The sequence below is a fragment of the Methylocystis iwaonis genome, from assembly GCF_027925385.1.
Taxonomy (GTDB): Bacteria; Pseudomonadota; Alphaproteobacteria; order Rhizobiales; family Beijerinckiaceae; genus Methylocystis; species Methylocystis iwaonis.
This window is the reverse complement of the sequence record NZ_AP027142.1, coordinates 2,444,620-2,556,921: the sequence shown is the minus strand read 5'-3', so window position 1 is coordinate 2,556,921 and position 112,302 is coordinate 2,444,620. Positions and strand designations below refer to the sequence as shown.

Sequence of the window (112,302 nt, the reverse complement as noted above, 5' to 3'; positions counted from 1 at the left end):
CGCCGGGGCGCTCGATGACCGCGAGGTAGAATTCTGCGCCCTTTTTATCCTTCTCGATCTTGGCCTGATCCAGCGAGGCAAGGCCGGCGCTTTTCAGAAAGCCGGCGACCGCCGCCTCGGGCGCGCCGACGCGCGGGCCTTTGCGCTCCTCGCGCACGTCCGGCTGGCGGCCGGGCAGGCCGACCACCTGCAAGGCGAGCCGCCGCGGCGTGGCGTAGGCGGCCGCGCCCTCATAGGTCAGGCCGCGCTCGACAAGCGCATTGGTGACGAGCTTCCTCAGCTCGTCGGCCGCCTGCCGCTGCATGCGCGCGGGAATTTCCTCGGAGAAGAGTTCGAGCAGAAGGTCGGGCATTTATTCGTCCTGAATCTCGGTGGGGAGACCCGTACAGCGGCGGCGGAAACATGTCGAGGCTTGTCGAGGGGGTGGACCGGGGCATCCGGCAAGGACTTCCTCTTCCTGAGGAGCCGCCGCAGGCGGCGTCTCGAAGGACGAGGAAGTCCGATCACGCCATATGTTCCTCTCCTTCGTCCTTCGAGACGGCCTCTGCGAGGCCTCCTCAGGATGAAGGAGAGGAACATACGGCGCCCGCCCTCCGGCGCCGCGTATCAGCTATGCGCGGTTAGGCGCCTCATTCTGGCACGCGGGCGCGGCGCAAGCCGAAACGCTTCCGCAAGCCTAATGCTCCGATAATCAAACTCACAAAAATTTTCGCATTGCGACGCGCGGCCCGCGACGGCCCGCGGCCGCGTCAGATGCGGGTAGGCTTATGCGTCGTCGGTCGAAATCGCGTCGGTTTGTTGGCGTGCTGGCCCCCTGGGCCGTCAGCGTGATGGCGCCTTGGGCGCTCGGCGTCGGCGCGCTCGTCTCCTTCACCGCGAGCGCCGGGCAGGACACCGTCGGCGACTGGAATGTGGCGCCGCTCACCGCCCGCGCCCGCGCCGCCGCCGCCCCGGCGACTTTGCAGCTCGCGTCTTTCGGCGAGATCGCCACGGGCGAGCTTGGCCTCTCCGGCCAGAGCCGCGCGCTGGCGCAGAGCGCGCGCCTCATGGTGGGCGCGCCGGACGAGATGCGCTCCATCCCCGACGAGCGCGAGCCGCATGTCGACTTGAAGCCCGACGTCAAGGATTTCCCCGAGGTCGACCGAACCCATAAGGGCGATCCCGTCATCGCCATGCGGCCGACTTTCGAGACGCGCGTGATCAACCCGGCCGCGCTCGGCCTTGCCGAGCCGGCGCGGCTGACGTTCCGCATCGAGGGGAAGCATGCGGCGCGCACAAGCCTCGCGCTCGCCCCGCGCGGCGCGCTTCCGGGCGACGACGCGATCTATGAGGCGGAGGCGGAACGCGCCGAATCGCTGAACACGACGCAGACCCAGAAAGCCACGGCGGCGGCCTCGCCCTCGCAAAACGCTTCGAAAGCTACGCCGCCCGTCGCCGAGCCGCCGCGCGAGACCGCCAATCAGGCGCTGGCCGATCGCGCGCTGCATGGCGCGACGCCATCGGTTTCGCGCGCGGTTGCGCTCAGCTCCTCGACGCCGGCCCAGCCCGATGCGGTGCCGATCGAAGTGTCGTCCTTCCCCCGCGCCACTCTCGCGCTCGGCGCGCCCGACAAAGCGGGGCGGCCCGATTACGCCGCGCTCATCGATCGCGACAGCATGGATCGCGAGCGGCGTTGTCTTGCCGAGGCGGTTTATTTCGAATCGCGCAGCGAGCCGGAGGCCGGTCAGGCGGCAGTGGCGCAAGTGGTGCTCAACCGCACGCAGAGCGGGCTCTATCCGGCGTCGATCTGCGGCGTCGTCTATCAGAACCGGCACCACTATAAGGCGTGCCAGTTCTCCTTCGCCTGCGAAGGCAAGTCGCTGCGCATCACCGAGCCGGAATCATGGGCGACGGCCGTGCGCATCGCCAATGAGGTGATGGACGGGCGCACCTATATCACCGACGTCGGCCGCTCGACGCATTATCACGCAACTTACGTCAAGCCGCGCTGGGCGCGCGCGCTGACTCGGATGGATATGATCGGCCGCCATATCTTCTATCGGCTCAAGCCGGGTCAGACGTGATGGTAGCGGCAGAGGCTTTGCGTCGCCGGAAGCCGCCGGTGCGCGCATAGATCGCAAACCAAATCACAAAAGCTGACGCGACGCTGGCGCAGGCGAAGGGATGCGCGAGGATCAGTTGTCTCAAAGCGTCCATGTCGAAAGCCTCACACTCAAATAATGTCGCGAGCTTCGGCGCGTCGCGGTTAATTTTTCGGCGATGCGGTCAGGGAAACGCTCCGCTTGCGAAGGCGTCGTCGGCGCGTGGTTAAGCGAAAGTTAATCGATGCGGCTGGCGCGCACGAGGCCGCGCACGGAGTTTCCGAGGTAGAACTCATCCCCCAGATCATCGAGCCGCAAGACCGCTTCGCGGGCGCGGCCCTGAGTAATGAGGCTCGCGCGCAGCGTCCCCGCCAGCAATCCGCTCGAAAGCGGCGGCGTGAGCAGAATGTCCCCCGAGGGAACGAAGAGATTGCAGCGCGCGCTCTCGCATAGCTCGTCGCGCTCATTGAGGAAGAGAACCTCGTCCGCGCCGTGGCGCTTTACGGCCTCGGCGAGCGACTCCTCATAGAGGGCGCGTCGCGTCGTCTTGTGGCGCAGCAGGGGATCGTCGGAGGAGAAACGGCGCTCGGCGAGAGCGACGCGCCAGATGGTTTTGGGCGGGATGAGATCGATGGGCGTGGCGGAGGTCTCGATCGAGCCGTCGCGCGATAGAACGAGACGCACCCGCAATCGCAGGGCGGGAGCCGCAATCTGCTCCCTCTCCCGCAAAGCGGGGGAGGGTTGGGGAGGGGGAATATCAGCCTCGGCTGGCTCAGGGTTGAAAGGCCCCCTCCCTGTCTCTCCCCCGCTTTGCGGGAGAGGGGACGCGGTTGCGGCGTTCGGGCTCAAACCGGAAACGATTTCGGCGAGCGCCGCCAGAACCTTCTCCTCATCATGCCGAAACCCCAGCGCCGCGCTCGACGCCGCAAGCCGCGCCAAATGCTCCGGCAGCAGCGCGAATCCGTTTTCCTGCGTCCACAGCAGCGTTTCGATCAGGCCGAAGTCGGAGCCCTGGTCGGAATCGGGCAAATGGCGGTCTGGCGTCATGAGCCCTGATCCCTCCCCTTTAGGGGGAGGTCGGCGGCCGAAGGCCGTCGGGTGGGGTTCTCGCAGCAACGACGGCAATGGGTGGCTGGGCCCCACCCGACCCCGCTTCGCGGGGCCACCCTCCCCGTAAAGGGGAGGGATCGGCTCACGCCCCGCGTTCGCTCGTCCCCGTCAGGAATCGGGCCTTGATCAGACATTCCTCATACTCTTCGCGGGCGCGGGAATCGGCGACGACCGCCGAGCCGACATTGCAGACCAGTTCGTGATCGGGAAAGAGCGTCAGCGTGCGGATCGCGACATTGAAGCGGATGTCGCCATCGGGCGCGATGAGGCCGAGCGAGCCGCAATAGACCCCGCGCGGCGCGCATTCGAGATCGCGGATGATCTCCATGGCGCGTATCTTCGGCGCGCCCGTCACCGAGCCGCAGGGGAAAAGCCCTGTGAAGAGATCGGCCAGCGTCACGTCGTCCCGCAGCCGCGCCTCGATGCCCGAGGTCATCTGATGCAGCGTCGGGTAGGTTTGCACGGTGAAGAGGTCCGTGACCTTCACCGAGCCGACCTCCGCGAGACGCGAGAGATCATTGCGGAGCAGATCGACGATCATCAGGTTTTCGGCGCGCGACTTCTCGTCCTCGACGAGATATTGCGCGCGCGCCATGTCCTCGGTCGGCATCACGCCGCGCTGCGCCGTGCCCTTCATCGGCCGGGCGCGGATGGACCGTCCCTGCGCCTCGAAGAAGACTTCGGGCGAGAGCGAGACGACCGTCTCCTCGCCCAGCGCCACGACGCCGCCATAGGCGACCGGCTGGCGCTTGCGCAGACCGCGATAGAGCGCCAGCGGGTCGCCCTCGTAGCGGCCGTAGAGCGGGAAGGTGAGATTGATCTGATAGACGTCGCCCGCGAAAATATAGTCGCGACAGGCCTGGAAACGCTCGGCATATTCGGCCTGCGACCAGGCGGGCGTCAGCGGGATGTAGGGCGCCGGGGCGTCGGCCGGCGGCAGGGTCCAGGGCTGCGGCGCACGGAAGGCGCCAAAGAGCAGCAGCGGCGTGCGCGAGCGCGGCGTCGTCTGCGTCCAGAATTTGGGCTCCAGCGCATAGCCCAGCTCATAGCTGGCGTAGCCGGCGAGATAGAGCCCGCGCTTCGTCGCCGCCTCCATGCGGGCGAAAGCGTCCTTGGCCTCGCGTGGCTCGCGGGCGACGATGATTTCCTCCGGCTCGCTGAAGAGCAGGGTGCGGCCGTCGCGCCCGTCCTCGAAGACGACATAGGGCCGCGCCGGCGCGTCGGTGAGCGTCGGAGAAATTGGGCTGGCGGCGACGTCGGGCATTTTGGGCGGGGCTCGTTTCACGATTATGTTACAACACAACAGGGCGATTGGGCGAAGAGCAATCTTGCAGTTTCGGCGCCTCGATCTGCCCTTTGCGGGGAGATGGGCGCTGGATTGCTTCGTCGCTACGCTCCTCGCAATGACGGCGCTGAGTTTTCCCTGACAGCCTGGATCGCCCCGACACATCAGACGCCCTCACCTATGAAAGGGCGGACGTTTTCGCAATCGGGAAATCTTCCCAGCGGCTTAGAACAAGTTTTGCTCTGTGGCCCTTTGCGGGCTATTGAGGATCATGTCCACTGGCCCCAAAAACGCGCAACCCATGCGCATCCTCTTCGTCGGCGACGTGCTCGGCCGCGCCGGCCGCGCCGCGGTGGTCCGCTATGTCCCGCGGTTGCGCGAAAAATGGGCGCTCGATTTCGTGGTCTGCAACGGCGAGAACGCCGCCGGGGGCTTCGGCATCACCGAGTCGATCTGCGAGGAGATGCTGATGGCGGGCGTCGATTGCGTGACGCTCGGCAATCACGCCTTCGACCAGCGGGAGACGCTTGTGTTCATCGAGCGCCAGCCGCGCCTGCTGCGGCCGATCAACTATCCGCCGGGCACGCCGGGTCGGGGCTCCAATCTCTTCACCGCGGCGCGCGGCCAGCAGGTGCTGGTGATCAATCCCATGGGCCGCGTCTTCATGGACGCGATCGACGACCCCTTCGCGGCGATGGAGCGCGAACTCGGGGCATGCCCCTTGGGCGTCGCCTGCGACGCCATTATCGTCGACATGCACGCCGAAACCTCGAGCGAGAAGATGGCGCTCGGCCATTTCGTCGACGGCCGCGCCTCGCTGGTGGTGGGCACGCACACCCATGTGCCGACCGCCGACGCGCAAATCCTGCCGGGCGGCACGGCCTATCTCACCGACGCCGGCATGACCGGCGACTACGACTCGGTGATCGGCATGGACAAGGAAGAGCCGATGCGCCGCTTCATCCGCAAGACGCCGGGCGCGCGCTACGAGCCGGCGAGCGGTGAGGCGACCTTCTGCGGCGTGGCGGCGGAGATCGGCCCCGACGGTCTCGCGACGATGATAACGCCCGTGCGGCTCGGCGGCCGGCTGAAGCGCGAATGGCCGCAGGAGTGGGGCGCGCCGTGAGGGCGGGCGGCGAGGGCGAGCAAGGCCGGGCGATGGGGTAATTGCGATCCGGCTGCGCGCTTGAGTCAGATCCTCAATTCCGGGACGCGTCATGCCGGGCTTTCCCTCGGACAAGCGGGGCCATGAAGCGGTAAGCGACATGAAGATGCGCGCATACGACCACCTTTGCCGGGCTCCGCGCCTCGATATAGTATAGACTTCCGATAGATTATGTGTACATCGACAAAGCCTAGGCGCGCTACTTCCGACTAGCGCCCCGGAAGCGTAATGTTATATTGTTACATGAGTCGCGCTGCTCTTATTATCGGACGATCCTCCCATGTCGCCTTTTCGCCTTCGGCGTTTGCTTGCCCTCGCCGCCATCGTCGGTGTCGTGGTTCCGAACGGGCCCGCCTTTGCGCAGCGGGCGCTGCCGACGATCGAGGTGGGCGCGGCGCATCGCCAGCGGACGACGGCTCCCAGGCGGGACGTCGCCGCGATGCCGCGCCAGGCGCCGGTTTCACCGCAGGCCGCGCCGGCGCCGTCCGAGTCAACCGCTGACAAACAAACGGCGCGGCTCGACCGGCTGCTGCCGAAAACCGGCGCCAATGTTTACCGGCTCGACCGCAGCGCGATCGAGTCGCTGCCGCAGGGCAATCAGGCGACGCTCGATCAAATCCTTCTGCAAAGCCCCGGCGTGACGCAGGATTCGGCGGCGGGCGGCAATTTCCACGTGCGTAACGAGCACGGGAATGTTCAGTATCGCGTCAACGGCATTCTCTTGCCCGACGGCGTGTCCGGCGGGTTTTCGCAGGTGATGGACACGGGCTTCATCGGCTCCGTATCGCTCATCACCGGGGCGCTTCCCGCGCAATATGGACTGCGCACGGCCGGCGTCGTCGACATCGTGTCGCGTCCGCCCCCACCGACGCCGGGCGGCAACGTCAGCATCTATGGCGGCAGCCACGCCACCGGACAGAGCGCTTTTGATTACGGCGCCCAGGGGGGCCGTTGGGAAGCCTTCGCTTCGGGCCGGCTGACCATGAACAATCTCGGCCTCCAAAATACGACGCCTGGCCATGAGGCGCTGCACGACCGGACGCGACAGGGACGGTTTTTCGGCTTCGCCTCCTATGCGATCGACGAGTCGACCAAGCTGAGCTTCATCACCGGAACCTCCGTCGTCGGCTATCAAATCCCCAACAATCCCGGCCAACCGCCGCAGTTCGCGCCCTATGGGGTCAACTGGTTCGACTCGGGCAAGCTCAACGAAAATCAGGTCGAACGCACATACTACAACGTGCTGGCGCTGTCGAAATCCACAGCCGAGCTGGACGCTCAGATCTCCTATTTCTCGCGTTACTCGGCCGTCCATTACGTGCCGGACGCGATCGGCGATCTCATTTTCAACGGCGTCGCGTCCGACGTCTATCGCGCAGGCCTCGTCAATGGCCTGCAGGGCGACGCCGCCTACCGTTTGGGCGACCATACGCTGCGCGGCGGCTTCACCGTCAGCGGCGAACAAACCAAGGTGATCAACTCTTCGCTCGTCTTCCCGCTCGACGCCGACGGCAACCCGGGCAACACGCCGATCGGCGCCTATGACCCTAACATCAAACTTGGGTGGCTCGCGGGCGTCTATGCGCAGGACGAGTGGAAGCTCACCGATAATCTCACGCTGAACGCAGGTCTGCGTTTCGACCAGATGTGGCAGTTCGTGACCGCCAACCAGTTGAGCCCGCGCGCGTCGCTCGTCTTCAAGCCGGTCGAAGGCACAGAATTCCATGTTGGCTATGCGCGCTATTTCACGCCGCCCGCGCAGGCTCTCGCGGCGCCGACCAATCTCGCGGTCTACGCCAATACGACCCAGCAGGCGGAGATTCCGCTCTCGAGTCCCGTGCGGCCCGAGCGAGCGCATTATATCGACGTCGGCGTGACGCAAAGGCTGACGCCGCAGCTCGAAGCGGGCGTCGATTTCTATTACAAGCGGGCGAGAAACCTCCTGGACGACGGCCAATTCGGACAAGCCTATGTCCAGACCGCTTTCAATTACGCCCGCGCCTATAATACGGGCGTCGAGTTGAAGGCGCTTTTCCGCGACGGAGATTTTCGCGCCTACGCCAATCTCGCCTGGGCGCGCCAGCGCGCAACTCAGGTAACGTCGAACCAGTTCCTTTTCGGTTCGGACGAGATCGACTACATCTCGGGCCACTACATCTACACTGACCATGCGCAGACGCTGAGCGGCTCCGCGGGCGCTTCCTATGTCTTCTGGGGGACGCGCGGGTCCGTCAGCATGATTTACGGCAGCGGCCTGCGCAGCGGCTTCGCCAACACCACGCACGCCTCGCCCTATACGCAGCTCAATCTTGGTCTTGCGCGTGAGATCGGAACGGTTTTCGACCGGCCCCTGACCTTGCGCTTCGACATCGTCAATCTTCTCGACCACGCCTATCAATTGCGCGACGGCTCCGGGATCGGCGTCTTTGCGCCGCAATACGGGCCGCGCCGGGGCTTTTTCGTCGGGCTGAAACAGGCGTTTTGAGGGGTGGATCGACACAAGCTGCGGCACACGTCATGGCCGGGCTTGTCCCAGCCACCCACGCCGCGCGAATACAGACGCTTGGCATAGGTCGCCTCTTGGCATGAGCAGTGCTTCGAAGCATCGTGAAGCCCGCCCGCCCTGAACTTCATCGGAAGCGACAACGTGTCCTGCAAGGCTGTGCCCCTCGGCGTGGGTGGCCGGGACAAGCCCGGCCATGACGGTTCCCCAAATTTGTCACTCCCAAGCCCCTCGCGGGGAGGATGGAGGATGGGGAAGGCGCGGTGATGAGCGCCTCGTGGAGAGGCCTGTCCGCCCCGCCGTCTACCCATAGCCGCGAAGGTCCATTAAATAGCCCGTGACCGCCAGCTGCGGCGGGAGCGGAGCCAGCCTATGAAGTGGGAAGATTTACAGACGTCTGAGAACATCGAGGACCGCCGCGGCGAAGAGGGCGGCTACGGCGGGGGCCCGAGCGTCGGCGGCGGCGGCATTGGCCTCGGCACGATGGTTGTTCTCGGCCTCATCGGCTGGGCGCTCGGCATCAATCCGGCGGTGCTCATCGGCGGCGCGGAGATGCTCAGCAAGATGCATGGCGAGCGCGGCCAGATCGCGCAGCAGGAGGAGCGCCCGCATCAGACGTCCAAGCCGACCGATCAGATGGGCCTTTTCGTCTCAAAAATACTCGGCTCGAACGAGGATGTGTGGGCGGCGGTGCTCCCTGAGCAGAAGGGCATCGCGTTCAAGGCGCCGCGCCTCGTGCTCTTCGACGGCGAGACGACCTCGCGCTGCGGGCAGGCGCAATCGGCCATGGGGCCGTTCTACTGTCCGCTCGATCAGCGCATCTATCTCGACACCTCCTTCTTCCGCGACATGAAGCAGCGCTACGGCGGCGGCGGGGATTTCGCCTATGCCTATGTCATCTCGCACGAGATGGGGCATCACATCGAGAACCTCCTCGGCATTCTGCCCAAGGTGCAGCGCGCCCAGGCCCGCGCCGGCAGCCGCGCCGAGGCCAATGCGCTCTCCGTCCGCGTCGAGCTGATGGCGGATTGCCTCGCGGGGGTCTGGGCGAAGAACGGCGACGCGCGCAGCCATTTTCTGGAGGAAGGCGACGTCCAGAAAGCGGTGGCTTCGGCCCAGGCGATCGGCGACGACCGCCTGCAGAAGGCCTCGCGCGGCTATGTCGTGCCGGACAGCTTCACCCATGGCTCCTCGGCCCAGCGCACCGAGTGGCTGATGCGCGGCCTGAAGAGCGGCAGGATCGACGCCTGCGACACCTTCGGTCGGTGATCAGAAGGTGCGGCGCGCGCTGCTTGAGAGCTCCGAGCAGCGCAGCCGCCTGGCGAGGCGCGAAAGATCGGCGCTGGCCTGCGCCCGCAGGGCGCTTTTGCGCGCGATGATTCCGGCCGGCGCGGCCAGCCTCGGGATAAGCCTTGTGACGAGCGACGCAGGCGCGGCCCGCAGCACATAGCAGCGATCGCCGCCGCCATAGGCGAAGGCGTCGTTCACCTCGTCGACGAAGCCGCGCTCGACGGCATAGCCCGCATTCAGTAGCAAAATTTTTTCCCGGCGCGCGGCGGCGAGCGCCTGCGCGAGCCCTTCCGACATTTGCTCGGCCTCGACCAGCTCGCAGCCCGCTTCATCGGCCACCTTATCGAGCCCGCGGCCGGGCGCGCCGGCGAGAACCGCGTCGGCGACGAGACCTTCGACGCAGGCCTCGACCAGCGAGGCGAGGCTGCGCGTGACGGCGTCCCGGCGCAGCGGTTGGGCGTGTGCGTCATAGGCGAGGAGAATGGCTGTCAACATCGCGACAATGCATAGCCTAAACCGCTGCGCGACGGAATGTGGCGCCAAATAAAGAGGCTTTCGCCTCATTTGCCTGGCGCCGGCCATTGCGCCCGCCGCCGCCATCGGCCACCATCCCGCCCATGCCGACGAGTCCCTTTCCGCTCGAGCTCCTCACGACCGAACAAATGGCCCGCGCCGATCGGATGACGATCGAGAGCGGCGTGCCGAGCATGGAGCTTATGGAGAGCGCCGCAGTGGCGATCGCGCGGGTCACGAGCCGCATTCTCCAGCGCACCAGCGGGCGCCGGGTGCTCGTGCTCTGCGGTCCGGGCAATAATGGCGGCGACGGCTATGTGGCGGCGCGGCTCCTGAAGGCGCAGCGCTACAAGGTGCGCGTCGCTTCGCTCGTGCCGCCCGACCAGTTGCGCGGCGACGCGGCGCGTGCGGCGGCCGGCTGGACCGGCACGCTTTTGCCGGCGGAAGAATGCGACTTCCACGGGGTCGATCTCGTTATCGACGCGCTCTTCGGCACGGGCCTCGCGCGCGATCTCGATCCCGACGCCCAGGCGCTGGTGAACCGCCTCAACCAATGGCGCCGCGAAACCAAGCAGAATGTCGTGGCCGTCGATATTCCGAGCGGCGTCGACGGCACGACAGGAGCGATCCGCGGCGCGGCGGTCGAAGCGGACGAGACCATCACTTTCTTTCGCGTGAAGACCGGGCATCTGCTGCTGCCGGGCCGGCTGCGTTGCGGCAAGCTCACCTGCGCCCATATCGGCATCCGCGCCTCGACCCTCGAATCAATGGCGGTGCGGACCTTCGTCAACGCCCCGGATCTGTGGCTGTCGGCGCTGCCGCGGCCGAAGGTGGACGGACATAAATATACGCGCGGCCATGCGCTGGTCGTATCGGGCGGCGCCTCCTTCACCGGCGCCGCGCGGCTTTCCGCTGCGGCCGCTTTGCGCGCGGGGGCGGGGCTGGTCACGCTGGCGAGTCCGAGCGACGCTTTGCCGGTCAACGCCAGCGCGCTCACCTCCGTCATGGTGCGGCCGGCCGACGGCGCCGCTGGCCTCGCCGCGGTGCTGGCCGACGAGCGCAAGAACGCCGTCGCCATCGGCCCAGGCCTCGGCGTCAGCGAAGAAAGTTGCCGGCAGGTGGAGGTCGCGCTGACGCCGCAGGCCTATCGCCGCGCCGCCGTGCTGGACGCCGATGCGCTGACGAGCTTCGAGAGCGACCCTTTCCGCCTGTGGCGCGCGACCCGCGCGGCGCCGGGCCCCGTGGTGATGACGCCGCACGCGGGCGAATTTGCGCGGCTTTTCGCGGAATGTAACGCCGATTGCGCGCTGCGCTCGAAGCTCGACAGGGCGCGCGACGCCGCGCGGGTGAGCGGGGCGGTCGTGCTGTTCAAGGGACCGGACACTGTGGTCGCCGCGCCAGACGGCCGCGTTTCCATTCTGCCCTATGCGAGCCCCTGGCTCGCCACCGCCGGCTCGGGCGATGTGCTGACGGGAATCGTCGCCGGCCTCCTCGCCCAGCGGATGGACGGGTTTTTCGCCGCCTCCGCCGCCGCCTGGATGCATGCGCGCGCCGCCGAGATCTTCGGGCCGGGGCTAATCGCGGACGACATAATCTCGTCGCTGCCGCAGGTTTGGCGGGAGCTTTATGGCCCCGTCAAATGAATAAGTTTTAATCTGATAAAATAAGTCTGGCGCTGTAAAAGAAGAGTAGTGGAACCATGACCTTTCGCCCCCTGGCGCTTGCGCGTGTCTCTTCTAGGGCTAGGTTGCGTCCAACTGCGTGCGCTGCGGTCTATAAGAGTCACAATAATCAACGACGGGCGGATGATGAAAGCACACGATAAGCTCCTTCTGGAAAACAAGGCTTGGGCGCAGGAAGTTCGTCGTCGGGAGCCCGACTATTTCGAGCGCCTCGCGCGTGGCCAAGACCCCGAATTCCTTTGGATCGGCTGCGCCGACAGCCGTGTGCCCGCCGATATCATCGTCAACGCCGAGCCGGGGCGCATCTTCGCGCATCGCAATATCGCCAATCAGGTGATCGTGACCGACTTCAACTGCCTCGGCGTTGTGCAATATGCGGTCGAGGTTTTGAAGGTCAAGCATATCATCGTCTGCGGGCATTATAACTGCGGCGGCGTGAAAGCGGCGCTTTCACATCAGACGCCCGAGTTGATGCTCGTGCACAAATGGCTGCTGCACATCAGGGACGTCTATCGCCTTCACAGAGAAGAGCTCGACGCTCTCGGCTCTTTGGACGATAAGGCGGACCGCCTCGTCGAGCTCAATGTGATCGAGCAGGTCAATAATCTCTCCCATACGTCGATTTTGCAGAAAGCCTGGAAGGCGGAGCGGCGCCCGATGGTGCATGGCTGGGTCTTCGGCGTCGAGGACGGGCTGTTGAATCAGCTCATTACCTTGGGGCCGGAGAGCGAGATCGACCCACTCTACAGATGGGAGGACGCACCGCACTAATTCCTAGTTTTTCCAGCGATTTGGCGTTTCCTCTCCTTCCTCCCGAGGCGGCTTCGAAGGGGCCCTCGAGGACGAGGGAAGGGGAAAATAGCGCGATCGGCTTTCTCGTCATGAAGACGTCGTCTGTGACGGCTCTTCAAAATGAGGGAGTTTCTTGCGCGATTCGCCCTGCTATTGAACCCAAGCGACTGAACAGGAGACTTCAGCCGTGCTTCGCAAACATCTGGACTACTACCTACGTTATCTCGACCACGACATTCCGGCGGGGCTTGTCGTCTTTCTCGTGGCGTTGCCGCTTTGTCTCGGCATTGCCGTCGCTTCCGGGGCGCCGCCGTTTTCGGGGGTCATCGCCGGCATCGTCGGCGGGCTCGTCGTCTCGATCGCCAGCGGATCGCAGCTCAGCGTCTCGGGGCCGGCGGCCGGCCTTGCGGTCATCGTCGCGGCCGCGGTCGAGAAGCTCGGTTTCGACGGCATGCTGCTCGCTGTCGCGCTTTCTGGCCTCATCCAGGTCGCCATGGGCTATGTGCGCGCCGGCGTGATCGGCGCCTATTTCCCGTCGTCGGTGATCAAGGGCATGCTCGCCGCAATCGGCGTCATTCTGATTATGAAGCAATTGCCGCATGCCGTCGGGTACGATGCGGACGCCGAGAGCGATCTGTCCTTCCTCGAGGGGGACAGCCATACAAGCTTCTCGTTCCTGACGTCGGCCTTGCAGTCGATCTCGCCGGGCGCGACCCTCGTCGCCTGCGTTTCGCTTGGCATTCTCATCCTATGGGAGACGCCGACGATCAAGGAGCGCAAAATCCTCTCGCTTGTGCCCGGCCCGCTGGTCGCCGTCATTTTCGGCGTGTTCTTCAACCTTATTGCGCGGTCGGCGCTTCCTTCGTTGGCGATTGCGCCGCAACATCTGGTCGGGCTGCCCGTGATCTCCGGTCCGTTGGAGTTCTTTCGCGAGTTTCACTTCCCCGATCTCCATCTGCTCGCCAACGCACAAGTCTATGTCACGGCCGCGACGATCGCGCTCGTCGGCAGCCTGGAGACGTTGCTGAGCCTGGAGGCGGCCGATAAGCTCGATCCTTTGAAGCGTACGGCGCCGCCGGACCAGGAGTTGAAGGCGCAGGGCCTCGGCAATTTCATATCCGGAATGGTCGGCGGCCTGCCGATCACGGCGGTGATCGTCCGCAGCTCCGCGAATATCAACGCCGGCGCCCATACCAAGGTCTCGGCCGTCGTGCACGGACTGTTGCTGCTGCTGGCCGTGATGTTTCTTTCCTCGATTCTCAACATGATCCCGCTCGCTTGTCTCGCTGCGGTGCTGCTGCTCACCGGCTACAAGCTCGCCAAGCCGAAGTTGACGATCGAGCAATATGAGAAGGGATTCGACCAATTCGCGCCCTTCGCCATCACGATCGCGGCGATCCTCCTGACCGATCTGCTGGAAGGCATGGCGATCGGCATGGCGGTCGGCATTTTCTTCGTGCTGCGGGGCAATTATCATTCCGCCTTCGCGCTCACTCGCGACGGAAGCAATTATCTGCTGCGCTTGCAGAAGGACGTGTCCTTCCTCAACAAGGCGCCGTTGCGAGACATTCTCGACAGCATCGAGCCGGACAGCTACGTCGTGATCGACGGCACGCGCGCGACCTTCATCGACCACGACATTATGGAGACGCTCGACGATTTCTTCAAAGCGGCGGGCGACGACAATATTCGCGTCGAGCTGAAGAATATGCGCGGGCTGGCGCCTGTGAACGGGCTCGTGGCGGCGGCCTGACGAAACTGCGGCGGCAAGTGATGGCGCCTGCCGCCGCTGCTCGGCTTGAATAGCTAGCGCTGGGACCTGTCATTCCCGGCGGGCTGAAAGCCCGACCGGGAATCCAGAGCCACAGTAGCTCGTGTTGCTCTGGATTCCCGATCGCTCGCTTTGCGAGCGTCGGGAATGACAGCGGCGCGGTTGGCCATGCAACGCCCTACGGCCTGAATTTCTCGAAGACGATTTGGTCCGCCCATTGCCGCGCGACAGTGGCTTGCGCGGCCGAACGGATCGTCCACACCGTTACGGGAATGCCGAGCGCTTCGCGTGCGAGGAAGGGAATGGCGTGCGGAAGATCGGCGGCGTTCCAGGAAAGAAAATCCGGCCGCGTGCGCGGATAGTGCAAAAAATGAGTCATTTCCGCGCGCCGTTGGGGCGTCAACATCGGCCAGTCGGCTTCGGCGTAGCCGGCTTCGCCGACGACGCCGAGCGGGATATGGGCGACGCCGAGCGCTTCTCCCTGCGCGCGCAAGAATGCGATCAGCTCCGGATCGAAGCTTTCGACCACAACAGGCCCATCGTAATGCGCCAGCCTTTCGGCGACGCGCTTTGCGACAGTCAGATCGCCGTCGAAGTCACTCTTCAATTCCACAACGAGCGGCGTGCGGCCGCCGATCGCTGTGAGAAAGGCGTCGAAAGACGGAATGGTCTCCGATGCGCCGCGCAGCGCCATCGCTTCGAGGCTTTGCGTCGTATAGTCGGCGACCCGGCCGGCATGCGCGGTGAGACGCTCCAGCGTCTCGTCGTGAAAGACGACGAGACCGTCTTTCGTGGCCTGCACGTCGCATTCGATCGCGCAGCCCGCGGCGATCGCCGCGCGCGCCGCGCCGATTGAATTCTCGACAAGCCCGCCGCCATGCAAGCCGCGATGCGCGATCGGCGTGGCGATAAGCCAGCTAAGGTCTTTTCCCGTCACCCGAGAATCTCGAAAATGCCCTCGACCTCGACGGCGGCGTCGAGCGGCAGTTGCGCGACGCCCACGGCGAAGCGCGCATGCTTGCCATTCTCGCCCAAAACGGCGGCGAAGAGATCGGAGGCGCCGTTGACGACTTGCGGCACCGGCCCGAAATCGGGCGCGCAATTGACATAGCCGCCGATGCGGACCGCCTTGAGCCGAGCGAGATCGCCGACGGCGGCGTTGGCCTGCGCCAGAACATTCAGCGCCGCCTGCCGCGCCGCCGCTTGTCCGTCTTCGAGCGACACGCCAGCGCCGAGCTTGCCCTTATGGGCGGGATCGACTCCGCCGGCGCCCATGGGCAATTGGCCGGAGACGAAAAGGAGATTGCCCGTTCGCATAAAAGGAACGTAATTCGCCACGGGCGCGGCCGCGGCGGGCAGAACGAGCCCGAGCGCGGCAAGGCGCGCGGCGGGCGTATCGCTGGCCGAATTCGACATGGTCGGGTTTCCTTCTCTGTCCAGAAAACATTTGCTCCGGCGTCTGGCTGACCCTAATTTCAACCCTCCCGCGACGCAACGGCGGCGCATGATTTGCCGGGTGACATCCTCTCATGATTTCCAAGCGCGCGCTCTTCGTCGTCGTCTCACTTGCCTTAAATCTGCCGGCGGCTCTGGCCGAAGAGGCGCCGCCGCTCGCGAGCCACCGCGCGGTCTATGAGCTGACCCTGGGAAAGGCGACAGGCTCTAAGGCGCCGTCGCAGGCGCGCGGGCGCATCGTTTTCGACTTTGCCGCCTCCTGCGACGGCTATGTGCAGAATTTTCGCCAGATCACCGAGCTTGTGCCCGAGGAAGGCGCCACAAAGCTCTCGGACATGCGCTCGGCGACGTTCGAGTCGCTCGATTCGAATGAATATCGCTTCAAGATAGAGACCAAGGTCGACAGCACCTCGGCCGAGCAGGTCGACGGCAAGGCGCGTAAGGAAAAGGGCCCGCGCGTCGCGGTCGATCTCGCACGCCCCAAGCGCGCGCAGCTCGACATCGCCGGACCTGCCTTATTCCCGAGCGAACATCTTCGCCGCATCGTCGACGCCGCACGCAAAGGAGAGCAGCTCCTCGAAGCGCGCGTTTATGATGGGACAGGCGAAGGCGACAAGGCGTTCGACACGCTCACGGTGATCGGCAAGCGCTTGGAGACGCCGGCGGCCGAGAAGGCCGTGCAGGCAAACGCGCTCAAGGGTATGCCGCGCTGGCGCGTTTCGGTTTCTTATTTCGAGCCGGGCAAGCGCGACGGCCAGCCGATCTATGTTCTGTCTTTCGATCTCTACGAGAATGGCGTCTCGCGCGCGCTGACGCTCGATTACGGCGATTTCGTTCTCAAGGGAGAGATGACGGAATTGACTCTCCAGCCGACGGCCGTCTGCAAGAAGTAACGCCATTTCCGTTTGAACAGATGGCGTCGGGGCCGCCTCGCCGTCATTGCGAGGAGCAAAGCGACGAAGCAATCCAGAGCCACGCGATGGCCCTGGATTGCTTCGCTTCGCTCGCAATGACGGCTCCCCCATGCGAGCCGTTCAAGCAGAAATAGGGTCATTCACGACGCTCTCGTATGAGCGAGGGAATCCAGAGCAAACGTGCGCTATGGTTGCTCTGGATTCCCGATCGGGCCTTCGGCCCGTCGGGAATGACAGGCTCGGCCTCGCGTGTTGTCTGGTTACCCGACGCTGCGAAAGAAATCCTGCAGGCGTTCGACGAACGTCCGCTTTCGCCAGAAGATGACGCCGTGAATATCGAGCGTCTGCTTTTCAAAAGGCGCGATGGATGGCGCGATGAGGAGCCCGCGGTCTTCGGGCAGGCGCATGAGATCGCGCTCGTTTTCCGGCATGGCGATCTCGATTTCGCCGCGCGAGAGGATGCGCCGGGTTGGATAGTGGAGCAGCATCAGATGGCGCACGAGTTCCTGCATCTGCGAGCGCGGGCTTTTGCGGAAGGCGGCGTTTGTTCCTTGGATTTTGAAAACGCCGCTGTCGTCGCTCGAGCGCAGCATCAGCCCCGCAAGGCGTCCCTCGCCAGGCCAGACGCTGGCGCCGCCGCGCGAAATTTCCAGGAAATCGCCGTCGAAAACGCGCGACGACAGCGCCCGCAGGGCGCAGGGCCCTTGGAAACGCGCCTCAGCCGCATCGACATAGGAGAAGCGCGCCGGCGCGGAATGTCGGTGAGCTGGCGCCGGGACGCCTAAGCGTAGCGCAGCGAGCAACGCATCCGCGATGCGTTTTGCGGCGCCAGTCGTCAGATGGTTTTCGTCCTGGAATTGCGCCGGCCCCAAGCGCCGCTCGAAGACCTCGGACAGCCATAGCGCGGCGACGGACCTTCGCTGCGCCGCCTTGCGATAAATCTTTTGCACGCACGTCTTCGCGCGACGCTGGCGGTCGGCAGGGCGCGGCTCCAAGCATAAAAGGAACAAGCCGATCCCCGCGTCGGCGCAGAAGTCCATGACGGCCTCGAGCGCGTCCTCGATCAGCGCGGGATCGAGGACGTCGGCGTCGAGAAGAAGAATATCGTTGAGGCAATATTCGAAGACGATGAGGTCGGGCGGTTCGGCGCCGTCGCGCGCGCGCTTGAGCAACGCCATCAAGCCATAGAGCGAGCCGACCGCGCCGAGAAAGCGGTTCTCGACCTCGTGATCTTGGGCGCGCTCGGCGAATTGGACGGCCCAGCCGTCCTTGATGCCCGCATTGGAGCCGCCGAGCAGGAGGATTTTCACGCTGCAGCCCTCGCGCGCTCGATCAAGGATCTCTCGCGGCGCCGGCGTTCAGGCCGCCGTAGAAGCCGCTCCAGCCTGCGTGGGGCTTTTCCTCTTTCTTTGTCATGGGTTCGATCGGCCGGCCGTGGAGCGGAATATCCGCCTCCCGTCCGCGCTCGGCCTTGGGGCCGCGCATGGCGGGAGCCCGTCCGAGGGCGTCCGTGGCGAGGGCAGGGGCGGCGGCCGCTATGCCTGCGCTCAGGAGGATCGCGAAAAAGCGCGTCATGGCGGCTTCCTGCCATCAAAGGCGGGATGGCGCAAGCTGAGCGCTCAACCCAAGCGGTAGCTCGACGCCGTCACGCCGCCGAACAGCCCCACGTCATGATAGACGCGGACAGCCGTCTCGGCCTCGGCTGCGCCGAGCGCGACGAAAAGCGGCGCGAGATGGTCCTCGCGGGGATGGCAGATGCGGGCGTAAGGGGCCTTGGCCCAGTCTATGATGGCTTGTCTGCGCACATCGGGCGCCGCCGCGAGCGCCGCGGCGAGCCATTGATCGAAAGCCTCTGACGGCTCCCGCGCCTGCGGGCCAAAGAGGCGCAGATTGTGGTAGCTGAGGCCCGAGCCGATGATGAGGACGCCTTCCTCGCGCAGCGGCGCTAAAGCGCGGCCGAGCGCAAGATGCTCGGCGGGATCGTAGCCCGTCTTGAGCGACACCTGGATCGCCGGGACGTCCGCCGCCGGATACATCGCATAGAGCGGCACGAAGGCGCCGTGATCGAAGCCGCGCGTCTCATCGAGCCGCGCGGGTAGGCCTGCGGCGCGGATGAGGTTTGCGGCGCGCGCGGCCAACGCCGGCGCGCCGGGCGCGGGATAGACGATGTCATAAGTCTCTGGAGGAAAGCCGGAATAATCATAGACCATCGGCGGCTGGCGCGCCGACATCACTGCGAATTCCGGGCTTTCCCAATGGCCCGAGACGACGATGATCGCCTTCGGGCGCTCGCCGATTTCGGAGGGCATGCGGGCGAAAGCGGCTTCGAGATTGACGAAGCGGCGGCGCCATTCGGGAACCCACGGCCAGGGGCCGCCGCCATGGGAGACGAAATAAGTCGGCAGTCTCAAGATGTCGTCGCTTTCACTTTCGCCTTCAGGAAGCCTGTACGGCGCTTTGCGTGCGGCCCCCGATCAGGCTCGCGAGCAGAACCGAGAGCACGCCGGTCAGGAAAATTCCATCGAATGTGCCGGCCCCGCCGATCGACAGCACGGGCGTGCCGAGGCCTGCGAGCTTGTCAAAATTCAACAGATCCGCGCCGACCAGAACGCCGAGGCTCCCGCTTGCATAGGCGAGCGGCGCAAGATGGCGCCAGGAGATGATCGCCGCAATGGTCGTCGCCGCCAGCGGGGCGACGAAGATTGGCAGCGCGATGCCGACGCCGCGTACCGGCTCTGCTAAAGCATAGCTGATCGCAGCGACGCAGGCGACCGCAATGGCGCCCCTGATCCAGATGGCGTTTCGCGACAGCAGGAAGATCGACAGCACGGTCGGGATGACGGTGCCGCCGACATTGACGGCAAGAATGACTTGAGGCTCCTCGACAAATCTCGGCACGACATAGGGAACGCCGTAATAGACGACCTCGCGCGCATCTATGATCGGTTCGCTCCCGAGCGTCGCCACCGGAATATTGATATAGCTGCCGAGCAGCGAGGCCAGGAGCAGGAAGACAGCCGTTCCGGAGCTGACGCCCAATTGCATATAGGCGTATTTGAGAATGCGCAGCTCGACGAGAATGACGAGCACGACGACGACGCCCGCCAGCAGGGCGAAGGCCGGCGCCGCTATAGGCAGATATTGCGCATCGCTGAAATGCATGGGGGCGCCTCCCGGCTTCTGCCGAGGAAGATGGGGCGGCCGCGCCTGTTCTTCCATAAGCATCAAAGGCCGGCTCCGCCGAGGACTGAACGACGCCGGGACGAGCTTACGGCCGGCGATCCGCGCAAATATTATCGGCGGGCAGGGAGCCCCGTGAGCGCAACACGAGTGAGAGACGCCCCGGGCCGAATGCAAGCACGGGGCGCTCGAGTGGCTATTTCTTGTATTTCCGCACCATCATCTCGATGGCGGTGACGGACTCCGAAACATTCAGCCAGTTTTCGGCCTGTTCGTCGTTCTTGAATTCCCGGCCCAGATTGATGGGCTCGTCATGGCCCGCCAGATGGAGAAAACAGGCCCATTTGCCATTTGGCAGTTGTTCGACTGTGACCTTCTCGTCCGCCATGTATCCTCCCCTTGCATTTGGCGTTTTTGTAACAAGTTGCGCGCGACGCGGGTGCGCAATCGCGCGCACGCAACAATCTTGCCAGCAAATTGATGTTCGCCTTCAAGGGCTCGCGGCGCCGCGCACAGCGTCATTGAACAGTCATATTCTCGCGCGGGCGACTGTCATTTCAGCAAAGAAAGATATGTGTGAATGTAAACATCAAGCGTAATCGCTACAATTTGCTCGAAATGCTAACGCCGTATTTACTTTTATTGGGGCTCCAGGAGGAATAAGTAGCGAACTTGACAGTAATCAATGAAGTTGGACGCGTTGGTAGACTAAGCTCGCTTCAGCTCTGAGATTGCACGTGCTGGCGGGCGCTTTGGCCCCCCAGCCTCAAAAATGATTGGCTCTATCATGTTGACGCGCAATCGAAGCTCGGTCCTGCTGATCGACGACGATCACGATATGCGCTGGGCAATGCGCAGCATATTGGTGGACGCCGGATTTGACGTGATGGAAGCGCAAGCCGGCGAGCCAGGTCTCGAATTGGCGTCGCGCCATCCGCCAGACGCGGTTGTTCTCGATATGCGCATGTCCGGAATCGGCGGCGAGGAGGTTTTGCGCCGATTATTGCAACGCGACCGGCGTCTCCCCATTGTCATCGCCACGGCTTACGGCACGATCACCGGCGCGATCAACGCCATCAAAGAAGGCGCGTTCGAATATCTCACCAAGCCGTTTCGCAACGATCAGTTCGTCGATGTCGTGAAGCGGGCTGTCGCCCGGCGAGCGGCGCTGCACAAGCAGAGCGCCGAAAATGTGCGCGCCGACATATTCGGCCTCATGGGGAAAAGCGCCGCCATCCAAAAGCTCGCCGATGAGATTGAAGCGGTCGCCCGCTCCGACTACTCGGTCGTCGTTCAGGGCGAGACCGGAAGCGGCAAGGAGATCGTCGCGCAAAGCCTGCATCGGCACAGCGGCCGCGTCGCCAAGCCGTTCATTGTCGTCGACTGCGGCGCGATCGCCGAATCCCTCATCAACAGCGAATTTTTCGGTCATGAGAAGGGGGCGTTCACGGGCGCAGCCGCACGCCATTGTGGGTGCTTCGAGGCCGCGGCCAAGGGGGGGACGATCTTCCTCGACGAGATCGGCAATCTCTCGATCGCCGGACAAAAGGCGCTTCTGCGCGCGCTCGAAGCGCGCACGATCCATCGCGTGGGCGGCAGCGAACAAATCAGCCTCGACGTCCGTGTTATTGCCGCCACGAATGACGCTCTCAAAGAGCGCGCCGAGGCGGGGGACTTTCGCGAAGACCTCTACTATCGTCTCGCCGAATATGTGATCTCGGTGCCGCCCTTGCGCGCGCGCCCGGAGGACGTGCCTTTTCTCGCGGAGCGCTTTCTGGTGCAGGCGCGTGACTGTCTGGGACAGGCGCCGATCGACATCGACGCGAAAGCGCTCGAGCTGTTGCAGGCGCATCATTGGCCCGGCAATGTGAGAGAATTGCGCAATGTGATGCGGCGCGCGGCGCTGACGTCGGCGGACGCCGTCTCCGCCGCGCATATCGCCGATCGTCTCAATCGCGCGCCGCTGCCCCCTTCGCAAACGCAAATGGCCGCCGCCGCGCCTTTGCGCGATCAGATGCGCTACCAGGTGCGGGCGGTCGAACGCGACGCCGTGCTCGACGCGCTCAATCGCGCAAAGGGCAACAAGGCGGAAGCCGCACGGCTGCTCGGCGTCGATTACAAGACATACCGCTTGAAGCTGAAAAGACTGGAAGGTGAGGGCGGAGACATCCGGCAATGAGGACGCCGGATCAACCCGAAACGGACGGCGCCATTTCAGGGTCGATCGAGCAGGCGATCTCTCTCATTGCCTTCGTCGACCCCGATCGCATCTCTGCCGAGCGATTGCCTGCGCCGGAGGGGCGCGCCTTGCGGCTGCATCGCGCCGGCGCCGTCGCTGCGATCGTCGACCTTGTCCCGATCGCGGACTTCTGCGGCGTCGATGCGGAGCGTCATTTGACCGACGTCTCATGGCTGGCGCCGCGCGTTCGCCGCCATGCGGAAATTCTGGCGTGGGCGATGCAATTCTCGCCAGTATTTCCCGTCCCTTTTGGAACGCTTTACACGAGCATCGAGAGTCTGGGCGCCTTCATGGCCGCGCATGAGGCGACGATCGCGCGTTTCCTTCTCAATGCGTCCGATAAAGAGGAGTGGGAGCTTCGCGCGGCGGCGCGTCTCGATGATCCGGCAATTCTGGATCAACTCGCGCGCAAGGCGTGGCCGGAGTGGGCGTCGCTGACGAGCGGCATCCGCTACATGCGCCTGTGCCGAGACAAAGAATCGCTGCGCGACTTCGGCCGCGCGGAAGCGGCGGCCGTCGCCGATCGGCTGGTGCAGGAGCTCGAGCCACTGACGGCGGGGCGACGCAACCGCAATCTCGAAGGGACCGATCTGGTCGCGCGCCATGCGTTTCTCGTCCCCAAGGAAAACGCCGCCGCTTTGAGCCGGCGCGTTGCGGAACTCAACAACCGGCTTGGGGCCGAGACCGTCGAACTGACTCTGTCGGGGCCTTGGCCGCCCTTCAGTTTTCGACCGCCGCTGGACCGTCCGCCGCTTCATTCCGCGAATTGAGATCGCGGGCGTTCGGGGACGCGCAAAAACGTCGCTGGCGCAAAGAAACAATCTCTTCTTGCAGATCTTCGGCCACAAACCTTTCGAGAAGCCGATGTTTCTAGACACGCTCGATCACGAAAGCTTCTTCCATGCAGTGATGGATACGATCCCTTCCTCGATTCTCATTCTCGACGAAAGCCTCATCGTCAGAACGGTGAACAGCAACTTTCTCGAAAAGTCGCATGGAAGCTTGCATACGACACTTGGAAAACGCCTGCAGGAAATTTTCCCGGCGGCGTTCCAGGATACGCCCCTGGATCAGCAGATACGCGAAGTCATCGGGTCGGGAAAAACGCTTCGACGCCGCCGGATGACCTATCGTGCGCCGGGCGTCGCTCTGAGAACTTATTCCTACAGCATTTGTCCCTTGCAGCTCCAGGGCGGCTCGCGCGGCGTCATCCTCGTCATGGACGATGTGACGGATCTCTTGCAGCTCGGGGAGGAGGTGCGGCGTATGCAGTTGCATCTTGCGAGCGTCGTCGAGAGCGCCGGCGATCTGATCATCTCGACGGACTCGCACGGCGCCATCATGACCTGGAATACAGCCGCGGAAAAATCGACGGGCTATGCGGAGGGCGAAGTTCGCGGCTCCGAATTGTCCGGTCATTTCGAGGAACCGCACAAACAGGAAGTCGAATCCAGCTTCCGGGGCATCAGCGAAATCGACGACTGCCACTCGATCGAATGGCCGATGCGCTGCAAGAGCGGCGAGACGATACCAGTCTCCTGGCGCTTATCGCGGATGACCAGCCATACCGGCGACGTGACGGGCGTCGTCGTGGTTGGCCGCAGCCTCGTGGAGCAGCGGGCGATGGAAGCTCAAATCCATCAGGGCGAGAAGCTTGCGGCGTTGGGCATTGTCATCGGCGGAATCGCGCATGAGATTCGCAATCCCCTCGGGGTCAGCTCCGCCGCGGCGCAGCTCATGAGAAATAGAATGGGCTCGCCCATTCTGCTCGGCGAATGTATCGATAAGGTGATCGGCGGCATAGATCGCGCATCGCTCGTGGTCGAAAGTCTGCTTCGATTCGCCCGGCCGCAGCCGATCACCGAAACGACGCAGGTCAACGTCGTGAATATGCTGAAGAACGCCCTGATGTTCGCTGCCGGCGAAGCGGCGGTCGGCACGCGATATGAGTGGAACCCGCCAGCGGAGACCGCTGATATTTGCGCCGAAGGCGTGCAAAACCTTTTGGAGCTCGTTTTCATCAATCTTATGCTCAACGCATTCCAGGCGATGCCGAATGGCGGCGTGTTGACAATCGACGTGCGCCGCGACGGCAAAGAAGTGATCGTCGAGATCGGCGATAGCGGCCCCGGTATTCCCGAGGCGCATTTGAGGAAGATTTTTGATCCGTTTTTTACGACTCGCTCGGATAGCAGACGTTCAGGCCTCGGTCTGTCGGTGTCGCATTCCATCGTTCGCCAGCATGGCGGCGATGTGAGCGTGCGGACGGCCTTGGGCATGGGGACGACATTCGCCGTTCGCATCCCTGCAGCGCGCGAGGCGTCTTGAGCGGAATGGCTCTCTGGAGGGTTCGACGCATTGACTCCTTTTCCCGCTTGCCTCGCGCCGAAAACAGCGCTCGTCGTGGACGACGATCAAGACATGTGCTGGGTGCTCGAAGCCGCTTTGAGCCGGATCGATTGGATGGCGGTTACCGCCAATAGCGCGCAGGAAGCGCTCGGCTTGATCAGTCAGCAAACCTTCCCGATCGCTTTCGTGGACGCGCGTTTGCCCGATATGGACGGGTTCCGTCTGAGCGCGCGCTTCCGCATCATACGCCCCGCCATGAGCGTCATCCTGATCTCGGGATATTTCCTCGCGGACGACGCCGGCATCCTCGATGCGATGCGGGCGTCGACGATCGACGGTTTCCTTGCGAAACCTTTTCAAATCGACGCAATCGCGGCGGCTGTGAGCAAGGGCGCCAAAGGGTAACGCCGCCCCTGGACCCGGGCGCCGACGCCCGACCTGCCAACGCGATACTTGAAACCATGCCAACGCGCAAAATTGAAAAGCAATGAAATATAAGCCTGAAATCGATTTGTCAGCTTACCGGCCCCTCTGGCGCCGCGGTTGCTCTATTCAATTCGGCCGGGGGAATGATGAGTTCTCTTCGGTGTGTTCGCAAAGTGCTCAAAGCGCTTTTAAGAATGGAGAAGCTTCATGGCACGCGTTCAAAAATCTGTGGACTCGTCAAGCCTCGGCGAAGTTGTCGACCGCATCCTCGACAAGGGCATCGTGATCGACGCCTGGGTCAAGGTCTCGCTCGTCGGCATCGAGCTGATCACTATCGAAGCGCGCGTTGTGGTGGCCTCGGTCGAGACCTACCTGAAATACGCCGAAGCTGTCGGCCTGACCGCTTCCGCGGCGGCCCCCGCCTAAGTCTATCCGCCATCGCTGGAAGGGCGTGTTTTTTAAACCCGCCCTTCCAGCAGTTTGGAAACTTCTGATGGAGGATTGGATCATGGCGAAGTTGTCGGAAGGATATTCGCGCGTCAAAAGCGGCATCGACTCGGGCCGGCACTCACGGGAAGAGCTTGCCGAACGGATCAAGGACGCCGCAATAAATCGCCACAAGGACATCGAGGCGCTTCTGGACAATCTGAAGGCCGCGAGGATCAGATCGGGTCGCGACCAGGCGGCGCAGCTCCGAAGAGCGACGGTGGCGCGCAGCAATGAAGTCCGCGCGACTCTGAATGGTCTGAAGTCGAACCGCGCACGCGAAAGCAAAGCCTATCACGAAAAGGCCGATGCGTTCATGCGCGATCTGACGAACGGCGTCGCCGCCCTTCTCGCATCCTTCGCGACGGCCAATCACGATCGAGCGTCGTCCTTGCACCGCTCTTTCTCGGAATATGCGCGCGACCGCAAGCACGCCGCTGCGATCTGGCACGGAAAAGCGTCCGCTCACCATTAAGGGAGTGCGGGCCCTCCAACCGAATTCGGAAGCCACGGCGCCAACAGCCATCTGGCTTCCTCTTCTCATCTCCGCCACGCGAACGCGCACGGCAGTTCAGCGCATTTTTGGAAAGGTCACGTCATGAGCGCGATAGCACTCGCCAGCCTAGGTCAGGACGCCGAGGATTTCTCCGACGACGACGGCTCCATCGCGCTCGGACCGAGCGACGCTTTCGTCAGCTCGCCGGCGGTTCAGGAGATTGCGGATCGTGCGCTCGCCTATCTCGACGCCGGATATGCCGTGCATTTTTCGGGGCCGGCGGGCAGCGGCAAAACCACGCTGGCGTTTCATGTCGCTGCGCAGCTCGGCCGTCCGAGCATCTTGCTCCATGGCGATCACGAGTTCGGCAGCTCCGATCTGATCGGACGCGAGAGCGGATATCGCAGATCGCGCGTGGTCGATAACTATATTTCTTCCGTCGTGAAGCTGCAGGAAGAGGGACGCGCGCTGTGGACCGACAATCGCATCACCACCGCCTGCCGTCTCGGTCATACGATCATTTATGACGAGTTCAACCGTAGCAAGCCGGAGGCGAACAACCCCTTCCTGAGCATATTGTCGGAAGGGGTCCTCAATGTTCCGGGTCTGCATGGGCGCGGCGAGGGATACATCAAGGTGCATCCACATTTTCGCGCCATCTTCACGTCGAATCCAGTTGAATATGCGGGCGTCTATCGCGCGCAGGACGCTTTGCTCGATCGCATGATCACACTTTATTTCGATCACTATGACCGCGATACCGAGGTTGCGATTGCTGCGAAAAAAGGCGGAGTCGATCAGGCGCGCGCGGAAAAGGTGGTCGACTTCGTTCGCTTGTGCCGCCGTCAGGGATCGGACCCGCATTATCCGACCTTGCGCGCATCGATCGCCATCGCCCGCGTGCTGGCGGCGCGCGGCGGCGAGGCCAGCGTCTCCAATCCGGTCTTCCGCTGGGCGTGCCGGGATATCCTTGGTCGCGGGTCTCAAAATTCCGCCAAGCCCGCAGAATTTACGGCCGACGTCGTCGACGAGCTGTTGCTGCAATTCGAGCTGGAAGCGCTCGAACGCGCGCAGCGCATGCATGCGCAAGGCCCGGCCAATCACTCTGTGCATTTTTGAGCTGGGAGAAGGCGACATGGCGATGCATCGACAGCCGTCCCGCGGCCTGAACGATCTGCGAACCTTGACCGGGCGCAACGACAAAAGCGTCCCCGCGCACAAGGCCTATCTGCGGATGAGCTTCCTCGAACTCGAACGCGCGCGGCGCTCGATGGAGCTGCGAGCGGCGACCGACCGTTCTGACGCCATACAGGCGAGATTTCGCGAAATCGACAAGGAAATCGGGGAAATTACGGCAAAGATGAATGGAACGGCGCCGCCGGCCCATCCCGTCGCAGCGGTTCGCAAGTCGCCGATCGGCATGCGGCAGGCGTCGAAGCGCTTTTCCTTCACTTATTGAGTGGCGCAGGTTCAACGCCAGTTCACGGAGAATGATCCAATGCCGCCTAAGACTCACATCGGCTCCGAACAGAGTTCCTCCAACGCCGCGCCGCCGCCTCCAGCGCCGCCGCCTCCCGCGTCCTCGGCGCCCAAAACGAAACCGGCGCCTGCAGCGCCCGCGGCGCCTTTCGGCGGTAAATTGTCGGGCGCCCGTGCGGCTGTTCAACAGTTTCTCACGACCGAACTCGGCGCAAAGGAACTGCGCATCACCAAGATCGCGCCGATCCGGCACGGCGACGGCGGTTGGAGCGCCGAAGCCGAAATTCTCGTGCCGAACCTCGAAGTGAAGATGCTCGGCTTGCCGCTGACGCAAGAAGTGCTCGAAAGAGAAACTTACTCCGTCGAGCTCGACGAGGATTTAACGGTCCGGGCCTATGGTCATATCGAAGAAGAAGAGATTTGAATCCTTTCTTATTTCGTTGGTTCGTGACTTCGGGTCGTTGGCGGGGGAGGAAGATCGATGGGCCTCTATGTCTATGCGGTGACGAGCAACGACAACGATCCGCCGCCCCTGCAGGGCGTTCTCGATCGTACGACCTTTCTTGTGGGCTCGGGCCCCTTGAACGCGATCGTTAGCGATTGTCCCGTGGGCGCTCTGCGGGCCGAAAGGCGCAATCTCGCCGCAGCGCAGCGCGTGCTCACCGCGCTCAACGCGAAATTCGATCTCCTGCCGATGGCCTTCGGCACAATCGCGAAATCGGAAAACGATCTGAGGCGGTTTCTCGACGGGCAGCGCGACCGGCTCGTCAGCCAGTTGGAAAGAGTTTCCGGCGCTGTGGAAATGGGCGTGCGGCTGAATATCGAAGCCGCCGATCCCATCGCTTATCTGGTTGCGCGCCACCCGGCGTTGCAGGCCGCTCGTGACCGAACCTATGTCGGCAGCCGCCCGCCGTCGCATGAGGCCAGAGTGCGTCTGGGTCAAATGGTAGACGAGGCGTTTCGGCGCTATCGGGAAGCGCAATCGGCTCAGGTGATCTCGGTCTTGGGCGACGCCTGCCTCGAAGTCGTCTCTTTGCCGGTTCGCAACGATAGAGAGATTGCGAATTTGGCCGCGCTCGTTCCCAGGGCAAGGTTAGAGGATTTCGAGCGGGCTGTGCAGGCCTCGGCGGCGGAGATCGAGGAAGATATTGCGTTCAACATCGCCGGCCCATGGCCGCCGCATAATTTCGTGCAATTTGCGCCGCACGAGGGTTAGGGCGATGTTCATCCTCGATGACGCCGTGAAGATCGTGACCAAAAGCGTCGGCTTCGTTCTGAGCAAGATTTTCAAGGTCAGATCGGGAAATGCGACGCGCAGGGCGAACTTTGGGCCAAACCCACCGGATTCAGATCGAAAGGGGCGGCGCCATGCTGCTGATCGATGATTTGCTCGCCGCCCCGATGCGTGGGCTGCTGTTCGTTTTGGAAAAGATCGACGAAGCCGCGCGGCAGGAGCGGGAGGCGGAGGAGCGCGCCATCATGGCGGAGCTATCGGAACTTTACCGTGCGCTCGAAACTGGCGCGCTGACCGAAGCGGAGTTCGACGCGCGGGAGGGAAAATTACTGACGCGGCTCGATAGCCTGCAAGGGAAGGGCGGCGCCGATGTCAATTCCTGAGCGCGGCATGGCTAATTTGAGTGCGCCGCAGCGCGATCTCTCGCTCTCGGAAGCGCTCGATCGCCTGCTGCATCGCGGCGTCTCGGCGCAAGGCAATCTGACCATTGGTCTTGCCGACGTGGACCTCATCTTTCTCGACGTGAGACTCTTGCTCGGGGCCGTCGACACGATTTGGCCGGACGGCGCTCCGGCGCAATCGGTCATCGAACCAAAATTGCCTCCCGCGTCCGCGACGCCGTCCGGCGCACTCACGGAACCTCACGCGCCGCGGAGCGTATCTCCCGCCGATCCAATTCAATTGCCGCAAGAGGATCGCATCGCGACTGCACTCGAGCGAAAGCCGGAGGGCTCCGGCCGCTCGACCGCCGATGGTCTTCTGCGCCTCGTGCTGACGCTCGTGCGGGTTCTTCATGATGTCCTCGAACGCCAGGCGGTGCGGCGGATGGAAGGGGGACGCCTGTCGGATGCGCAGATCGAGCGACTGGGCGCCGCGCTTTTCGCGCAGGCGCAGGAAATCACGCGTCTGCAACGGCAATTCGGCTTCTCGGAGAGAGAGCTTTCGCTGCAGTTTGGCGTCTCCGACAGCGCGCCGTGAAAGGACCGTTCATGTCAACGATGCATCAACCCATCACGCATTCGGTCGATAGCACCAATCTCGCGGATTTGTTGGAGCGCATTCTCGACAAAGGCGTCGTGGTCGCCGGCGATATTTCCATCAAGCTGGTCGAGGTCGAGCTCCTCACTATTCAGTTGAGGCTCGTGGTCTGCTCGGTCGACAAGGCGCGCGAGCTCGGGCTCGATTGGTGGAACCACAATGGCGCCCGCCTCGGCGCGTCGGACGGCGAGGCCAAGCTCGGCGCGATCGAGCAGCGAATGGAAAGGCTGGAGGAGGCGCTTTGCGCCCTTGTCGCGGCGCCAAGCAAAGCAGGGGAGGCGCATCCATGACGCGGAAAGACCGAAACGACAACGAAGACGTCACCGGCGTCGCCGGGCTCGAGAAGATCGCGCGGGGCCTGTCGAACCTGTTCAATGTGCTGGCCGACTTCGACAATCTTCCGCGACGGGGCCGCCATGAAAAGGATGGTCGCGTGATGGAATATTCGTTCGCCGCGCGCACGCTTCGCGAGGCGGCCGAAGGGCGCGTGGCGGCGGAGGAAGAGGCGCCGGCGCCGGAACAACCGCGGCGCCGCGCGGCGAAACGAACGACTGTCGAGATGCTCGAACCGGTGACGGATATGTTCGACGAAGGAAACGAGCTGGTGTTCCTTTTCGAGCTTCCAGGCGTCGAGCGCGAGGATATTCGCTGCATTCTCGACGGCGACATTCTGCTTCTCGAAGCGAAATCGGGCGTGCGGCTCTATCGCAAGGAAACCTTCATCGAGGAAAAGCTTGCGGGGAACGCTCCGCAACTCAATCTGCGAAATGGCGTTCTCGAAGTGCGGCTCGCCAAGCAATCCTAGCGTTGCGTGCGTCAGGGGAGCGCGTTGTGTCATGGCGCGATTGATCTACGTGCCTGTCCTTCACAGCATGGCTGAGATGGGCGCCGCCGCGCCCGCATATAAGGCCGCATTCATCGCCCGCCATGGCGCCGCCAAATGGGCGGAGCGCTGTGCGGCCTTCGACGCGATTTGGCGCTCCATCGCAGAGGCGATCAAGGCGTTGCGCCTCGATCTCCCGCGCGTCAAGCTCTACCAGGACAGCCTGCCGGTCTGCGATAAGGAGAGTGAATTGGTGATGGACCTTGCGGCGCAGGGAAGTCCCAACCATCAACTTCTCGAAAGCCTCATGCGGGGCGGCGCGACTCTCATGGGCACAGAATCGCCGGCGCTGCTGGTCGATGAATATAAGCTCATGCAATCGCCGGATCGGACGGACGCAAAGGCTTCGGCGCTTCTCGACGCCCGCGACCGCTTTATCGCCGAACGCATCGATCAGACGCTCGGCGAGGCGGAGGTCGGAGTCCTTTTCATCGGCGCGCTGCATCGGGTCGCCCGATTTCTGCCAGCGCGCATCAAAGTCGACTATGTGGCGATCCGAAGCGATTTGCCGCACGGCCAGGAACAACCCGGAATGTGAGGCGAGCGTCCCATGATCGAGAAAGCCAAGCAAGGCGACGGAATCCTGCGTCTCACCGTGGTCGAGGCGCGGCGTGAAGATGTTGGGCGCGGCGTGGCGCGGCTCGATCCGGAGACATTGCGTCAGATTGGCGCCGCTCCGGGAGAAGTTCTCGAAATTGCGGGCCGGGGGAAGACCGTCGCCAAGGCGATGCCGACCTTCAAGGAACAGAGAGGGCAGCATCTTATTCAGCTCGACGGCGTGTGCCGCACCAACGCCGGTGTGGCGCTGGGCCAAATGGTCACGATCCGAAAGGTTGCTCACGCGATCGCGCAAAAGCTCGTGGTGACTCCGCTCGGCGCCGGGGCTTTGCACGAAGACGAAATCGAACATACCGCGCGCCGGCTGGATGGTCTCGCCATCCGCACCGGCGACCGTGTGCGGATCGCGCTTTTCGGCGGAACGCATCGTGATTTCCTCGTCGGCCGAACGGAGCCGGATGGGCCCGTCATCGTTCACCCGGATACGTTGCTGTCGTTGGAGCGCCCGCGGTCGACGTCCTCTTCTTCCGCCGCGCCCTCGGAGTCCGATGACATCATCACTTACGACGATTTGGGCGGCATGGAGCGCGAGGTCGCGAAGATCCGCGAGATGGTGGAGCTGCCGCTGCTTCATCCAGAACTCTTCGAGCGGCTCGGCATAACGCCGCCGAAAGGCGTTTTGCTGCATGGCCTTCCCGGTTGCGGCAAGACGCTTCTGGGGCGCGCGGTCGCAAACGAGTCGGACGCGGATTTCATTTACGTCAGCGGGCCCGAAATCATTCAAAAGTTCTACGGCGAGAGCGAGGCGCGACTGCGTAAGATTTTCGAGGATGCGCAAAAGCGCGCGCCCTGCATCATTTTTTTCGATGAAATCGATTCCCTGGCTCCCAAACGGGAGCGGGTGGAAGGCGAAGTGGAAAAGCGCGTCGTCGCCCAGTTGCTCGCGCTCATGGACGGGTTGAAGAGCCGTGGCGACGTTATCGTCATGGCGGCGACGAACCGTCCCAACAGCCTCGATCCCGCATTGCGCCGGCCCGGAAGGTTCGACAGGGAGATCGCCATCGGCATTCCCAATGAGCAGGCGCGGCGCGAAATCCTCGAGATTTACGCGCGGGGCATGCCGCTTGGGATCGATATCGATCTTGCTGATCTCGCAGCGACGACGCATGGATTCACTGGCGCCGATTTGAATGCGCTTTGCCGGGAGGCGGCCATGGCGGCGCTGCGTCGCCAGCTTCCCGCATTGACGCTGGGGGACAGCCCCATGGCCTATGACGCGCTGATGACGCTGGAAGTTATTATGGCGGATTTCGCCGAAGCGATGAGCGAGGTGTCGCCCTCCGGCTTGCGCGAAGTGGCGGTGGAGACGCCCAATGTCGAATGGCAGGATGTCGGGGGACTCGACTCCATCAAGGAAGCGTTGAAGGAAGCGATCGCCTGGCCGGTGAGCCAGCCGCAGCTCTTCGAGGCGATCGGCTTGCAGCCGCCGCGCGGGATATTGCTCTATGGCCCGCCCGGAAACGGAAAGACGCTGATTGCGAAAGCGCTCGCCTCTCAGAGCAATTTGAACTTCATTTCCGTGAAGGGGCCCGAACTCTTGTCGAAATATATCGGCGAGTCCGAATTGGCCGTCCGCGAGCTTTTTGCGCGCGCGCGTCATGCGGCGCCTTGCGTGGTGTTTCTGGACGAAATCGACTCCCTCGCGCCCAAACGTGGCCTGGACGGCCGGTCACCGGTAACGGACCGCGTCGTGAGCCAGTTGCTCACCGAGCTCGATGGCGTCGAGACGTTGAAGCAGGTTTGGGTGATCGGCGCGACGAACCGTCTCGATATTATCGACGACGCGTTGCTCCGGCCGGGCAGGCTCGATTTCCACTTGGAGGTGACGCGGCCCGATCTCGCGGCGCGCGCCGCCATTCTTGCGGTGCATTTGCGCAAAAAGCCGGTCGACGAACGCGTCGATCTCGACGCGCTCGCCCAAGCGGCCGAAGGCATGTCGGCCGCCGAAGTGCGCTTTTTATGTGATCGCGCCGCAATGAGCGCCATCCGCCGCATTTACCCGACCGGCGGAACGCAAGCCGTCGACGTCGGCGCGCTGCGTATCGAGCAACGCGATTTCGACGATGCGCTCACGGCGCAAATCGCGGCCTCGAAACAAGCGGCGCTGTCCGGCGCCGCCTATTCCTGATCTGAATTAAATTCCACGGCCGCGCCTAAAAAGATTCGACGCTCGCAGCCATATCCGGGACCAGACGAACCCGGTAACGCGCGTTTTCGCACCTTATGATCCACACCGCCTCGTCTGGCCGGGACGCGGCGGCGTCGCGGGTCGCGCTTTTGGGCGCATCGCATTTATAGCCCTGCGTGCGCAAATGCGCCGCGAGGACTTGCTTGGGCGATTCCTGAGCGACGCATGGCGTTGCGAGGCCCACACATGTGCTTGCCATCAGGATCTTGGCCCAGCTTGTCATCTCACGGCTCCCTTTGTCGTCGGATCGCACTTTGCGACATCCTAGTTCAAGCTCGAGAGGCCGGAAAGAACCAAGCGTCGCTTCGCTTCTTCGCGGGCTGCCTGGAAGCCGAATTGGGCTGAATTAGATAAGGAGCTGCTTCGGTCGGCGCCGCTCTCGCGACGCCGGCGGAAATCACGCGGAGGCGACGCTGTCGGATCAGCCTACTCCCAAAGGTAGCTTCGAGCGTGAACATGAGAAGCTCGGGCGCGAGGAATTGCTGGCGCTTCTGCGCGACGTAATGGAGCAGCGCGACACGGTGCTTTCGCAATATGAGGCCATGGCGCTGCAGGTCGATGAAGCGGTGCGAGAGGTCGACGAGGCGCTGGTTGAATCCCAACACAACGCCAAAATGGCGAAGGAGATTGACGAACGCGCCGAGTGTGAAGCGGCGCGCGCCAACGAGCTTTTGCGCGAACTCGACGAGGAGCGCCGCAAGAGCGCGGCGCGCGCCGAGGAAATCGCGCGTCTGCGCCATACGATCGAGTATGGGCCGTATGAGGGCCCCTGGCGCGTGGCGTCGCTTGCCCTAGTGCAGATCATCGAGGATGCGATCGCCTGGGTGAGAGCGAAAATTCCGCCCGAGAGCGCGTTTCTGCCTTGGTTCGACAAAGCGGTCGCGCTGGCGAGAACCGGTGGACGCTTGGGGCTGAAAAGCGCTGTTACATTTTTAAGATGGGCGCAACCCCACGCCGTCGCTTCATGGGATTGGCTAAAAAGGGAAGCTGCGCGGCGAATGAGCAAGCGTTAGCTTGCGGTTGGCGTCCGTCATTGCGAGCGGGGCGAAGCAAACCAGAGCGCCATCGCGGCTCTGGATTGCTTCGTCGCTTCGCTCCTCGCAATCACGGCGCTCGCATATCAGCTTCACAGTCGCCGAGTCTCGTCTATGGAAGGCCTATCGATCGATCTCCCCGAACACGATATCCAGCGAGCCGACGATGGCCGAGACGTCGGCCAGCATATGGCCGGCCGCAAGGCGGTCCATGGCTTCGAGGTTGGCGAAGGAAGGGGCTCGTATCTTACATCTGTAGGGCTGGTTGCCGCCTTCCGAGACAAGATAGACGCCGAATTCGCCTTTGGGCGCTTCGACTGCGGCGTAAACCTCGCCGGCTGGAACGTGAATGCCTTCGGAATAGAGCTTGAACTGCTCGATCGTCGCTTCCATGGATCGTTTCATGGCGTTGCGCCTGGGCGGCGCGATCTTGCCGTCCTGTACGATGATGGGGCCATAGCCCTCCGGCGACTGCAATCTTTCGATACATTGCGTCATGATGCGCACGGACTGGCGCATCTCTTCCATCCGCACGCCGTAGCGATCATAGCAATCGCCGTTAGCGCCGACGGGGATGTCGAATTCGAGCTCCTCGTAGCATTCATAGGGCTGAGCCTTGCGAAGATCCCAGGGCGCGCCGCATGCGCGGACCATCACGCCGGAGAAGCCGCACGCCCATGCTTCGTCGAGCGTGATCGCGCCAATGCCGACATTACGCTCTTTGAAAACCCGGTTCTCACCGAGAATTTCATCGAGGTCGTCGCAAACCTGCAGGAACGGCGGGCAGAATGCGTAGATGTCGTCCAAAAGCTTTTCGGGCAAATCCTCGTGAACGCCGCCGAAGCGGAAATAATTCGCATGCATCCGCGCGCCGGAGGCCCGCTCATAGAAAACCATGAGCTTCTCGCGTTCCTCGAAGCCCCAGAGATTGGGCGTCAGTGCGCCGACATCCGAGGCTTGCGTGGTGATGTTCAGGAGATGCGACAGCAGCCTGCCGATCTCGCAGTACAGAACGCGAATGAGCTGCGCGCGTTTGGGCGGCGTTATCTCCAATAGCTTTTCGACCGCCAAACAAAACGCGTGCTCCTGGTTCATCGGCGCGACGTAATCCAATCGGTCGAAATAGGGAATGGATTGCAAATAGGGCCGGCTCTCCATGAGCTTTTCCGTGCCGCGATGCAAAAAGCCGATATGGGGATCCGCCCGTAGAACGACCTCCCCATCGAGCTCCAAAATCAACCGAAGCACGCCATGCGCGGCCGGATGCACTGGCCCGAAGTTGAGCATGAAGCTTCTCAGCGGCTCGGCTTTTGCGGGAGAGGGCTGTAGCGGCATCGGTCTCGCCGGGTTGGTCTCGCTCGGCTGCGAGATAGCGCGCATTCCGCAAAAGTTGATAGGCTTCATCGCGCTTGTTCGTTGGCTTCCGTCTTCTAGGTCACTGTTGCCGCCAAAATCCATGAGGGTCGTCGTGGCCTATGTCGTTGTCCATGGAGCCGACCGAGCTCGCGATCTACCCGCAAGCGCCAGCGAATGCCTCGAGCTGGTCAAGACCCTGCAGGCGCGCGCCGAAGCGCCGATCGAGATCACGGACGATCGTGGCGCCCCGCTGGGGCTTCGCGATTTGGAAGCGCTTCACAAAACGGAAGTGGAGAACGGCCCTCTCATTCGCCGCGCGCCGGCCGCGGAGACGCGCGAAGGAGCGAGACAGTCTCTGGGCGAGAACAAGGGGCGGCTTGCGGCCGGCTTGCTGATGGCGAGCGCCATGGTCGCTGTCATCGCTGTGACAGCGATCCGTAATTGGGCGCCCGGCGAGAGCGGGATCGAAACAGCGGGAGGGGAAGCGTCGCAAGGCGCCGTGACGGGCCCCGTGGAGGCCCCAAAGCCAGAGCCCGAAACAGGCGGCGGGCCCTCGGCCGCACAGGCCGCGAAGGAACAACCGGGGAGCCGATGGGCTCGGGCGAAGCCGCGCCGAGCAGCTATACTGTCGTCGCCAACGACACTTTGCGCGGGGTCGCGAAGAAGCTCTTCCATGACGCCGGGCGCTGGCGGGACATTGCGCAGGCAAATCCCGACATCGATCCCAATCGGTTACGCCCCGGGCAGGTCATCGCGCTGCCAAAGGCGCCCAGGCTGGCGGGACACAAATAATCCGAGAGCGGCCGGCGTATTCTGATTTGTTTGCGAACGACTAACCACGAATGACGCTTTAAATTAACAATTAAATATGCGCGCGCTAACATGTTGCAGTATAAAGCTTCTCAATTGGAGCAGAGGCGCTGGCCGCTCGAACGCGTTCCGCAAAAGTCGATAGGCTTTTGCGATATGAGTGCGCTCAGCTTTTTGAATCTGCGCGCTTTCCTCATCGCGGGCACGATTCCTGCGAGCGGAGAGCGGGCTAAGGTTCGGCCAAACCTTGTCATGCAGACGAGGCGGAAACGTCGCGTGATGTAACGCGAATCCAGGAAGAACAGCGATGGAGGCGCTCGCGTGGCCGGCGGCTGCAGGCGCGTGCATCGGCAAGGTTGGCGAGAGTCTGATGAGCATTCTGCTACCGACGCTTTTTGCCTTCAACACCTTCATCTATGCGCTCCTGGGCGCGTTCATGTATTTCATCTGGCGCGAGGATAGAGCGGGAGAGTTCCGCTTCTGGTCCCTGGCGTTTTTCCTCAACAGCGGCGCGTTGCTGGTGTATGCGGTGAGCGATCTCGCCGCGATCCCTCCCGTCCTCGCGGGCGCCCTCAATCTCTGGGGGGTGGGCGCGCTTTGGGCGGGGATCCGGGTTTTTGTCGAAAAACCGATCAGCAGAGTCGCGGCGATAGCCGGCGGCGCCATCTGGATCCTGGCTTTTTCCGACGTCTCGCTTCTCATTCGCATCGATGGGCGCGTGACGATCGCCGCGGCCTATGCGTTTTCGATCGCCTATGAGCTCTACTCTTACAACAAGGAGCGTCTGACCATCGCGCGCGCGACGGCGGCGCTTTCGGCGTTCCATGGCTGCTTCATGGCGCTCATGGGGATCTACGCCCAGTTCGTGACTGTCGATACGCCAATGAAGTCGGTTTACGACTCGCCAATCGCCAAATTCATGGCCGCTGAAGGCATGAGCCACGGGATCGTGCTTGGATTCATGCTGCTCGCGCTTTCGAAGGTGCGGGCCACGGCGCGGCAGAAGATTGCGGCGCTGACCGATCCGCTCACGGGCTTGGGGAATCGGCGCGCCTTCGATCTTGCTGCGGAACGCGCCATCGAGAAATCGCGTGGAGCTGAGACTCTGGTTCTGCTCGTCTTCGATCTCGACCGCTTCAAGATGATCAACGACCGTTTCGGACACGCCGAGGGCGATCGCGTGCTGAGGCGCTTCGCCGATGTTGCCGCGCGTAACACAAAAGCGGCAGGCGGCGTGCTGGCTCGGGTCGGCGGAGAAGAATTCGCCGCCTTGCTGATCTGCGAACCATCGACAGGCTTATCGACCGCAGAACGGATTCGGTGCGATTTCGCCGAGGAAGCGGCCACCCTTGCGGATGGATTGGCGACAGTCAGCGCGGGAGTTGCGGCGATGCAGGATCGGACCGCCGGTTTGGCGGCGTTGATGCGCGCGGCGGATGAAGCGCTTTACATGGCGAAGGCCGCAGGCAGGAACCGGGTTTTTCTGTCTCCCGACGCCGCCCGCGTTGCGTCGCGAGCGACAAGAAACCGTTACGACGATATGTTGCCGCCGTTGACGGCTGCCTGAGCGGGCGGACGCGCTCTTGGCGCGAGATGGGCGATCCGCCCGGTTCTATTCCTCGCCCGTGCAGGACGGGAAGACGGCGGCGGCGGCCGGGGCCAAGATGTCGCCCGCGGCGAAGGCGGTGATCGAGAGAGCCGCCAGGGCGATAAAGAGACGGCGCAGCATCGCAGAATTCAGCATGGGAAACTCCTTCTAGTGACGCCCTTGCGGCGTGGGAGGGAGTTAAGCGGAGCGCGCGCCCCAGAGCTGTGCGCGGTCGCACCGAGAAATTCACAATATGAGATAAATGAAAGGGTTGCATCAATACATGTAGTATCAGTCTGTTTAGGCTCTTGCGCGCCGTAAACGCAGAGAGATACGATTTTGCCTGATTCCAGGTGATTTTCTTGATTCAGTGGAGATTAAGTTGGCGTCTAGACCAGCTATCAAGCGCGCGAGCATACGGCCAGTTAATGACCTCTTCAATGCGCAGCATCAAATCAAAAACTCGCACACGAGCGAGCTTGTTATCGCTCTCTGCGGACCCATCGGTTCACCATTGCATAAGGTGGCGGAGGCTTTTGAAAAAAGCCTTAAAAAAGAATTCGGTTACGACCCGTGTATCGTATTGCGCTTAAGTCGATTGATTGAGCAACATGAAAGCGTTGCGCCAAGCGCTACTGCATACGAAAGAACGAAAGCACTGATAGAAGGCGGCGACTCGCTACGCAAGCAACATGGAAACAGCATTCTTGCAGAACTTGCTGTAAGCGAGATTGCCCTTGAACGAACCAAGCATAAAGAAGCTAGTGAGTCGGCGGCGTTTCGGCCGCGTAGAATTTGCCATATCATCGACTCGATTAAAAATCAGGAGGAGCTTGATCTTCTACGGCTCGTGTATCGCGATATGGTCTATGTTATTGGCGTCTTTTCTCCGCTTCCGGCACGTGTAAAAGCACTCGAACAAAGTGGAATGAAGCTCTCCGAGATTTACGAACTTGTTGACCAAGACTCTGGTGAAGAATTCGCCCATGGTCAAACAGTCCGAGACACCTTTCCTCACGCTGACTTTTTTCTCCGCATTGATACTGACACGGACAGTCAAATCAAAACCAGAGTCGAACGGTTCCTGCAATTAATTCTGGGAACGAAAGTTGTTACGCCAACCGCAGCTGAGACGGCCATGTATGCGGCTGCATCTGCCGCTACGAATTCCGCGTGCTTATCTAGGCAGGTAGGGGCTGCGCTAACTGACCAGAGTGGAGCGGTAATCTCGACCGGTTGGAACGATGTGCCCAAGTACGGGGGCAATCTGTATATGACTGACCCTGTGAACGATCCTCACTCGGATAATGACAGGCGCTGTTGGAACCTAAAAGGCGGAAGATGTTTTAACGATGATGAGAAGGATCAAATATCTCAGATTCTGGCAGCTGAGCTGGTCAACTCTGGCATCATAGATAATGGACATAAGGAAGCGATATCGTCAATAATTTCGAAGAACAGCAAAATAAAAAATTTGATAGAGTTTTCTCGATCTGTGCATGCAGAAATGCATGCAATAATTAATGCTGGCCAAACAGCTAAGGGTTCTATAGTGGGTGGCAAGATTTATATTACAACGTATCCTTGCCATAATTGCGCGCGACACATAATTGCAGCGGGAATTACAGAGGTATTCTATATCGAGCCTTACCGGAAAAGTTTGGCAACGAAGTTGCACGACGATTCCATCACTGAAGAGGAATCTGACAAGTCGAAGGTTCGGATTCTCCCGTACGACGGAGTCGCTCCTTCGCGCTATTTAAAGCTCTTCAGGATGCCGCAAGCTGGCCGGAAGAGCGGAGGGAAAATGATTCTAGTTGATCCACAAGATTCACAGCCTAGATTCGACAAGACACTAGAGGCGCTTCCGACCCTCGAAGCCATCGTGTTAAAGGGGTTGAAAGAAAAAAAGCTTATCCCCGATTCAGAGGGTGGAGGAGATGGCGATGCGTGAGGAGCAAACCCAGTTATCGTTCAACTTCTCCGCTTCAATAGATGCTGAGAAGCAGGTCCGCCAATCAGAGCAGGTGCGCGCACCCTCAGCCGGTCACGGCGACGACTTAGACGGGTCAGCCGATATCGTCTGCTTGGAAAAACATCGGGCAAAGAAGCTGAGCAATGAGAGGTCAAATTATTTCGATGCGATCCTAAAACTCGCCTCTCACATTGGTTGACCGAGGGCAGGGCGCAAAAGGTTCTGTCAGTGAACGACGCGAACTGAGTCCCGGCGTAGAGGCTGAGAAGCGCTTAAACCCTTATTTGCACTTTGAAACCCGCTCTTTTGCGCCGACGCATCGCGCCACGCGCACGCTACTGTCTGCATCGTTTTCGCTGACTAACCCAAGTTTCGGTTGAACCTATTTCGACTGCCGTTATGGCAGGCGATAGGCCGAGTCAAAGATATTGTCAGCAATCCATTGATTTTACTAGAAAAATGGCGGAAGAGGTGGGATTCGAACCCACGGTGGAGTTGCCCCCACGGCGGTTTTCAAGACCGCTGCCTTAAACCACTCGGCCACCCTTCCCCGGCGCGTGATATAGCACGGCGGCGCCGTTGCGCGAGAGGGCAAAGGAAGAGATCGACTGTGCCGCTGCATTTTGCCTATGGCTCCAATATGGACGCCGCCGCTATGGCGCGGCGCTGCCCGCGTTCGCGGCTTCTGGGGCGGGCGCGGCTCGCGCGCTGGCGTTTCGTCATTCTGCCCTCGGGCTTCGCCAGCGTCGTTCCCGATGCGCGCGCCGCCGTCCATGGCGCGCTGTGGGACGTCCCGCCCTCGGACGTCGCGGCGCTCGACCGCTACGAGCAGGTGGGGCAGGGGCTCTACGCCAAGAAAATCATCCCCGTTCTGCGCGAGCCCTTCGGCGCGTCCCCGGCGCTCGTCTATATCGGCGCCGCCCCGCCGCCGGGCGCGGCCGGCGCGTCGGCCTGGCCAAGCTATCTTGCCGAGATTATCGGGGCGGCGCAGGCGCTGGAGCTGCCCGCGGCGCATATCGCCTATCTGGCTTATCTCGCGGCGGAGCAGAAGAAAGGCCGCTGAAACGCCGCCGCGCTTTCACCACTGGCGCAGGCAGGCGCATGGAACAAGGCCGGCCTCGGGCCAGTCTTCGAGAAACTGGCGCAGAACCAGCAAGAGGTCGGCCGCCTGCGCCGACGCCCCCAAATCGGTCGCCGCGCAGAAATCGGCGACGATCATATCGCGCACGGCGTCGGGCCCACGCCAGAGGTTGAGCAGATAAGACGAGAGCAGCACGCGGCTCCTGGCGGATGGCGCGGCCGCAAGGATCGTCTCGCCGGCGTGCGGGCGTGTCGCGATCGTAATCTTTTGAACATTCAGCATCTTGCAATCCTTGCCCAACCAGCTCTGCGACAGATTGCCGCACTTAGGGGCCAGCTTTCAATTGCGTAAATTTACGTAATTCTTTGGATAACTCATCGGTGCCTGTTGACTCCGCGAGGGCAAATCATCTCGCAGCGCGCTGCGCGTCAAACCGATATATCGGGGGCGGGGCCCGCGCTATGCTGCTTTCGTATTCGGCAAAGTGGCTATTCGCGGCTCTGGCGGCTTTCGGCGGACAAAGCCGGCATAGGCGCAGCGGGTGATGACGGCTTGCATGATCGAAGAGGCGTCAGGACGGAAGATCGCCTCCTCCTCTTCTTCGTTCACGGTGAAGATCTCATACGTCGTGTTTTCTTTCCGACCGAAACAGGCGAACTGGTAGCGCCACCCTCGCCGTCCCCGACTTTCATCGAAGAGCCGCGCGGCGACGACGGCGAGTTGCTCGAGGGCAATTTCACGAAAAGCGCAATCGGCCCATTCGGCCGAATCTTTGGCAAAATCCGCCGTGTCTCCAAGGACTCTGTCGGAGGCCCACTCGACGAGAACAAGACGCATCGCGGTCACGCGGGTAAATTGCGGCTTATCGCCGCTACCGCCAGATGCTGGCGCCGCTCATGGTGACGCTCAATTAGGGAAACTACGTAGAAAGCGCCCGCGCGCCCCCCGCGCTTGCTGCAGGCGGCTCGAACGCCCAGTCGCGCCCTGCTTTTTCGCGTCCGGCAAAAACAAAAAGAGCCGCCGTTGCGACGGCGGCCCTCGATCTTGTTCGGGGTCGGCGCCCGTCAGGCCGGCTTGAGCTGATCGGCCGACGACTTGCCCGAGCGGCGGTCCGCCACGATCTCGTAGCTGATCTTCTGGCCTTCGCGGAGGTCGTTCATGCCCGCGCGTTCGACGGCGCTGATGTGGACGAAAACGTCCGGCCCGCCCTCGTCAGGCTGAATAAAGCCAAAGCCCTTTTGGGCGTTAAACCACTTTACGGTTCCAGTTGCCATTCTTCTCTCCAAGCACGGAGAAAGGCCCGCATGCGCGGGGCCGGGTCGATCGATGTCTGGAGGGTGATCATCAGCAGTTCCCGGAGGAACAGGGCCGAGTCGTCAGGCCGTTCGTTATCGATGGGTGGATGATAACGTCTCGCGAACGAATTAACAATCGTAGCCGATCCGCCCCCGGCGCGGGCAGATGGGTTTTCGATCCCGCTCCTCGGGCGAGGCCTAAAAGTCTAGTCGATGATCCCGAAAAGGTCGGCCGCCGTAATCGTGACGGTGCCATTCGCCGCCACTCTCCCGTGCGAATGTCGGGCGCTGGCAATATCCTCGAACCCTTGCTTGTCTTTATCGAACTGCGAGCGCAGCTCGGCAAGGCCGCGCGCCATGCCGTCATCGAGCGCGTCGTCGGCGACGAACACCCGCACATTCTCGTGTGTTCCGGTGATGCGCATGGAGAACGAAAACCCCTGCGCCTCGCGCAAGGTTTCCGTGTCGAGCCGTTCGAGGGACATCTCGGCCCTCCAGTCTGAGCAGAGCGGGTCGGTCTTTGGCGGTCACGTTCACTTTTCGCGGGCTTTTTCCGCGACTGCCTTGTCTATGAGCGCCTTGATCTCGGGACGCAGCGTCTTGGTCCCTTTCACGAAGAGGCCTGGCAGCATGCCAGACTGAACCATTTTGGCTCTCAACTGGCGTCTGGCTTTCGCGAGACGCGTGGCCTCATCTTCGTATGGTCGCTTGGGCATTCCCGCCATATAGGGCGCTGTGCACTTGCGAATACCCTCCAGCGCTCTCTTTGTCGCGAGTTGTTTAGCGCTCGCTAAAAGGGGCGGCCCGGAAGTGTCGCCAAGGGGCGCGCGATTTTGCGTCAAGTCGTCTGAAAACCAAGAATTACAGGAGCGTGCGCACGCGCTTTGGCGTGTATTGACATGCTCTGGCAAGCTCCATCTTATGCCGGCGGAACAGAAGAAAGGCCTGCGCGGATGAGCTATGAGGTTCCTGTCGTCCATACTGTCGAGGACATGCGCGCCTTCGTGCACGCGCGCCGTGCGGCGGGCGAGCGCATTGGACTCGTCCCGACCATGGGCGCGCTGCACGCCGGCCACCTCTCGCTCGTCGAGGAGGCGCGCCGCCACGCGGATCGCGTCATCACGACAATCTTCGTCAATCCCACGCAGTTCGGACCCACTGAGGATTTCTCGCGCTACCCGCGCACGCTGGCGGCCGATTGCGAGAAGCTCGCAAGCGTCTCCGCCGATCTCGTCTTCGCGCCGGCGGTCGAGGAGATGTATCCGGAAGGCTTTTGCACGACGGTGATGCTCGAAGGTCCGGCCAAGGCCGACCTCGAGGACCGCTTCCGCCCCACCCATTTCGCCGGCGTCGCTACGGTCGTCGCCAAGCTGCTCAATCAGGCGCAGGCGGATATCGCCGTCTTCGGCGAGAAGGATTACCAGCAGCTTCTCGTTATTCGCCATTTGGCGCGCGATCTCGACATTGGAACTTGCATCCTGGCGGGGCCGACGCTGCGCGACCCCGACGGGCTCGCGATGTCCTCGCGAAACATCTATCTCTCGGCGGAAGATCGCGCCCGCGCGCCGCGGCTCTATCGCGCCCTCTCCGAGGCGGCGCGCCGCATTGGAGAGGGCGAGGTCGTCGGGCATGTGATGGGCGAGGCGCACGAGGCGATCGTGGGGGCAGGTTTCGATATCGACTATGTCGAGGCGCGTCACGCCGATACGCTTGCGCGCGTTGCGCGCCGCCTCGAAGGGCCGATGCGCATCCTCGCCGCCGCACGGCTTGGCGCGACACGGCTCATCGACAATGTCGCGGTTCCGAATACATGAGCCGCCGCGCCGTCCGTTTCTTTGTGACGGGCCGCGTGCAGGGCGTTGGCTTTCGCGCCTTTCTTATTCGGCAGGCCAATGCGCTCGGGCTGGTCGGCTGGGCGCGCAATCGGCTGGATGGTTCAGTGGAGGCTCTCGCCGCTGGGCCGGAGGAGAAAGTCGCGGCCTTGATCGCAGCGGCCCGGCGCGGCCCCCTTCTCGCACGCGTCGAGAGCTTGCGCGAGGCAGAGGCGGATCTGGCGGAGCTTGGCGACGCTGCCGGGTTCACAGTGGGCGAGACTGTTTAGCCGAAGATCGCCTCGAAATGGCGCCGCAGCGCTGCGTCGACGTCGGCCATCGTGGCGGGCGCCCCCAAGTCTTTCAGGCTCGTGACGCCCAAATGTCGCTCCCGCACGCCGCAAGGCGCGATGCCGGAAAAGTGTGAGAGGTCGGGCGCGACGTTGAGCGCAATGCCGTGGAAGCTCACCCATTGCCGCAAGCGCACGCCGATGGCGGCGATCTTGTCTTCCGCTATTTCGCCGTTCGGGCCGGGCGCTTTGTCTGGCCGCTGCACCCAGACGCCGACGCGCGCCTCCCGGCGTTCGCCGGCGACGCCGAATTCTGCAAGCGTGGCGATAAGCCAGGATTCAAGCGCGCAGACAAAGGCGCGGATGTCGCGGCGCCTTTGCGTGAGGTCGAGCATCACATAGGCAATCCGCTGGCCGGGGCCGTGATAGGTGAATTGCCCGCCGCGTCCCGTGCGGTGGACGGGAAAGCGCGCGTCGAGAAGGTCGCTGTCCTTGGCCGAGGTTCCGGCCGTGTAGATCGGCGGATGCTCCAATAGCCAGACGCACTCCGGCGCCGCTCCGCGCGCGATCGCGGCGACGCGGTCCTCCATGAAGGCGAGGGCCTCTTCATAGCCGACGAGGCCGTCGCTTATGCGCCATTCGACCGGCGGCGCGCCGGCGCGGGGCGAGAGCGCGGGCGCGATCATATCGCGGGGAGGGCAGGAGGAAGCGGTCATGGCGCCTCGCCATTCGGCGCCGGCGCGCGGCCTTGCGCGCGCTTGATGTCGTCGATTTCATCGAGCATGGCGAGAAAGGCGCGGACGGCCTTCTTATCCTTCTTCGACAACTCCCTCTCGTCGAGCTTTTCGACGATGACGCGCAGGGCGTCGCCGACGCGCCCGAGTTGCTTGCCGTAGCTGCCCACGTCTTTCAGCACCTGTTGCTCGACCTGCGGCGCGCTGGATTGGCCAAGGTCTATATTCATGAAGGAAAAATTGCTGCCGACAATCCCGAAGGGATTCAAAAAGGGAGCGACGTTGACAGGCACGTCGCCCGAGAGGGGAAGCTTGAAAACAGCCATGACAACCTCCGATACTAAATCAATGACTCTCTTTTACAGCATTTTTGAATCCGGATTATGCGCGCAAGCACGACAGGGAGATGCGGCGAAAGCGTCAGATTGCGGGCGTCTCATACTTTCCGTTTAAACAGCTCGCGTCGAGCCCTTGTCATTCCCGGCGGGCCGAAGGCCCGGCTAGGAATTCGGCCCCCACCGTCATTGCGAGGAGCGAAGCGACGAAGCAATCCAGGGCCGAGGCGGGGCTCTGGATTGCTTCGCTTCGCTCGCAATGACGGCGCTGGTCTGCTCTGGATTCCCGATCGTTCGCTCGCGAGCGTGGGGAATGACAACGAACTTGAATCTCGTCTCAGCGCCCGTAACGTCCCATCAGCCGCGCTTCCGCGAGAACGCGCCCATGCGTCGCCTCCTCGACCTGCTTACAGCTCGGGCGCGGGCCGAGCGGCAGCTTGGGGCAATCCAGCGCAAACAGACGGAAACGGTAGCGATGCAGCCCGTGGCCATGCGGCGGGCAGGGACCGTTGTAGCCGAGCTCCCGAAAATCATTCTGACCGTGGCGGAGAATGTCCGAGGTCGCCGGCCGCCCGGAGTCTTCCTCGAGCGCAGTGTAATTCTTGGGAATGTCGTAGCAGGCCCAATGCGCGAACACGCCCCCGGGCGCATCGAGATCATCGACAATCAGAGCGAAGCTTTGCGTCTCGCCGGGGGCCTCCGCCCAAGCGAGCGGCGGCGAACGATCGTCCCCGTCGCAAGTGAACGCGCGCGGAATATTGCCGCCATCCTGTAACGCCGTCGAGGTCAGCCGCATGATCGCCTCCGACTCGCCCCCCCGCTTGGGATTTTATTTAGCGGCCGGGCGCCGGCGGTCGCGCGCCTAGCCGACGATCGCGTGCGGAACGAAGCGCGAGTGGTTCGAGGTGAGGGGCGTCGCGTCCTCGCGCAGGCCCATGCCCGCCGGTTCGCCGCCGACCACCCAGGAGCCGACGACCGGATAGCGCCCATCGAAACAGGGCAGCATATGCAACGCCTGCCGCACATGGCCCTCGGCGCCGTAGTCGCCGGGCGCGCTGGCGATGGCGGCGCCGTCCTTCACCAGCAGCACATTGGCGCCTTCGCGCGAGTAGATCGGCTTCTTGGCGTAGCTCTCGCCGAGCGCCGCCGCGCGGGGATCGTCGGCGAAATAGCACTCGAGCAAATTCGGATGTCCCGGCGCCATCTCCCACAACAGCGCCAACACGCCCTTGTTGGAGAGCAGCGCCTTCCATGGCGGCTCGACGAAGCGCGTGACGCGCATGGCCGGCGCATGGGAAAATGTGTCCGCGAACATCCACTCCCAAGGATAGAGCTTGAACAGCGTCTCGATCTTGCGCCCGTCGCGGTCGCAGAAATGCGCGCCGTCGAGGCCGACGTCGTGCATGTCGAGCAGCGCGGCGCCGCATCCCGCTTGCACCGCACAATCTGCGAGATAGGCCGCGGTGCCGAAATCCTCGACGCTGTCGCTCATGGCGCCGAAATGCACGAGACGCTCGGGCGCGATCTCTCCCCAGCGCGCGATCAGCCTGTCGTGCAGCGAGTTGAACTGATCGGCGTGCTGCGGCAGCTCGCCGCTCGCTGTGAGCTGCTCCAGCCTGCCATTGCACGACGCCGGTTTCGAACAGGCTCGTCGGCGTGTCGGCGTTATATTCGAGAAGCTTCGCCGGGCCCTTGCCGTCGTAAGCAAGATCGAAGCGGCCGTAGAGCGAAGGGTCGCGCCGCTTCCAGCTCTCGGCGATAAGCTCGCGCGCATGTTTCGCCACATGCAGGCGATCCATCATCTCTTCGCTTTCGGCAATGCGGCCGACGAGCTCCAGACAAAGCGCGTCGAGTTCGCGCGTTGCGGCCTCGATGTCGTCTTCGATCTCGCGAAGCGTGAAGATATAGCGCGCGCTTTCCTCCCAATAAGGCTCGCCGTCCATATGGGCGTAGGCGAAGCCGATGTTTTTGAAATGCGCTTCGACGCCGTGGCGGGGTCGTGAGATTTCCCGTTTCATCAGCCGCCGCCGCTGCCAGAGTGTCCGAAGCCGCCGAAGGAGACGCCATGGGTCGAGGCGCTGGAGCCCGACGACCAATGCCAGCCCCTGGAGCTGTGTGAGGTCGAGCCGTTGCTATGCCTGCAGATCTGCTGGTCGGGATTATTCGGGTCCGGCTCGCAGTGCGGGCTTTCGATCCATTCGTAGAGCCCGTAGCCGCCGAGCGAGACCGCGCCCATTACTGCGAGGGACACGGCGAGCGAACGCTTCCGTTGGGGAAGGATCGGGTTCGGTCGTTCCTTCGACGTTTTGGGTTTCTGCAGAACGACCGGCGGCGCGCGCCTGCCGAAGTCCTTGGGCGTCCCGTCGGCCATGGCGTTACGGGCTCATGCAGGCGGCGCTGAGCAGGCCGGCAGCGATGGAGACGGCGGCGACCCAGATGGCCGCCGAGAGCACATTCTCCTGGATGGCCTGCGATAGCCCCGGATGCGCAAGCCGTGCAAGCCCATAGGCGATGATCTGCGTGACGAGCGCGACAACGCCCCAGACGGCGAATTCGGCGATGGAGCCTGTATGGTGGATCGCCGCGGCAAGCGAGATCGCAAATCCCACAAGGCTGCCGCCGAAGGCGATTGCCGCGGAGGCGCTCTGCGTCGCGACAATGAGCGCGAATTCGTCGTGCCGCGTCACCCGCGTGTAAACGAGACAGAAAATGGCGCAGAAGCCTGCTGCGCCCGCGAAATAAACGGCGAACGCCAAAAGGCCGGGGAAAAAGTCAGGCACAAGCCGAATCTCTCTTGGTTCGAGGTGGCGAAGACTAACGCGCCCCGCAAAAAAGTCCTGTGCGCGTCCGCACATCGCGCTCGATTGTAATCGAGGACAATCACATTTCGGCGCCGTCTTCCCGCCGCTCAGCCATAATCCTTCCTTTCTTCTCGATCACTTTTTCGAGGAGCAATGATCACAAGACAATTTCCCAGCGCCGGTTCACCCTCGCTCGCCGCGACGCGCGCGCTAACTCCAGTCGTGGGCAAAGGAGCGCGGATGACGACGGGCCGCATTTATGTCGGCGTCGGAGGCTGGAGCTTTGCTCCCTGGCGCGAGGCGTTCTACCCGCCGGGACTGCCGACGTCGCATGAGCTGGAATATGCGAGCCGTCATCTCACCTCGATCGAAATCAACGCGACTTTCTATCGAACGCAAACGCGCGAGACCTATCTGAGCTGGCGCGACCAGACGCCCGAGGGCTTCGTCTTCAGCGTGAAGGCGCCGCGCTACGCCATGAGCCGGCGCACGCCGCATGACGTGAAAGAGTCGATTGCGCATTTCTTCGACAGCGGCGTCGCGGCGCTCGGCGAAAAGCTCGGGCCTGTGCTGTGGCAATTCCCGCCGACGCGCAAGTTCGATCTCGATTTCTGCGCGGCCTTTCTGTCAGCATTGCCGCGAGAGAGCGAAGGCGTCGCGCTGCGTCATGCGATCGAGGCGCGCGACGAAAGCTTCGTGACGAGCGAATTCATCGCTTTGGCGCGCGCGCATCACGCAGCGATCGTCGTCGAAGGCGATTCTGATTTTCCGCTGATCGCCGATCTCACCGCGCCCTTCGTCTATGCGCGCATCATGGGAACGCGCGCGTCGCGCAAGCAAGGCTACGATCGCGAGCGGCTCGATCTCTGGGCCGCCCGCGCCCAAAAATGGGCGGAAGGCGGCGCGCCTAGCGATCTGCCGCGGATCTGCGCCAATACGCCCAAACGCAGCGGGCGCGATGTTTATCTTTATGTCATTCGCGGCGCGAAGGAGAAAAACCCCGCCGCCGCCATGGCGCTGATCGAACGCCTTCAGAAATGAAGCGGAAGCAGGTGCAGGAAGTTTTTCTTGAGCCAATTGAGCAGCGCGACGAGTACGACGACCGAAAACATCAGCGCCAGAATCACATAGACGCGCATGAGCACGTCGAACAGGAAAAACAGGATCGAGAACACAGCGCGCAGCAGCGCCGCGCCAAGGCCGTCGTAAGCCTGTCCGCGATTGGCGAAAAAGCCGACGCACAGCAAGATAAAAGCGCAGCCCGCCGCCAGCAGAAAGGGATTGTAACTCTCGTTGACGCCGTCGCCGGAGTCGATCAGCAGCACGCCGAGCAGAAAAGACAGCACGCTCAGCGCGGCGAAGGCGCGGTCGCGTAGAAACGCGTTCAGCCGCTGCAGCAGCGTGCGCTTGTTGGCGGTCTCGTCGAGGAAGCTGCCGAACTTATGTTCGAAGTCGTAGGCCTCGCGCTCGGGCTCGCTTTTGAGCGCATTATAGGCTTGCGTGACGCGCTGGAATTTGGCGGGATCGCCGCCCTTGTCCGGATGATGCTGCTTGACGAGACGACGATAGGCCGCGTTGATCTCGCGCCGCGTCGCGTCCTCGTTGACGCCAAGAACCTCGTAGTGACTCGCCATCGCTCAGACCGGATCGGATGAATGCGGCTATCTTTTGCCGAGTTGGCGGGCAGGATCAAGGCGGAAGCGGAACTTCTCTCGCGGCGGTTGTGGAACACTGAGGCCGTCAGAAAGCGGTCCTGCAATATTGAACAGTATTTCTCTTAGGCTCGACAGTGACTTGCGTCGGCTTGATTGTGCGCCTGCGAAGATTTTTTGGTGCATTTTGCTGCATCACAGAATGCAACCAAAAGAAAACTGTGGCGTTATTGACGTGCTCGCGCCAATTTGGGCGGAGGCAGGGGAGGGTCGGATGGACAAGCTCACGATGATCGCCTTGGCCGGCTTCATCACGATCGGCGCAATGGCTGCGATTCTGCCAATCTAATTTTTAGGCGAGGCCGGGCCTTGGCGCCCTTTGGTAGGGAGGCTGAAAGCATCAGCCTCCCGAATTGTTTTAAGCCCGAGCGGCTTCGTCCAGAGTCGTCAGAACCGCGCGCATGGCCTCGCGGTTGTTCAGCTCGTCATAGGCGTAGCCGCACTCCTGCATGGCTTTGCGGGTCGCATCGCGCATCTTGCTCAAATTGCGCCGCGCCATGGTCGGGAACATATGGTGCTCGATCTGGCTGTTGAGGCCGCCGGTGAGCCAGTCCAGGAAGGTCGAGGTCGGCGTGTTGCGGGTCGAGCGCGCCTGACGGTCGTAGAAGCCCATCGCCTTCGCAGCGTCATAGACTTCCATCCCCGTGTGATTGAGGACGAAGACGAAGGCGAGGATGAAGCCGCCGAGAAGCTGCGCGAACACGAACCACGCCCAACCCGTCCAGGCGGCGCCCGGCGTGAGGAAGCCCGCGAGCGTGAGGCCCAGAACCCAATGCGCCACGCAAAGCGCCGTCTCGAGCGTCTTCTCTTTGCGCGCCGCGGTCGCGATGCTCTGCCAGCTCCAGTTGAAGCGGGCGAGCATGAGCAGCGGGAAGAAGAGGGCGACCTGGAACCGCCGCAGGAAGGGAGCGAGGAACCTCGACAAGCCGGACATCTGGGCCGTGTCATTGTGCTGGACGAGGAGCTTGTCCCACACGATCCACGGCGCCGAATCGATGTCGCCGTCGATCGGCGTCAGCACGCCTTCGGCGTTCATCTTGCATCCGTTCGGGAAAGAGTGGTGCAGCTCGTGCTTCTCCACCCACCAGGAGGCGCCGAAGCCCTGGAACAGCGCCGCCGCCGCGAGCATGACGCGCGCTTTCGGCTCCTCGCGCGGTCCCCATTGGTTATGGGCGACGTCATGGCCCAGATACGCCGTGCGCGGATAATGGACGCCGAGCAGCAGCGCGCCGGCCGCGGCGGCAAGCCCGCCTTTCGCGAGCAAAGCGAAAGCCAGCGTCGGAACGCCGACGAGCTCGACGCCGCGAAGCGCCTGCTCCCAGAGCGGGACGTTGAAATAGCCCTTTTCGCGCGCCTCGTTTTTGAGCGCCGCCATGCGTTGGGCGAGCGCCCGCCCGTCCGGTTCGCCTGTTTCCAGGCTACCGCCTAAAGTAGCGATCGTGTCGTTCAATTTTTTCTTCCCCGGGGGCGCGCGACGCGCCATTTCGTTCTTGTTTTTTGCCGCCGGGAAACCCTTCGGCTATAGCCGCGCTCTTGTCAAATCACTCAGGCCCCTGCATTTCTGAAAGATTATGCGGCATCTCGACCCAGGCTAGGGCGCGTCGAATCTGTACGCCAGAGGAGGCGAGGGTCTACGAGGCTGGCGGTAGGCTCCGCATCAGCGCCCGGCCGTTCTTCCACATGTCTCGATGCAAAGTTTTCCCTTGGTTTAGCTCGACTTTTCCCCCGTTGGCGCCCGGTCGATTGCAAAATTATGGCGCCGCCCTTGTCAGCGCCCGGTCAATTTGTTAGAGGCTGCGCGCCGGCGCTTCACAGCACAGATCGAAGCGCCCGATGCGGTCGTGGCGGAATTGGTAGACGCGCTAGCTTGAGGTGCTAGTTGGGCAACCAGTGGAGGTTCGAGTCCTCTCGACCGCACCAAAAATTTCCAGCGGGCATTCCCTAGCCGCAAGATCGGCGAGCGGCTTTAGGGCCGCCAATTCTTCGAGCGCCATCACGCCTGTCTCGCCCAACGAGGCGTTGAACGGCTGGCGAAGCGCTGCTAATCCTAGACTGTCTAAAAAGGAGAGATCGGTGCGGTTAGCCCGATCCCCGTGGAATCGGGTCCTGACCTTCGCGACAGCGATGAGTCCCCTGACCTTTAACGCCCGACGCAATCGCGTGTCGGCGAAGAGGAGGTCGTAGGGTGCAACAGCAAATTTCCGTCATTACCCTTGGCGTCGTCGATCTCGATCGGTCGCGGCGCTTTTACGTCGACGGCTTCGGATGGGCGCCGGTTTTCGAGGCCAACCAGATCGTCTTCTATCAAATGAACGGCTTCGTTTTGGGAACCTTCCTGAAGGCCGCCTTGGAAGCCGATATGAATCGCGCCGGTCTGCTGCAACCCGGCGCTTTCTCTCTCGCACATAATGTATCGGCGAAAGAGGACGTGATTCCCTTGATGAACAGGCTTGCGCAGGCAGGCGGCGTCATCATCCGCCCTGCAGACGAGCCGCCGCATGGCGGTTTTCGCGGCTATGTCGCCGATCCCGACGATCATGCCTGGGAGATCGCGTGGAACCCCGCCTGGCCAATCGACGAGCGCGGTTTCGTGACCTTCGGCGTCTAGGGGGTACGGGAGCGGGCCTCGGTCCGCTTAGCCCCGGCCGACCCCTTAATCCACTCCCCTTTGAATAGCACGCATTGCGACTGGGTCATTCCCGGCGGGCCAAAGGCCCGGCCGGGAATCCAGAGCCACAAGAGCATTGGTTTTGCTCTGGATTCCCGATCGCCAGCTTTGCGGGCGTCGGGAATGACAGCAGGTTGCGCAACGGTCGTTGGCCTTGCTGCAGAGGTGCATTCTGGTGTAAAGTTAGGCGTTATTTGCGGAAAATATGCGCATGACTCCAGCACGTCGTTAAACTATTCCTAAGTTCACATATTCACGTCCGCGGTGCCCACGCCTCTTCGAGGATTGTCCATGATCAGATTGCTCACCCTCGCCTTCACGCTCACCTTCTCGCTCGTCGCCGCCTCGGTTTTCGCGGAAGGTCCCGTCGCGTCGCCGCCGCCAAATGCCCAGGCGAGCGCGCCTACGGTGACCGTGTTCGCCGCGGCGAGCCTCAAAAACGCGCTGGACACGGCGGCCGCCGCCTTCAAAGCGAAAAGCGGAATCGAGCTGAAAATCAGCTATGCGGGCTCGATGGCGCTCGCCAAGCAGATCGAATCCGGGGCGCCCGCGGATGTGTTCGTCTCGGCCGATGCGGCGTCGATGGACTATCTGGCCGGCAAAAATCTGATCCGCGCCGACACGCGCGCCGATTTCCTCGGCAATGTGCTCGTCGTGGTCGCGCCGAAATCCTCTAAGCTGGAAAAGCTCGCCTTCACAAAGGACGCCCTGACGCAGGCGATCGGCTCGGGCAAGATCGCGACCGGCGACCCGGCCTCCGTCCCCGTCGGCAAATATGCGAAGGCGGCGTTGGAGAAGTTGGGGCTGTGGTCGGTCGCCGAGCCGAATTTCGCCTTCACCGATAATGTGCGCGCCGCGCTCAATTTCGTCGCGCGTGACGAAGCGCCGCTCGGAATCGTCTATCTCACCGACGCCAAATCGGAGCCCAAGGTGAAAGTCGTCGCCACCTTCCCGGCGAATACTCACCCGGCGATCATTTACCCGATCGCTCTCACCGCCACGGCGCAGGGCGACGGGGCGGCGAAGCTCCTCTCCTTCCTTCTCAGCAAGCCCGGCAAGGCGATCTTCGCCGAGCAGGGGTTCAGCGTTTCCCGTTGATCCTTCGCGTCGCGGATCGAGGCAGCCGATCCGCGACGCCAAATTATTGATTATCCAAGTGGGCGCCTCTTTTGGGCGCCGCCGGCGGTCCGAAAGCGGAAGTTCCGGCCAGGGCAAAGATCAGCCACATTTTCCCTCGCAAGATGCGTCTGGAACTGGCGCAGAGAGAGGGCCGAGCATGGCTGCCCGCGCTGGTTGGGCTGGGAAAAACCGTCCGGGAGAGCGTCCCGGCATATCGGACTCGCGAGACGTGGCGCGTCAAAGGCCGCTCTGGAAGCGCGGCGCGCCCCTGTCGTCTCTCGAGCCTCGTGCCCGGAGAGAGTAACATGAGCGTCATTCTAGAAAACCGCCGTCGTAACGGCGCCGCCAAGCCGGAAGCCAAGCGCCCCGTCGCGCGCGCCTCCAGCATCCCCGCCTTTCTGTCTCGCCCGCGGACGGCGCCGCCAGGGCGCGACGCCTATCGTGCGCCGCTGTGGGGCCTGTCCTACGATCGCGTCGAAGGCGTCATCCATCTGGTTCTCGCCTTCACGATTGTCGGCGGCGCCGCCGCGATCATGAGCACGGCGCTCTTTGGCCCGGGCGCGCCGCTCGGCGGATCGAGCGAAGCCCAGCCCGAGTTCGCGGCGCCGAAAGCAGCCGTCGCCGTCGCGGCGCCCGTCGAGGAGGAGATGGGCGCGAAACCGGCGCCGGCGACCGAGACGGCGCCCGCCGCCGCTATGCAGCCAGCCGCGCCGCAGCCTGCGGCTCCTGCGCTGAAGACATCGGCCCTCGATCCCTTCCTTGATGCGCGTCCCATGACCGAAACAGCGGCCGCGCCCGCGCGCGCGCCGGAGCCTTTGGCGCCGCCGCCGGCCTCCATGCGGGAGAAGCTCGGAGCCGGGCAGGGCGCGGAAAGCCAGGAGATGGCGGCGCCGCCCGACAACGCCAATGTCGCCGAGCTCCCCGCCGCGCCGGCGCCGCAGGCCAAGGCGGAACCTGCTTCACCCGCAAGGCAGGCGGAAGCGCCCGCGGATGACGCGCATATGGCGAAATGCTATTTGAAGCTTTCGGGCCGCGTGCAGAACAGCGGAAGCTGCAAGGTGCATCATACCGCCGAGGCCGTGACCTTCGACCTGCCGGGCAAGCCGCTCGAAATCGCCCATAAGCACGGGCGCGTCTGGACGGCGACGCTCGGCGGCCGCAATCTCGGCCAAGTCTACAAGACCGGGGCCTGCTGGGGCGCCAAGGGCTTCTACGCCTGCGAGAATGGCTGACTATTGATCGCCGTGGGAGTGGCCGTGGCCGTCTCCCGCGGCGGCGCCTTTGACCTTGCCGGCAAGCGTCTTGGCGATGATCGGCTCGGTCGTCGAGGTCCAATCCGGCCCCGCGTCGACGACCGGCGTCTCGCCCGCGCCGGGGACGATATGGACGAGCTTATAGCCCCGGCTTTTCAGCGCGGTTAGGAAGTCGGGCAGCATGGCCGCCGTCTGCGCCTTGGAGTCGTGGAAGAGCACGATTCCCTTGCCCGCCTTTTCCAGCCGCGACATCACGAGATCGAGCTCGGCCTTCGGCGCCATCGGCGACCAGTCGGAGGCCCATAGGTCCGAGCCGAAAATGGTGAAGCCCTTGCCTTCCAGGTAAGAGACAAGCTCGGGCGTATCGGCAAAGCCGGGAAAGCGGAAGAAGGGCGCGGATTTGCCGCCCGACGCCTTTTCGACCGCCGCCACGCCCTTCTCGATGTCGGCCTTCGCCGCGTCGTCGTACATCAGCCGCAGCGTATTCGCCGGATGGCTATAGGAGTGGTAGCCGATGCTGTGGCCTTCGGCCGCCTCGCGCCGCACCAATGCCGGCGTTTCCTCGGCGTTGCGGCCGATGACGAAGAATGTCGCGAGCGCGCATTCCTTGGCGAGCGCATCGAGCACGCGCGCGGTGGGCTCGGCCGGCCCGTCGTCGAAAGTGAGGACAACCTCATGGTCCTGCAGATCGAGCGTGCGCGGATAGCTTTGCAATCCGACGGCGGTTCCCTTCGGGCCGATGGCGATGGTGCGCGAGACGCCGAGCGCGTCAGGCCCGCAGTCGCGGGCGACGGCGGCCGTCGCGCCGAGGGTCAGGAGGGCGCAGAGAGTGACGCTCGAAAGTTTGATCATTTCGGTTTTGCCGGTTTGCTTCCGCATCTGAGCGGGTTAAGGAGCCTGAAGCCTGGTAGCGGGAATCGGCATGCCACTCGATCATGAAGAAACGGCGGCGGGCGCCGAGGGTTTCCGCGAAGAAAACGGCGGGCCGGACCGCGATTTCGTCTTCGCGGTCGAGGCCGCCGTCGCGCTCGGCGACTCCGACAAGGTCCATGAACTCGTCGGCGATCTCCACGAGGCCGATCTCGGCGCGCTGCTCGAGCTTTTGAGCCACGAGGCCCGCCCGCGCCTCGTCGAGCTGATGGGCGCGGACTTCGATTTTACCGCGCTGATGGAAGTGGGTGAAGCCACCCGCGAAGATATTCTCGAAGAGCTGCCGGTCGAGACCCTGGTCGAGGGCATGCGCGATCTCGAAAGCGACGACGCCGTCGCCATTCTCGAGACGCTCGAGCCCGCGGAGCAGGCGGAGGTTCTCGAAGCCCTGCCGGCGCAGGAACGCATCGTCCTGCGCCGCTCGCTCGATTATCCGGAAGGCTCCGCCGGCCGTCTGATGCAGACGACGCTCATCGCCGTGCCGCCCTTCTGGACGGCGGGCCGCGTGCTCGACTTCTTCCGCGAGACGGATGGCGACGAACTGCCTGAAACTTTCTTCGAGGTCTTCGTCGTCGACCCCGGCTATCACCTGCTCGGCACGGTCTTTCTCGACGCCCTTGTGCGCGCCAAGCCGAATGCGCGGCTCGACGAGATCATGCAGGCCGACCGGCGCCGGGTGAAGGCGACCGAGGACGGAACCGAGGCGGCGCGTCTTTTCGAGCGCTACAATCTCGTGTCGGCGCCGGTCGTCGACGAAAGCGAGCGCCTCGTCGGCGCGCTCACCATCGACGACATCGTCGACGTCATTCAGGAGCAGGCCTCTGAAGAGATCAAGGCGCTCGGCGGCGTGAACCCGGAAGAAGAGCTGACCGATGATTTCTGGTGGATCGCCAAAAGCCGCTTTACCTGGCTCTTCATCAATCTGCTGACCGCCTTTATCACCTCCAGCGTGCTCAAGACCTTCCAGTCGCAACTGGAGCAGATGGTCGCGCTTGCGGTGCTCGGTCCGATCATTGCGGGGCAGGGCGGCAATTCGGCGACCCAGACCATGACCGTCGCCGTCCGCGCGCTGGCCACCCGCGAATTGAACCGCGCCAACGCTATGAAGATCATCCTCCGCGAATTGGCGATCGGCGCGGTGAATGGCGCGGCTTTCGGCCTGGTGACCGGGATCGTCGCCGCCAACTGGTTCCAGAACGTCGGGCTGTGGCCGGTCATGGCCCTGGCGATGTTCACGAATTTGGTGGCGGGCGCTTTTGGCGGCATCGTCGTGCCGCTGCTGTTCAATCGCTTCAAATTCGATCCGGCGGTGTCCTCGGGGCCGTTCGTGACGACGATTACCGATGTCGTTGGTTATGGGGCATTTTTGACGATTGCGACGATGTGGTTCCATTTGAAATAAGCGAGCCTGAAGACTCGCGGTCCAAAGCCCGCCCCCCTGGACCGCGAGCCTTCAGGCTCGCCTGCCTCCCCACCAACATATTTCGGCTGCAAAGAATCACAAAAATCCCCGATCGGCGTGCATTCGCGGCGCGGCGCGTTAACGCTTCGTTGCCCCCTCCTGGGATAATTTGACGAAATGTGCTCGTTGAATAGTTCCGTATTGCGTATCACCGCGCTTGCTTGCGTTGCGGCCGGCGCGGCGACTCTCGCCGGCTGTGGCAGCAGCTATGATCCCGGCCACGCAAAGCGGCCGCGCTTTGCGACCAGCGCTCCCCTCCTGAACGCCAAGCGGGACCCGACCTTCCTCGCCTATGCGGTGCCGGAATCGGACCTTCACCTCTTCCCCGCGACGCGCAGCGCCGAATTCGCCGTCCATGGCATCGACGTGTCCAAATATCAGGGCGACATAGACTGGGAGCAGGTCAAGGAGTCGGGCGTCGCCTTCGCCTTCATCAAGGCGACCGAGGGCGGCGACAAGGCCGATTCGAAGTTCCAGTACAATTGGGCGGCCGCCAAGGCCGCGGGCGTGCCGCGCGGCGCCTATCACTTCGTCTATTGGTGCCGGCCGCCGCACGAGGAAATCGCCAATTTCGCCTCGGTCGTGCCCAACGATCCGGACGCGCTGCCGCCCGTGCTCGACGTCGAGCCGACGCCGGAGTCCAAGAGCTGCAAGCGCACCCTGTATCGCGACGAGGCGATCCGCGACATGCGGGTCATGCTGGAGGCGATGGAGCGCCATTACGGCAAGAAGCCGATCATCTATTCTTCGGTCGACTTCTACCAGGCGATTCTGCAGCCCGACGCGCTGTCGGAATATCCGATCTGGGTGCGCTCGACGAAATACCACCCCAAGGTGCGCTACGGCGACCGCAAATGGACCTTCTGGCAATATCGCTCGGACGGCCGCGTGCCCGGAATCGTCGGCGCCGTGGACCAGAACACCTTCAACGGCTCCCATGAGCATTGGCGCGGCTGGCTCGCCTCGACGACCGGCATGAAGGCCGCGCCCGTAGCGGCGGCGGCGCCGAAGCCCATCGTGGACGAGCGCGCCGCCAATAAGCTCATCGAGGACGATCCGGCGATGCTCAAGGGCGTCGAGAAGGGCGCCTATGAGAAAGACGCGCCGGCGCAGAGCGGGCCGATTCCGCCCGCGGGGATCGAGGGGCAGCCCGACAAGGGGTGATTCCAGGGCTCCGAATTCGGGTTGACGAGCAGATGTGTCCCCACGTCATGGCCGCGCTTGTCGCGGCCATCCACGCGGCGCCGACCCGGAAAGCTGAGAACATGATCGGACCAACGCGCTTCTTCTCCCCGCGTGTCGTAATGTCCCGGCGTGGATGCCCGCGACAAGCGCGGGCATGACGCGGCTGCGTAGGGTTTGTTAACCTGGATGCGGAGCCCTGGGGGTGACCCGAGAAGGCTGCTGCTGAGGCCTTTCGGGGCTGATGGGGGTAGCCACGGGGCATGTTTTCGAGTATACGCCCGGCACCAGTTTCCGCCGCGCGGCGCGCAACGCCCGCGGCCTTCGCTGTTTAGAGAGACAAGAAAATGGCCGTTCCGAAGAGAAAAACCTCCCCGATGAAGCGGGGCTTCCGCCGTTCCGCCGATGCGCTGAAGGCTCCGACCTATGTCGAGGACAAGGATTCGGGCGAGCTGCGCCGTCCGCACCATATCGACCTGAAGACCGGCATGTATCGCGGCCGTCAGGTGCTCAAGGTCAAGTCGGCCGAGGAATAAGCGGGCTTTCGGGCCCTCTTGTCCTTAAAACGAAAAACCCCTCGTGCTTCGAGACGCCTGCTTCGCAGGCTCCTCAGCATGAGGGGTTTTTCGTTTCTGGCTCCTATCAGCCCTCACCCTGAGGAGCGCCCGCAGCGCGCGTCTCGAGGGGCGAGGGCGCAATCTCGTCAGTTAAACCCGCTTCATCTGCGCCGTCCCGAGCAGAGGCAGCAGAATCGCGCGCGGCGAGAGGCGGGCGCTCCAGACCATGAACTTGTTCATGGTCCCCGGGACGACGACGCGCCTTCCGGCCATCAGCCCCTCATAGCCCTGGCGCGCGACTTCCTCCGCCGGCACCAGCGCCGGCTTCATCGCGCTCATCAGCCCGTCGTAGCTCATGCCGGCGCGGGCCTGAAAGCCCGTGAGCACCGGGCCGGGGCAGAGGCAGGACACTTTCACGCCGGCCGGCTTCAGCTCGTATGAGATCGCCTCGCTGAAGGAGCGGACGAAGGCCTTGGTGGCGTAATAGACAGCAAAGCCCGGCCCCGGCATGAAGGAGGCGACCGAGGCGACATTCATGACGCCGCCCTTGGTCTGCGTCAGCGAGGGCAGGAAGCGCAGCGTCAGAGCGGTCAGCGCGCGGATATTGAGGTCGATCATGGCGAGCTGCTCGGCCTGATCGAGATCGGCGATGGCGCCGATCAGACCGAAGCCGGCGTTGTTGACGAGATATTGCGGCGCGAGCCCGGCCTCGCTGAGGCGCGCGGCGAGCGTCTCGGCGGCGCCTTCGGAGAGGAGGTCCAGCTCCACGACGATCGGGCGCTTGTGGCCCTTGGCGGCGATGTCCTCGGCCAGCGTCGCCAGCCGGTCGCCGCGCCGGGCGACGATCGCCACCTCATGGCCTTTTGCGGCGAAGACGCGGGCAAGCTCGGCGCCGATTCCCTCCGACGCGCCGGTGACGACGGCCGCCGGGCGGGCGTTTGAAAATTGTGTCATGAAACGTCACTCCTTGGGGCGGGACCAGGGGCCGTCGAGCGGCGGCGGGTTCTCCAGCGCCTCGCGCGCCTCGCGGCGCAGCTCGACGCGCTCTCGCGTCGAGACGCCGAGAAGCTCGGCGACGCGCCAGACCACATTTTCCTCGAATTCATGCACCGTGCCGTCGGCATGGGCCATGTCCCACATCATGCCGATCACCTGCTTGCGGCCGTCTTCGTCGAGCCGCCGCTTCAGCACGCTGGTGAAATGATAAAGGTCGACGGCCTCGCGCTCGTTCTGGCAAGCCTGTTGGATGAGGGCGCGCGCCTCGTCCGGCGGAAGGCCGAAGCGCGTCTCGACGAGGAGCTGGATGCGCGCCTTCTCGTTGTCGTCGAAGTCGCCGTCGATCGAGGCGATATTGACGAGCAGCGCGGCGGCCGCGAGCTGGTAATCGGCCGCCTCGACGGGTTTGGGCGCGTTGGCGTCGCCGGTGAGTTCGGTGATGAAGGATCTGAGCGCGTCTAACATGGTGAGCCAAGCCGAAAGGATGCGGTTGCGTTGCTATAGAGCAGGGGCGCGCGCAAGGGTAGGGCGAGCGTTTAGGGCAAGCGTGAGGCGCCCGCGCCCTTGATCGGACTCCGAAATATATCTCGAACTATTTACGACATTTTAGGCTTTGGTCTCAGAATATCTTGACGTCGGCGGAGCCGGCATTCGCGGGCATGACGCCGGCGCGCTTGTTCCCTTCACCCCCGTTTTTCCATGGTTCACTCGCGCCCACGCGCGAGCGCAATCACGTACGCTCTCCAGGAGGCCATATGCGTTTAACGATATCCAAGCTGTTTTCGTTGAGCGCATGTCTGATACTTGCGGGCTTCGCGGTCTCATTGCTCGCCAGCAGCGTCGCGCTTCATCGCCTGGAGATCGGCGGGCCCGCTTACGAAAAGATCGTCGCCGGCAAGGATCTCGTGGCGGATATTCTGCCGCCGCCCGCTTATGTGATCGAATCTTATCTCGAAGCGCATCTTGCCTTGCGCGAGCCCAAGGAAATGCAGGCGCATCTCGAGCGCCTTCAGCAATTGAAGTCCGACTATTCCGCGCGGCGCGAATTCTGGCGAAGGTCCGAGGTGCTCCCTGCAGAGCTGAAGGCGCTTGTCGCGCGCTCGGACGACGACGTTCAGAAATTCTGGCGCACGATCGAGACCTCTCTGCCCGCCGCGCTGAAATCCGGCGATTCGACGCAGATTTCCCGCGCCATGGCGGAGCTCACCAGCGCCTATAACGCGCACCGCGCCGTCGTCGATGAAATGGTGGTGAAGGCCAACGAGTTCTCGTCGCAGGCCGAGGCCAATGCCGCCTTCGAGGCGAAACTCTTTCTCTCGGTGATGTTCGGTCTGGCCGCGCTCGTCTTCGTGAGCATGTGGGCGGTGATCCGCTATCTGCGGCGCAGATCGTGCGAGCCGCTCGGCGCGCTCGCCGCCTATCTCGAGCAATTGACCGAGGGACGCTACGGCGAAAGCGTGCCTTACACGAACAATTCAGACGAGATCGGCGGGGTCGCCCGCGCGGTCGATCTGTTCCGTGAGACCTTGATCGAGCGCGAACAGAGCCGGTTGCGCGCGGCGGAAGACGAGCATCGCCATCGCGAAGAGCGCCGCCTGGCCGAGGAACGGGCGATCCTAGCCGAGCGGGAGCTGGTTTCCGCGTCCATCGGCGCCGGTCTTTCGGAGCTGTCCGCCAAGAACCTCGACTATCGTATGGATCGTGATCTGCCGGAGGCCTACGCCAGGCTGCAGCTCGACTTCAACGCCGCCATCGAGCAGCTCGAAAACGCGGTCGCCGTCGTGAAATCCGGCGTCGGCGCGATTGCGCCCGGCGCGGAGTCGATCGCCTCGGCCGCCGAGGAGCTCTCCGGGCAGGCCCAGCAGCAGGCCGAAGGACTGGAGCGCGCCTCCTCGGCTCTGCATGAGATCACCGAGAGCGCGCGACACATCGCCGTTGGCGCGGGGGAGGCGAATAAAATCGTCGGCGCGACGCGGACCGAGGCGGAGGAAAGCGGCGCCGTGGTCCGCCGCGCCGTGGAGGCGATCAATCTCATCGAGAAATCCTCGCAAAGCATCGGTCAGATCATTGCGGTCGTCGACGAGATCGCTTTCCAGACCAATCTCCTGGCGCTGAACGCCGGGGTGGAGGCGGCGCGCGCGGGCGAGGCTGGCCGCGGCTTCGCCGTGGTCGCGTCGGAGGTGCGCGCTTTGGCGCAGCGCTCGGCCGAGGCGGCGAAGGAGATCAAGACGCTGATTTCCGCTTCTTCCACAGAGGTTGCGCAGGGCGTGGAGCTTGTGGGTCTCGCCGGCACGGCGCTCGGAAAGATCGTCACAAATGTGTTCAATTTGGAGCGCGCGGTCGCGGATATCGCCTCCAGCGCCCGCGAGCAGGCCGCGGGCCTCACGGATGTGAATTCCGTCGTCTCGCAGATCGACCGGAACACGCAAAAGAACGCACAAATGGCGGAGGAGATGACTGTCGCCTCCCGAGCGCTTCAGGAGGAGACGAGCAATCTCGCCCTCACTGTGAGGGATTTCCGGCTGACGCAGGATGCGCTGGCGTCCGTCCGGGAGGTTGCCGCCCGGCCGGCGGCGGCGCCCGTCGTCGCCATGAAATCCGTCGGCAGGGGCGGCGCGGCCCTCGCGCCGCAACAGGACGATTGGGACGAGTTTTAGTCGCCGGGTTAAAGGGGCGGCGCCAAGCCGCCTCTATTGCCGACACTCCGTCGTCGCGATGGCGCGGCGCCTTTCCCTAGGCGCCGGATCGTCCGTTTCTTTGATCGCTGTTCGGCGCCTCCCACGCGCCGCGTGCGCTCTGCGCCCTATGGAACCAGACGCCGGTCCCGCTCGTTAACAAGCATCTCAGTCCAAGCTCGGTCGATTATCGAGCAGAGGCGCGCATGCCCTGGGTCCATAAAATCCACACCGCCTCCATCAAGCGCCGGGGCATTTTGCCCTGGGCGGTCGCCTTGCTGTTGTTTGCGGCGAGCCTTGCGGCGCGGATTCTCCTCGAGCCGGTTCTGGCAGGGATGAAATTTCTGACCTTTCATCCGGCTATCGTCGCCGCGACGCTTCTCTGCGGCTGGCTCCAGGGAGTCTTCGTCCTTTCCCTCTCGGCTCTCGCCGCCTGGTATTTGTTTCTGGAGCCGGCGAGTTCTTTCCAATTGACGGACAGCCCCAGTGTCGGCGCGCTTGTCGCCTTCCTGCTCGTCGGCGGCTTCAATATCGTTCTGGTGGCGGCCCTGCGGGAGACGATCAGGCGCGTGGAATTGGCGAAGGCGGTTCAGGAGACGCTTTTCCGCGAGCTGCAGCACCGCGTCGCCAATAATTTGCAGCTCGTCGTGGCGCTGCTGCGCAACGCCCAGCGCAATTTGCGGAACCCTGTGGTCGCGGCGGAGACCCTCAGCGACGCAGAGTCGCGCATCCTTGCAATGTCCGAGTTGCACCGCCGCCTTCATGACGGATTAGCTTATGTGAATGGGCTCGAGCCGTTGCTAAGGGAAATGCTTGGCCATGCCTTCCACGATTTGCCCGTCAAAGTCACGGTGGATGTCAGCGGCGCCGCCGACCTCTCGATTGATCAGATGACCGCTATGACGCTCCTTGTGAACGAGGCGGCGCTCAACGCCGCAAAGCATGTTTTCTCCAAAGGATTGGGAACGCGCTTCGACGTCGCCCTGTCGAAGAACGAGAAGGGACACCTCCATCTCGTCATCAAAGACGATGGGCCGGGAATGGCTGGCGCCCAAGAGACGGAGTCGAGCTCCCTCGGGATGGGCATTATGGAGGCTTTCGCTACCCAGCTCGGCGGCTCACTTGAAGTCGCCCCCGGCGCGGGCACGGCGTTGAGCGTCGAATTCGCGCATGAGTGATCGCGCCGCGTAAATCTTCGGGCCTCTGCCGTAATTTTTCCTAGTGGGAACTACCTAAATTTCCGTGCGTTCGGGAAGCTCAGGGAGTCTCCTAAAATGCTGCCCGACAACGACAATTCCGATCAGGCGCAAGACGAGCTTATGATCCAGCAGGAACTCGCGAAGGCGATGCGTCTGTCCCTGGCGGCTGTGGCGAATGAGCCGCTGTCCGTGGCGATCGTTCGGCTGTTGATGCAATTGGCCTTGAAGGAGTTCTTACGAAACTCGGGCGGGGATGAGCGCGCGCTCCAGCGGCGTGAGGGCATTGAATAGGGAGCGACGGTCATCACATAAACAAATCTTTATATCTTTATTGCCTTCACCTTCCGCCTTTGCTATAGGCGCTCAACGCCGGGGCGCCGGCCTTCGCGAGCAGAGGATTCGCATGACCGCTCATTTCAATGACTACGCCGTCACCGACATTTCGCTGGCCGATTGGGGCCGCAAGGAAATCAACATCGCCGAGACCGAAATGCCGGGCCTGATGGCGACGCGCGCCGAATATGGCGCGTCGCTGCCGCTGAAGGGCGCCCGCATCGCCGGCTCGCTGCATATGACCATTCAGACGGCCGTGCTGATCGAGACGCTGAAGGCGCTCGGCGCCGACGTGCGCTGGGCCTCCTGCAACATTTATTCGACGCAGGACCACGCCGCCGCAGCCATCGCCGCCACCGGCACGCCGGTCTTCGCGCGCAAGGGCGAGAGCCTCGAAGACTATTGGGACTACACCCACAAGATCTTCGAATGGGCCGACGGCGGCTGCCCGAACATGATCCTGGACGACGGCGGCGACGCCACGCTCCTCATCCATCTCGGCCTGCGCGCCGAGGGCGGCGACACCGCTTTCCTCGACAAGGCGACCAATGAAGAAGAGGAAGTCCTCTTCGCCGCCATCAAGAAGCGCCTGAAGGCCAATCCAGGCTGGTACAAGCGCAACGCGGAGACGATCAAGGGCGTCACCGAAGAGACGACCACCGGCGTGCATCGCCTCTATGTCATGCACAAGGAGGGCAAGCTCCTCTGGCCGGCGATCAACGTCAACGACTCTGTCACCAAGTCCAAGTTCGACAATCTCTACGGCTGCCGCGAGTCGCTCGTCGACGGCATCCGCCGCGGCACGGACGTGATGATGGCCGGCAAAGTCGCTTGCGTCGCGGGCTTCGGCGATGTGGGCAAGGGCTCGGCCGCCTCGCTGCGCAACGCCGGTTGCCGCGTGCTCGTGACCGAAATCGATCCGATCTGCGCCCTGCAGGCGGCGATGGAAGGCTATGAGGTCACGACGATGGAAGACGCGGCGCCGCGCGCCGACCTCTTCTGCACGGCGACGGGCAATGTCGACGTCATCACCATCGAGCACATGCGCGCCATGAAGGACCGCGCCATCGTCTGCAACATCGGCCACTTCGACTCGGAGATCCAGGTCGCCGGCCTGCGCAATCTCAAGTGGCACAATGTGAAGCCGCAGGTCGATGAGATCGAGTTCCAGGACGGCAAGCGCATCATCCTGCTCTCGGAAGGCCGCCTCGTGAACCTCGGCAACGCGACGGGCCATCCGTCCTTCGTGATGTCCGCGTCCTTCACCAATCAGACGCTGGCGCAGATCGAGCTCTACACGAAGCAGGGTCAGTATCCGACGGGCGTCTACACGCTGCCCAAGCATCTCGACGAGAAGGTCGCGGCCCTCCACCTCGACAAGATCGGCGTGAAGCTCACCAAGATGACCGATCAGCAGGCGACCTATCTCAACCTGCCGGTGAACGGCCCGTTCAAGCCGGATCACTACCGCTACTGAGCCCGGCGTTTACGGGCGGGGTTTGGCCAGAAATCCCGCCCGGCCCGCCGCCAGCTTTCGTTTCCCATGCCTTGCGGCCCCCCTCCATGGAGCGGGGCCGCATTTTTTAGTCAATTTCTAATAGAAATCGGATTCCGTTTTGGCTCATCGCGTTTTAGATTGAGGCGATTCGTATCGAGCGTCGTCGGCGCAGCGTAACAGCCGGGCCGAATGTGTTGCCGCCCTCACCCTGGGGGCGATGGGAGTCCGCGCGCGCGTCCTGGCGGGAAATTGCGCAACCTGTGCGGTCCCGCGGCGTTGATGTGATGAGCACCCCGATGATCTCTTGGAGCTTGGTCTCATGACGCCAGAGCCGGTTTGCGCGCGAAAGGAATTCTGTCCTTCATGACGCGGCGCCGCCAAACGAATTCTCAGAAGCTTCAATATGCCGGGGCAGGTGGTTTGCGTTGCGCTGTTGCGAATGGCGCTACGGCGCTCGCCGCGCTTTTCGCGACGCCGGCGCTCGCGCAGGCGCTCGTTGCGGATATTCCTTTCGACTCGAATGTCGTCAGTTTCGCCCTCAGCGGCGGGCTCGCCCTGTTTTCCGCCGTGGTGGCCATCGCCCATATCGGCGAGCGTAACGGCTGGCGCCGGCGCGAGACCGAGCTGCTGGAGGAGCTCGAAGACGCGCGCGCGCGGCTCGATCGCATAAAGACCTTCATGGCGAGCGAGCCGCAGGTCTTCATCGCCTGGACGACCCCGGACAGCGAGCCCGACGTCAGCGCGTCGACGCTGCTCCCATCCGATGCGGCGATTTCGCCGCGGCGCATCCTCTCCTTCGGGAGCTGGCTGGCTCCGAAGGGCGCGCAAGACCTCGAAGCCGCCGTCGAGCGCCTCCGCAACAGCGGCGAGTCCTTCCGCCTGCAGCTCGCGGGCGCGGTCGGCCGGCATTTCGATGCAGACGGCCGCGCGGTCGGCGGCAGCGCCGTATTGCGCATTCGCGAAGTCTCGGGCGACCGGCTGGAGCTCATCGGCCTGCGCGAGCGTTACGCCGAAACGCAAAAGGAGCTTTCCGGCCTGCATGCGCTGTTGGAAGCCTCGCCGACCCCCGTCTGGGCGCGCGACGCCGACGGCCGGCTCGCTTTCGTCAACAGCGCTTACGCATCCGCCGTCGAGGCGAAAGATCCCGCCGACGCCATTGCGCGCGGCCTGGAGCTTCTGGATCAGTCCGCCCGATCGGAAGCCGCGAAGGCGATCGCCAAGGGCGTGGCGTGGCGCGCGCGCGTGCCGGCGGTCGTTGCGGGCGCCCGTCATATGCTCGATGTGACGCAGGCGGCGGGGCCCATGGCGGCCTCGATCGCCATAGACCAGCACGAGGTGGAGACGGTGCGCGCCGATCTCCAGCAGCAGATGCAATCGCATGTGCGCACGCTCGATCAACTGCCGACGGCGGTCGCGATCTTCGATCGCGGGCGGCGGCTCGTCTATCACAATGACGCCTACGCCAAGCTCTGGCAGCTCGAACCGCGCTTCCTCGACCACAAGCCGACCGACGGCGAAATTCTCGATCGCCTGCGCGCCGGCGAGCGCATGCCGGTCGAATCCGACTATAAGGCCTGGAAGGAGCGGCTGTTCGAAGCCTATCGTTCTCCGGAGCCCGTTCGCCATACCTGGCATCTGCCGGACGGGCGCATCCTCGAGGTTGTCGCGCATCCCAACACGCAGGGCGGCGTCACTTACCTCTACGACGACACAACCAAAGCCTATGATCTCGAAACGCGTTTCAATGCGCTCAATCGCACGCAAAGCGAGACGCTGGAGACGCTGCACGAGGGCGTCGCGGTGTTCGGCGCCGATGGGCGTCTGAGCTTCTGCAACCCGGCCTTCGCGGAACTCTGGCGGCTCGATCCCGACGTGCTCGCCAAAAAGCCACGCTTCGAGGCGATCGTGACGCAGTGCAAGACGCTGCACGATAATGACGACACCTGGGCGGCGCTGAAGGGCTTTGTGACGAGCTTCAACGATATGCGCGAAGGCTTCACGCGGCGCATCGAGCGCAGCGACGGCATGGTGCTGGATTGCACGGCGCAATCTCTGCTCGAAGGCGCGGCGCTCTTGACCTTCGTCGACGTAACGGCGGACGTGAACGTCGAGCGCGCGCTCACCGACCGCAACACCGCGCTGGTCGCGGCCGAGAAGCTGCGCAACGACTTCATCCATCACGTCAGCTATGAGCTGCGGTCACCGCTCAATAACATCAACGGATTCGTTCACCTCTTGGGCGAGGAGTCGACCGGACCGCTCAATCCGCGCCAGATGGAATATCTTGGTTATGTCAGCAAGTCGTCGGCCGCGCTGCTCGCGATCATCGACGATATTCTCGATCTTGCCACGATCGACGAAGACGCGATGGAGCTGGAACTCTCCGACGTCGATGTGCGCGCCACCATGGGCGCCGCCATCGAAGGCGTTCAGGATCGCCTCGCTGAGAATTCGATCGACGTGCAAATCATTGCCATGGACGACATCGGCACGTTCCGGGGCGACGCCAAGCGCGTGCGGCAGGTGCTCTTCAATCTGCTGTCCAACGCCATCGGCTTCTCTCGCCCTGGCCAGACCGTGACGCTCGCCGCCCTGCGCCGCGGCGATGAGGTCGTGTTCAAGGTCACTGACCACGGCCGCGGCATTCCGGCGGAGGTTCTGGAGCGCGTCTTCGAGCGTTTCGAGTCGCATACCGCCGGCTCGCGCCATCGCGGCGTCGGCCTGGGCCTCTCCATCGTGCGCGCCTTCGTCGAGCTTCACGGCGGGAAAGTGTTCATCGACACGGCGCCGGGAGAGGGGACGACCGTCACTTGCGTCTTTCCGGCTCTTGCGGCCGAAGAAGAAGCGCGACTGATCGCGCATGAAGGAGGCGCCGAGTGACGGACGAAGCGGCAGGGAAAACCGTCTGGCGCGTGGAAGTCAGGGACGAGGCGGCGACGGCCGCCCTCGCGCAGGATCTCGCGTCGCTGCTCGAAAGTGGCGACACCGTGACGCTCGCCGGCGACCTCGGCGCGGGTAAAACGACCTTCGCCCGCGCGCTCATCCGCAAGCTGATGGAAGACCCGGCGGTGGAGGCGCCAAGCCCGACCTTCACGCTCATGCAGGTCTACGAGAGCGATCAAGTTCGAATCGTTCACGCCGATTTCTACCGCATCGACTCCTCTTCGGAGCTTTCCGGCCTCGGCTGGGAAGAAGCGGTGGAGGACGCCATCGTCCTCGTGGAATGGGCCGAGCGCGCGCCCGAGGTTCTTCCGCCAGACCGCCTCGACGTTCGTCTGAGCTTCGCCGACGTCGATAATCGCGACGCCCGCCGCGTCACCATCTCCGGCCATGGCGCCTTCGCGCAACGGCTCGCCTCCTTCAAGGCGCTGCGCGAGTTTCTGCGTCGCGAGGGATGGAGCGACGTCAAACGTAGCTTCCTGATGGGCGACGCCTCGACGCGCGCCTATGAGACTTTGGAAAAGCCCGAGGGCCAGCGCGCGATCCTGATGATCTCGCCGCCGCGCCCCGACGGTCCGCCGATCCGCTACGGCAAATCCTACAGCGCCATCGCGCGGCTCGCCGAGAATGTGAAGCCATTCGTGGCCATGGCGAATGGGCTTCGCGCGCATGGCCTCTCGGCGCCGGAAATCTATGGCGAGGACATCGCCGCCGGTCTGCTCATCGTCGAAGACCTCGGCCGCGAAGGCGTCGTCGACGAGAATGGGCCGATCCACGAGCGCTATCTCGAAGCGGCCGGCGCGCTCGCCCATCTTCATTCGCAGAAGCTGCCGGATACGCTGCCGGTCGATGGCGCGGGCAATTATCACATTCCGCCCTACGATATGGATGCGCTGCTGGTCGAGGTGGACCTGCTGCTCGAATGGTATGTCGCCCATAAAAAGGCGAGCGTCGCCTCCGGCGCGCGCGCGATCTTCGCCAATCTCTGGCGTCAGGCGCTGCTGGAGATCGCCAGCGCTCAGCCGACATGGACGCTGCGCGATTATCATTCGCCCAATCTCATCTGGCTCGACGGCCGCGAGGGGATCAAGCGCGTCGGCGTCATCGACTTCCAGGATTGCGTGCTCGGCCACCCTGCTTACGACATGGCCTCCCTTGGCCAGGACGCGCGCGTCACTGTGCCCGACCAGCTCGAGGTGAGGCTTCTCGCCCATTACGCCAAGCTGCGTCGCGACGCAGATGAGACCTTCGACATGGCGGCCTTCGCCAAGGCCTATATGACGCTCGCGGCCCAGCGCGCGACCAAGGTGCTCGGCATCTTCGCGCGCCTCAACCAGCGCGACGGCAAGCCGCAATATCTGGCGCATATGCCGCGGGTGGAAGCCTATCTGAAGAAGAGCTTGCGACACCCGGCTCTGGCTGAGATAAACGCCTGGTATGAAGCCAATCTGCCAGGACTCTTCAGTGATGGCTGAGCGCGTCGCCATGCCGAAGACCGCCATGGTCTTCGCGGCGGGGCTCGGCACGCGCATGCGGCCTCTCACCGATCAGACTCCCAAGCCGCTGGTCACAGTCGCCGGCCGCACGCTGATCGACCGCGCGCTGGATGATCTCGCGCGCGCAGGCGTCGAGACGGCAATCGTGAACGTGCATCATCTCGCCGATCAGATCGAAGCGCATCTTACCGACCGGCGCGAGCCGCGCATCGTGATTTCCGACGAACGCGCTGTGCTGCTCGATCAGGGCGGCGGCATCAAGAAGGTTTTGTCGCTCATCGGCGAAGACCCGTTCTTCATCTGCAACACGGATGCTTTCTGGTTCGACGCGCCGCAGCCCAATCTGATCGCGCTCGCGCAAGCTTGGAACGCCGACGACATGGATGCGGCGCTGTTGCTTGCGCCGACGCAGGGCAGCGTCGGCGTCGATTGGGATGGCGACTTCGATCTTTCTCACGAAGGCCGCATCATCCGCCGCGCCGGGCCCAAGCCCTATGTCTATTCCGGCGTTGGCCTGATCAAGCCGCAGCTTTTCGCGCAAGAGTCCAGCGACGTCTTCAAGCTCGCGCCTTTCTTTTTTTCGGCGGCCGAAAGAGGGCGCCTTTTCGGCGTCGTCTCCACGGGACTCTGGCTTCACGTCGGCACGGTCGCGGCGATCGCCGAGGCCGAGAAAGCGATCCACGCGCAAGGGAGATAAGCTTGGGCGTCAGGCGCAACGTCTTCACCATTGCGCCGGGCGCGCCGTTTCTCGAAACCTTCGTCGAGGCCTTTCTTGCAGGCGAGATCGTCTCCGGGCTTTCGCGCGAGACGCCGCCGCTCGCCATGGCGCGAACGACGATCTATGTGCCGACGCAACGCGCGGCGCGTGCCCTTCGCACGCAATTCGCCCGCGCCTTCGACAAAGGCGCAACGCTCTTGCCGCGCATCTTGCCGCTCGGCGGATTGGAGGAGCGCGAGACAACCGCGCTCTTTGGCGATTTCTCGGATGATTTCGACGCCGCCGCGCTGCCGCAAATCGAGGAGCTGGAGCGGCGTCTTCTGCTGGCGCAGCTCATCGTGAAATGGTCCGAGGCGGTCGGCGCCGCCATCGTTTCAGCGGATGGGCAGGGCGACTTCATCTACGACGAAAGCGAGCCTTTTCTCGTCGCCTCCTCGCCCGCCGGCGCCTATGCGCTTGCAGCGGACCTCAGCGCGCTGATCGACGAATTCATCATCGAGGACATTCCTGCTGACGCCATAGATCGAGCAATCGACGACAGCGCCTTCGATCCCTATTGGTCGATCACCACGACCTTCCTGCGCATCGCCTTGCAGCAATGGCCGCAGATGCTGCAGGAGATGGGCCGCATCGACGCCTCGGCGCGTCAGAAGCGCCTGATCGAAGCGCAGATCGCGAAGCTCTCGGAAAGCCAGGATCACGCGCCGGTGATCGCCATCGGTTCGACCGGCGCGCAGCCGACGACGGCGCGACTGCTCTCCGCCATCGCCGCGCGCGACAATGGCGCCGTGGTGTTGCCGGGCCTCGGTCTCGACATGAGCGACGCCGCCTGGGCGCAAGTGGGGGAGGGCGACGGCGAGCCTGCGTTCACCCATCCGCAGACCATGCTGAAGCGCCTGCTCGGCGTGATGCAATTGACGCGCGAAGACGTGCGCGAGCTATCGACATCCGATATGCGCGCCGAGCGGCGCCGGCTCGTCTCGCAAGCGATGTTGCCGGCGGATGCGACGGCCGTGTGGCGCGATTTCCGAAGCGCTCACAGCGCTAGTTTCGATGCCGCGCTCGACGGCGTCGCCCTGCTGGAAGCGCCCGACGAGCAGGCCGAGGCGCTCGCGCTTGCCTTGTTCCTGCGCGAGGCGCTGGAGACGCCCGGCCAAACCGCCGCCCTCGTTACGCCCGACCGCACAATCGCGCGGCGCGTCGCCGCCGAGTTGCGGCGCTTCGAGATCGAGATCGACGATTCCGGCGGCGCGTCGCTCGCCTCGACGCAAGCGGGCGCGCTGGCGCGGGAGCTGGCCGGGATCGGCGCGACGGGGCTCGACGCCATCGCCATCGCGTCGCTGCTTGCGCATCCGCTCACGCGTCTTGGTCACACGCGGGAAGAGATTGCGGCGCTGGCGCCGCGCGTCGAGATCGGCGCGCTGCGGGGTTTGCCGGCAAGCGCGGCTGGTTATGCGCAACGGGCGGCGGAAGCGCAGCGGGCGGCGGGCGATTGGCGCGCGCATCCTGCGGCGCGCCGCATCGACGCCGCACAATGGGCGCAGATCGAGTCGCTTTTGCAAGATATGGAAGCAGCCTTGGCGCCGCTTCTCGCCTTGCGCGACGCACAGGATTTGCGGGCTTTCGCACGCGCCCATCGCGCGGCCTTCGAGGCGATCGCGCAAGGGGCCGAGGAGAGTGATGACGAAGGGGCGGTAGCGCTCTTCGATCTTTTCGAGCGACTCGCGCGCGCCGATGCGCCGTCGGGCTTCACCGCCTCGGCCTATGCGGCGCTCTTCGATCGCATCGCCTTCGAAACAACTTTGCGCGGGCCGCGGCGCGCGCATCCGCGCTTGAAAATTCTCGGTCCTCTGGAAGCGCGCCTCATCGACGCCGACCTCATGCTGCTTGCGGGACTGGACGAAAGCATTTGGCCGCCGCAAACGGAAACGGGGGCCTTTCTGAATCGTTCGATGCGCGCACAGCTCGGGCTCTCGCCGCCCGAACGACGCATCGGGCAGAGCGCGCATGACTTCATGATGGGGCTCGGCGCGACACGCGTCGTGCTCAGCCGCGCCGCCAAACGCGATGGCTCGCCGACCGTTGCGTCCCGCTTCCTCACGCGCCTCGAAGCGCTCGCTGGCGAAGCGATCGACGCCTGTCGCGCGCGCGGCGCAAAAATGCTCGCGCTCGCAACTGCGCTCGATCAGCCAGGCGTGGATGAGGCCACGGCGCTATCGCGGCCGGCGCCGCGGCCGCCAATCGAGCTGCGGCCGAAGAGCCTCAGCGTCACGCGCATCGAAGTCTTGCGGCGCGACCCTTACGCCATTTTCGCCGAGCATATTCTGAGGTTGAAACCGCTCGATCCGCTGGGCGTGGAAATCGGCCCGCGTGAGATCGGCACGGCGATCCACGAAACGCTCGAAACCTTCGTGACGAGTCACCCGAGCGGCCCCTTGCCGCCGACAGCGCGTGAGGAGCTCCAGGGGATCGCACGCGCGTGTTTGAAGGAATTCCTTTCCGATCCGGCCTTCGAGACCTTTGTCTGGCCGAGGCTCATGGCCGGGCTCGATCACGCCCTCGACTTCGAAACGCAAAGGCGCGAGGAAGGTGGCGTCATCTTCATAGAGAAATCGGCGTCCTGGGCGCTTCCGCTGATCGACGGTTCGAGTTTCACGCTGACGGCGAAGGCGGACCGCATCGAGATCGGGCCCGATAAGAGAGCCTGCGTCTTCGACTACAAGACCGGCAAGCCGCCGAGCATGAAGCAGGTGCAGGCGGGTTTCGCGCCGCAGCTCACCCTCGAAGCGGCGATGGTTGAGGCGGGCGCGTTCAAGGAGATTGGCGCGCATGTCGTCTCTGGCGCCGCTTATGTGGGGCTGAAGGACGGCGGCAAGACGCAGGCTTTGAAATTCGACGGCGCCTCTTTCGAAGAGGTGGTAGCGAAGCACGCGCAAGAACTCGTGAAGATGCTCTCGCAATATCGCAACCCCGAGACGCCCTATCCGTCGCGCCCCTTTGTGGCGCTCGTTGCGCATGAAGGCGATTATGATCATCTCGCGCGCGTGAAGGAATGGTCGCGCGGCGGCGGAGAGGGCGCATGAGCGACCGCGTCTTCGTCTCGATGACCGTTCGCGCCCAGCATAAGGCCTCCGATCCGCGCGTGTCGGCATGGGTGTCGGCCCATGCGGGCTCTGGCAAAACCTATGTGCTCACGCAACGCGTGTTGCGTTTGCTGCTCGAAGGCGTGCGCCCTTCGCAGATCCTGTGCCTGACCTTCACCAAGGCCGCTGCAGCCAATATGTCGACGCGTATTTTCGACAGGCTGGCGCAATGGGCCTTGCTCGATGACGAAACGCTCGCCCGAGAAATCGAGGAGATGGGCGCGGGAGCGCCGACGCCGGCGCAGCTTGATTTCGCGCGCCGCCTGTTCGCCCGCGCGGTGGAGACGCCGGGCGGGTTGAAAATCCAGACGATCCACGCCTTCTGCGAAAAGCTGCTGCATATTTTTCCGCTTGAGGCCAATGCGCCGGCGGGCTTCAGCGTGCTCGACGATATGGCGCGCGCCGAGCTTTTGCAGACCTCGAAGCTGCGCGCGATCCAAGAAGCAATGCAGAGCGAGTGCGACTTGCACGACGCGCTGACGCTCGTCGCGCAGGAGACGACGGAGAATGGCTTCGACGATCTCTGCAACGAGCTGCTCACCAAGCGCGACGCGCTGGCGCAGGCTTTCGATCGAGAAGATTATTCGCGTCGCCTGCGGCGCCGTCTGGGTCTCGATGAGGACGAGACGCTCGCGCTAATCGAAGCGGAGATGGTCGAGGGCTTTGAGACATGGCCCGAGCTATTGGCGTTGCTGCAACTCGGTTCGGCCAACGACAAGAAGCTCGCCGAACATCTCAAGCGAGCAATGGCGCTGACGTCGCCCACTGAGCGCGCCGATAGTTATGTCTCTGTCTTCTACACCGATAAAGGAACGCCGCGCGGCGGCGAAAAGACAAAGATCATCACGAGCGGATTGCAGAAGCGCGCGCCGGGCCTGTTGGAGCAGTTGGAGGCGGAGCGCGATCGGCTCGGACTGCTCATCGAAAAACGCAAAGCGGCGGCGGTGGTCGCGCGCTCCTTGGCGCTCGCGCTCCTCGGCGACGCGATCATCGCCGAATATGAGCGCTCGAAGCGCTACCGCAATCTTCTCGATTACGACGATCTCATCGAAAGCGCGCGGCGCCTGCTCAATCGCTCGAATCCCTCCTGGGTGCTCTACAAGCTCGACTCGCAAATCGATCACATTCTGCTCGACGAGGCGCAGGATACGAGCGCGCGGCAATGGGACATTCTCACGGCGATCGCCAAGGAATTTTGCGCGGGCGTCGGCGCGAGGCGCTTGGCCCGAAGCTTCTTCGCCGTCGGCGACGACAAGCAGTCGATCTTCTCCTTCCAGGGCGCGGCGCCGGAGAAATTCGACGCCATGCGGCGCAGCTTCGAGCGTGGCTTTCTCGCTGTCGAACAGCATTTCGAATATGTGCGGCTCGTTGAATCCTTCCGCTCGGCGCCAGGCGTCCTCGCCGCCGTCGACGACGTGTTCAACTTTGCGGATAATGACGTCGGCTTAACTTGCGACTCCGATCCGGACAAGCCGCCACTTAAACATGAGGCGGCGAAAAGCCACCTTCCGGCGCTGGTCGAGATCTGGAAGCCGATCGGCCCATCCGGCAAGGAGGAGCCCGAGGACTGGCGCCTGCCGCTCGATTACGCCACATCGAGCGATCCGCCCGAACGTCTCGCGCGCAGAATCGCGAAAAAAATTCGCGCTCTTTTGGCGCCCGAGAGCGGCGAGTGCGTGCACGAGAACAAGACGGCGCGGCGCGTCGAGCCGCGCGATATTCTCATCGTCGTGCGCAAGCGCGGCGCTTTCTTCGAAGCGCTGATCCGTGCGCTGAAGTCGGAGAATGTTCCTGTCGCCGGCGCCGACAGGCTGGACCTCGGCGCCCATATCGCCGTGAACGACCTCGTCGCTTTGGGGCGCGTCGTGCTGCTCCCGCAGGACGATCTCACGCTCGCGACAGTTTTGAAATCGCCGATCTTCGGCTTTGATGACGACGATCTCATCAAGCTCGCGCCGCCCAGGCCCGCTTCGCTCTTTGATGCGCTTGCGCAAGCCGAAGACGAAACCTATCGCGCCGCCGCGCGCTTGATAGAGAGCTGGCGGCGTGACGCCTTCGCGCTGGTGCCGTTCGAGTTTTACGCGAAGATACTCGGGCCGGGCGAGGGGCGGCGCCGTGTCGTCGCGCGTCTGGGGCCCGAAGCTAATGACGCGATCGACGAATTTCTGCGGCTCGCGCTGTCGTTCGAGCGTGAGGAGTCGCCCTCGCTCGTCAGCTTTCTGGCGATGGTGGAGAGGCTCGATCTCTCCATCAAACGCGACATGGAGGCGGCAGGCGCGGCCGTGCGCGTGATGACCGCTCATGCGGCGAAGGGGCTCGAAGCGAAGATCGTGTTTCTGCCCGACACTTGCGGCGCCCCATCGGGAAAACACGATCCCAAGCTCTTCACGCTGGGAGACGAAGACGCGCTTTCGCTTGTCTGGTCGCGCGGCAAGGACAGCGACCCTGCCGCCATTACCGCTGCGCGCGAGGCGCATCGCGAGGCCGAACGCGCGGAGCATCGGCGCTTGCTTTACGTCGCCATGACGCGCGCCGAGGAGCGGCTCTATATTGCGGGATACCACGGCGAGAAGGGGCCCGCCGACGGCTGCTGGCACAAGATGATCGTCGACGCCTTGAAGGAAAGCTGCAAAGAACGCGACGATCCCGACGCGCCCGACGGATACATTCTGAGTCGTGGCGACGTTCAGTTGCGCCACGATCTTGCGTGTGGCGACGCGGTCTTCAGCAGCATCGAAATTCCATCCTTTGCGCGCGCGCCCGCGCCGCGTGAGAGCGCGCCCATGCCGCCTTTGCGGCCGTCGAGCGCATTGGCCGGCGCCGATGCGCTTGGCGATCTCTATGGCGTGGCGCCCCGGAAGAGCGACGCTGCGCGCATTCTGATCGGGCGGCTGACGCATGCTTTGCTGCAGCATCTTCCCGAATGTCCGCAGGCGCGTCGCGAAGAGGCCGCCAAGCGCTTTATCGACCTTCGCGGCGCAACGCTCGACGACGCCACGCGCGCGCAGATCGTCGAGGCTGCGATGGCAGTGGTTTCAGATCCGCGGCTCGCGCAGCTCTTTGGGTCGCGCTCGGCCGCCGAGGTCGACATCGTCTCCGCGCTTGCGGAAGGGCATGTCGTATCGGGCCGCATCGACCGGCTTGCCGAGACGGACGATGAATTGCTGATCGCCGATTTCAAGACGAGCCGCCCGCGCGAGGCGCTCGATGCGACTCAGCTTCGTCAGCTCGCGCTCTACAGGGCGGCGCTCGCGCCGCTTTATCCGCAAAAGAAGGCGCGCTGCTTTATTATTTGGACCGAGACTGCGTCTGTCGTGGAAGCGGATGACGCGGCGCTCGATGCGGCGTTGGCGCTGGCCCTGAAGAACGGTTGAGCTGCGGCAAACGACGCGTCCCGTTTTCGTTTTGGCGCCTGTCATTCCCGACGCTCGCGTAGCGAGCGATCGTGAATCCAGAGCAAAACCAGCGCCGTCATTGCGAGCGAAGCGAAGCAATCCAGAGCCCCGCCTCGGCCCTGGATTGCTTCGTCGCTTCGCTCCTCGCAATGACGATGGGGGCCGGATTCCCGGTCGGGCTTTCAGCCCGCCGGGAATGACAGGCGCCAACGCGAGCTTGTCAACGGAGAAGACTGTATCACTCCTCATGCTGCTCCGGACCGCTGCGACGGCGCCAGAATTCCAGCATGAGCGTCGTCATCGTGAATGCGATCGGGCCCAGGATCAAACCATGGGCGCCGAAGAGTTGAAGGCCGCCGAGCATGGCGACGAAAGCGGGCGCCGTATGCAGCCGCAGGGTTTCGCCGACGAGCAAGGGACGCACGACATTATCCGCCGTCGAGATGACCACGCCGCCCCAAAGCGCAAGCGTGATGGCGTCGGCCCAGCGATCCTCAAGAAAGAGATAGATCGTCGCCGGTATCCAGATGACGAAAGAGCCGAGCACGGGGATGATGGAGATGACGCCCATCACGACAGCCCAGAGCGCGGGCGAGGGGAAGCCGAGCCACCAGAACATGAAGCCGCCGAGCGCGCCTTGCAGGGCCGCGACGGCGAGCGTGCCGAAGATCGTCGCATGAATGGTGTCGCGCACGCGTATGATGAGCTTGCCCGTCTCTACATTCGAGAAGGGCGAGAGACGCACGAGGGCGTCGAGACCGGTGCGCCGGTCGCGCAAAAAGAAGAAGAGCAGATAGAAGGCGAGAACGAGGGTGATCGCCTGGCCGGTCGACTGCTTGAGCAGCGACGCGCCGATGTTGGTGAGGAATTCGCCGATCCGGGCGGCGATAGTCGGCGCATCGACGCGCTCGCCCAGCCATTTCAGCCAAGGATGCGCGTCGAGAAACGCGCCCCAGTTTCCCTCTGAAACGGCCTTCTGGATGTAAGTCACGCCGGCCAGCGCCTCGGCGATGAGGCGTTGGGAGATGAACAGCAAGGGCGCGACGATAATGAGCGCGACGCTCGTTACGGACAGCGCCGCCGCGGTATTGGGGCCGACACGAGATTCGAACCAGCGATGCGGGCGCACGAAGAGCACAGCCAGCACGAGCGCCCAGGTGAGGCTCGCAAAGTAAGGCTCGACGATCAGCGCCGTGACAATCACGAAGAGGGCGGTGAAGCCTAGCCGGACGAGAAGATAGACGTCGATTGGCTCGCCGCCGGTGGTGAGCTCCACGAGTTGCGCCTCTTCCACTTTTATGCGATCCGCCATCGGCCCCTCCGCAGTGTCGGGCCCTTTAGATAAGGCGTCTCGGGCGTGGGCAAACGCGCATATTGCCTGCGATCTGCGCCTGCAGCGCAGGCGAGCTTCGTCGAAGCTCGGAAAATGTGGCTAAAACTTTACTGCTACGGCTGCGCGCGTAATGGGAGGCGCGCGCCGGCGGCATCCGGCGCGCGCATTCATTTTCAGAACACGCATTCTTTCGGCAGCGCGTCCTCGGACCAGCTTTCGAGTTTCTTCGCGGGCGTTTTGACTTCGATCGCCTTGCCGTCGCGCTTGCCTTTGCCGCTGAGGAAATTGAGATCGCAGTTGTGGGCGGCGTTGGGGTCGAGCGTGTCGTAGGATTCGCGCGTGAGGCCGGCGACGACGAAGTCCTTGTTGCGATAGACGACCGTGAGCGTCTGCGTCCAGCGGTCTCTACCGACGCCGGTGTTTTCCGACTTGATCAGCAACGAGCCCCTGGCGGTCGTCTCCAGCGAGGGGCGCGTGCCCCACATGCCGCCGCTCCAGGCCACGCTCTTCTTCACCAGCGCCGCCTTCAGCGGCTTCGAGATGTCCCGGGCCGGTTCGAGATTGAGATAGAGGTAAAGATCGGCCCCAGAGTCGCCGTTCTCGACCAGAACGGCGCGGTCCGTATTTCCGTCCATGAAGGAAAGCGTCTTGGAATCGAGAACGGTGGAGAAATCGGGTTCGGCCTGCGCCGCTCCCGCAAGGCATACCGTCGCCGCTATCATAACCAGTCTGCGCATTATTGCCCCCTCAAAGAAAAGCCGCCCGAAATATCGGGCGGCTCGACGTTCAAAACTGTGCGTTAGCGCTCATACCATTTCCGATTGAACAGCTCGCGCTGGGCGTTGTCATTCCCGGCGGGCTGAAAGCCCGACCGGAATCCAGAGCCACAAGAGCGCCGCTGGTTTTGCCCAGCGCCCGTCATTGCGAGCGAAGCGAAGCAATCCAGGGCGGCGATGCGGCTCTGGATTGCTTCGTCGGCTCCGCCTCCTCGCAATGAGGCGGTGTTTTCCTAGTGTCCAAACGGCGCGAGCGTCGGGACACTGAGCCAATCAAGCGGATGTCGTATCACTCGCCATTGGCGGCGGCGGCTTCCTTCTCGGCCTTTTCCTTGGCCTCGAGGTCTTCGCCCGTCTCCTGATCGACGACGCGCATGGAGAGGCGCACCTTGCCGCGATCGTCGAAGCCGAGGAGCTTCACCTTCACGCGGTCGCCTTCCTTCACCACGTCGGTCGTCTTCGCCACGCGCTGCTTGGAGAGCTGCGAGATATGGACGAGGCCGTCCTTGGCGCCGAAGAAGTTGACGAAGGCGCCGAAATCCGCGGTCTTCACGACTGTGCCTTCATAGATCGCGCCGACTTCCGGATCGGAGGCGATGGATTTGATCCAGTTGATCGCCGCCTTGATGGAGTTGCCGTCGCTGGAGGCGACCTTCACCGTGCCGTCGTCCTCGATGTTGATCTTGGCGCCGGTCTTCTCGCAGATCTCGCGGATCACCTTGCCGCCCGAGCCGATGACGTCGCGGATCTTGTCGGTCGCGATCTTCAAGGTCTCGATGCGCGGCGCGAATTCGCCGAGCTCCGCGCGCGAGGTGGTGATGGCCTTGGCCATCTCGCCGAGGATGTGCAGGCGGCCTTCCTTGGCCTGGCCGAGGGCGACGCGCATGATCTCTTCGGTGATGCCGGCGATCTTGATGTCCATCTGCAGCGAGGTCACGCCGTTCGACGTGCCCGCCACCTTGAAGTCCATGTCGCCGAGGTGATCCTCGTCGCCGAGAATGTCGGAGAGCACGGCGAAGCGCTCGCCTTCCAGAATCAGGCCCATGGCGATGCCGGCCGTCGGCGACTTGATCGGCACGCCGGCGTCCATCAGCGCGAGCGAGGTGCCGCAGACCGTCGCCATCGACGACGAGCCGTTGGACTCGGTGATCTCCGAGACGACGCGCAGCGTGTAGGGGAATTCGGCGGCCGCCGGCAGCATCGGGTGCATCGCGCGCCAGGCGAGCTTGCCATGGCCGATCTCGCGGCGGCCGGGCGAACCCATGCGGCCGGTTTCGCCGACAGAGTAGGGCGGGAAGTTATAATGGAGCAGGAAGCGCTCCTTATAGGTGCCCTCTAGCGAATCGACGAACTGCTCGTCCTCCGCCGTGCCGAGCGTGGCGACGACCAGCGCCTGCGTCTCGCCGCGGGTGAAGAGCGCCGAGCCATGGGTGCGCGGGAGCACGCCGACTTCGGCGACGATCGGGCGCACGGTCTTCACGTCGCGGCCGTCGATGCGAATGCCGGTGTCGAGGATGTTCCAGCGGACGACCTTGGCCTGCAGCTCCTTGAAGACCTCGCCGACTTCCTCCTTGGTGAAGTTCGTCGCTTCGCCCTCGGGGAGGAGCTCGGCCATGACCTTCGCCTTCACCGCGTCGACGGCGGCGTAGCGCTCCTGCTTCACGGTGAGCTTATAGGCGGCGCGCAGCTCGGCCTCGGCGATCCGCGAGACGAAAGCGGCGACTTCCGAACGATCGGGAACGACCAGGTCGCGCGGGTCCTTGGCGGCGCGCTCGGCGAGGCGGATGATCGCGTCGATCACCGGCTGGAAGCCGCGGTGGCCGGTCATCACGGCCTCGAGCATCAGCTCTTCGGAAAGCTCCTTGGCTTCCGATTCGACCATCAGCACGGCGTCCTGCGTGCCGGCGACGACGAGATCGAGCTCGGAGAGCTTCATCTCCTCGATTGTCGGATTGAGCTTGAGCTGGCCGTTGATATAGCCGACGCGCGCGCCGCCGACGGGGCCCATGAAGGGCACGCCCGAGAGGGTCAACGCGGCGGAGGCCGCGACCATGGCGAGGATGTCCGGATCGTTTTCGAGGTCATGCGACAGCACGGTCACGATGACCTGGGTGTCGCAGCGGAACGCGTCGGGGAAGAGCGGACGAATCGGACGGTCGATGAGGCGGGAGATCAGCGTCTCACGCTCAGAGGGACGGCCCTCACGCTTGAAATAGCCGCCCGGGATGCGGCCGGCGGCGAAGGCCTTCTCCTGGTAATTGACGGTCAGCGGGAAGAAGTCCTGGCCCGGCTTCGGGGCCTTGGCGGCGACGATGGTCGCGAGCACGGAGGTCTCGCCCCAGCTCGCCAGAACGGCGCCGTCGGCCTGGCGGGCGATCTTGCCGGTCTCGAGGACGAGCTTGCGGCCGGCCCAGTCGAGTTCTTCGCGGTGGACTTGGAACATGTGTGATCTTTCTCTGACGAAGCCGGCGCTTCGTCATGAGCAAGACGGCGAGAGGCTGCGGGTTTCAACGCCACGCAGCGTCCGGCGATCCTGCCATGACGGGTTTGCGCCGGTTTGTTGGCGACGGCCCCATGCCGGCGCCCGATGGACGGCGAGCCTTCGGGCTCGCTGAAATTTGCGAGCCTGAAGGCTCGCGGTCCAAAAATGCGAAAGCGGCGCGGGCGCGCCGCCTTCGCGAGGCTTAAATCAGCGGCGAATGCCGAGCCGCTCGATGAGGCTCTTGTAGCGGGGTTCGTCCCGCTTCTTGACGTAATCGAGGAGCTGGCGGCGCTGGGAGACGAGCTTCAGCAGGCCGCGACGCGAGTGATTGTCCTTCACATGCGTCTTGAAGTGCTCGGTGAGGTTGACGATGCGCTCCGTGAGGATCGCGACCTGAACCTCGGGCGAGCCCGTATCGTCCACCTTGGTGGCGTATTCCTTGATGAGCGCCTGCTTGCGCTCGGCAGTGATCGACATCCGTCTTTCCTTTTTGTTGGAAGTATCCCGCAGGGAGAGGCCTTGGCCGGGATGTCGTCCAGCGAGGTCGATCCCAAACGGCGCCGCCCGGCGAGGCCGGGCGTGCGTGCGCCTTATAACAGAAACGAACGGAAATGATAGAGGGTGGCAAGAAGCGGGCCAGCGAGATCGAGCGCCCCGACCGTGCGCGAGCGCATGGAAAGCTTCGCCGAGGGGCGTATCCTGCCGCAGGATGTCGACGGGAGAGTATTTATGGAGCCTATCGGGGGCAGGCGAGCCGCAGCGTTGATCTTCCTTATTCTCTCGGTTGCATCTGCGAGCGGGCAGGAAGCGACGTCGGCTTACACAAAGATCGACATCGAAAAAGATTGCAAGCATCGCCGGGGCGTCGCGCCCGAGGATTACGGCGACTGGCGCTGCATGGGCTATGCGGGCGTGCCGATCTGGCTCGGCGCCGGGGACCAGCGCATGTATGTGAGCTTTGGCGCCAAGGCGAAAGACGAGCCGGCGGCGGGCCAGACGCTGGCGCCCTTCAATGACTTCTATGAGGGGACGATCGAATGGCGCCTCGCGGGAGGCAGGCCCTTCGCGACGATCATGCGCTGGAACTACAAGGCGCCGGCGGAAACAGACAAGCGGACGACAAGTGGGCGCGCGCTGGTGGTCACGCGCCTGCCGCCAGGGCCCGTCTGTCATGTGGGCTATGTCGATGCGCGCGCGAACGCCGACGCCAATGCGCTCGCCCGTGAGATCGCCGATAAACACGCGCGGGATTTCGTCTGCGGCACGGACAAGCCGGTCGTCCTCGGCAAGGCGGGCGCCGAATTCAAATAATCAAGCGCCCTTGTCCGGCGTGACGATCTGCCCGTCGCCGCGCAGCACGCGCCGCACGAAGGCGACGGCAGCCGGCTTCTCCTCGCGCGAGGCGAGGCCGGAGAGGACGCCGGCTGCAAGTCCCAGCGTCGCGCCGGCCAGCGCGGCGAGCGCATAGGCCTCGATTTTGCGCGCCGGTCCCGCAAGCAGCAGGGCGGCCGCCAATCCGGCGGAGCCGCCGAGCAGCGCCACCAAAGCTTCGCGATCGCCGGCGCGATTCCAAAAGGCCAGCGCGAGGGAAGGGGCGACGCAAGCGGCGGAAATCCCGAGCGCCAATCCGATCAGCCCGCCGGGCGTCACCATCTGCGTCGCGCTCGCGACATAGCTGCCGGTGGCGACCACGATGAGGGCCAGCCGCGTGATGGCGAGGCGGCGGCTGGTGAGATCGACCTCGCCGCGCAGCCGGTAGAGCGCGTCGTGGCCGACGGCGGCGCCGCAGGCCTGGAGCCCGACGGCGGCCAGCGCGAGGCCGAGGCCGACGATCGCCGAGGCGAGAAGGCCCGACGCCGCGGCGCCGAGTCCCGCCGCGCCGGGAAACGCGCCCAGGAGAAAGTCGCCGTCGAGCGGCCGCACATCCACCGGGCGAAGCGGCGTTCCGGGCGGAATCTTTTCAGCCGCGCAGGCGCGCAGGGCTTGGGACGGCGTGTTGACCTTGGCCCCGCAGATCTCGACCAGTCCGCGCCCGCTCGCGGCATAGACGGACTCCGGCAGGCGCTCGACCGTCTGGCCGGACACACTTGCCGCGAGGCTCACGGCCGAGGCGGCGACCGCGGCGGCGACAAGCAGCGCGAAGATCAGGCTCCAGGCGAGGGTCGCCACGCCCGAAGCGCGCGCCGACTCGTTGGCCTGCGTCGTCACGGCGGGGGCGAGAACCGGCGCCAGCGCCACAACGCCCATGGCGATTGCGATCGTCGCGCCGAGCTCGACGCCAACCCCGGCGGGCGCCGGCATGATCCGCCATTCCGACAGGAGGCTGGCCGCCTCCGGCCAGCCGCCGCCGCCCAAGAGGTCGACCGGCAATTCGCCGCGAAAGCCCAAAGCGGCGATGGGCCAGCCGAGGCCGAGCAAGGCGACGCCCGCCGCGGCGGCGGCCGCCCAGATGGCGCCGCCCAATCCTCCCGGCCCGGCGATGAAAAGCCCGGCGCCGGCGATGGTGAAGGCGGCGAAGGCGCGGCCGGCGCCGCTCAGATCGACGAGGGCGTCGACCGCCATCTGCCCGCCCGCGACGGCGAGCAGGCCCGAGGACAGCGCGACCGCCGCGATCAACCCGAAACGCGGGGCGGCGGAGGGAAAGCGCGCGGCGAGAAGCCCGGAGACGGAGAACACGCCGGTCTTGCGCAGCAGCGGCCCTAGAAAGAGCGCCGCGCCGGCGAGCCCGAGAAAGGCGCCGGCGACGACGCCCACGCTCCAGGAACGGCCGGCGAGCCGGGTCGCGAAGGGCAGGAGCAGCGCGACGGCGATGGCGGCGTTGGCGAAGCCCGCATAATTCGCCGGAACCGCGCGGCCGCCGGCATAATAGAAGGAGACCCGCATCGAATGGAGCAGAAAGCCGAGCGCGGCGAGCGCCAGGACCGTGAACCAGGGCGGCGCCGCCGCCACGAAACGCTCCGGCGCGCCGACGCGGTCGAGCAGGGCCGCAAAGCCATAGGCCAGGAGGAAGCCGGCGGAGACGAAGGCGATTCGCGAATCGAGATTGGCGCGGTCGAACAAAATGGCTTCGCCTGGGCGCTCTCTCATTTTTGGTCGTCTCTCGCTCTTGGGGCGAGGGGAGAGTAGCGGAGCCCGGGTGAGGGGGGAAGGAGCCCTTACTGGGGAACCGGCAAATAGCGATCTCGCGCGGCTAGCCCGCTACCTCCCCTTTACGGGGAGGTCGGCGGCCAAAGGCCGCCGGGTGGGGTTCGCGCCGCAACGACATAGTTGGGGTTTTGCCCAACCCCCACCCGACCCCGCTCACGCGGGGCCACCCTCCCCGGAAAGGGGAGGGATGGGATCACGCCCGGCGTTTCGCCTGGAATTCCTCACCCCTCGCCGCGCTGAATCAACGCCCCATAGGCCTCGAAATCCAAGACCCCGCCGGCGGCGGCGACTTTCTCCCGGTCCTCGGGCCGCAGCGCGTCTTGCGCCACATCCAGCCGCTTCCAGCCGGGCAGCGGCGACTCTCCCGCCGCGTCGGGCAGATATTTCGAGTCGGCGACCTTCTGGTGGGGATGGATATAGCGGGGGCAGTTCACCCAGATCGACTCGACCGCGACCTCGACGACGAATTGCGCGCCGGGGAAAGCGGCAGCCGCCTCCGCGTCGCGCAGCAATTTGGCCTCGCCTTGCACGCGCAGCCGGTTGGGGGTCACGAAGTCGATGAAGAGCAGCCCGACCTTGCTGTTTTCGGCGATGTTGCCGGCCGAATAGAACATGCCGTTGCCGTCGAACCACGGAAAAACAAGCGACTTCGGCCCCGTGACGCGCACGAAGCCCGTTGCGCCGCCCTTGTAGGAGACGGTCGGCCGGCCGGCGGGGTCGATGCTGGCGAGAAAGAACATGTCGCGCGATTCGATGAAGCCGATTTCATGGGGCGCGAATTCGGCGTGCATCACGCCGCCTTCCATCAGATCGGCCAAACGGCGCGAATCGAACGCGTCCTGGAGCTCGCGATGGGCAGGGCCGTAAAAATTGGACATTTTGATTTCTCTCTTCAATGATTTCGAAGAGAGTAACGGGGCGCGCGAGAAATCGTCAAACCGCTGTGCGTCGCGCCATTCAGGCCGCGAGCACGCATTTGTTTCGGCCGCCGTTCTTGGCTTCGTAGAGCGCTCTGTCCGCCCGCGCGACGAGGCGCTGATAATCCGGATGCCCGTCATAGCCCGCGACGCCGATGCTCACCGTAACAGAGAGCTTGGTCGTGTCCGAGATCGCGATGGGCTCCGCCTGAATGGCGGCGCGGACCTTGTTGGCGACGGAGAGCGCCTCTTGGGCGGTCAGCTCCACGCAGATAATCAAAAACTCCTCGCCGCCATGGCGGAAGACGAAATCCCCGCTCCTCACATTTTCGATGAAAACGCCCGCGACATGCTGCAGAACGTGATCGCCTGCCTCATGGCCATAGGTATCGTTCACGCTCTTGAAGTGGTCGACGTCGAGCAGGAGCGCGGCGAAGGGCTTGCCGGTGTTCCGGCTGATCTCGATCTCGCGGGCAAGAACCGTCGACTCGAACCGCCGGCTCAGCAAATGCGTCAGCGAGTCGCGACCTGATTCCAGATTGATCTGGCGCTCGAACAGCGTCTCGATAATCTCCCGGATGCGCCGGGTTTCTTTCGACACGAGATCGATGACGCGCTTGACCTCTTCCTGGGAGGCGCGCGGCGCATCGGGCGATTGCAAAAGCGCCAGATCGCGGTCGATCCGTTCCGTCGCCTCGACGATCTCGAGAAACTCACCGTCGGCCGGGAAGATCGAGTTTGCCTTGTGCCTCAGCCAAAGGCCGAAGCCCGATTGTGAGATCGGCGTGAGAGCCTTCTCGCCCGAGCTAACCACCAAAGCGTGCAGCAACTCATTTTCCCAACTGAACAGGGCCGCGCGCTGACGCTCCCGCTCGACCGACATATTCGCGCTGGCGGCGTAATTGCGGTACGCCTCGTCCTTGCGCGCCTCGGCCTCGCTCGATGCGTAATATTGATGCGCGGCGATTTCGAGGGCCATGTCTATCCGCTCGATGGCCATCTTCACGGCTTCGAGATGGTCGGTGTTGATCGCGTTGCCGAGCAGCGCGTTGATGATCGTCTGCTTGAGCAGACGCATCCCGCGCATCACCAGCTCGAGCGGGATCCCGATGCGCGCGTGAATAGCGCCAAGACGGCGCTGGGCGTCCATCAGTTGGGGGAGAGCCGACGGCTCCCAATTCATCAGAATATCGTCGATCCAGCGCCGCATGGTTTCGCTCAGACGCTCGACCATCCCCTCGCCGGAGAGAAATCCCTGCGCATCGGGGTCCTGCAGCATTGCCGTGTAGAAGGCCGTCGCGAATTCGTGCGCATGACCTTCGCAGAGCGCCACCAGCAATTGCTTCGCCGCCGGCGAAGCCTCTTGCATCAACTCGGCCCATCTCGCTTCAATCAGGCTTTCGGTTTTCATGGCCCGCCCAGGCGGCCTTGGACGCGCCTTCGGAAGAAGGCGGTTGCCGCAACCCTTGCATGCGGCTCGAATATTAATTCCTGCCTAAGGCGAGGGCAAAAACGCGAGCTTACGGCGACGACGGTCGTCGGACCCGCAGCTTTTCGACGCGCCGAGCGCCATCGACAGGCGGCGCGGTTTGTCCGATAAGGCGGCGATGCATGCAGTTTCGAAACATATGCGACCGGGAGCCGCCCGATGAGCGCGCCGGAAGCCAAAGCCGCCGGCGTGACCACGACCATGGTCACCGAGGACGAAGCCGGGATGCGCGTGGACCGCTGGTTCAAGCGGCGCTACCCGTCGCTCGCGCTCTCCCATCTCGCCAAAATCTGCCGCAAGGGCGAGGTGCGCGTCGACGGCAAGCGCGTCGAGACCTCGACGCGGCTGGAGGAGGGCCAGAAGGTCCGCGTGCCGCCGCTCAAGATCGAGGAGCCCGCGAGCCCCGCCATCAAGCGCGCCAATCCCGAGGACGCGCGGGCGCTCAGCGAGATGACCCTTTTCGAGGACAAGGATTTGATGGTCCTCGACAAACCCTTCGGTCTCGCGACCCAGGGCGGCTCGGGCCAGAAGCGCCATATCGACGGCATGCTCGAATCGCTGGCCAAGGGCGATTCCCGGCCCGTGCTGGTGCACCGCCTCGACCGCGACACCTGCGGCGTGCTGCTCGTCGCCAAGAACCGGCGCATGGCGGCCGACCTCGGCGAAATCTTCCGCTCGCGGCAGGCCAAGAAAATCTACTGGGCGCTGGTCGAGGGCGTGCCCAAGCCGGCGCAGGGGCGGGTCTCGCTCTATCTCGCCAAGGGCGCAGGGATGGAGAAGACGCGCGGCGCCGGGCGCGATCTCGAAAAAATGCGGGTCGCCAAACATGGCGAGGCCGACGCACAGCATTCGCTGACCTATTACGCTATTGTCGACAAGGTGGCGCCGCGCTGCGCCTGGTTGTCGATGAAGCCGCTGACCGGCCGCACCCACCAATTGCGCGCCCATGCCGAGGCGATCGGCCATCCGATCTTCGGCGATCCCAAATATGGCCACCGCCCCGAGGACGAGGTGCGCCGCCGCGATCCGCTGCGGGCCATGCCCGACGGGCTGGAGCGCAAGCTGCATCTCTTGGCCCGGCGCCTCGTGCTGCCGCATCCCAAAGGCGGCGTGCTCGATGTCACCGCGCCGCTGCCCGACCATATGAGGAAGAGCTGGGAGCTCTTCGGCTTCGATGTGAAGCAATATGACCCGATCGAGGATGCGCCGGACGCGTGAGGCCCCCTCCCCAACCCTCCCCCGCTGCGCGGGAGAGGGGGCAGATCGTAGCCTTCATCGACAACGCTGATCGTGAGCGTCCCCTCTCCCGCGAGAGCGGGGGAGGGACAGGGAGGGGGCCAAGCAGCTCCAACAAACTGGAAAAACCCATGCCCGACACCCCCACCGGCTTCGACGCCGACTTCTTCGTGCCAGCCGCCGAGCGTGACCCCGTGAAAGCGGCGCGCGACCCCGCGCGTCCCCTGCCCAAGCGCTTCTACAAGGAGGCCACGGTCGGCGAGACGGAAGACGGCTTTTCGATCCTGCTGGACGGGCGCACGGTCAACACCCCCGCGAGACGCCGGGTCGTCATTCCGTCGCGCAAGCTCGCCGAGGCGATGGCTGCGGAATGGGCGGGGCAGGGCGATTATATCGACCCCGCGACAATGCCGCTGACCAAGCTCGTCAACACTGCCCTCGACGGCGTCGCCGCGCAGATGGCGGAGGTGGAGGCGGAGCTGGTCAAATACGCCGGCTCCGACATGATCTGCTACCGCGCCGGAGAGCCCGAAAGTCTCGCTGCGGCGCAAAGGGAGGCGTGGGATCCGCTGCTGGCCTTCGCGCGCGAGCGCTTCGGCGCGCGGCTGACGCTCGCCGAGGGCGTGATGTTCGCCGCTCAGCCCGACGAGTCCATCGCGGCGCTCGCCGAGGCCGTGCGTCGGCATGTCGGCGAGGGGGCGGGCGCGCCGCTGCGGCTCGCGGCCCTGCACGTCATGACGACGCTGACCGGCTCACTGATTCTCGGGCTTGCCAAGTCACTGAATCATATCGACCTTGCGCATGCTTGGGCCGCCGCCCATATCGACGAGGACTTCCAGATGCGGGCCTGGGGCGCGGACGCCGAGGCGCTGGCGCGCCGCGAGGCGCGATTCAAGGAAATGGCGGCGGCCGCTTTTCTGTCCGACTGCGCGACGGAAGGAACGGCAAATGGGCAGGACGCCTGAAAAGGCGTCTCTCCCAAAAGCTTTCCCCTCATAACTTCGCCGCCGCCATCCTTGTCTCTTGCTTTGCACAAGGCGCTGCGTTACGGAACCCGCGGCCTGGAGCTTTTCCAACTTTGAGCTCCCGAGAATGCGGCCTTCGCCCCGCCGCAATGTCGGACCGACCGGACACGACTCATGCCGATGCTGCTCGAACAATATATGCCGCTGGCAATCTTCATCGCGCTCTCCGCGATCATCGCCGGCGCGCTGCTCGTCGCGCCCTTCCTCTTCGCCTTCAAGGCGCCGGATCCGGAGAAGCTCTCCGCTTACGAGTGCGGCTTCAATCCGTTCAACGACTCGCGCATGAAATTCGACGTGCGCTTCTACCTCGTGTCGCTGCTCTTCATCGTGTTCGATCTCGAAGTGGCGTTTCTCTTCCCCTGGGCGGTCGCCTTCAAGGACGCCGGGGCCTTCGGTTTCTGGTCGATGATGGTTTTCCTCGGCGTGCTGACCGTCGGCTTCGTCTATGAGTGGCGCAAGGGAGCGCTGGAATGGGATTGATCACGAACCAGGGCCATCAGACGCTGGTGGCGCCGCAGGCCAAGGGACTCATCGATCCGCGCACCGGCAAGCCGGTGGGCTCGGACGACCCCTTCTTCCTGCAGATCAACGAAGAGCTGGCCGACAAGGGCTTCTTCGTCACGGCGACCGACGACGTCATCAATTGGGCGCGCACCGGCTCGCTCATGTGGATGACCTTCGGTCTCGCCTGCTGCGCGGTCGAGATGATTCAAGCGGCCATGCCGCGCTACGATCTCGAGCGCTTCGGCTTCGCGCCGCGCGCCTCGCCGCGCCAGTCGGACTGCATCATCATCGCCGGCACGCTGACGAACAAGATGGCGCCGGCGCTGCGCAAGGTCTATGACCAGATGCCGGAGCCGCGCTACGTCATCTCCATGGGCTCCTGCGCCAATGGCGGCGGCTACTACCACTATTCCTACTCGGTGGTGCGCGGCTGCGACCGCATCATTCCGGTCGACGTCTATGTGCCGGGCTGCCCGCCGTCGGCGGAAGCGCTGGTCTACGGCATGCTGCTGCTGCAGAAGAAGATTCGCCGCACGGGCACGATCGAGCGGTAAGCAAATTGGCAATGGCGCCTGCCGCCATTGCGAGAAGCGAAGCGACGAAGCGATCCGGCGGACTGGATTGCTTCGCTCCGCTCGCAATGACGGGATGTGACGGACGCGCTCGCGTCCTTGAATGGGGTTGACGGATGTCGGCTGAATTGGAAGCTCTCGGCGCGCGAGTCAGCGGCGCTCTTCCCGGCGCGGTGACCGAGGTGAAGGTCGCTTTTGGCGAGCTCACGCTCACCATCGCGCGCGATCGCTGGATCGACGCGGCGACCTATCTGCGCGACGATCCCGAGTGCCTCTTCGTCAATTTCATCGACGTCACCGCCGCCGACTATCCCGAGCGCGAGGAGCGTTTCGAGGTTGTGGCGCATTTCCAGTCGCCCAAGCACAATCGCCGCATCCGCATCAAGGCGTCGGTCGCCGAAGACACGCCCATCGCCTCGATCGTTCCGCTGTTTCCCGGCGCGGATTGGTACGAGCGCGAGACGTACGATCTCTTCGGCGTGATCTTCGCGGGCCATCCCGACCTGCGCCGCATCATGACCGACTACGGCTTCGACGGCCATCCGCTGCGCAAGGACTTCCCCATGACCGGCTTCGTCGAGGTGCGTTACGACGACGAGCGCAAGCGCGTCGTTTACGAGCCCGTGCGGCTCCAGCAGGAATACCGCAATTTCGATTTCCTCTCGCCTTGGGAGGCCGTGAAATACGACCTTCCCGGCGATGAGAAGGCGAGCAAGTGAGCGCGGCGCAGATGAACGATCAAGCTATCGCCCCCACGAAGCCCGAATCCCAGGGCCTGCGTAACTTCAACATCAACTTCGGCCCGCAGCATCCGGCGGCGCACGGCGTGCTGCGCCTGATCCTGGAGCTCGACGGCGAAGTCGTCGAGCGCGTCGACCCGCATGTCGGCTTCCTCCATCGCGGCACTGAGAAGCTGATGGAGTCGCGCACCTATCTGCAGAACGTGCCCTACTTCGATCGGCTCGACTATTGCGCGCCGATGAATCAGGAGCACGCTTTCTGCCTCGCGATCGAGCGCCTGCTCGACGTGCAGGTGCCGCGCCGCGGCCAGCTCATCCGCGTTCTCTACGCCGAGATCGGCCGTCTGCTGTCGCACCTCTTGAACGTCACGTCGCAGGCGATGGACGTCGGCGCGCTGACCCCGCCGCTCTGGGGCTATGAAGAGCGCGAGAAGCTCATGGTGTTTTATGAGCGCGCTTCCGGCGCGCGCATGCACGCCAATTATTTCCGTCCGGGCGGCGTCGCGCGCGATCTGCCGGATCAGCTCGTCGAAGACATCGGCGCCTTCTGCGACCCCTTCCTGAAGCTCTGCGACGATCTCGCGGACCTCTTCATCGAGAACCGCATCTTCAAGCAGCGCAACGTCGACATCGGCGTGATCTCGCTCGAGGACGCCTGGAAATGGGGCTATTCGGGCGTGATGGTGCGCGGCTCCGGCGCGGCTTGGGATCTGCGCAAGGCGCAACCCTATGAGTGCTACGAGGAGATGGAATTCGACATCCCCGTCGGCAAGAACGGCGACTGCTACGACCGCGCGGTGATCCGCATGGAGGAGATGCGGCAGTCGACTTACATCATGAAGCAGTGCGTCGAGAAGCTGCTGCGCGCCGACGGCCGCGGCCCGGTGCTGACGCCGAACCACAAGATCACTCAGCCGTCGCGCGGCGACATGAAGCGCTCGATGGAAGCGCTCATCCATCACTTCAAGCTCTTCACCGAGGGCTTCCACGTCCCGGCCGGCGAGGTTTACGCCGCGGTCGAGGCGCCCAAGGGCGAATTCGGCGTCTATCTGGTGTCGGACGGCGGCGACAAACCCTATCGCTGCAAGATCCGCGCGCCGGGCTTCGCCCATCTCTCGTCCATGGATTTCATGTGTAAGGGCCATATGCTCGCCGACGTCTCGGCGATCCTTGGCTCGCTCGATATCGTCTTCGGGGAGGTCGATCGCTAATGTCCGTCCGTCGTCTCGCCGACCAGCAGCCCGAGAGCTTCGAGTTCACGCAGGAGAATCTTGCGTGGCTGGAGAAGCAGATCGCCAAATATCCCGACGGCCGTCAGGCCTCGGCGGTTGTGCCCGCTTTGTGGCAGGCGCAGAAGCAGAATAACTATTGGCTGCCGCAGAAGGCGATCGAGAAGGTCGCCGAGACGCTCGGCATGCCGAAGATCCGCGTCCTCGAGGTCGCGACCTTCTACACGATGTTCAACCTCGAGCCGGTTGGGAAATTCTACATCCAGCTCTGCGGCACGACGCCCTGCATGCTGTGCGGCTCGGACGATCTCATCAAGGTGCTGGAGCGCCGGGTCGGCCCGCAGCGTAAGGTGACGGCCGACGGCCTGTTCTCCTGGCTCGAAGTCGAGTGCCTCGGCGCCTGCTGCAACGCGCCGATGGTGCAGATCAACGACGATTACTACGAAGACCTCACGGCCGAGAATTTCGAGAAGCTGCTCGACGATCTCGCCGCCGGCCGCCCGGTGAAGACCGGCTCGCAGAAGGGCCGCGAATCCTCCGAGCCCGAGGGAGGGCTCACGAGCCTCACCTCGCTCTACGGCCAGAAGTGATGGAGCGCGCCATGGCCGAAGTCACGAACGAACTGATCTATGAAGTGCTGAAGGCGATACAGGCGCGCCTCGGCAATCTTGAGGAATCCATGCGTGAATCGCGTGGGGAGGTCAGGGCGCTTCGGTCGGCCATTGCTGCAATCGACAATCGCATGGGCGCTTTTCATATGGATCTTGCGAATATTTACGAGGCGTCCGGCGCGATGGAGGGGCGCATGTCCCGCATCGAGCGCCGCCTCGAAATCATCGACACGCCGCACGCGTAAGGACGGATCATGCTTTCCGACGCAGACCGCATATTCACGAACCTCTACGGCCTCGGCGACCGTTCGCTCGCCGGCGCCCGCGCGCGCGGCCAGTGGGACGGCACCAAGGCTTTGCTCGCCAGGGGCCGCGACAAGATCATCGAGGAAGTGAAAGCCTCCGGCCTTCGCGGACGTGGCGGCGCAGGCTTCTCGACGGGCCTCAAATGGTCCTTCATGCCGAAGGAAGTCGACCCCAAGCGGCCGCATTACCTCGTCATCAACGCCGACGAATCCGAGCCCGGCACCTGTAAAGACCGCGAGATCATGCGCAACGACCCGCATACGCTGGTCGAGGGCGCTTTGGTCGCGTCTTTCGCGATGGGCGCGCATGCCTGCTACATCTATGTGCGCGGCGAATTCATCGCCGAGCGCATCGCTCTGCAGAAGGCCGTCGACGAAGCCTATGAGGCGAACCTCATCGGCAAGAACAATGTCCACGGCTACCCCTTCGACCTCTACGTCCATCACGGCGCCGGCGCCTATATCTGCGGCGAAGAGACGGCGCTGATCGAGAGCCTCGAAGGCAAGAAGGGCATGCCGCGCCTGAAGCCGCCGTTCCCGGCGAATGTCGGCCTCTATGGCTGCCCGACCACGGTCAATAACGTCGAATCCATCGCCGTCGTTCCGACCATTCTGCGTCGCGGCCCAGCCTGGTTCGCCGGCATCGGCAAGCCCAATAACACGGGCACCAAGCTCTTTTCGATCTCCGGCCACGTCAACCGGCCGTGCAATGTCGAAGAGGCGATGTCCATCTCCTTCCGCGAACTGATCGACACCCATTGCGGCGGCATTCGCGGCGGTTGGGACAATCTGCTCGCCGTCATTCCCGGTGGCTCGTCGGTGCGCTGCGTTCCTGCGCATCAGATCATCGACTGCCCGATGGACTTCGACAGCCTCGTCAAGCTCGGCTCCGGCCTCGGCACGGCGGCGGTGATCGTCATGGACAAGTCCACCGACATCATCCGCGCCATCGCGCGCCTCGCTTATTTCTACAAGCACGAGAGCTGCGGCCAGTGCACGCCCTGCCGCGAGGGCACGGGCTGGATGTATCGCGTGGTGCAGCGCATGGTCGAAGGCCGCGCGCATAAGCGCGAGATCGATATGCTGTTCGACGTGTCGAAGCAGATCGAAGGCCACACCATTTGCGCGCTCGGCGATGCGGCGGCCTGGCCGATCCAGGGCCTCATCACCCATTTCCGCGAGACGATCGAAGAGCGCATCGACCAATACTCGGCCAATCCGCATCCCGAGCCCATTCGCGAGGCGGCGGAGTGATCATGAACAAGCGCGTTACGACTTCGGAGAGAGCGAAGTGACAAAGATTCTCGTCGATGGCGTCGAGGTGGACGTTCCGGGAGAGTTCACGCTTCTCCAGGCGTGCGAGGAGGCGGGCGCCGAGGTGCCGCGCTTCTGTTATCACGAGCGCCTGTCGATCGCCGGCAATTGCCGCATGTGCCTCGTCGAGGTGAAGGGCGGTCCGCCCAAGCCGCAGGCGTCCTGCGCCATGTCGGTCAAGGATCTGCGTCCCGGCCCGAACGGCGCCCCGCCGGAAGTCTTCACCAAATCTCCGATGGTGAAGAAGGCGCGCGAAGGCGTGATGGAGTTCCTGCTCGTGAACCATCCGCTCGACTGCCCGATCTGCGATCAGGGCGGCGAATGCGACCTGCAGGACCAGGCGCTCGCCTTCGGCGGCGACAGTTCGCGGTATCACGAGAACAAGCGCGCGGTTGAGGACAAATATATCGGCGTCCTCGTCAAGACCGAGATGAATCGCTGCATCCACTGCACGCGCTGCGTCCGCTTCACGGCGGAAGTCGCGGGCACGGGCGACATGGGCGCCATCGGCCGCGGCGAGGATATGGAGATCACCACCTATCTCGAAGGCGCGATGACCTCGGAGCTGCAGGGTAATGTCGCCGACCTCTGCCCGGTCGGCGCGCTGCTGCCGAAGCCCCAAAGCTTCCGCGCCCGTCCGTGGGAATATCAGAAGACCGAGACGATCGACGTCATGGATGCGCTGGGTTCGGCGATCCGCGTCGACTCGCGCGGCCGCGAGGTCATCCGCATCCTGCCGCGCGTCAATGACGCGGTGAATGAGGAGTGGATCTCCGACAAGACCCGCCAGATCGTCGACGGCCTCAAGACGCAGCGCCTCGATCGCCCCTATGTGCGCGAGAATGGCCGGCTGCGTCCTGCGGGCTGGAAGGAAGCCTTCGAGCTGATCTCCGCCAAGCGCAAGGCGAGCGCGCCGGGCCGCACTGGCGCAATCGTGGGCGACCTTGCCGCCGCCGAAGAGATTTTCGCGCTGAAACTGCTGATGCAGCAGCTCGGCTCGCCGAACTTCGACTGCCGCCAGGACGGCGCCAAGCTCGATCCGAAATTCGGCCGCGGGTCCTACATCTTCAATGCGACGATCGCCGGCATCGATCAGGCGGACGCGATCCTCATCGTGGGCTCCAACCCGCGCAAGGAATCGCCGGTTCTCAACGCCCGCATCCGCAAGCGCTGGCTGAAGGGCGATCTCAAGATCTCGGTGGTCGGCGAGAAGGCCGATCTCACCTACGACTACGACTATATCGGCGCTGGCCCGGATTCGCTGCTGCGCTTCATCCAGGAGGCGAAGCCGGTCGGCAAGCTTCTGGTGATCGTGGGGCAGGGCGCTCTGTCGCGTCCCGACGGCGACGCCATCCTCGCGCTCTCGGCCCAGGCGGCGCAGAAGCTCAGCAACGCGGAAGGCTGGAACGGTTTTTCGGTGCTGCATACGGCGGCCTCGCGCGTCGGCGCGCTCGACCTCGGCTTCACGCCGGCTCAGGGCGGCCTCGATGTGCAGGCGATGGCCAAGGCCGGCGCGATGGACCTACTGTTCCTGCTTGGCGCCGATGAAATCGCGGTCGAGCCGGGCGCCTTCGTCGTCTATATCGGCACGCATGGCGATCGCGGGGCGCATCGCGCCGACGTCATCCTGCCGGGCGCCGCCTATACGGAGAAATCCGGTCTCTATGCGAACACAGAGGGCCGCGTGCAGCTTGCCTCGCGCGTCGTCTTCCCGCCGGGCGAGGCCCGTGAGGATTGGGCGGTCCTTCGCGCACTCTCGGCGGTGGTCGGGCATGCGCTGCCCTTCGACTCGCTGGCGCAGCTACGCAAGAAGCTCGTCGAGGCGCATCCGCATTTCGCCCGCATCGACCAGATCGAGGCCAGCAATTCGGGCGATGTCGTCAAGCTCGCCGGCCATGCGGCCGTCGCGATGAAGGACGCCTTCGTCCCGGCGATCGGCGATTTCTACCTCACCAATCCGATCGCGCGCGCCTCGGCGGTCATGGCGGATTGTTCGGCTCTCGCGCAGGGCCGGCAGGCCCAAGCGGCGGAATAGGAGCGAAGACGTGAGCGATTGGATGAACGCCATCACTGCCTATCTCGCCGAGAGCCCGGTTCTGCTCGCGCTCATCAAGAGCGTGCTTATCGCCGTCGTGCTCTTGATCTATGTCGCCTACGTCATTCTCGCCGACCGCAAGATCTGGGCGGCGGTGCAGTTGCGTCGCGGCCCGAATGTCGTCGGTCCCTGGGGCCTGCTGCAAAGCTTCGCGGATTTCATCAAATTCGCGCTCAAGGAGCCGGTGATCCCGGATACGGCGAACAAGGGCGTCTTTTTGTTCGCGCCGTTTATCATGGCGACGCTGTCCATCGCCGCCTGGGCGGTTATCCCTGTGTCGGATGGCGGCTGGGTCGTCGGCGACATCAATGTCGGCATCCTCTACATCTTCGCGCTGTCGTCGCTCGGCGTCTATGGCGTGATCATGGGCGGCTGGGCGTCGAACTCGAAATATCCCTTCCTGTCGGCGCTGCGCTCCGCCGCGCAGATGGTGTCCTACGAAGTCTCGATCGGCTTCGTCATCATCACCGTGCTGCTCTGCGCCGGCTCGCTGAACCTCACCGACATCGTCCGCGCGCAGGACACGTCCTACGGCATGGCCGGCTGGTATTGGCTGCGCCTGTTCCCGATGTTCATTATCTTCTTCGTCTCGGCGCTGGCCGAGACGAACCGCCCGCCTTTCGATCTCGTCGAAGCCGAGTCGGAGCTCGTCGCGGGCTTTATGATCGAATATTCGGCGACGCCCTACGTGCTGTTCATGCTCGCCGAATATGTGGCGATCGTGACCATGTGCGCGCTGCTGACGATCCTCTTCTTCGGAGGCTGGCTGCCGCCGGTGAACATCGCGCCTTTCACCCTCGTGCCGGGCGTGATCTGGTTCATTCTGAAGGTCAGCTTCTTCTTCTTCTTCTTCGCCATGGTGAAGGCTTTCGTGCCGCGCTACCGGTACGATCAGCTCATGCGTCTCGGTTGGAAAGTATTCCTGCCGATCTCGCTCGTCATGGTCATCGTCGTCGCTGCGGCCCTTCAATTCGGCCCCGGCCTGATCGCGAGCTAAGTCATGAGACTGGACACAGCCGCAAAGTCGCTCTTCCTCTCCGAGTTCGTCGGCGCCTTCCTGCTGTCGATGCGCTACTTCTTCAAGCCGAAGGCGACCATCAACTATCCGCATGAGCGCAACCCGATTTCGCCACGCTTCCGCGGCGAGCACGCGCTGCGACGCTACCCCAATGGCGAAGAGCGCTGCATCGCCTGCAAGCTCTGCGAGGCGATCTGCCCCGCCCAGGCCATCACCATCGAGGCCGGTCCGCGCCGCAACGACGGCACCCGCCGCACGACGCGCTACGACATCGACATGGTGAAGTGCATCTATTGCGGCTTCTGCCAGGAAGCCTGCCCGGTCGACGCCATCGTCGAGGGGCCGAACCAGGAATTCGCGACCGAGACGCGCGAGGAGCTCTACTACACCAAGGAGCGCCTGCTCGAGAACGGCGCCCGTTGGGAACGCGAGCTCGCGCGCAACATCGCGCTGGACGCGCCCTACCGGTAAGGAACGATACGAGCCGCCTCGCGCGGCTCATGATGAGAGGATGAGGCCGTGGCGGCTGTATTTTTCTACCTCTTCGCGACGATCATGATCGCGTCGGCCTGCGTGGTGATCTTCGCCCGCAATCCGGTGATTTCGGTGCTGTTCCTGATCCTCGCCTTCTGCAATGGCGCGGGACTCTTCCTGCTGGCGGGCGCCGAATTCCTCGCGATGCTGCTGATCGTGGTCTATGTCGGCGCGGTGGCGGTGCTCTTCCTCTTCGTCGTCATGATGCTCGATGTCGACTTCGCGGAGTTGAAGCAGGGCTTCTCGAAATATCTGCCAGTCGGCGCGGCTGTCGGCGTCGTCGTGCTCGCCGAGCTTGGCATGGTCGCCGTGGGCTGGCAGCCGTCCAGCGCTTCGAAAAATCTCCTCGAGACGCCGATCGCCGCCAATGTCTCGAACACCGCCGCGCTGGGGCAGGTGCTCTACACGAAATATGTGATCTTCTTCCAGGCGTCTGCGCTGGTGCTGCTCACGGCCATGATCGGCGCGATCGTTCTCACGCTGCATCACAAGCCCAACGTCAAGCGGCAGAACATCGCGGCGCAGAACGCGCGCAACGCCAAGAATGTTATCGAAGTCAAGAAGGTTCCGTTCCGGACGGGCGTCTAACGAGGAAAGACCATGACCATCGGCCTGACACACTACCTCGTCGTCGCCGCGATCCTGTTCACGCTCGGCGTCGCGGGCATCATTCTCAACCGCAAGAACATCATCGTCATTCTGATGTCGGTGGAGCTGATCCTCTTGTCGGTGAATCTGAATTTCGTGGCCTTCTCGCAGTCGCTCGGCGACCTCGTCGGCCAGGTGTTCGCGCTCTTCGTGCTCACCGTGGCGGCGGCGGAGGCCGCGATCGGCCTCGCGATCCTTGTCGCCTTCTATCGCAACCGCGGCACCATCGCGGTCGAAGACATCAATTCCTTGAAGGGCTGATCTAGAGCGATGATCCAAGCAATCGTCTTCCTGCCGCTGCTCGGCTTTCTGATCGCTGGCGTCTTCGGGCGCAAGATCGGGCCGCGCCCTTCAGAGCTCGTCACGACGGGCTTGCTATTCGCTTCCGCGGCCATGTCGTGGATCACCTTCGTCGACGTCGCTCTCGGCCATAACCACGGCTTCACGCCGGTGCTCGCCAATTGGATGACGGTCGGGGCGCTGAAGGTCGATTGGGCGCTGCGCGTCGATACGCTGACGGCGGTGATGCTCGTCGTCGTGACCACCGTGTCGAGCCTCGTGCACCTCTACTCCATCGGCTATATGCACGAGGATCCGTCGCGTCCGCGTTTCTTCGCCTATCTGTCGCTCTTCACCTTCGCGATGTTGACGCTGGTGACGGCCGACAACCTCGTGCAGATGTTCTTCGGCTGGGAGGGCGTGGGTCTCGCCTCCTATCTGCTGATCGGCTTCTGGTACGAGAAGCCCTCGGCCTGCGCAGCCGCCATCAAGGCCTTCGTGGTCAACCGCGTCGGCGATTTCGGCTTTGCGCTCGGCATCTTCCTTATCTTCCAGCTCACACAGTCGCTGACCTTCAACGAGGTCTTCGCCGCCGTGCCCGGCCTCGCGGGCAAGCCGATCCATGTTTTCGGCATGGACGTCGATGCGCTGACGATCGCCGCCTTCCTTCTCTTCATCGGCGCGATGGGCAAGTCGGCGCAGTTCTTCCTGCACACCTGGTTGCCGGACGCCATGGAAGGCCCGACGCCGGTCTCGGCGCTCATTCACGCCGCCACCATGGTCACCGCCGGCGTGTTCATGGTCGCCCGCCTGTCGCCGATCTTCGAGCATGCGCCGGCCGCCCTCGCGTTCGTGACGGTCATCGGCGCCGTCACCGCCTTCTTCGCCGCGACGGTCGGTCTCGTGCAGAACGATATCAAGCGCGTCATCGCTTATTCGACCTGTTCGCAGCTCGGCTATATGTTCGTCGCCGAGGGCGTCGGCGCCTATTCGCTCGGCGTTTTCCACCTCTTCACGCACGCCTTCTTCAAGGCGCTGCTCTTCTTGGGCGCCGGCTCGGTCATCCATGCGATGCATCACGAGCAGGACATGCGCAACATGGGCGGGCTGCGGAAGGACATTCCCTTCACCTTCGCCATGATGACCATCGGCACGCTGGCGCTGACGGGCTTCCCCCTCACCGCGGGCTACTTCTCCAAGGACGGCATCATCGAGGCGGCCTTCGCGGCGAGCGGCCACAGCACGGCTGCGATGCTCGGCTTTGTCTCGACGGTGGTTGCGGCGGGTCTGACCTCCTTCTACTCCTGGCGCCTGGTGTTCATGACCTTCTTCGGTCATCGCGCGGGGCATGAGGTTCCGCATAATCACACGCATGATGAGCCGACCGCCGCCGATCTCGCGCACGCCGCTGCGCTCAACGATCACGGTCATGCGCATGCCCACGATGATCACGCGCATGGCCACGACGATCACGGACATGGTCATCATGCGCCGCACGAGTCGCCGATCGTCATGCTGATCCCGCTTGCGGTTCTCGCCGTCGGGGCCATTGGCGCGGGCTACATCTTCGAGCCCTATTTCGCCGGCCATGCTTACGGCGAATTCTGGAAGGGCGCGCTCTTCACGAGCGAGCACAATGAGGTGCTGCACGAGATGCACAGCATCCCCGCCTGGGCCGGCTATTCGCCGACGGCAATGATGGTGCTCGGCTTCCTCGTGGCGCTCTACGTCTATGTGCTGAAGCCCGGCACCGCGCAGCAACTGGCCAGCGCTTTCCCGCGCCTCTACCAGTTCCTGCTCAACAAGTGGTATTTCGACGAGCTCTATGACGCCATCTTTGTAAAGCCGGCCTTTGTGATCGGCCGTCTGTTCTGGAAGGGCGGCGACGGCGCCATCATCGACGGGCTCGGGCCCGACGGCGTGGCCGCGCGCGTCGCCGACGGCGCCAAGATCGCCGTCCGTCTGCAGACCGGCTTCATCTACAACTACGCCTTCGCCATGCTCATCGGCGTCGCCGCTATCGTCACTTATTTCGTCGCCGGAGGGCTGCGCTGATGTTCGGGTTCGGCATTCTTACCGGCCTTACGTTTCTACCGCTCGCGGGCGCAGCCTTTCTGCTGACGCAAAAGGGCGACGACGAGGCGAGCCTGCGCAACATCCGCTGGGCGACGCTGCTGACGACGCTCGTCACTTTCGCCCTGTCGCTCTACGTCTGGGCGGGCTTCGACACCTCGAACCCGGGCTTTCAGTTCGTCGAGGAAAAGAACTGGTTCGGCTCGGGGCTGATCTATAAGCTCGGCGTCGACGGCATTTCGATGCCGCTCGTCCTGCTCACCACCTTCATCATGCCCTTCTCGATCCTGGCTTCCTTCGAGTCGGTCACGAAGCGGGTGCGGGAATATATGCTTGCCTTCCTCGTGCTCGAGACGCTGATGATCGGCGTCTTCTGCGCGCTGGACCTCGTCCTCTTTTATCTCTTCTTCGAGGGCGGCCTCATTCCGATGTTCCTCATCATCGGCATTTGGGGCGGCAAGCGGCGCGTCTACGCGAGCTTCAAATTCTTCCTCTACACGCTCGCCGGTTCGCTGCTGATGCTGGTCGCGATCCTCGCGATGTATAATCACGCGCATACGACCGACATCACGGTTCTGCTGAAGACCGATTTCCCGAAGGACATGCAGACCTGGCTGTGGCTGGCCTTCTTCGCCTCCTTTGCGGTGAAGATGCCGATGTGGCCGGTTCATACCTGGCTGCCCGACGCCCACGTCGAGGCGCCAACGGCGGGTTCGGTCATTCTGGCGGCGATCCTGCTGAAGATGGGCGGCTACGGCTTCATCCGCTTCTCTCTGCCGATGTTCCCCGACGCTTCGGTCTATTTCGCGCCGCTCATCTACGCGATGTCGATCATCGCCATCATCTACACCTCGCTCGTCGCGCTGGTGCAGGAGGACATCAAAAAGCTCATCGCTTATTCCTCCGTCGCCCACATGGGCTATGTGACGATGGGCCTCTTCACGCTGAATCCGCAGGGCGTGCAGGGCGCGATGTTCCAGATGATCTCGCACGGCCTGGTCGCGGGCGCGCTCTTCCTCTGCGTTGGCGTCATCTACGATCGCATGCATACCCGCGAGATCGCAGCCTATGGCGGCATCGTGAACCGCATGCCGGTTTACGCCTTCGTGTTCATGCTGTTCACCATGGCCAATGTCGGCCTGCCGGGCACGACGGGCTTCATCGGCGAATTCCTGACGCTCGCTGGCGCCTTCAAGGCCAATAGCTGGGTGGCGCTCTTCGCGGCGACCGGCGTGATCTTCTCGGCGGCCTATGCGCTCTATCTCTACCGCCGGGTGGTCTTCGGCGCGCTGGAGAAAGCAAGCCTGAAAGACCTCGTCGACCTATCGCCGCGCGAGATGCTGATCTTTGCGCCGCTGGTCGTTCTGACGATCTATTACGGCGTGCTGCCGGGGCAGATCCTCGCCTCGACGCAGGCCTCGGTCGATCATCTCATCCAATCCCATACGGCGCTGCTCGACGCGGTGAAGCTCGCCGCCGCCGGCCACTGACGGACTGTTCATATGCCCTTCTTCGCAGAACTCACGCATCACTTCCTTCCCGAGGTCATTCTGGCCGTCGGCGTGATGCTGTTGATCCTGATCGGCGCCTTTCGCGGCGAGAAGGGTTTCAGCCTCGTCGACGAGATGGCCGTCGGCATCCTCGGCCTCGCCGTTGTCGTCATCCTATTGTCGAGCAAACAGGTGGACGTGACCGTCTTCGACGGCGCCTTCATCGACGACGCCTTCTCGCGCTTTCTGAAGGTCCTCACGCTCGTCGGCGCCATGGCGTCGATCCTGCTGTCGGTCGACTGGCTGCAGCGCAATGGGCTCGAGAAATTCGAATATCCCGTCCTCGTCATGCTCTCCACGCTGGGCATGATGCTGCTGATCTCCGCCGACAATCTGATCGCGCTCTATCTCGGGCTCGAGCTGATGTCGCTGGCCCTTTACGTCATGGCCGCCTTTGCGCGCGACGACGGAAGGGCGTCGGAAGCGGGCCTCAAATATTTCGTGCTCGGCGCTTTGTCGTCCGGCATGATGCTCTACGGCTCGTCGCTGCTCTATGGCTTCTCCGGCACGGTGTCCTTCGCGGGCATCGCCCAGGCGGTCACCGAGCAGCCGCCGGTCGGCGTGATCTTCGGCCTCGTCTTCGTCCTGGCCGGCCTCGCCTTCAAGATTTCGGCCGCGCCTTTCCATATGTGGACGCCGGACGTCTATGAGGGCGCCCCGACGCCGGTCACGACCTTCTTCGCGTCTTCGGCCAAGATGGCGGCCTTCGCCATCACCGCCCGCTTTGTGATCACGGCCTTCCCGGCGATCACCACTCAGTGGCGTCAGATCATCATCTTTCTCGCCATCGCCTCGACGCTGCTCGGCTCCTTCGCCGCGATTGGCCAGAACAACATCAAGCGTCTGATGGCCTATTCCTCGATCGGCCACATGGGCTTCGCGCTGATCGGTCTTGCTGCGGGCAGTGAGGCTGGCGTCAAGGGCGTCATCGTGTATCTGTCGGTCTATCTCGTGATGACGCTTGGCTCCTTCGCCGCGATCCTCGCGATGCGGATCAACGGCCGGAACGTCGAGAATATCTCGGACCTGGCGGGTCTTTCGCGCACCAACGGCCTGATGGCGTTCTTCTTCGCGATGCTGATGTTCTCGCTCGCGGGCATCCCGCCGCTCGCCGGCTTCTTCGCCAAATATTACGTGTTCCTTGCGGCAGTCGATGCGGGTCTCTACCCGCTTGCCGTCACCGGCGTGCTGACCTCTGCGGTTGCCGCCTTCTACTATCTGCGCGTCGTCAAGGTCATGTATTTCGACGAGCCGGCCCCCGGCTTCGATCGTTCGCCGCTCGCCGTCCGCGCGGTGCTCGCGCTGTCGACGGTCGCCGTGCTCGGCTTCTGGGTCTATCCGGCGCCGATCATGGATGCGGCGACCGCCGCCGCAAAATCGCTGTTCTAAGAGGTCTTGCGCGTGCAGTTAGGACCAATTGCGCGCGCAAGAGGCGTCCGCCTTCTCTCATTGGACGAGATCGACTCGACCAATGACGAAGCGCGGCGGTTGATCGAGACAGGCGAACGCGGCCCGCTGTGGATCGTGGCCGCGCGCCAGACGAAGGGGCGCGGGCGCCTCGGGCGAGAGTGGATTTCTCGACCCGGTAATTTTTACGCGAGTTTCGTTTTTGGCGAGTTTTCCGAGGTTCGCGTTGCGCCGGAACTCGGTTTCGTTACCGGGGTGGCGGCAATGCGCGCTCTTCGCGCGTTAGCCGGGCAGGGCGCTTTCCAGCTCAAATGGCCGAATGATCTGCTGCTCGAAGGCGCGAAGCTCGGCGGCATCCTCCTCGAATGCATGAACGCGTCGACGGCGCCGGTCGCAATCATCGGCGTCGGCGTCAATCTTGTAGATGCGCCCAAAGATACGCCTTATCCGGCGCGCGCGCTCTGCGAGGCGCTTTCAGCCCCCTCGCGGGAGGCGTTCTTTGCGCATTTTTCTGACGCTATGGCGGAGGCGCTCGAACTCTGGAACGGCGGCGCAGGCTTTGCGCAGATCCGGCAGGAATGGCTGGCTTCCGCGGCCGGGCTTGGACAGGACATAACCGTCGTGCTGAGCCATGAAAAGCTCGAAGGGCGTTTCGAGACCATCGACGCCTCCGGGCGGCTGGTTCTCGAAACGACGGACAGCCGACGCACCATTGAAGCAGGCGACGTGCTCATTGGCCCGCGCGCAACCGGAGGGGCGCTGGCATGACAAGCACGCCGAACACAGATCTCGTCTTCGTTCCATTTGGCGGCGTCGGCGAGATCGGTATGAATCTTGCGCTTTACGGCTATGGCCCGCCGCGCGCGCGCAAATGGCTGATGGTCGATTGCGGCCTGGGCTTTCCCGGCTCGGAGCTTCCGGGCATCGACGTCGTCTATCCCGACATCGCCTTCGTGGAGAAGATTGCCAAGGACGTCGTCGCGATCTGCATCACCCATGCGCATGAGGATCACATCGGCGCGTTGGTGACGCTCTGGCCGAAGCTTAAATGCAGGGTCTATGCGACGCCCTTCGCGGCCGGGCTGCTGGAAGTCAAGCGCCTCAACGAGCCCGGCGCGCCGAGCATCGACATTCGGCCCGTGCACGCGGGCGCCGTGCTCGATCTCGATCCCTTCACGGTCGAATATGTCGCCGTCGCCCATTCGATCCCGGAAGCCAATGCGCTTGCCATCACGACGCCGCTCGGCAGGGTGGTGCATACGGGCGATTGGAAGATCGATCCCGAGCCCGGCGTCGGCAATCGTATCGACGAAGCCCGGCTGCGGGCGCTCGGCGAGGAGGGCGTCGACGTCCTCATCTGCGACTCGACCAATATTCTGCGCGAGGGCGACAGCTTCTCCGAGAGCGACGTCGCGCGTGTGCTGCAGCCGCTCATCGCCGAGGCGAGCGGACGCGTGGTGATAACGACCTTCGCCTCCAATGTCGCGCGGCTGCGCGCCATTGCGGAGGCGGCGCAGGCCTGCGGCCGCACGGTGGTCGTCGCCGGACGCGCGATGGATCGCGTGGTTCAGGTTGCGCGCGACTGCGGTTATCTTGACGGGCTTCCGGGTTTCCATTCCCCGGAGATGCTACCCAATTTGCAGCGCGACAAGACCGTGGTCATCGCCACCGGCAGCCAGGGCGAACCCCGCGCGGCGATGATGCGCGCCTCGCAGAACGATCATCCCTCGATCAAGCTCGGTCCCGGCGATCGCGTCATCTTTTCCTCCCGAGCCATTCCGGGCAATGCGCGCGAGGTGCATCGCGTCATTAACAATCTTTGCAATCTCGGCGTCGAGGTGATCACGGATCATGATCATCTCGTGCATTGCTCCGGCCATCCGCGGCGCGGCGAGGTTGCGCAAATGTATGAGTGGGTGCGGCCGAAGAGCGCCGTCCCCGTGCATGGCGAGGCGCATCATCTCACGCAGCATGTGGCTTTCGCCAAGTCGCGCGGGGTCGAGCATGCGCTGTCGGCGCGCGACGGCGACATGGTGCAGCTCCTTCCCGGGCCGCCGACCATCGTCAACCGCCTGCCGCACGGCCGCCTGCTGAAAGACGGCGACGTCGTCCTCAGCGAGGAGGACGGGACCGTGCGCGAGCGTAACAAGCTCGCTTTCGCGGGCGTCGTGTCTGTGGCCCTCGCTGTCGACAAAAAAGGCGATCTCGTCGGCGATCCCGACGTCGTCTTCGCGGGCGTGCCGAAGAAGGGCAAGTTCGGCGAGGACATGGGCGAAGTCATCGACGAGGCGCTATTTGCGACTTTTGACGGCCTGCCGCGCGCCCGCCGTCGCGATCCCGATACGGTGTCTACGGCCATCGAACGCTCGCTGCGCGGGGCCATCTATTCGGTCTGGGGCAAGAAGCCCATCGTGCATGTGATGGTGGTGTCGGCTTAGCGACCATCTTCCGTCATTGCGAGGAGCAAAGCGACGAAGCAATCCAGAGCCCCGCGGCGGCTCTGGATTGCTTCACTTCGCTCGCAATGACGCGCTAGGCGTCAGGGGGCCGTCTTCATCCCGGCGCTTCGAACAGTCACCGAATCCCGCGGCTCTCTCGAAACCGCCGGCGGATCGTCGAAAGACACCGAGAAGTAATCCACAGTGAGGCAGTCCGATCCCGCCGTCACACGCACAAAGCCAGCGTTCATCACGTCGTAGCTTTCGAGCCGAACCGTCGGCAGCGCCGTCTGGAATGGTAGTCGCTCGATAACAAGGCCCCTCTGCATCTTGTGGAGCGAGCGGGAGGAATTCGCAAAGCCGCCATTGCCGGCGACGACATAGGGCAGCGCCTTCCCGGCAAAGTCGCGGGAGAATCGCTGATAGGAATGGACATGCCCCGAGAGAATGAGATCGGGCGTGCGGCCGCTGTCGCGAAAGGCCGCGTCCATCGCCGACATGATCTCCACATAGCCGCCATGCGTTTCGTCGAGGGAGAAACACGGGTGGTGCGCCGCGACGATAAGCCATTTATCGTCGGGCGCCGATCGCAATTGCTCGGTGAACCATTCCTGCTGTCGGCTCTCGCCGCGTCGGTCCAATTGCCCGTCGATGTTCGAATAGAGCCCGATCACATGCACGAAAGGCGCGTCGAGCCGCCAATAGCAATAGGGCTGCGTCATCGTCGAGCGGTGCTTGAAAAGCCGTCTTGGCGACGCGCTGCAAAAATTCTGCATAAAACCGAGGACCGCGGTTTCGCCCTCCAGCCCGCAGCGCGTCTCCGCTGTCGTCTCGCCATCGTGGTTTCCGGGGATCGCGAAAATGGGGGCGTCGTAATATTGGTAGGGCTCATAAAACTGCGCGACATATTGGCTGCTTTCGCCGCTCAGATAGACGACGTCGCCGAGGTGGAACAGAAATCGCGGCCGCTCCCCTCCTTGCGATTTGGCGATCTGCTCCTGCATCGCCGCCGCGACGGCGTTCTGCGTTTCGGCGCCATGGATGCCGCCGGTATCGCCCAGCGCGTGAAAGGCGAGCGCGCCCGCCTGTTCCGCCTCTTCGGTTACGCCGGGAAGAATTGTCTCCAATGACAGGCTGAAATCAGCTTCGGGCACAGGCGGCAGAGGGTGGAAGCGCGGGTCGTCGGGAAAATTCGTCACGGGGTGCCCAATCTCGGGCGCCGGTTTTGCGAAAGCTGAGCCCTTACCCTTTGCTTCCACGAGCCGAATCTCCACGCCAAGGCGACCACCGGAAGATGCGGCCCAAAGACGACGCCAGCGAGACATCGGGTGGCGTCGGCTGCTTGGGGGCTGTATCTCCCTCGACGAGATTTTAAAGAGGCGGAAGATGCGGGGATGCGTTTGTTGTCTGGGGAGCATCAATGTCGACGTCACCCTGCGGCTCGATCGTCTTCCCGATGAGCATGAGAAGATCATGGCTAAAGAGACTGCCGTCAGCGGCGGCGGCTCGGCGGCCAACACGGCCGTGTGGATTGCACGCCAGGGCGTGAGCGTGCGCATGCTCGGCTGGGTCGGAGACGATCCGCTCGGCGCGCTCGCGCTGCGCGAACTGCAACTCAATGGCGTCGACACGCAAGGCGTCAAAGCGCTCGCCGCGCCGTCGCCGCTCGCCATTTGCCTGGCGACGCCGCAGGACAAGCGGATCATCACGAGCCCGATCATCGATGCGCCATGGACGCCTTATGACATCGGCGAACTCGGCCCGGACGTCGACTGGCTGCATACGACCGTCTGCGACGCCGCCTTTCTGCGGCAGGTCAGACGCGCCGGCGGAAGGCCGATCCTCTCGCTCGAACTGGACGGCCGTTACGATCCGGCTTTTGCTTTCGCGGCGGATTATCTCTTCACCAATTGCGACGAGCTGGCCCGTGTCCTCGAGACGAGCGATCCGATCGGCTTCCTCACCGAGCGGCATGGCGATAGCCCCGCGATCTGGTTCGTCACGCGCGGCGAGGAAGGCGCGACGGTCATCAGCGCAGGCCAGGTCGAGACGGTGACCGCGACGCCCGTCAAAGCCATCGACCGCACGGGCGGCGGCGACGCTTTCAACGCCGGCGTCATCGCCGCTTTGCGCACGGGCGCTGATCCCAAATCGGCCGCGGCGGCGGGGCTGAGGCTCGCCGCCCAGGCCATCAGCCGCCTCGGCGCTCGCTAGGCTCGGACGGACAAGGTAAGCTGCTCATATGACGCGCGAGTCGGGCACAAGCAGCAAGCCGAGCTACTATGAATTCTTCGCCGGCGGCGGCATGGCGCGCGCGGGGCTGGGCGCGGGCTGGACCTGCCTCTTCGCCAATGATTTCGACGCCAAGAAAGCCGAAAGCTACCGGCGCAATTGGGGCGGCGAGGAACTCTTTGTCGGCGACGTGGCGAAAGTGACGACCGCGCAACTGCCGGGCCGCGCCGATCTCGTCTGGGCCTCCTTTCCCTGCCAGGATTTGTCGCTCGCGGGCGCCGGCGCGGGGCTCGAGGGGAAGCGTTCGGGAACCTTCTGGTCCTTCTGGTCGCTGATGAAGGCGCTGCGCGCCGAGGGCCGGGCCCCGGCGACGATCGTTCTCGAAAATGTCTGCGGCGCGCTGACCTCGCATGGCGGCAAGGATTTCGAGTCGATCTGCAAGGCGCTGGCGGGCGAGGGCTATCGCTTCGGCGCGCTCGTGATCGACGCCGCGCTGTTTGTGCCGCAGTCGCGGCCGAGATTATTCATCGTCGCCGTGCGGGAGGATGTGGCGGTTTCGAGCGCCCTCGCAATCCGTCATTGCGAGGAGGCGAAACCGACGAAGCAATCCAGCAACCACGGCGCTGCGCTGGATTGCTTCGCTTCGCTCGCAATAACGGGGGAGCCGCCGTTTTTCACGCGCACATTGATCGCCGCCTTCGAGCGCCTGCCGCTTGCTCTGCAGGCCAAATGGCTCTGGTGGCGGCTGCCTGAACCACTGACGCGCAACGCCACATTGTCTCAGATTGTCGAGGACGCGCCGCTGGATGTGGCGTGGCGCAGCGAGGAAGAGACGCGGCGTTTGATCGACATGATGAGCGACGCCAATCTCGCAAAAGTGGAGGAGGCCAGACGCGCCGGCCGCAAAATGGTCGGCACGCTCTACCGCCGCACACGCTACGAGAACGGCGTAAAAATCCAGCGGGCCGAAGCGCGTTTCGATGATCTCGCCGGCTGTCTGCGCACGCCGGCCGGCGGCTCCAGTCGCCAGTTCGTGCTGGTTGTGGAGAAGGGCTTGGTGCGCTCGCGGCTGATGTCGGCGCGCGAAACAGCGCGGCTTATGGGCCTGCCGGATGATTATGTGCTGCCGCAGAAGTATAATGAGGCCTATCACTTGACGGGCGATGGCGTGGTCGCGCCGGTCGTCCGGCACATAGCGGCGCATCTCATCGAGCCGTTGCTGAATGCGGGCGTAATCAGGGAAGCGGCTTGACCCCCTCCCTGTCCCTCCCCCGCTTCGCGGGAGAGGGGACGCTCATGATCAGCCGCGCCGATGAAGGCCGGTAGCTGCTCCCTCTCCCGCGAAGCGGGGGAGGGTTGGGGAGGGGGCTCTCATATGAATGCAAAAGAATCCCCCGCCCAACGCTCCGCCATCATGCGCGCGGTCAAATCGCGCGACACAACTCCCGAGCTGAAAGTCCGCGCCTTGCTGCGAGGCTTCGCGCCGGGCTACCGCCTGCATCGCAAGGACGTCCCCGGCAATCCCGACATTGCTTATGTCGGCCGCAAGCAGGTGATCTTCGTTCATGGCTGTTTCTGGCACGGGCATGATTGCGCGCGCGGCGCCCGTATGCCGAAGGCCAACGCCGATTATTGGCGCGCGAAAATCGCGCGCAATGTCGCGCGCGACGCTGCGCATCAGGCGCGTCTGACGGCGCAGGGCTGGCGGGCGCTCATTGTGTGGGAATGCGAGCTCAAGGACAAAGCCGCGTTGGAGCAAAAGCTGCGGGCTTTTCTCTTCGGCGCCGAGACATGATCGCCTTCACCCGCGAATGCTCGAACTCTAGCGAATTTGTTGTGCGCATCTTCACGACCCGGTCGGAAAATGCGGGATTGCCAGTATACTCTTTGGGAAAACCAAGCGCAGGCAAACGACATGTTCATCGTATCCTCGACGCGGTTCGGCATCAGCCAGATCCCGACGGCCTATGCGCAGTTCTCGGCCGCGATCACGCGCGCGGCGGTCGCCAAAGGCGCGCCCACGGACCGCTCGCAGATTTACGAGGTCGCGGCGGCAAGCGCCGGCGAGGCGATTTCAGCCATGAATTTGGGGAAGGCCGTGTTCGTCGACGCCTTGGCGCAGGCCGCTCCTGTGGCGGCGGAGCGGCAGAGCGCAAACGCCGCCAAGGCGGAGATCATGGCGGCGATGACCTCGGCGCTGCTGGCGAAGAACGCCGAGCGGCCATAAAAGCCGCGCTCTCGAACGCTTGTCATTCCCGACGGGCCGAAGGCCCGATCGGGAAACCAAGGCAAAAACAGCCGGCTTGGCTCTGGATTCCCGATCGCTCGCTTCGCGAGCGTCGGGAATGACAGTTATCAGTCCTTCGCGCGCTCGACGTAGGTGCCGTCTTCCGTCTGGATGACGACGCGCGTGCCGGACTGGATGTGCGGCGGCACCATCACGCGGGCGCCGTTCGAAAGCTTGGCGGGCTTATAGGAGGAGGACGCCGTCTGGCCCTTCATCGCCGGCTCGGTTTCGACGATCTCGAGCGTCACGCGCTGCGGCAACTGGATCGCGACGCACAGGCCGTTGAACATGGAGAGGATGCACTGCATGCCTTCCTGCAGCCACTGCGCCTGATCGCCAATGACGTCGCCCGGCACGGCGATCTGCTCATAGCTCTCCTGATTCATGAAGTGATAGCCGTCGTCGTCATTGTAGAGGAAGCTGAAGTCCTGATCCTCGACGAAAGCGCGCTCGACCTGCTCGGTGGTCTTGTAACGGTCGGAAACCTTCACGCCATCG

General features: G+C 63.7%; 108 protein-coding genes, 2 tRNA genes and 1 pseudogene (2 of these 111 cut by a window edge). 73 read left to right on the top strand and 38 right to left on the bottom strand.

The genetic code is table 11. The features are described from left to right. Positions 1-352: the beginning of a glycine--tRNA ligase subunit beta gene (glyS, locus tag QMG84_RS12450; RefSeq protein ID WP_281928224.1), read on the bottom strand. Its footprint begins 1,967 nt before the window's first position; 352 of the gene's 2,319 nt are visible here — the first part of the coding sequence; its start codon is at positions 350-352; its stop codon lies off the left edge, out of view. Positions 353-767: 415 nt separating this feature from the next. Between glyS and QMG84_RS12445 the strand changes: the two genes are divergently transcribed. Further along, positions 768-2,063 (top strand): cell wall hydrolase, encoded by a 1,296-nt coding sequence (locus QMG84_RS12445; protein ID WP_281928222.1) that lies wholly within the window; start codon positions 768-770, stop codon positions 2,061-2,063. 255 nt (positions 2,064-2,318) lie between these two features. Here QMG84_RS12445 and QMG84_RS12440 read toward each other — a convergent pair whose 3' ends face one another. Both QMG84_RS12440 and QMG84_RS12435 read right to left on the bottom strand, forming a co-directional pair. Then, positions 2,319-3,128 carry an aminotransferase class IV gene (locus QMG84_RS12440; protein WP_281928220.1) on the bottom strand — a complete coding sequence of 270 codons (810 nt, stop codon included), beginning with the start codon at positions 3,126-3,128 and terminating at the stop codon, positions 2,319-2,321. A 145-nt stretch (positions 3,129-3,273) separates the two neighbouring features. Next, on the bottom strand, positions 3,274-4,455 hold the full coding sequence (locus QMG84_RS12435; RefSeq protein WP_281928219.1) for an aminodeoxychorismate synthase component I: 1,182 nt from the start codon (positions 4,453-4,455) through the stop codon (positions 3,274-3,276). 322 nt (positions 4,456-4,777) lie between these two features. Here QMG84_RS12435 and QMG84_RS12430 point away from each other — a divergent pair, with 322 nt between their 5' ends. The 3 genes from QMG84_RS12430 (at position 4,778) to ypfJ (ending at position 9,413) form a co-directional block, all read left to right on the top strand. Next, the gene (locus QMG84_RS12430; RefSeq protein WP_202073558.1) at positions 4,778-5,602 is read left to right on the top strand and encodes a TIGR00282 family metallophosphoesterase; all 825 of its coding nucleotides are present in this window, start codon (positions 4,778-4,780) and stop codon (positions 5,600-5,602) included. 319 nt (positions 5,603-5,921) lie between these two features. Continuing rightward, entirely contained in the window at positions 5,922-8,126 is a 2,205-nt protein-coding gene (locus QMG84_RS12425; protein ID WP_281928217.1) for a TonB-dependent receptor, read from the top strand. 390 nt (positions 8,127-8,516) lie between these two features. Beyond that, entirely contained in the window at positions 8,517-9,413 is an 897-nt protein-coding gene (gene ypfJ, locus QMG84_RS12420; protein WP_281928215.1) for a KPN_02809 family neutral zinc metallopeptidase, read from the top strand. Here ypfJ and QMG84_RS12415 read toward each other — a convergent pair whose 3' ends face one another. Continuing rightward, on the bottom strand, positions 9,414-9,929 hold the full coding sequence (locus tag QMG84_RS12415) for a transposase (protein ID WP_281928213.1): 516 nt from the start codon (positions 9,927-9,929) through the stop codon (positions 9,414-9,416). It abuts the gene before it with no gap. A gap of 122 nt (positions 9,930-10,051) precedes the next feature. Between QMG84_RS12415 and QMG84_RS12410 the strand changes: the two genes are divergently transcribed. The 3 genes from QMG84_RS12410 (at position 10,052) to QMG84_RS12400 (ending at position 14,174) form a co-directional block, all read left to right on the top strand. Beyond that, positions 10,052-11,590, top strand: coding sequence for an NAD(P)H-hydrate dehydratase (locus tag QMG84_RS12410; RefSeq protein ID WP_281931997.1), 1,539 nt, complete (start codon positions 10,052-10,054; stop codon positions 11,588-11,590). Positions 11,591-11,752: 162 nt separating this feature from the next. After that, a complete protein-coding gene (gene can / locus QMG84_RS12405) occupies positions 11,753-12,400 on the top strand; it encodes a carbonate dehydratase (RefSeq protein ID WP_281928212.1) in 648 nt (215 codons plus the stop codon). Between the two features lie 208 nt (positions 12,401-12,608). Then, complete coding sequence (locus QMG84_RS12400; protein WP_281928210.1) at positions 12,609-14,174, top strand: SulP family inorganic anion transporter; 1,566 nt, start codon at positions 12,609-12,611, stop codon at positions 14,172-14,174. A gap of 196 nt (positions 14,175-14,370) precedes the next feature. Here QMG84_RS12400 and QMG84_RS12395 read toward each other — a convergent pair whose 3' ends face one another. Both QMG84_RS12395 and QMG84_RS12390 read right to left on the bottom strand, forming a co-directional pair. Beyond that, complete coding sequence (locus QMG84_RS12395; protein ID WP_281928208.1) at positions 14,371-15,129, bottom strand: glycerophosphodiester phosphodiesterase family protein; 759 nt, start codon at positions 15,127-15,129, stop codon at positions 14,371-14,373. After that, entirely contained in the window at positions 15,126-15,608 is a 483-nt protein-coding gene (locus QMG84_RS12390; RefSeq protein WP_281928206.1) for a RidA family protein, read from the bottom strand. The genes QMG84_RS12395 and QMG84_RS12390 overlap by 4 nt, the downstream gene beginning before the upstream one ends. A 113-nt stretch (positions 15,609-15,721) precedes the next feature. Here QMG84_RS12390 and QMG84_RS12385 point away from each other — a divergent pair, with 113 nt between their 5' ends. Continuing rightward, the gene (locus tag QMG84_RS12385; protein ID WP_281928204.1) at positions 15,722-16,540 is read left to right on the top strand and encodes a cell envelope integrity EipB family protein; all 819 of its coding nucleotides are present in this window, start codon (positions 15,722-15,724) and stop codon (positions 16,538-16,540) included. 281 nt (positions 16,541-16,821) lie between these two features. On the opposite strand, the gene QMG84_RS12380 is transcribed toward QMG84_RS12385, so the two are convergent. From QMG84_RS12380 to QMG84_RS12360, 5 genes are all read right to left on the bottom strand, one after another. Then, positions 16,822-17,871: an SGNH/GDSL hydrolase family protein gene (locus tag QMG84_RS12380; protein ID WP_281928202.1), complete on the bottom strand. Its 1,050-nt coding sequence runs from the start codon at positions 17,869-17,871 to the stop codon at positions 16,822-16,824. Between the two features lie 22 nt (positions 17,872-17,893). Then, entirely contained in the window at positions 17,894-18,136 is a 243-nt protein-coding gene (locus tag QMG84_RS12375; RefSeq protein ID WP_281928201.1) for a hypothetical protein, read from the bottom strand. 44 nt (positions 18,137-18,180) lie between these two features. Then, positions 18,181-18,975, bottom strand: coding sequence for a DODA-type extradiol aromatic ring-opening family dioxygenase (locus tag QMG84_RS12370; RefSeq protein WP_281931996.1), 795 nt, complete (start codon positions 18,973-18,975; stop codon positions 18,181-18,183). Positions 18,976-18,997: 22 nt separating this feature from the next. Next, a complete protein-coding gene (locus QMG84_RS12365; protein ID WP_281928200.1) occupies positions 18,998-19,723 on the bottom strand; it encodes a DUF1614 domain-containing protein in 726 nt (241 codons plus the stop codon). Positions 19,724-19,937: 214 nt separating this feature from the next. Beyond that, positions 19,938-20,129: a hypothetical protein gene (locus QMG84_RS12360; protein WP_281928199.1), complete on the bottom strand. Its 192-nt coding sequence runs from the start codon at positions 20,127-20,129 to the stop codon at positions 19,938-19,940. A 399-nt stretch (positions 20,130-20,528) separates the two neighbouring features. Here QMG84_RS12360 and QMG84_RS12355 point away from each other — a divergent pair, with 399 nt between their 5' ends. The 17 genes from QMG84_RS12355 to QMG84_RS12275 all read left to right on the top strand — a co-directional run bounded on the left by QMG84_RS12355 (position 20,529) and on the right by QMG84_RS12275 (position 34,190). Then, on the top strand, positions 20,529-21,920 hold the full coding sequence (locus QMG84_RS12355) for a sigma-54-dependent transcriptional regulator (RefSeq protein ID WP_281928198.1): 1,392 nt from the start codon (positions 20,529-20,531) through the stop codon (positions 21,918-21,920). Further along, positions 21,917-22,750, top strand: coding sequence for a GvpL/GvpF family gas vesicle protein (locus QMG84_RS12350; protein ID WP_281928196.1), 834 nt, complete (start codon positions 21,917-21,919; stop codon positions 22,748-22,750). The genes QMG84_RS12355 and QMG84_RS12350 overlap by 4 nt, the downstream gene beginning before the upstream one ends. A 94-nt stretch (positions 22,751-22,844) precedes the next feature. Then, positions 22,845-24,308: a PAS domain-containing sensor histidine kinase gene (locus tag QMG84_RS12345; RefSeq protein ID WP_281928195.1), complete on the top strand. Its 1,464-nt coding sequence runs from the start codon at positions 22,845-22,847 to the stop codon at positions 24,306-24,308. A 75-nt stretch (positions 24,309-24,383) separates the two neighbouring features. Next, the gene (locus QMG84_RS12340; protein WP_202073476.1) at positions 24,384-24,734 is read left to right on the top strand and encodes a response regulator; all 351 of its coding nucleotides are present in this window, start codon (positions 24,384-24,386) and stop codon (positions 24,732-24,734) included. 228 nt (positions 24,735-24,962) lie between these two features. Beyond that, complete coding sequence (gvpA, locus tag QMG84_RS12335) at positions 24,963-25,181, top strand: gas vesicle structural protein GvpA (protein WP_165053833.1); 219 nt, start codon at positions 24,963-24,965, stop codon at positions 25,179-25,181. An 82-nt stretch (positions 25,182-25,263) separates the two neighbouring features. Then, entirely contained in the window at positions 25,264-25,716 is a 453-nt protein-coding gene (locus QMG84_RS12330) for a hypothetical protein (protein ID WP_281928193.1), read from the top strand. A gap of 123 nt (positions 25,717-25,839) precedes the next feature. Next, complete coding sequence (gvpN, locus tag QMG84_RS12325) at positions 25,840-26,856, top strand: gas vesicle protein GvpN (protein WP_202073474.1); 1,017 nt, start codon at positions 25,840-25,842, stop codon at positions 26,854-26,856. Positions 26,857-26,872: 16 nt separating this feature from the next. After that, the gene (locus tag QMG84_RS12320) at positions 26,873-27,196 is read left to right on the top strand and encodes a hypothetical protein (RefSeq protein WP_202073473.1); all 324 of its coding nucleotides are present in this window, start codon (positions 26,873-26,875) and stop codon (positions 27,194-27,196) included. Positions 27,197-27,235: 39 nt separating this feature from the next. After that, positions 27,236-27,640: a hypothetical protein gene (locus QMG84_RS12315; protein ID WP_281928190.1), complete on the top strand. Its 405-nt coding sequence runs from the start codon at positions 27,236-27,238 to the stop codon at positions 27,638-27,640. A 57-nt stretch (positions 27,641-27,697) separates the two neighbouring features. Continuing rightward, positions 27,698-28,432, top strand: coding sequence for a GvpL/GvpF family gas vesicle protein (locus QMG84_RS12310; RefSeq protein WP_281928188.1), 735 nt, complete (start codon positions 27,698-27,700; stop codon positions 28,430-28,432). Positions 28,433-28,584: 152 nt separating this feature from the next. Beyond that, positions 28,585-28,833: a gas vesicle protein GvpG gene (locus QMG84_RS12305; RefSeq protein WP_281928186.1), complete on the top strand. Its 249-nt coding sequence runs from the start codon at positions 28,585-28,587 to the stop codon at positions 28,831-28,833. A 7-nt stretch (positions 28,834-28,840) separates the two neighbouring features. Continuing rightward, the gene (gene gvpJ / locus QMG84_RS12300; protein ID WP_281928185.1) at positions 28,841-29,428 is read left to right on the top strand and encodes a gas vesicle protein GvpJ; all 588 of its coding nucleotides are present in this window, start codon (positions 28,841-28,843) and stop codon (positions 29,426-29,428) included. 11 nt (positions 29,429-29,439) lie between these two features. Beyond that, a complete protein-coding gene (locus QMG84_RS12295; protein ID WP_202073468.1) occupies positions 29,440-29,778 on the top strand; it encodes a gas vesicle protein in 339 nt (112 codons plus the stop codon). Further along, a complete protein-coding gene (locus QMG84_RS12290; RefSeq protein WP_281928182.1) occupies positions 29,775-30,293 on the top strand; it encodes an Hsp20/alpha crystallin family protein in 519 nt (172 codons plus the stop codon). Before QMG84_RS12295 ends, QMG84_RS12290 begins: the two co-directional genes overlap by 4 nt. A gap of 31 nt (positions 30,294-30,324) precedes the next feature. Beyond that, positions 30,325-30,909: a hypothetical protein gene (locus QMG84_RS12285; protein WP_281928180.1), complete on the top strand. Its 585-nt coding sequence runs from the start codon at positions 30,325-30,327 to the stop codon at positions 30,907-30,909. A 12-nt stretch (positions 30,910-30,921) separates the two neighbouring features. After that, a complete protein-coding gene (locus QMG84_RS12280) occupies positions 30,922-33,117 on the top strand; it encodes a CDC48 family AAA ATPase (RefSeq protein ID WP_281928179.1) in 2,196 nt (731 codons plus the stop codon). Positions 33,118-33,656: 539 nt separating this feature from the next. Continuing rightward, the gene (locus QMG84_RS12275; protein WP_281928177.1) at positions 33,657-34,190 is read left to right on the top strand and encodes a hypothetical protein; all 534 of its coding nucleotides are present in this window, start codon (positions 33,657-33,659) and stop codon (positions 34,188-34,190) included. Positions 34,191-34,334: 144 nt separating this feature from the next. On the opposite strand, the gene QMG84_RS12270 is transcribed toward QMG84_RS12275, so the two are convergent. After that, a complete protein-coding gene (locus tag QMG84_RS12270) occupies positions 34,335-35,546 on the bottom strand; it encodes an NADH-quinone oxidoreductase subunit D (protein WP_281928175.1) in 1,212 nt (403 codons plus the stop codon). 612 nt (positions 35,547-36,158) lie between these two features. On the opposite strand from QMG84_RS12270, the gene QMG84_RS12265 reads away from it, so the two are divergent. Then, a complete protein-coding gene (locus QMG84_RS12265; RefSeq protein ID WP_246744919.1) occupies positions 36,159-36,359 on the top strand; it encodes a LysM peptidoglycan-binding domain-containing protein in 201 nt (66 codons plus the stop codon). Between the two features lie 325 nt (positions 36,360-36,684). Further along, on the top strand, positions 36,685-37,944 hold the full coding sequence (locus tag QMG84_RS12260) for a GGDEF domain-containing protein (protein WP_281928174.1): 1,260 nt from the start codon (positions 36,685-36,687) through the stop codon (positions 37,942-37,944). Between the two features lie 45 nt (positions 37,945-37,989). Here QMG84_RS12260 and QMG84_RS12255 read toward each other — a convergent pair whose 3' ends face one another. Beyond that, positions 37,990-38,121, bottom strand: a complete 132-nt coding sequence (locus QMG84_RS12255; RefSeq protein WP_281928173.1) for a hypothetical protein — start codon at positions 38,119-38,121, stop codon at positions 37,990-37,992. 226 nt (positions 38,122-38,347) lie between these two features. Between QMG84_RS12255 and QMG84_RS12250 the strand changes: the two genes are divergently transcribed. Together QMG84_RS12250 and QMG84_RS12245 are read left to right on the top strand one after the other, a co-directional pair. Beyond that, positions 38,348-39,919 carry an anti-phage dCTP deaminase gene (locus QMG84_RS12250; protein WP_281928172.1) on the top strand — a complete coding sequence of 524 codons (1,572 nt, stop codon included), beginning with the start codon at positions 38,348-38,350 and terminating at the stop codon, positions 39,917-39,919. Continuing rightward, positions 39,912-40,139, top strand: a complete 228-nt coding sequence (locus QMG84_RS12245; RefSeq protein ID WP_281928171.1) for a hypothetical protein — start codon at positions 39,912-39,914, stop codon at positions 40,137-40,139. The genes QMG84_RS12250 and QMG84_RS12245 overlap by 8 nt, the downstream gene beginning before the upstream one ends. Positions 40,140-40,400: 261 nt before the next feature. On the opposite strand, the gene QMG84_RS12240 is transcribed toward QMG84_RS12245, so the two are convergent. Then, a tRNA-Ser gene (locus tag QMG84_RS12240) sits at positions 40,401-40,490 on the bottom strand. A 60-nt stretch (positions 40,491-40,550) separates the two neighbouring features. Here QMG84_RS12240 and QMG84_RS12235 point away from each other — a divergent pair. Further along, positions 40,551-41,003 (top strand): gamma-glutamylcyclotransferase family protein, encoded by a 453-nt coding sequence (locus tag QMG84_RS12235; protein ID WP_281928170.1) that lies wholly within the window; start codon positions 40,551-40,553, stop codon positions 41,001-41,003. A gap of 15 nt (positions 41,004-41,018) precedes the next feature. On the opposite strand, the gene QMG84_RS12230 is transcribed toward QMG84_RS12235, so the two are convergent. The 4 genes from QMG84_RS12230 to QMG84_RS12215 all read right to left on the bottom strand — a co-directional run bounded on the left by QMG84_RS12230 (position 41,019) and on the right by QMG84_RS12215 (position 42,801). After that, positions 41,019-41,303, bottom strand: coding sequence for a hypothetical protein (locus QMG84_RS12230; protein WP_281928169.1), 285 nt, complete (start codon positions 41,301-41,303; stop codon positions 41,019-41,021). A gap of 177 nt (positions 41,304-41,480) precedes the next feature. Continuing rightward, positions 41,481-41,858, bottom strand: coding sequence for a hypothetical protein (locus tag QMG84_RS12225; protein WP_281928168.1), 378 nt, complete (start codon positions 41,856-41,858; stop codon positions 41,481-41,483). Positions 41,859-42,085: 227 nt separating this feature from the next. Next, on the bottom strand, positions 42,086-42,295 hold the full coding sequence (locus tag QMG84_RS12220) for a cold-shock protein (protein WP_202073445.1): 210 nt from the start codon (positions 42,293-42,295) through the stop codon (positions 42,086-42,088). Positions 42,296-42,522: 227 nt separating this feature from the next. After that, on the bottom strand, positions 42,523-42,801 hold the full coding sequence (locus tag QMG84_RS12215; RefSeq protein WP_281928167.1) for a hypothetical protein: 279 nt from the start codon (positions 42,799-42,801) through the stop codon (positions 42,523-42,525). A 468-nt stretch (positions 42,802-43,269) separates the two neighbouring features. Between QMG84_RS12215 and panC the strand changes: the two genes are divergently transcribed. Then, complete coding sequence (gene panC, locus QMG84_RS12210; RefSeq protein ID WP_281928166.1) at positions 43,270-44,130, top strand: pantoate--beta-alanine ligase; 861 nt, start codon at positions 43,270-43,272, stop codon at positions 44,128-44,130. Then, a complete protein-coding gene (locus QMG84_RS12205) occupies positions 44,127-44,417 on the top strand; it encodes an acylphosphatase (protein ID WP_281928165.1) in 291 nt (96 codons plus the stop codon). Before panC ends, QMG84_RS12205 begins: the two co-directional genes overlap by 4 nt. Here QMG84_RS12205 and lipB read toward each other — a convergent pair. The 6 genes and pseudogenes from lipB to QMG84_RS12175 all read right to left on the bottom strand — a co-directional run bounded on the left by lipB (position 44,414) and on the right by QMG84_RS12175 (position 48,266). Then, positions 44,414-45,133, bottom strand: coding sequence for a lipoyl(octanoyl) transferase LipB (lipB, locus tag QMG84_RS12200; protein WP_281928162.1), 720 nt, complete (start codon positions 45,131-45,133; stop codon positions 44,414-44,416). The two genes, QMG84_RS12205 and lipB, sit on opposite strands and share 4 nt — an antisense overlap. Then, positions 45,130-45,477, bottom strand: a complete 348-nt coding sequence (locus QMG84_RS12195) for a hypothetical protein (protein WP_281928161.1) — start codon at positions 45,475-45,477, stop codon at positions 45,130-45,132. Before QMG84_RS12195 ends, lipB begins: the two co-directional genes overlap by 4 nt. A 346-nt stretch (positions 45,478-45,823) precedes the next feature. Further along, a complete protein-coding gene (locus QMG84_RS12190; RefSeq protein WP_281928160.1) occupies positions 45,824-46,282 on the bottom strand; it encodes a YbhB/YbcL family Raf kinase inhibitor-like protein in 459 nt (152 codons plus the stop codon). 66 nt (positions 46,283-46,348) lie between these two features. Further along, a pseudogene (locus QMG84_RS12185) lies at positions 46,349-47,504 on the bottom strand (glutathionylspermidine synthase family protein). Continuing rightward, the gene (locus tag QMG84_RS12180; protein WP_281928159.1) at positions 47,504-47,857 is read right to left on the bottom strand and encodes a hypothetical protein; all 354 of its coding nucleotides are present in this window, start codon (positions 47,855-47,857) and stop codon (positions 47,504-47,506) included. Before QMG84_RS12180 ends, QMG84_RS12185 begins: the two are co-directional and overlap by 1 nt. A 4-nt stretch (positions 47,858-47,861) precedes the next feature. After that, entirely contained in the window at positions 47,862-48,266 is a 405-nt protein-coding gene (locus QMG84_RS12175; protein WP_281928158.1) for a DUF350 domain-containing protein, read from the bottom strand. A 261-nt stretch (positions 48,267-48,527) separates the two neighbouring features. Here QMG84_RS12175 and QMG84_RS12170 point away from each other — a divergent pair, with 261 nt between their 5' ends. Next, positions 48,528-49,328, top strand: a complete 801-nt coding sequence (locus QMG84_RS12170) for a DUF72 domain-containing protein (RefSeq protein ID WP_281928157.1) — start codon at positions 48,528-48,530, stop codon at positions 49,326-49,328. Here QMG84_RS12170 and QMG84_RS12165 read toward each other — a convergent pair. Beyond that, positions 49,319-49,921, bottom strand: a complete 603-nt coding sequence (locus QMG84_RS12165; RefSeq protein WP_281928156.1) for a J domain-containing protein — start codon at positions 49,919-49,921, stop codon at positions 49,319-49,321. The two genes, QMG84_RS12170 and QMG84_RS12165, sit on opposite strands and share 10 nt — an antisense overlap. 436 nt (positions 49,922-50,357) lie before the next feature. Further along, positions 50,358-51,449, bottom strand: coding sequence for a fatty acid desaturase (locus tag QMG84_RS12160; RefSeq protein WP_281928155.1), 1,092 nt, complete (start codon positions 51,447-51,449; stop codon positions 50,358-50,360). Between the two features lie 385 nt (positions 51,450-51,834). On the opposite strand from QMG84_RS12160, the gene QMG84_RS12155 reads away from it, so the two are divergent. The 4 genes from QMG84_RS12155 to QMG84_RS12140 all read left to right on the top strand — a co-directional run bounded on the left by QMG84_RS12155 (position 51,835) and on the right by QMG84_RS12140 (position 55,018). Beyond that, positions 51,835-51,919: transfer RNA gene (locus QMG84_RS12155), tRNA-Leu, on the top strand. Between the two features lie 265 nt (positions 51,920-52,184). Then, positions 52,185-52,607, top strand: a complete 423-nt coding sequence (locus QMG84_RS12150) for a VOC family protein (protein WP_281928153.1) — start codon at positions 52,185-52,187, stop codon at positions 52,605-52,607. 351 nt (positions 52,608-52,958) lie between these two features. Beyond that, positions 52,959-53,765 (top strand): molybdate ABC transporter substrate-binding protein, encoded by an 807-nt coding sequence (gene modA / locus QMG84_RS12145; protein ID WP_281928152.1) that lies wholly within the window; start codon positions 52,959-52,961, stop codon positions 53,763-53,765. Positions 53,766-54,091: 326 nt separating this feature from the next. Next, positions 54,092-55,018 (top strand): hypothetical protein, encoded by a 927-nt coding sequence (locus QMG84_RS12140; RefSeq protein ID WP_281928151.1) that lies wholly within the window; start codon positions 54,092-54,094, stop codon positions 55,016-55,018. On the opposite strand, the gene QMG84_RS12135 is transcribed toward QMG84_RS12140, so the two are convergent. Further along, positions 55,019-55,891: a polysaccharide deacetylase family protein gene (locus QMG84_RS12135; RefSeq protein WP_281928149.1), complete on the bottom strand. Its 873-nt coding sequence runs from the start codon at positions 55,889-55,891 to the stop codon at positions 55,019-55,021. Between the two features lie 70 nt (positions 55,892-55,961). Here QMG84_RS12135 and mgtE point away from each other — a divergent pair, with 70 nt between their 5' ends. The 3 genes from mgtE (at position 55,962) to rpmF (ending at position 59,149) form a co-directional block, all read left to right on the top strand. Beyond that, on the top strand, positions 55,962-57,371 hold the full coding sequence (mgtE, locus tag QMG84_RS12130) for a magnesium transporter (RefSeq protein WP_281928147.1): 1,410 nt from the start codon (positions 55,962-55,964) through the stop codon (positions 57,369-57,371). 177 nt (positions 57,372-57,548) lie between these two features. Next, a complete protein-coding gene (locus tag QMG84_RS12125) occupies positions 57,549-58,595 on the top strand; it encodes a glycoside hydrolase family 25 protein (protein WP_281928145.1) in 1,047 nt (348 codons plus the stop codon). Between the two features lie 365 nt (positions 58,596-58,960). Beyond that, positions 58,961-59,149 (top strand): 50S ribosomal protein L32, encoded by a 189-nt coding sequence (rpmF, locus tag QMG84_RS12120; protein WP_016919986.1) that lies wholly within the window; start codon positions 58,961-58,963, stop codon positions 59,147-59,149. A 171-nt stretch (positions 59,150-59,320) separates the two neighbouring features. On the opposite strand, the gene QMG84_RS12115 is transcribed toward rpmF, so the two are convergent. Together QMG84_RS12115 and QMG84_RS12110 are read right to left on the bottom strand one after the other, a co-directional pair. Further along, a complete protein-coding gene (locus QMG84_RS12115) occupies positions 59,321-60,124 on the bottom strand; it encodes an SDR family NAD(P)-dependent oxidoreductase (protein ID WP_281928144.1) in 804 nt (267 codons plus the stop codon). 6 nt (positions 60,125-60,130) lie between these two features. After that, complete coding sequence (locus QMG84_RS12110; RefSeq protein WP_202073423.1) at positions 60,131-60,631, bottom strand: tellurite resistance TerB family protein; 501 nt, start codon at positions 60,629-60,631, stop codon at positions 60,131-60,133. Between the two features lie 290 nt (positions 60,632-60,921). Here QMG84_RS12110 and QMG84_RS12105 point away from each other — a divergent pair, with 290 nt between their 5' ends. The 9 genes from QMG84_RS12105 to addA all read left to right on the top strand — a co-directional run bounded on the left by QMG84_RS12105 (position 60,922) and on the right by addA (position 77,542). After that, on the top strand, positions 60,922-62,823 hold the full coding sequence (locus tag QMG84_RS12105) for a methyl-accepting chemotaxis protein (protein WP_281928142.1): 1,902 nt from the start codon (positions 60,922-60,924) through the stop codon (positions 62,821-62,823). A gap of 224 nt (positions 62,824-63,047) precedes the next feature. Then, positions 63,048-64,019 carry a DUF4118 domain-containing protein gene (locus QMG84_RS12100; RefSeq protein ID WP_281928140.1) on the top strand — a complete coding sequence of 324 codons (972 nt, stop codon included), beginning with the start codon at positions 63,048-63,050 and terminating at the stop codon, positions 64,017-64,019. A 96-nt stretch (positions 64,020-64,115) separates the two neighbouring features. Then, positions 64,116-64,331, top strand: coding sequence for a hypothetical protein (locus tag QMG84_RS12095; RefSeq protein WP_281928138.1), 216 nt, complete (start codon positions 64,116-64,118; stop codon positions 64,329-64,331). Between the two features lie 112 nt (positions 64,332-64,443). Continuing rightward, positions 64,444-65,850 carry an adenosylhomocysteinase gene (gene ahcY, locus QMG84_RS12090; protein ID WP_202073420.1) on the top strand — a complete coding sequence of 469 codons (1,407 nt, stop codon included), beginning with the start codon at positions 64,444-64,446 and terminating at the stop codon, positions 65,848-65,850. Positions 65,851-66,234: 384 nt separating this feature from the next. Further along, a complete protein-coding gene (locus QMG84_RS12085) occupies positions 66,235-68,751 on the top strand; it encodes an ATP-binding protein (RefSeq protein WP_281928137.1) in 2,517 nt (838 codons plus the stop codon). After that, on the top strand, positions 68,748-70,286 hold the full coding sequence (tsaE, locus tag QMG84_RS12080; RefSeq protein ID WP_281928136.1) for a tRNA (adenosine(37)-N6)-threonylcarbamoyltransferase complex ATPase subunit type 1 TsaE: 1,539 nt from the start codon (positions 68,748-68,750) through the stop codon (positions 70,284-70,286). The genes QMG84_RS12085 and tsaE overlap by 4 nt, the downstream gene beginning before the upstream one ends. A 25-nt stretch (positions 70,287-70,311) precedes the next feature. Next, positions 70,312-71,004, top strand: a complete 693-nt coding sequence (locus QMG84_RS12075; RefSeq protein WP_281931994.1) for a nucleotidyltransferase family protein — start codon at positions 70,312-70,314, stop codon at positions 71,002-71,004. Positions 71,005-71,006: 2 nt separating this feature from the next. Then, positions 71,007-74,108 (top strand): double-strand break repair protein AddB, encoded by a 3,102-nt coding sequence (gene addB, locus QMG84_RS12070; protein ID WP_281928134.1) that lies wholly within the window; start codon positions 71,007-71,009, stop codon positions 74,106-74,108. After that, positions 74,105-77,542 carry a double-strand break repair helicase AddA gene (gene addA / locus QMG84_RS12065; RefSeq protein WP_281928132.1) on the top strand — a complete coding sequence of 1,146 codons (3,438 nt, stop codon included), beginning with the start codon at positions 74,105-74,107 and terminating at the stop codon, positions 77,540-77,542. Before addB ends, addA begins: the two co-directional genes overlap by 4 nt. Positions 77,543-77,801: 259 nt before the next feature. On the opposite strand, the gene QMG84_RS12060 is transcribed toward addA, so the two are convergent. The 4 genes from QMG84_RS12060 to rpsO form a co-directional block, all read right to left on the bottom strand. Beyond that, the gene (locus QMG84_RS12060) at positions 77,802-78,875 is read right to left on the bottom strand and encodes an AI-2E family transporter (protein WP_202073415.1); all 1,074 of its coding nucleotides are present in this window, start codon (positions 78,873-78,875) and stop codon (positions 77,802-77,804) included. Between the two features lie 194 nt (positions 78,876-79,069). Then, positions 79,070-79,633, bottom strand: a complete 564-nt coding sequence (locus QMG84_RS12055) for a hypothetical protein (protein WP_281928131.1) — start codon at positions 79,631-79,633, stop codon at positions 79,070-79,072. A 328-nt stretch (positions 79,634-79,961) separates the two neighbouring features. Continuing rightward, positions 79,962-82,115 (bottom strand): polyribonucleotide nucleotidyltransferase, encoded by a 2,154-nt coding sequence (gene pnp, locus QMG84_RS12050; protein ID WP_281928129.1) that lies wholly within the window; start codon positions 82,113-82,115, stop codon positions 79,962-79,964. A 246-nt stretch (positions 82,116-82,361) separates the two neighbouring features. Then, positions 82,362-82,631, bottom strand: coding sequence for a 30S ribosomal protein S15 (rpsO, locus tag QMG84_RS12045; RefSeq protein ID WP_165049143.1), 270 nt, complete (start codon positions 82,629-82,631; stop codon positions 82,362-82,364). Positions 82,632-82,814: 183 nt separating this feature from the next. On the opposite strand from rpsO, the gene QMG84_RS12040 reads away from it, so the two are divergent. Then, positions 82,815-83,465, top strand: a complete 651-nt coding sequence (locus QMG84_RS12040) for a hypothetical protein (RefSeq protein WP_281928127.1) — start codon at positions 82,815-82,817, stop codon at positions 83,463-83,465. Here the strand turns inward: QMG84_RS12040 and QMG84_RS12035 are convergent, their stop codons facing one another. From QMG84_RS12035 to QMG84_RS12025, 3 genes are all read right to left on the bottom strand, one after another. Beyond that, a complete protein-coding gene (locus tag QMG84_RS12035) occupies positions 83,466-85,241 on the bottom strand; it encodes a sodium:solute symporter (RefSeq protein WP_281928125.1) in 1,776 nt (591 codons plus the stop codon). 281 nt (positions 85,242-85,522) lie between these two features. Then, positions 85,523-86,179, bottom strand: a complete 657-nt coding sequence (locus QMG84_RS12030) for a pyridoxamine 5'-phosphate oxidase family protein (RefSeq protein ID WP_281928124.1) — start codon at positions 86,177-86,179, stop codon at positions 85,523-85,525. A 79-nt stretch (positions 86,180-86,258) separates the two neighbouring features. After that, complete coding sequence (locus tag QMG84_RS12025; RefSeq protein WP_281928123.1) at positions 86,259-87,629, bottom strand: GGDEF domain-containing protein; 1,371 nt, start codon at positions 87,627-87,629, stop codon at positions 86,259-86,261. A gap of 237 nt (positions 87,630-87,866) precedes the next feature. On the opposite strand from QMG84_RS12025, the gene QMG84_RS12020 reads away from it, so the two are divergent. The 19 genes from QMG84_RS12020 (at position 87,867) to QMG84_RS11930 (ending at position 107,285) form a co-directional block, all read left to right on the top strand. Then, positions 87,867-88,925 (top strand): RluA family pseudouridine synthase, encoded by a 1,059-nt coding sequence (locus QMG84_RS12020; RefSeq protein WP_281928121.1) that lies wholly within the window; start codon positions 87,867-87,869, stop codon positions 88,923-88,925. A 149-nt stretch (positions 88,926-89,074) separates the two neighbouring features. Then, positions 89,075-89,908, top strand: a complete 834-nt coding sequence (locus QMG84_RS12015; protein WP_281928119.1) for an ATP12 family chaperone protein — start codon at positions 89,075-89,077, stop codon at positions 89,906-89,908. Between the two features lie 174 nt (positions 89,909-90,082). Then, entirely contained in the window at positions 90,083-90,448 is a 366-nt protein-coding gene (locus QMG84_RS12010; protein WP_281928118.1) for an NADH-quinone oxidoreductase subunit A, read from the top strand. Continuing rightward, on the top strand, positions 90,439-91,026 hold the full coding sequence (locus QMG84_RS12005; protein WP_165049128.1) for a NuoB/complex I 20 kDa subunit family protein: 588 nt from the start codon (positions 90,439-90,441) through the stop codon (positions 91,024-91,026). The genes QMG84_RS12010 and QMG84_RS12005 overlap by 10 nt, the downstream gene beginning before the upstream one ends. Positions 91,027-91,160: 134 nt before the next feature. Beyond that, on the top strand, positions 91,161-91,763 hold the full coding sequence (locus tag QMG84_RS12000) for an NADH-quinone oxidoreductase subunit C (RefSeq protein ID WP_202073404.1): 603 nt from the start codon (positions 91,161-91,163) through the stop codon (positions 91,761-91,763). A gap of 11 nt (positions 91,764-91,774) precedes the next feature. Then, the gene (locus QMG84_RS11995; RefSeq protein WP_202073403.1) at positions 91,775-92,995 is read left to right on the top strand and encodes an NADH-quinone oxidoreductase subunit D; all 1,221 of its coding nucleotides are present in this window, start codon (positions 91,775-91,777) and stop codon (positions 92,993-92,995) included. Continuing rightward, positions 92,995-93,603 carry an NADH-quinone oxidoreductase subunit NuoE gene (gene nuoE, locus QMG84_RS11990; protein WP_281928115.1) on the top strand — a complete coding sequence of 203 codons (609 nt, stop codon included), beginning with the start codon at positions 92,995-92,997 and terminating at the stop codon, positions 93,601-93,603. Before QMG84_RS11995 ends, nuoE begins: the two co-directional genes overlap by 1 nt. 11 nt (positions 93,604-93,614) lie before the next feature. Further along, a complete protein-coding gene (locus tag QMG84_RS11985) occupies positions 93,615-93,869 on the top strand; it encodes a hypothetical protein (RefSeq protein WP_202073401.1) in 255 nt (84 codons plus the stop codon). Positions 93,870-93,878: 9 nt separating this feature from the next. Beyond that, positions 93,879-95,183 (top strand): NADH-quinone oxidoreductase subunit NuoF, encoded by a 1,305-nt coding sequence (gene nuoF / locus QMG84_RS11980; RefSeq protein ID WP_281928114.1) that lies wholly within the window; start codon positions 93,879-93,881, stop codon positions 95,181-95,183. 37 nt (positions 95,184-95,220) lie between these two features. Continuing rightward, positions 95,221-97,278 (top strand): NADH-quinone oxidoreductase subunit NuoG, encoded by a 2,058-nt coding sequence (nuoG, locus tag QMG84_RS11975; RefSeq protein ID WP_281928112.1) that lies wholly within the window; start codon positions 95,221-95,223, stop codon positions 97,276-97,278. Positions 97,279-97,300: 22 nt separating this feature from the next. Next, positions 97,301-98,335 (top strand): NADH-quinone oxidoreductase subunit NuoH, encoded by a 1,035-nt coding sequence (gene nuoH / locus QMG84_RS11970; RefSeq protein ID WP_202073553.1) that lies wholly within the window; start codon positions 97,301-97,303, stop codon positions 98,333-98,335. A 3-nt stretch (positions 98,336-98,338) separates the two neighbouring features. After that, positions 98,339-98,827, top strand: coding sequence for an NADH-quinone oxidoreductase subunit NuoI (gene nuoI / locus QMG84_RS11965; RefSeq protein WP_165049116.1), 489 nt, complete (start codon positions 98,339-98,341; stop codon positions 98,825-98,827). Between the two features lie 48 nt (positions 98,828-98,875). Further along, positions 98,876-99,478 carry an NADH-quinone oxidoreductase subunit J gene (locus QMG84_RS11960; protein WP_202073398.1) on the top strand — a complete coding sequence of 201 codons (603 nt, stop codon included), beginning with the start codon at positions 98,876-98,878 and terminating at the stop codon, positions 99,476-99,478. A gap of 12 nt (positions 99,479-99,490) precedes the next feature. Then, positions 99,491-99,799 (top strand): NADH-quinone oxidoreductase subunit NuoK, encoded by a 309-nt coding sequence (gene nuoK / locus QMG84_RS11955; protein WP_036287502.1) that lies wholly within the window; start codon positions 99,491-99,493, stop codon positions 99,797-99,799. A 9-nt stretch (positions 99,800-99,808) separates the two neighbouring features. Continuing rightward, complete coding sequence (gene nuoL / locus QMG84_RS11950; RefSeq protein ID WP_281928108.1) at positions 99,809-101,872, top strand: NADH-quinone oxidoreductase subunit L; 2,064 nt, start codon at positions 99,809-99,811, stop codon at positions 101,870-101,872. After that, positions 101,872-103,380: an NADH-quinone oxidoreductase subunit M gene (locus QMG84_RS11945; protein WP_281928107.1), complete on the top strand. Its 1,509-nt coding sequence runs from the start codon at positions 101,872-101,874 to the stop codon at positions 103,378-103,380. Before nuoL ends, QMG84_RS11945 begins: the two co-directional genes overlap by 1 nt. A 12-nt stretch (positions 103,381-103,392) precedes the next feature. Continuing rightward, complete coding sequence (nuoN, locus tag QMG84_RS11940) at positions 103,393-104,829, top strand: NADH-quinone oxidoreductase subunit NuoN (RefSeq protein WP_281928106.1); 1,437 nt, start codon at positions 103,393-103,395, stop codon at positions 104,827-104,829. Positions 104,830-104,889: 60 nt separating this feature from the next. Continuing rightward, complete coding sequence (locus QMG84_RS11935) at positions 104,890-105,615, top strand: biotin--[acetyl-CoA-carboxylase] ligase (RefSeq protein WP_281928105.1); 726 nt, start codon at positions 104,890-104,892, stop codon at positions 105,613-105,615. Continuing rightward, positions 105,612-107,285 (top strand): ribonuclease J, encoded by a 1,674-nt coding sequence (locus QMG84_RS11930; protein ID WP_281928104.1) that lies wholly within the window; start codon positions 105,612-105,614, stop codon positions 107,283-107,285. The genes QMG84_RS11935 and QMG84_RS11930 overlap by 4 nt, the downstream gene beginning before the upstream one ends. A 101-nt stretch (positions 107,286-107,386) precedes the next feature. On the opposite strand, the gene QMG84_RS11925 is transcribed toward QMG84_RS11930, so the two are convergent. Beyond that, on the bottom strand, positions 107,387-108,484 hold the full coding sequence (locus tag QMG84_RS11925; protein ID WP_281928103.1) for a metallophosphoesterase family protein: 1,098 nt from the start codon (positions 108,482-108,484) through the stop codon (positions 107,387-107,389). A 187-nt stretch (positions 108,485-108,671) separates the two neighbouring features. Here QMG84_RS11925 and QMG84_RS11920 point away from each other — a divergent pair, with 187 nt between their 5' ends. The 4 genes from QMG84_RS11920 to QMG84_RS11905 all read left to right on the top strand — a co-directional run bounded on the left by QMG84_RS11920 (position 108,672) and on the right by QMG84_RS11905 (position 111,744). Next, positions 108,672-109,499, top strand: a complete 828-nt coding sequence (locus QMG84_RS11920; protein WP_281928102.1) for a carbohydrate kinase family protein — start codon at positions 108,672-108,674, stop codon at positions 109,497-109,499. A gap of 28 nt (positions 109,500-109,527) precedes the next feature. After that, positions 109,528-110,769 carry a DNA cytosine methyltransferase gene (locus QMG84_RS11915; protein ID WP_281928101.1) on the top strand — a complete coding sequence of 414 codons (1,242 nt, stop codon included), beginning with the start codon at positions 109,528-109,530 and terminating at the stop codon, positions 110,767-110,769. A gap of 123 nt (positions 110,770-110,892) precedes the next feature. Further along, a complete protein-coding gene (locus QMG84_RS11910; RefSeq protein ID WP_281928099.1) occupies positions 110,893-111,312 on the top strand; it encodes a very short patch repair endonuclease in 420 nt (139 codons plus the stop codon). Positions 111,313-111,432: 120 nt separating this feature from the next. Beyond that, complete coding sequence (locus QMG84_RS11905; RefSeq protein WP_281928097.1) at positions 111,433-111,744, top strand: hypothetical protein; 312 nt, start codon at positions 111,433-111,435, stop codon at positions 111,742-111,744. Between the two features lie 128 nt (positions 111,745-111,872). Here the strand turns inward: QMG84_RS11905 and efp are convergent, their stop codons facing one another. Next, positions 111,873-112,302, bottom strand: the 3' portion of a protein-coding gene (gene efp / locus QMG84_RS11900) for an elongation factor P (protein ID WP_202073551.1). The gene runs 140 nt beyond the window's last position; 430 of the gene's 570 nt are visible here — the last part of the coding sequence; the start codon falls outside the window, past its right edge — the gene reads right to left on this strand; it ends in the stop codon at positions 111,873-111,875.

Excerpts from the sequence above, each read along its gene's own strand:
- nuoL (WP_281928108.1), top strand. The coding sequence starts at position 99,809 with ATGATCCAAGCAATCGTCTTCCTGCCGCTGCTCGGCTTTCTGATCGCT.
- modA (WP_281928152.1), top strand. The coding sequence starts at position 52,959 with ATGATCAGATTGCTCACCCTCGCCTTCACGCTCACCTTCTCGCTCGTC.
- nuoN (WP_281928106.1), top strand. The coding sequence starts at position 103,393 with ATGCCCTTCTTCGCAGAACTCACGCATCACTTCCTTCCCGAGGTCATT.
- QMG84_RS12260 (WP_281928174.1), top strand. The coding sequence starts at position 36,685 with ATGGAGGCGCTCGCGTGGCCGGCGGCTGCAGGCGCGTGCATCGGCAAG.
- QMG84_RS12280 (WP_281928179.1), top strand. The coding sequence starts at position 30,922 with ATGATCGAGAAAGCCAAGCAAGGCGACGGAATCCTGCGTCTCACCGTG.
- QMG84_RS12005 (WP_165049128.1), top strand. The coding sequence starts at position 90,439 with ATGGGATTGATCACGAACCAGGGCCATCAGACGCTGGTGGCGCCGCAG.
- QMG84_RS12345 (WP_281928195.1), top strand. The coding sequence starts at position 22,845 with ATGTTTCTAGACACGCTCGATCACGAAAGCTTCTTCCATGCAGTGATG.
- QMG84_RS12430 (WP_202073558.1), top strand. The coding sequence starts at position 4,778 with ATGCGCATCCTCTTCGTCGGCGACGTGCTCGGCCGCGCCGGCCGCGCC.
- QMG84_RS12125 (WP_281928145.1), top strand. The coding sequence starts at position 57,549 with ATGTGCTCGTTGAATAGTTCCGTATTGCGTATCACCGCGCTTGCTTGC.
- QMG84_RS12205 (WP_281928165.1), top strand. The coding sequence starts at position 44,127 with ATGAGCCGCCGCGCCGTCCGTTTCTTTGTGACGGGCCGCGTGCAGGGC.
- QMG84_RS11945 (WP_281928107.1), top strand. The coding sequence starts at position 101,872 with ATGTTCGGGTTCGGCATTCTTACCGGCCTTACGTTTCTACCGCTCGCG.
- QMG84_RS12220 (WP_202073445.1), bottom strand. The coding sequence starts at position 42,295 with ATGGCAACTGGAACCGTAAAGTGGTTTAACGCCCAAAAGGGCTTTGGC.
- QMG84_RS11905 (WP_281928097.1), top strand. The coding sequence starts at position 111,433 with ATGTTCATCGTATCCTCGACGCGGTTCGGCATCAGCCAGATCCCGACG.
- QMG84_RS12165 (WP_281928156.1), bottom strand. The coding sequence starts at position 49,921 with ATGGCGAGTCACTACGAGGTTCTTGGCGTCAACGAGGACGCGACGCGG.
- ahcY (WP_202073420.1), top strand. The coding sequence starts at position 64,444 with ATGACCGCTCATTTCAATGACTACGCCGTCACCGACATTTCGCTGGCC.
- QMG84_RS12100 (WP_281928140.1), top strand. The coding sequence starts at position 63,048 with ATGCCCTGGGTCCATAAAATCCACACCGCCTCCATCAAGCGCCGGGGC.
- QMG84_RS12230 (WP_281928169.1), bottom strand. The coding sequence starts at position 41,303 with ATGCTGAATGTTCAAAAGATTACGATCGCGACACGCCCGCACGCCGGC.
- QMG84_RS12030 (WP_281928124.1), bottom strand. The coding sequence starts at position 86,179 with ATGTCCAATTTTTACGGCCCTGCCCATCGCGAGCTCCAGGACGCGTTC.
- can (WP_281928212.1), top strand. The coding sequence starts at position 11,753 with ATGATGAAAGCACACGATAAGCTCCTTCTGGAAAACAAGGCTTGGGCG.
- QMG84_RS12225 (WP_281928168.1), bottom strand. The coding sequence starts at position 41,858 with ATGCGTCTTGTTCTCGTCGAGTGGGCCTCCGACAGAGTCCTTGGAGAC.
- QMG84_RS12310 (WP_281928188.1), top strand. The coding sequence starts at position 27,698 with ATGGGCCTCTATGTCTATGCGGTGACGAGCAACGACAACGATCCGCCG.
- QMG84_RS12385 (WP_281928204.1), top strand. The coding sequence starts at position 15,722 with ATGATTTCCAAGCGCGCGCTCTTCGTCGTCGTCTCACTTGCCTTAAAT.
- QMG84_RS12285 (WP_281928180.1), top strand. The coding sequence starts at position 30,325 with ATGGCGCGATTGATCTACGTGCCTGTCCTTCACAGCATGGCTGAGATG.
- gvpA (WP_165053833.1), top strand. The coding sequence starts at position 24,963 with ATGGCACGCGTTCAAAAATCTGTGGACTCGTCAAGCCTCGGCGAAGTT.
- QMG84_RS12075 (WP_281931994.1), top strand. The coding sequence starts at position 70,312 with ATGGTCTTCGCGGCGGGGCTCGGCACGCGCATGCGGCCTCTCACCGAT.
- QMG84_RS12060 (WP_202073415.1), bottom strand. The coding sequence starts at position 78,875 with ATGGCGGATCGCATAAAAGTGGAAGAGGCGCAACTCGTGGAGCTCACC.
- QMG84_RS11995 (WP_202073403.1), top strand. The coding sequence starts at position 91,775 with ATGAACGATCAAGCTATCGCCCCCACGAAGCCCGAATCCCAGGGCCTG.
- QMG84_RS12390 (WP_281928206.1), bottom strand. The coding sequence starts at position 15,608 with ATGTCGAATTCGGCCAGCGATACGCCCGCCGCGCGCCTTGCCGCGCTC.
- QMG84_RS12190 (WP_281928160.1), bottom strand. The coding sequence starts at position 46,282 with ATGCGGCTGACCTCGACGGCGTTACAGGATGGCGGCAATATTCCGCGC.
- lipB (WP_281928162.1), bottom strand. The coding sequence starts at position 45,133 with ATGACCGCTTCCTCCTGCCCTCCCCGCGATATGATCGCGCCCGCGCTC.
- QMG84_RS12360 (WP_281928199.1), bottom strand. The coding sequence starts at position 20,129 with ATGGCGGACGAGAAGGTCACAGTCGAACAACTGCCAAATGGCAAATGG.
- QMG84_RS12010 (WP_281928118.1), top strand. The coding sequence starts at position 90,083 with ATGCCGATGCTGCTCGAACAATATATGCCGCTGGCAATCTTCATCGCG.
- QMG84_RS12415 (WP_281928213.1), bottom strand. The coding sequence starts at position 9,929 with ATGTTGACAGCCATTCTCCTCGCCTATGACGCACACGCCCAACCGCTG.
- QMG84_RS12355 (WP_281928198.1), top strand. The coding sequence starts at position 20,529 with ATGTTGACGCGCAATCGAAGCTCGGTCCTGCTGATCGACGACGATCAC.
- pnp (WP_281928129.1), bottom strand. The coding sequence starts at position 82,115 with ATGTTCCAAGTCCACCGCGAAGAACTCGACTGGGCCGGCCGCAAGCTC.
- QMG84_RS12320 (WP_202073473.1), top strand. The coding sequence starts at position 26,873 with ATGGCGATGCATCGACAGCCGTCCCGCGGCCTGAACGATCTGCGAACC.
- QMG84_RS12140 (WP_281928151.1), top strand. The coding sequence starts at position 54,092 with ATGAGCGTCATTCTAGAAAACCGCCGTCGTAACGGCGCCGCCAAGCCG.
- nuoK (WP_036287502.1), top strand. The coding sequence starts at position 99,491 with ATGACCATCGGCCTGACACACTACCTCGTCGTCGCCGCGATCCTGTTC.
- QMG84_RS12170 (WP_281928157.1), top strand. The coding sequence starts at position 48,528 with ATGACGACGGGCCGCATTTATGTCGGCGTCGGAGGCTGGAGCTTTGCT.
- QMG84_RS12350 (WP_281928196.1), top strand. The coding sequence starts at position 21,917 with ATGAGGACGCCGGATCAACCCGAAACGGACGGCGCCATTTCAGGGTCG.
- QMG84_RS12265 (WP_246744919.1), top strand. The coding sequence starts at position 36,159 with ATGGGCTCGGGCGAAGCCGCGCCGAGCAGCTATACTGTCGTCGCCAAC.
- rpsO (WP_165049143.1), bottom strand. The coding sequence starts at position 82,631 with ATGTCGATCACTGCCGAGCGCAAGCAGGCGCTCATCAAGGAATACGCC.
- QMG84_RS12290 (WP_281928182.1), top strand. The coding sequence starts at position 29,775 with ATGACGCGGAAAGACCGAAACGACAACGAAGACGTCACCGGCGTCGCC.
- QMG84_RS12085 (WP_281928137.1), top strand. The coding sequence starts at position 66,235 with ATGACGCGGCGCCGCCAAACGAATTCTCAGAAGCTTCAATATGCCGGG.
- QMG84_RS11985 (WP_202073401.1), top strand. The coding sequence starts at position 93,615 with ATGGCCGAAGTCACGAACGAACTGATCTATGAAGTGCTGAAGGCGATA.
- QMG84_RS12445 (WP_281928222.1), top strand. The coding sequence starts at position 768 with ATGCGTCGTCGGTCGAAATCGCGTCGGTTTGTTGGCGTGCTGGCCCCC.
- QMG84_RS12215 (WP_281928167.1), bottom strand. The coding sequence starts at position 42,801 with ATGTCCCTCGAACGGCTCGACACGGAAACCTTGCGCGAGGCGCAGGGG.
- QMG84_RS11910 (WP_281928099.1), top strand. The coding sequence starts at position 110,893 with ATGAATGCAAAAGAATCCCCCGCCCAACGCTCCGCCATCATGCGCGCG.
- QMG84_RS12305 (WP_281928186.1), top strand. The coding sequence starts at position 28,585 with ATGCTGCTGATCGATGATTTGCTCGCCGCCCCGATGCGTGGGCTGCTG.
- gvpN (WP_202073474.1), top strand. The coding sequence starts at position 25,840 with ATGAGCGCGATAGCACTCGCCAGCCTAGGTCAGGACGCCGAGGATTTC.
- nuoI (WP_165049116.1), top strand. The coding sequence starts at position 98,339 with ATGAGACTGGACACAGCCGCAAAGTCGCTCTTCCTCTCCGAGTTCGTC.
- QMG84_RS12135 (WP_281928149.1), bottom strand. The coding sequence starts at position 55,891 with ATGATCAAACTTTCGAGCGTCACTCTCTGCGCCCTCCTGACCCTCGGC.
- gvpJ (WP_281928185.1), top strand. The coding sequence starts at position 28,841 with ATGGCTAATTTGAGTGCGCCGCAGCGCGATCTCTCGCTCTCGGAAGCG.
- QMG84_RS12425 (WP_281928217.1), top strand. The coding sequence starts at position 5,922 with ATGTCGCCTTTTCGCCTTCGGCGTTTGCTTGCCCTCGCCGCCATCGTC.
- QMG84_RS11920 (WP_281928102.1), top strand. The coding sequence starts at position 108,672 with ATGCGGGGATGCGTTTGTTGTCTGGGGAGCATCAATGTCGACGTCACC.
- QMG84_RS12315 (WP_281928190.1), top strand. The coding sequence starts at position 27,236 with ATGCCGCCTAAGACTCACATCGGCTCCGAACAGAGTTCCTCCAACGCC.
- QMG84_RS12410 (WP_281931997.1), top strand. The coding sequence starts at position 10,052 with ATGCCGACGAGTCCCTTTCCGCTCGAGCTCCTCACGACCGAACAAATG.
- QMG84_RS11930 (WP_281928104.1), top strand. The coding sequence starts at position 105,612 with ATGACAAGCACGCCGAACACAGATCTCGTCTTCGTTCCATTTGGCGGC.
- QMG84_RS11915 (WP_281928101.1), top strand. The coding sequence starts at position 109,528 with ATGACGCGCGAGTCGGGCACAAGCAGCAAGCCGAGCTACTATGAATTC.
- QMG84_RS12375 (WP_281928201.1), bottom strand. The coding sequence starts at position 18,136 with ATGACGCGCTTTTTCGCGATCCTCCTGAGCGCAGGCATAGCGGCCGCC.
- QMG84_RS12245 (WP_281928171.1), top strand. The coding sequence starts at position 39,912 with ATGCGTGAGGAGCAAACCCAGTTATCGTTCAACTTCTCCGCTTCAATA.
- QMG84_RS12440 (WP_281928220.1), bottom strand. The coding sequence starts at position 3,128 with ATGACGCCAGACCGCCATTTGCCCGATTCCGACCAGGGCTCCGACTTC.
- QMG84_RS12255 (WP_281928173.1), bottom strand. The coding sequence starts at position 38,121 with ATGCTGAATTCTGCGATGCTGCGCCGTCTCTTTATCGCCCTGGCGGCT.
- QMG84_RS12035 (WP_281928125.1), bottom strand. The coding sequence starts at position 85,241 with ATGAGAGAGCGCCCAGGCGAAGCCATTTTGTTCGACCGCGCCAATCTC.
- mgtE (WP_281928147.1), top strand. The coding sequence starts at position 55,962 with ATGCCACTCGATCATGAAGAAACGGCGGCGGGCGCCGAGGGTTTCCGC.
- QMG84_RS12105 (WP_281928142.1), top strand. The coding sequence starts at position 60,922 with ATGCGTTTAACGATATCCAAGCTGTTTTCGTTGAGCGCATGTCTGATA.
- QMG84_RS12025 (WP_281928123.1), bottom strand. The coding sequence starts at position 87,629 with ATGAAAACCGAAAGCCTGATTGAAGCGAGATGGGCCGAGTTGATGCAA.
- addA (WP_281928132.1), top strand. The coding sequence starts at position 74,105 with ATGAGCGACCGCGTCTTCGTCTCGATGACCGTTCGCGCCCAGCATAAG.
- nuoE (WP_281928115.1), top strand. The coding sequence starts at position 92,995 with ATGTCCGTCCGTCGTCTCGCCGACCAGCAGCCCGAGAGCTTCGAGTTC.
- ypfJ (WP_281928215.1), top strand. The coding sequence starts at position 8,517 with ATGAAGTGGGAAGATTTACAGACGTCTGAGAACATCGAGGACCGCCGC.
- QMG84_RS12020 (WP_281928121.1), top strand. The coding sequence starts at position 87,867 with ATGAGCGCGCCGGAAGCCAAAGCCGCCGGCGTGACCACGACCATGGTC.
- QMG84_RS12000 (WP_202073404.1), top strand. The coding sequence starts at position 91,161 with ATGTCGGCTGAATTGGAAGCTCTCGGCGCGCGAGTCAGCGGCGCTCTT.
- nuoH (WP_202073553.1), top strand. The coding sequence starts at position 97,301 with ATGAACGCCATCACTGCCTATCTCGCCGAGAGCCCGGTTCTGCTCGCG.
- QMG84_RS12110 (WP_202073423.1), bottom strand. The coding sequence starts at position 60,631 with ATGTTAGACGCGCTCAGATCCTTCATCACCGAACTCACCGGCGACGCC.
- QMG84_RS12435 (WP_281928219.1), bottom strand. The coding sequence starts at position 4,455 with ATGCCCGACGTCGCCGCCAGCCCAATTTCTCCGACGCTCACCGACGCG.
- QMG84_RS12365 (WP_281928200.1), bottom strand. The coding sequence starts at position 19,723 with ATGCATTTCAGCGATGCGCAATATCTGCCTATAGCGGCGCCGGCCTTC.
- nuoF (WP_281928114.1), top strand. The coding sequence starts at position 93,879 with ATGCTTTCCGACGCAGACCGCATATTCACGAACCTCTACGGCCTCGGC.
- QMG84_RS12330 (WP_281928193.1), top strand. The coding sequence starts at position 25,264 with ATGGCGAAGTTGTCGGAAGGATATTCGCGCGTCAAAAGCGGCATCGAC.
- panC (WP_281928166.1), top strand. The coding sequence starts at position 43,270 with ATGAGCTATGAGGTTCCTGTCGTCCATACTGTCGAGGACATGCGCGCC.
- QMG84_RS12295 (WP_202073468.1), top strand. The coding sequence starts at position 29,440 with ATGTCAACGATGCATCAACCCATCACGCATTCGGTCGATAGCACCAAT.
- QMG84_RS12015 (WP_281928119.1), top strand. The coding sequence starts at position 89,075 with ATGCCCGACACCCCCACCGGCTTCGACGCCGACTTCTTCGTGCCAGCC.
- QMG84_RS12055 (WP_281928131.1), bottom strand. The coding sequence starts at position 79,633 with ATGCGCAGACTGGTTATGATAGCGGCGACGGTATGCCTTGCGGGAGCG.
- rpmF (WP_016919986.1), top strand. The coding sequence starts at position 58,961 with ATGGCCGTTCCGAAGAGAAAAACCTCCCCGATGAAGCGGGGCTTCCGC.
- QMG84_RS12195 (WP_281928161.1), bottom strand. The coding sequence starts at position 45,477 with ATGGCTGTTTTCAAGCTTCCCCTCTCGGGCGACGTGCCTGTCAACGTC.
- QMG84_RS12115 (WP_281928144.1), bottom strand. The coding sequence starts at position 60,124 with ATGACACAATTTTCAAACGCCCGCCCGGCGGCCGTCGTCACCGGCGCG.
- QMG84_RS12095 (WP_281928138.1), top strand. The coding sequence starts at position 64,116 with ATGCTGCCCGACAACGACAATTCCGATCAGGCGCAAGACGAGCTTATG.
- QMG84_RS12180 (WP_281928159.1), bottom strand. The coding sequence starts at position 47,857 with ATGGCCGACGGGACGCCCAAGGACTTCGGCAGGCGCGCGCCGCCGGTC.
- QMG84_RS12270 (WP_281928175.1), bottom strand. The coding sequence starts at position 35,546 with ATGCCGCTACAGCCCTCTCCCGCAAAAGCCGAGCCGCTGAGAAGCTTC.